The sequence below is a fragment of the Rhizobium sp. 05L429 genome (genome assembly GCF_056397645.1).
On sequence record NZ_JBFTNV010000016.1, the window covers coordinates 57,217 to 148,622 of the forward strand.

Consider the following 91,406-nt stretch of genomic DNA (forward strand, 5'->3'; position numbering starts at 1 on the left):
CCAAGGCGCTTGGCGACGGCGCCGGTCGTTCCCGAACCAAAGAAGGGATCGAGGATGATATCGCCGGGCTTGGAGGAAGCCATGATGACGCGGGCAAGCAGCGCTTCCGGCTTCTGGGTCGGATGGGCCTTCTTGCCATCCTCGCCCTTCAGGCGCTCGTTGCCACTGCAGATCGGGAACAGCCAGTCGGAGCGCATCTGCACGTCGTCATTGGCGGCCTTCATGGCATCGTAGTTGAAGGTGTATCCCTTGGCCTTGGCGTTCGGGCTTGCCCAGATCATCGTCTCATGGGCGTTCTGGAAACGGCGGCCCTTGAAATTCGGCATCGGGTTGGTCTTGCGCCAGACGATGTCGTTCAAGATCCAGAAGTTCAGATCCTGCAGCGTGGCACCGACGCGGAAGATGTTGTGATAGGAGCCGATGACCCAGATCGTGCCCGTCGGCTTCAGCACGCGGCGGCAGGCAAGGAGCCAGGCGCGGGTGAAAGCGTCATAGGCCTCGAAGGAGGCGAACTGGTCCCACTCGTCATCGACGGCGTCGACCAACGACTGGTCCGGCCGGTGCAGCGTGCCGCCGAGCTGGAGATTGTAGGGCGGATCGGCAAAGATGACGTCAACGGACTGGCTCGGAAGAGCCTCAAGGGCTGCAACGCAATCACCCTTGATGATCGTGTCGACCCAAGAGCCCGGCTTGACGGAAGTCTTGAGGTCGGCAAGCGGATAAACAGACGCCATGTAGATACTCACCCATACGCTTTACGCTTAACTGTCCGTTATGGTTACGCAAGTTGGTTACCAAAGCCTGAAGCGGTGGCCGATTTCGGGAAAATATTCCGCTTGGCGTATCAATGAGAGGCGGACGCATGACCGCGCCCACCCCAATTTCACTCCGCCGCATGGGGCATGTGGACCTGCCTGCTATCATCGGGGGCCTCGGCACGCTCGACCATGCCATAGTCCCTGACAACATGGCCGATGCGCAGGCGATAATCGGCGAAAATGCCGCCGCGGCCAGCCTTTTGCGCTGCCCGATGGGCTTCTAGGTTGCGCCACTCGCGCACCGCCTCTTCGTCTCGGAAGAAGGAGAGCGAGAGGATCTTGCCACGCATCGTCAGGCTCTCGAAACGCTCTATGGAAATGAAGCCATCGATCTTTTCAAGCTCGGATCTGAGTTCGCCGGCAAGGTCCAGATATCTGTGGCGCTCACCGACATAGGTGATGACTTCGAAGATGACGGCGATCATGCCAGCACCAGGCTGGCATGCGGGGCCGAGACATTCTTCAGGAAGATGCGGTCCTCTTTCAGAATGAAGCGCTCGCGACGGGCGAATTCGTAGTTCTCCCGGCCGAGCGGATCGGCGGCAAGCCGTGCGCGATAGGCCTCGTAGGCTGCCAGATTTTCAATGTTGTAGACGCCATAGGCGGTCGTCGCCGAACCCTCATGCGGGCCGAAATAGCCGACCAGGTCCGCACCGTTTCGCGGGATCGCCTGGCCCCAATTGCGGGCATATTCGGCAAAGGCGTCTTTTCTGAAGGGATCGATCTCGTAGCGGATGAAGCAGGTGATCATCGGTTTTCTCCTCTCGTGTGAGAGGCGTTTTCGCACATTGCGGTACGGAGATGCTTCGGTTACGATCGAAGTATGAAGGAAGGACCTGACATTGCGCAGATCGGTGCGCTCATCGGTGATCCGGCCCGCGCCAACATGCTGGCGGCCCTGACCGGTGGCCGCGCGCTGACCGCAACAGAGCTTGCGGCCGCCGGCGGCATCACGCTGCAGACGGCAAGCTCACATCTCTCGAAGCTCGAATCCGGCGGTCTGCTTGCCCAGCGCAAGCAGGGACGCCACCGCTATTTCACCCTTGCCGACGAGGCGGTGGCCCGGCTGATCGAAAGCATGATGGGCCTTGCCGCTAGCCGAGGGCATCTGCGCCACCAGCCCGGCCCGAAGGACCCGGCGTTGCGCAAGGCGCGCATCTGCTACGACCACCTCGCCGGCGATTTTGGCGTGCGCATGCTGGACAGCCTGGTTGCGACGGGATCGATCGATGCCATCGGCGACGGGCTCGCAGTGACGGCCAAGGGCGAGAGCGATCTGCAATGTATCGGCATCGATGTCGGCAGCCTCAAATCCTCGCGCCGGCCGCTCTGCCGCTCCTGCCTCGACTGGAGCGAACGCCGCGCCCACCTCGCCGGCAGCCTCGGCAAGGCATTGCTCGCGAATTTCATGGAAAAGGGCTGGGCACGGCGAATGCCGGAAAGCCGGTCGGTGATGTTCTCCACCGAAGGCGAGCGGCAGTTTCTGAAATTGTTTCCGCTGGAAACCTAGCAAGGCGCTACCAGCACATTCCGGAAATGACCATGTGCGACCGTGCTGCAGAGTTCGCTCCATTCGCAATCCTCGCAGGCATTGCGGATGGTATCGGCAGCGAAACCGCGGCGTAGTCTTTTCAGCAGGGCCTTATCGGGAATGAGGCGAGCGCCCTCATCTACCCGCATGCCCAACAGCCTGCCCACAGCTTCGGCGGCAGCTTCGTCCCTGGTCTTCGGACCGGGCAGCAAGCAATGCGCCGAAGCCCCGGACAACAAGGGAGCACAGATATCATCGGGGCCGGAGACGATTTCGATCTCCTCTCCGGCCGAGAGACGCTCTGCGATGCGGCGGTAGTTGGCGGTGAAGGCCGGAGTGTAGCCTTCACCGACAAATGTCAGCATGCAGAGCAGATGATGGGCGCGCAGCCTGACGGTCAATGCAGCTCTGCCCGGCCGCCATAAATGCGGATGCCCTTGAGCACCGCCGCAGCAAGTGCAGACTTCAGCACGCCGCCGAGGATGAAGGGCGCGACGCCGAGCAGCCAGCCTTTTTCGGCACCGATCAGCGAACCGAGATAGAGGCCACCGAGCGCAAGGCAGAAGATGTTTGCGGCAAAGTGGGCGGTGAAGCTTCTGATAATCTTGTCGCCCGTCCAGCCGCGTTCGGCGAGCCAGCCGACCATCAGCGCCATCAGCGGAAAGGCAACGAGATAACCGGCCGTCGGGCCGGCAAAGGGCGCAAGGCCGCCTGAGCCGTTTGCGAGTACCGGTGCGCCAAGCATGGCTTCGCCGAGCCAAGCGAGAACGGTAAGCGTGCCGAGGCGCCAGCCATAGAGCGCGCCGATCATGGTGACGGCGAATGTCTGCATGGTGATCGGCACCGGCACCATCGGCACCGCTATCTGCGAGGCAAGCGCMAACACCAGCGTGCCGGCCAGAACGAAGAGATATTTGACCGCTAGCGACCGTGCGGAGAGGCGCAGCGGATCGAATGCCAGGTGACGGGGCTGGTCAGAGACGGACATGAAATTCTCCTTTTCAAAATTATAGATAATTTTTGATTCTCATCTATTTGATGGCGGAGATTTTTGCGCGACGCAAGAGAGGATGCATGGAATTTKAATGCAATCGGATTATAAGCAACATAAATACACGCCGAAATTCCTGAAAATCAGGACATTTCACGCCTTCTGAAATTATCTATAATTTCTTGAAATTCAGCCGACTATGGCAAAAGCTTCCCGCTCACCGGCCTTTTGGGCGGGCTGCGGAGCACGTCCGATCCACTGCACATGCTTCTGGAGAATGGCAGCGGCCTCCTCCGCCTTGCCCTGGCGAAGTGCCGCAAGAATGGCGCGGTGGTCATGATCGGTGCGTTTTTCCCAGCCCGAACGCCAGGCGGAGAAGAGGAAGCGGGCGCTTGCCGCATGCAGGTCGTCGATCGCGGCGAGCAGGCGCGGCATGGCGCAAGGGGTGAGGATGAGGCGATGGAAGCGGCGGTTCGCCTCTTCCCAGGCATGGACATCGGCGGCGGCATCGCCCTCGCGTGTCGCCTCTTCCGCGGCATCGAGGATGGCGGGCGTCAGATGGCGGACGGCATGCTTCAGGGCGAGCACTTCGAGGGCAGCGCGCATTTCCGCCACTTCGCGTACCTCTGCGAGATCGAAGGAGGCGACGCGCACGCCACGGCGCGGCTCACTGATCGCCAGCCCTTGCGCTTCGAGCCGGCGAAACGCCTCGCGCACCGGCACATGGCTGGTCTCGAATTCCTCGGCAATATGGTCCTGCCGGAGACGGGCGCCGGGCGCGAGTTCACCATGCACGATGCGCTCTGCAAGCACGCGGGCAATACGCGCGGCGATGGTGTCTTCGGGTTCCCTGCTCATTGTCATCAAGTAACGAGCCCTGCAGGGCTTGTCGAGGTGGCACGAAAGCCATTCCCCGCAAAGCTGCCCGCACCGCGCATTCCAGCCATGCCCCGCTACCGGTTGAGCTTTCGGCGGCCATCGTGTAAAGCCGCCTTATCCCCGAATAAGGTATGAGTATATGGACGGCTTCGACCTCATCATCTTCGACTGCGACGGCGTTCTGGTCGATTCCGAAATCATTGCAGCGGATGTTGAATCCAAGCTGCTGACGGAAGCAGGCTATCCGATCAGCGTCGAGGAAATGAACGAGCGCTTTGCAGGTCTCACCTGGCAAGACATCCTCTTCCAGATCGAACGGGAAGCCAGCATTCCGATCTCGGCATCCTTGCTCGACAAGTCGCAAAAGCTTCTGGACATCCGGCTTGAGCAGGAAGTCCAGGCCATTCCCGGCGTCGAATTCGCCGTCAGCCGCTTGTCGATGCAGCGCTGCATCTGCTCGAACTCCTCAAGCCAGCGGCTCGACATGATGCTGGGCAAGGTCGGCCTGAAGAAGCTCTTTGCGCCGAACATCTTCTCCGCCAAGGATCTCGGCCCCGACCGCGCCAAGCCGAAGCCGGATATCTTCCTGCACGGCGCAAGCCAGATGGGCGTTTCGCCTTCCAAGACAGTCGTCGTCGAAGATTCCACCCACGGCGTTCATGCAGCCCGTGCTGCCGGCATGCGGGTCATCGGCTTTACCGGCGGCTCGCACACCTACCCCTCGCATGCCGACAAGCTGACGGATGCGGGCGCAGAGACTGTCATCTCGCGCATGAACGATTTGCCGGGTGTCGTCGCGGCTCTGGCGGAATGGGAAGGCGTGCTTTAAACGCCTGCAGGGCCTGCGGGCGCTATTTTGTTATGCAACTCTAGAGTTCATGTTATGGTCCCGGTGGATTTTCCGATCCACCGGCTCCGAGGCTGATCGACGCTTTCCGCCGGCTCACCAGTTTAGACGGAGGAGGACGTCATGCCCATCATGGGACAAGGCTGGGAATTGTTCATCAACCGGCAGAGCGAGCAAAACCGCCACGGCAGAACCCGCACAATCGGAACTTACCAGATCCACCACAATGGCAATGCCCGCGATGGCCTCTCCGGAACCTCAGTGGAAACGAAGGGACCGGGTGACAACAGAGTGCGGGGCAACGGCAGGCGAATTGAAGCAGGCCGCTATCCGCTTGCGACGCAAGCAGGCTCCCACTACCTCACGATCGGCTACCTCGTTTCAAACGACCCCGATCAAACGCCGAAGCCGGGCCTCGAACTGCTGAATACCGGAAACCGCACGGAAATCCTGGTGCATCCGGGCCATGGATTTCTGGCGAGTGTCGGCTGTATCAACCTGACGGCCCGGCTTGCAAGCGGCAATACCGACATAAATTTCGTCGACAGTCGTGAAAGGGTGATCGACGCGATCAACGACCTCAAGAATTTCCTCGGCAACGACTTCCCGCATTTTAACGGACAGCCGATCGCGAATGCGTGGGTGGTGATCGACGGAGAGCCCTGAGAGCCGTCAGCTGCTCTTCTTCTTCGCGCCCTTGCCGCCATTCTTGGCCGGCTGATTGTCGAAGCCGACGTTGACGCGGACGAGTGCCCCGGAGCCGACCGGCATCTTGACGCCTTCATGACGGAAGATGACCTGCGTGGCAGATGAGCCCGACGGAATCTCGGTCGGGAAATTGATGACTTCCGATGACAGCACGTCCTGACCGTCCAATACCGAGATGCGGATCGGCAGGGTCACCGGACCCGGCGTACCGCCTGGACCGGCGACGAGGCGAAGCTGGGCCACGACGGTCATGGAAAGCGCTGTGTCGTTCAGCGTGCACTGGCGCGTATAATCACCGAAGGAGGCCTGGAAGACCACCTGTTGCGCGTCGCCTGTCTTTGCTCCCTTCGCATAGGTGCGGAAGATCGCATCCTGATCGCGCAGGAAAATCTGTGGGCATGCGCCCTGCACAACGGGTGCGACCGCGCCCTGTGCGGTAACGCCGGTGCCGATCGGAGCCTGGTTCGACGACGGATTGGTCGGGGCTACGGGCATGATCTGGGCATTGCCGTTCGGCTGTAGCGGAGCGGGGCCGCTGCTGGCAGCAGCAGCTTCAGGTTTGCTGTCGCCACCGAGACCAAGCGAATTGCAGCTGGCAAGAGCAGCAAGGAGCGATGCGGAAACGACGAAACGAGAGACCTTGCCGAGCACGATATTCCATCCCTTGCGAACGCTTTTTTCTAGGTTCCTGTAGGTTCTTGCGACTTTTGCGCAAGGCCTTTCATGACAGTTGGCGATGGTCTATATCAGCGGCGCAAAGAAAAATCGATTGGGTAAGCACCGTTTTGATGCACTTTTCGGCGCCGGATGCGGGCAAGTTCAATGAGATACCTGCGATGGTGCCCCGGCGTGCCGGCAGGTTCCAGGTTTTCGGTGAAGGCAGCATCTCGTTTGCGCACCGAATTTCTCCAGCCATAGATCAAGGATGACGAACGTGGACTATATCTCGACCCGCGGCGAGGCCCCTTCCCTCGGCTTTTGCGACGCCCTTTTGGCAGGGCTGGCGCGCGACGGCGGGCTCTACGTTCCCCGCAAATGGCCGAGCTTTTCCAAAAAGGAAATCCGGGCGCTGCGCGGCAAGAGCTATCAGGAGATCGCCTTCACCATCCTATCGCCCTTCACCAATGGCGAAATTCCCGACGAAACCTTCCGGGCGATGATCGACGAGGCCTACGGTACTTTCCGTCATCCGGCGATCGCGCCGCTGGTGCAGACCGGCCCGAACAGTTTCGTCATGGAGCTCTTCCACGGCACGACGCTCGCCTTCAAGGACGTGGCGATGCAGCTTCTCGCCCGCCTGATGGATTATGCGCTGGAGAAGCGCGGCGAGCGGGCGACGATTGTCGGCGCCACCTCGGGCGATACGGGTGGCGCTGCGATCGACGCCTTTGCCGGCCGTGACCGCACCGACATCTTCATCCTCTTCCCCCATGGCAAGGTCTCGCCGGTACAACAGCGGCAGATGACGACGTCGACGGCCGGCAACGTGTACGCGCTCGCCGTCGAAGGCAATTTCGACGATTGCCAGAACCTCGTCAAAGCCATGTTCAACGACGCGGCCTTCCGCGACAAGGTGAAGCTTTCGGGTGTCAACTCGATCAACTGGGCGCGCATCATGGCGCAGATCGTCTATTACTTCACGACGGCGGTGGCACTGGGCGGACCGGACCGGAAGATCTCCTTCACCGTACCGACAGGCAATTTCGGCGACATCTTCGCCGGCTACTGTGCAAAGCGTATGGGGCTGCCGATCGACAAGCTCGTCATTGCCACCAACGAGAACGATATCCTGGCGCGGACGCTGAAGACCGGCCGTTACGACATGAAGGCGGTGAAGGCGACGACCTCTCCATCAATGGATATCCAGATATCCTCCAACTTCGAGCGACTGCTGTTCGAAGCCTATGACCGCGACGCCTCCAAGGTGCGCGCCGCCATGGAAAGCCTCAAGCAATCCAGTGGGTTCGAGATTTCGCCCGAAGCGCTGAAGTTCATCAGGAAGGATTTCCGCGCCGKCCGCGCGAGCGAACGCCAGGTGGCTGAAACGATCCGCAAGACCTATGCGGACACCGGCTATCTGCTCGATCCGCATTCGGCTATCGGCGTCTTCGTGGCCGCCAAGCGGGAAAAGGCTGATACCCCGATGGTGACGCTTGCGACCGCCCACCCGGCGAAATTCCCGGCGGCCGTAAAATCCGCCTCCGGTATTGACCCGGCGCTTCCGACGTGGCTTGCTGATCTGATGCACAGGGAGGAGCGCTTCCAGATCATCGAGCCCGAGCTCAAAGCGGTTGAAACCTTTATCGGCAAGCATGCCCGCAGCTAGATGACGGCAGGCGCAGAAAGATAGCACATGACAGTTGAGTGCACCCGGCTCAAATCCGGGCTGACAGTAGTCACACAGACCATGCCGCACCTTGAAAGCGCTGCGCTCGGAGTCTGGATCAAATCAGGTTCGCGCAACGAGACGGAAGACGAGCACGGAATTGCCCACCTGCTCGAGCACATGGCCTTCAAAGGAACGGGGCGACGTTCCGCCCGTGAGATCGCCGAGGAAATCGAGGATGTCGGCGGCGAAGTGAACGCCGCAACCTCCACCGAGACGACGTCCTATTATGCTCGCGTATTGAAGGACCACGTGCCGCTCGCCGTCGATATCCTTGCGGATATCCTGACGGAATCCGCCTTCGAGGAAGAAGAGCTGGAGCGCGAAAAGCAGGTTATCCTGCAGGAGATCAACGCGGCCAACGACACGCCCGACGACGTCGTCTTCGACCGCTTCTCCGAGGTGGCCTATCGCGGTCAGACCCTCGGCCGGCCGATCCTCGGCACGCCGGAAACCGTCGTTTCCTTCACGCCGCAACAGATCCGCTCTTATCTCGGCCGCAATTACACGACCGACCGGATGTTCGTGGTGGCGGCGGGCGCCGTCCAGCATGACGAATTCGTCCGCATGGTCGAAGACCGCTTCGCCAGTCTGCCGACCCAGCCCAATGCTCCGCCGGTCATGGAGGCTGCACGCTATATCGGCGGCAATGTGCGCGAGCCGCGCGATCTCATGGATGCGCAGATCCTGCTCGGCTTCGAGGGCAAGGCCTACCATGCCCGCGATTTCTATTGCTCGCAGATCCTCGCCAATATCCTTGGCGGCGGCATGTCCTCCCGCCTGTTCCAGGAAGTGCGCGAGTTCCGCGGCCTCTGTTATTCGGTCTATGCCTTCCATTGGGGCTTTTCCGATACCGGCATCTTCGGCATCCATGCCGCGACCGGCGGCGAAAACCTGCCGGAGCTGGTGCCCGTCATCATCGATGAGCTGCACAAGTCGGCCGACAGCATCGACCAGAAGGAAATCGAGCGAGCCCGTGCGCAGATCCGCGCGCAGCTTCTCATGGGCCAGGAAAGTCCTGCGGCGCGGGCCGGCCAGGTCGCCCGGCAGATGATGCTCTACGGCCGTCCGATCTCCAATCCGGAGATGATGGAACGCCTGGAAGGCATCACCATCGAGCGCCTGACCGATCTTGCCGGTCGCCTCTTCTACGATACCGTCCCGACGCTTTCGGCGATCGGCCCGCTTGAGCAGCTTGCCCCGATGGAAGACATCACCGCCTCGCTTTCGGTTCCGGCACCGAAGACGAAGCTCGCAAGCCGCTGACCGCCACATCCGTTGCGCCGGGGGTTATCGATGCCAAAATCGGTTTTTCGGTTCCTTTCGCGACAGCCCGAAGCGGTCGAACTTGAAAACGATAAATATGTCCTGCGCCTGCCGCGCTACCAGGATTTCAATCAGTGGCACCGGCTTCGCGCCGACAGCCGCCGCTTTCTGGAACCCTGGGAGCCGACATGGCGGCGCGACGAGCTGACCGAAGGCTCTTTTCGCGCCCGGGTGATCCGCGGCAAGCAGGAATATGCCTCGGGACAGGCGATCCCGCTCTTCATCTTCCAGAAGAAGGACATGGCGCTCGTCGGCGGCATCACCATCGGCTATATCCGCCGGGGTGCCGCCCAGAGCTGCATGATCGGCTATTGGATGGGCGAGCGTTATGCCGGCCAGGGCCATATGTTCGCCGCACTTCAACTGGTTATTCCCTATATCTTCGCAGGGCTTGAGTTGCACCGTATCGAAGCAGCCTGTATTCCAGAGAATGCACGGAGCATTCGCCTGCTTGAGAAAGCCGGGTTCCAGCGGGAAGGCTACCTGCGCGGATATTTGAAGATCAACGGTCAGTGGCATGATCACGTGATGTTTTCACGTCTGGCCACCGACGCGGATACAGGCAGGAAACCCAACAGCCGATGAACAAAGACCGCATGCTGCCGACGTCACCGTCCGGACGAATGATCGCGGTGATCGCAGCCCTTCTCCTGTCGGTACTCGCCCTTGCGGCGGGAACCGTGCAGGCGGCCGAACCGGTCAAGATTTCCCGCGACGACACTGCGCTGGACCTGACTGCTACCACCGAAATCTACGCCAATCAGGGCGAAGCTTTCCAGGTTTCGACCGCGGCCGGTGCCGATGGCATCCGCCGGCGCATCGAGGTGCGCTCGAGTTCGGAAAACCATCAGGGCGACTGGGCGGTCTTTGCGCTCGCCAACGTCTCGGAAGAGCAGCTTGAGCGCGTCATCGTCGCGCCGCACTTCCGCCTCGTCAATTCCAAGCTGTTCTGGCCCGACCTCGGTTCGCAACGTATCATCGCGATCACGCCGAGCGAAGGTTTCGCGCTCGACCGCCAGCAGAGCGACGAGGCTGACGTCTTCCGTATCACTCTGAACCCAGGCGCCGTCATCACCTTTGTTGCCGAGCTCGCGACGCCCGATCTGCCGCAGATCTATCTGTGGGAGCCGGACGCCTACAAGGATACGATCAACGCCTTCACGCTCTATCGCGGCATCGTTCTCGGCATTGCCGGCCTGCTCGCCGTCTTCCTGACGATCCTCTTCGTCGTCAAGGGTACCTCGATGCTGCCGGCGACCGCGGCTCTCGCATGGGCGGTGCTCGGTTATATCTGTGTCGACTTCGGCTTTCTCGGAAAGCTGATCAGTGTCGCCTCGGCGGATCAACGAATATGGCGCGCCTGTGCGGAGGTGGCGCTCGCCTCCAGTTTCGTGATCTTCCTGTTCACCTATCTCAATCTCAACCGATGGCATGTGCATCTCGGCTATGCGACGCTTGCCTGGGTGCTGGGTCTCGCCCTGCTGTTCGGCGTTGCGATCTATGATCCATCGATTGCAGCCGGCATCGCACGACTCTCCTTCGCGCTGACGGCGGCGACCGGCCTGCTGCTCATCATCTATCTTGGCTTCAACCGCTATGACCGCGCCATCCTGCTCGTGCCGGCTTGGGCGCTGACGCTCGTCTGGCTTTTCGGCGCGTGGCTGACGGTGACCGGTCGGCTCGACAACGACATCATCCAGCCGGCGCTCGGCGGCGGTCTCGTGCTTATCGTGCTCCTGATCGGCTTTACCGTCATGCAGCACGCCTTTGCTGGCGGCGCATTCCAGCAGGGACTGTTCTCCGATCTGGAGCGCCAGTCGCTGGCGCTGACGGGTTCTGGCGACATGGTMTGGGATTGGGACGTGGCGCGCGACCGCGTGGTGACCATTCCCGACGTTTCCGTGAAGCTCGGACTATCGGCGGGCATGATGCATGGGGCGGCGCGGAACTGGCTGCCGCGGCTGCACCCCGATGATCGCGACCGCTTCCGCGCCACACTGGACGTGCTGCTCGAGCATCGACGCGGGCGGCTGAACCACGAGTTCCGCATCCGCGCCGAAGATGGCCATTTCCACTGGCTGTTGATCCGCGCGCGGCCGGTCCTCGGCTCGAATGGCGAGATCATTCGCTGCGTCGGCACGATCGTCGACGTGACCGAGCAGAAGAATTCCGTCGAGCGGCTGCTGCAAGATGCGTTGCACGACAACCTGACGGGCCTGCCGAACCGGCAGGTCTTCCTCGACCGCCTGCAGTCGGTGCTGACATTGGCGCCGGGCGGCGAAACGCTGCGCCCGACCGTCATGGTGATCGACATCGACCGCTACAAGCTGGTCAACGATTCCCTCGGTGTCGCCGCCGGTGACAATATCCTGATCGCACTCACCCGCCGCCTGCGTCGACTGCTGAAACCGCAGGATACGCTGGCACGCCTTTCCGGCGATCAGTTCGGCCTCATTCTCGTTTCCGAGCACGATCCGGCCAAGGTCGCGGATTTCGCCGATGCGATGAGCAAGGCGATCATGGTGCCGATCAACTTCTCCAACCGGGAGATCATCCTGACGGCCTCCATCGGCCTCACCTCCTGGGTGGACCAGCAGGAGAGCGCGTCGGGCTTGCTCAGTGACGCCGAGCTTGCCATGTACCGCGCCAAACGCGCCGGCGGCAACCGCGTGGAGCCGTTCCAGCCGGCCTTCCGCGATTTCGGCACCGACCGCCTGCAGCTCGAATCGGACCTTCGCCGCGCCATCGAGCGCAAGGAGCTTTCGATGGTCTACCAGCCGATCGCACGGCTGGAGGATGTCGAGATCGCCGGCTTCGAGGCGCTGATGCGCTGGGAACATCCCAAGCGCGGCAATATCCCGCCGTCTGAATTCATTCCGATCGCCGAGGCGTCCGACATCATCGGCGCGCTCGGCATCTTCGCGCTGGAACAGGCGACCAACGACCTGATGGCCTGGCAGAACCAGACCGGCGAACTGCCGATCTTCGTCTCTATCAATCTGTCCAGCGTGCAGCTTCTCAACAACGAACTCTACGACGACGTCCGCTCGGTGCTGGCGAAGACCCAATTTGATCCTTCGCAGCTGAAGCTCGAGCTGACGGAATCCATGGTGATGGAGAATCCGGAACAGGCGCGCCTCGTGCTGCAGAAGCTGAAGGAAGCAGGCCTCGGCCTGGCGCTCGACGACTTCGGCACCGGCCATTCCTCTCTCGCCTACCTTACACGCTTCCCCTTCGACACGATCAAGCTCGACAAGGCGCTGGTGCGCGACAACAGCGACAAGAAGGCGACCATCTTGAAATCGGTGATTTCCATGGCGCGCGAGCTGGACATGAAGGTCGTCGCGGAGGGCATCGAGTCCAACGAGGATGCGATCGAACTGGCCAAGATGGGCTGCAGCTACGGTCAGAGCTATCTCTTCGGCCCGCCGATGCCGTCGGAATCGGTGCTGCGGCTCTTGAGGGAACGGTTTCCGTTAACGAAGCGCGCCTGATCCCGAAGCTTGTTTCATCGGTTTTTTCCGGGGGATTGGCACCTCTCCGCTCGATACTGCTTTCCCTGCTTGCGGCGGCCATTGACCATTGGCCGCCGATATGCGCCTCTGCCTTAGCGCAACAAGGAAAATCCGATGCTGAAGCTTCTGCTCGCCCTCTCGATGGGCGCCTTTTGCGTCTCTCCGGTCTACGCCGCCGAAATTCATCCGCCCTCGCTGAGCTGCCTGGCGACAGCGGCGCCGGCGCGCTGTGAAACCCTGAAAAAGAACTTTCAGGCGGCCTATGCCCTGGCTCATAAGGGAGATCATGGCGCGCAGGTMACCGTGGCCTTCTGCCTCTCTACCGGTTGTCGCGGCGCTGTGATCGTCGACAAAGTGGCCGCTTGCAGCTGGCATATCGTCATCGCCAATTCCGGGGCAGCGACAGTGATTGACGGCTCGAATCTCAAGGATACCTGCCGCCCGATGACGGAAGAGCAGAAAAGCACTGCACGCGCCTTGTCCAACGATCTCGTCCGCAAGATCTATAACCGTCAGGTGGTCGCAGCGGACCAGATGTAGGCGGGGTGGCTTTTGCCAGATCCAGCGACTGCGGGCGCGAAATATCGTTGCCCTCGCCGCTTTCGTCGTTATTCTGCCCGCAAACAAAACCGGGAGCTACCCTATGATCCTGCACTGCGTATTCATGCGGCTGAAGAGCGCTTTTACACCGGATGACAAGCAGGCGCTGTTCGAAGCCATCGTGGCGCTGAAGCAGGTGATTCCGGGAATTCTTGACATTAAACACGGGCCGAATGTTTCACCCGAGGGGCTGCATGGCGGTTTCGTCGACGGTTTTGCGGTGACCTTCGAAAGCCCGGAGGCCCGGGATACCTATCTCGTGCATCCAGAGCATGTGGCCGTCGGCGAGCGCATCGTCTMGTCGACGGACGGAGGCCTGGCCGGCCTCCTGGTTTTCGATCTCGTTATCTGACGAAGCAATTCCAGGAAAAGTGTGTAGCGGTTTTTCCGTCCGGAATTGCGTCATTCCCGACGCAGCTCAGCTCGACTTCGCCATGGCGGTGGAGAGCCGGTCGACATTGTAGCGGAACATCTTTTCGTAGGTCGGCGCCGGGCCTTTGGCGTCCGACAGCGATTCGACGTAAAGCTCCCCGCCCGGCTCGGCACCGGTCGCGGTAGCAACCTGCTTGACGAGCCGCGGATCGTTGGAGTTTTCGAAGAAATAGGTCTTCACGTGTTCCTGCTTGATCTGTTCGATCAGCTTGGCAACGTCGGCCGCCGATGCTTCGCTTTCGGTCGACAGGCCGAGGGGTGCCAGGAAGCTGACATTATATTCCCGGCCGAAATAGCCGAAGGCATCGTGGCTGGTCAGCACCTTGCGGCTGTTCTCGGCGATCTTGTCGAACTTGGAATGTGCATAGGCATCCAGTTCGTCGAGCTTCTTCGTGTACTTTTCAGCATTCGCCTTGAAGGCTGCCGCATCGACCGGATCGGCAGCGGAAAGTGCGTTCTCGATATTGGCGACCCAGACCTTCACATTGACAGGGCTGTTCCAGACATGCGGATCGGTGACGGTCTTTCCATCCTCTTCCATCGTGCGGGTGTCAATGCCCTCTGACACCGTGACCGGATTTCCCTTGTAGCCGGAGGCGGTGATCAGGCGGTCCATCCAGCCTTCCAGCCCCTCGCCGCTGACGAAGGTGACTTTAGCGGCATTCAGCGCCTTGGCATCGGCCGGCGACGGCTCGAATTCATGGGGATCGCCGTTCGGTCCGACGAGGCTCGTGACCTTGACGTGATCGCCGCCGACCTGGCGGACGACATCGGCAAGCACGGTGAAGGAGGCAACGACCTTCAGCGTTTCGGCGGAAGCCGGCACGGCCGAAAGCGTCATCAGCATGGGCAAGGMCGCGGAAAGAAGCAGTCTGCGAGATATCATTGGTGTCTCCTGTGATCAGCCCTTCAGATGCGGGCGGGGGAAGAAACGCCGGGCAAGGCCCGACGGCGCGAAGAAGATGGAGAGGACGTAAAGCAGGGCTGCCGTCATGATGATCGTCGGGCCGGAGGCAAGTTCGAGGTGATATGACGCGACGAGGCCGAGGTAGCCGGAGGCTGCGGCACTCACCGTCGCTGTCGTCATCATGGCCGGCAGGCTGCGGGACCAGAGCTGGGCGATCGCCGCCGGCAGCATCATCAGGCCGACGGCCATTAATGTGCCGAGCGCCTGGAAGCTCGCAACAAGGTTTAACACCACCAACAGCAGGAAAAGAAAATGATAGACCGGCCCGCGCCCGCCGACGGCGCGCAGGAAGCCCGGATCGAAGCATTCCGCGACCAGCGGGCGGTAGATGATCGCAAGCGCCAGCAATGTGACCGACGTGATGGCACCAATCTGTGTCAGCGCCGGCGCGTCAATGGCAAGGATCGTGCCGAAAAGCACGTGCAGCAGATCGATGTTCGAACCGCGCAGCGAGACGATAAGGACACCCAGGGCCAGTGACGCCAGATAGAAGCTTGCGAAACTCGCATCCTCCTGCAGCACGGTCATGCGGCTGACGACGCCTGACAGCAGCGCAACCGAGAGACCCGCCACGAGACCACCAATGCCCATTGCGGTCAGCGACAGCGAGCCGGCAACGAGATAGCCGACCGCAGCACCGGGCAGCACGGCATGGCTCATGGCATCTCCCATCAGGCTCATCCGGCGAAGCATCAGGAAAACACCGATGGGGCCGGAACCGAGACCAAGGCACAGGCAAGCGACGAGCGCGCGGCGCATGAAGCCATAGTCGGCGAATGGGGCGAAGAAGATATCGTAAGCCGTCATGCCGCCGGCTCGCAGGCTTCGGCATCCTCGTCCCAGCGTTCGGCCATGGCGCGGGCCTGCAGAAGATTGGCAGAGGACATGACTTCCTGCGTCGGGCCCCAACCGATCAGCCGGCGGGCAAGCAGCAAGGTTTCCGGGAAATGCGCCCTCACCTGCTCCAAATCATGGAGCACGGCGATTACCGTCCGGCCGTCGCCATGCCAGCGGACCACGATGTCGAGCAGGTCCCTTGTCGTGCGGGCGTCGATGGCGGTGAACGGTTCGTCGAGCAGGATGATGCGGGCATCCTGCAGCAGCAGGCGCGCAAAGAGAACGCGCTGGAACTGGCCGGCCGAAAGCGAGCCGATATGACGCTTCCCGAAGCCTTCCAGCCCGACGGTGGTGAGTGCCTCGCGGGCACGTAGCGTGTCCTGCCTTGCAATGCGGCCAAAGGCGCCCGCCGAGCGCCAGGCTCCGAGCGATACGGTATCCAGAACCGAGATCGGGAAACGCCTGTTGATCTCCGCTGCCTGCGGTAGATAGCCGAAATCGCTGCGTTGCAGCCGGTGCTCCACCCGCCCCTCGGCAGGGCGCAGTTCCCCCATGATCGCCTTCAGCAGCGTGGATTTTCCCGCGCCATTCGGTCCGGCGATTGCCGTCAGGCTGCCGGGCACGAACGTGCCGGAGAGATGATGAACGGCGGCATGACGGTCATAGGAGACGGTGAGGTTGTCGAGGCGGATGTCAGGCGCGTTCATGGCAGGAGAACCGCCCAGTGAATGGCGAGCCAAAGCAGGGCGACGACAGCAATCGCGCCGCTTGCACGCAAAAGTGCCGATTGCCCGAGAAGACTGATGGCGAGACGTTCAGGGGCGGACGACATGATCATTCCTTTTATGTAATAACATTACCGTTATGTTATAACAAATATGGCGAGAATGAGGCAAGCGATTCGATCAATGCCGCGGCCTGCGGTCGAGGGACCAGATACCGATCGTTTGACCAAAACAAAAAAGGGCGCCCGAAGGCGCCCCAGCATTCGATCTGCGGAAATGGACCTCAGAGCTGTTCGAGCATTGCGGCCGCGCCGGAAACCGTTGCCTGACCGGGCGTTTCCTCGACGTTGAGCGACTTTACGACGCCATTCTCAACCAGCATGGAATAACGCTTGGAGCGAACGCCGAGGCCGCCGCCGGAAAGATCGGCGTCGAGACCGACTGCCTTGGTGAAACCGGCATCCCAGTCGGCGAGGAAATGGATCTTGCCGAGACCACCCGACGACTGCGCCCAGGCGCCCATCACATGCCAGTCGTTGACAGCAAGGACGGCGATGTCGTCAACGCCCTTGGCGAGGATGGCATCGCGGTTTTCCAGATAGCCCGGCAGGTGGTTCAGCGAACAGGTGGGCGTGAAGGCGCCCGGAACGGCGAAGAGCACGACGCGCTTGCCGGCAAAAAGCTGCTCGGTCGTGGTTTCGACCGGGCCGTCGGTAATCTTTTCCTTGAAGGTGGCGGCAGGGAGCTTGTCGCCGATCGCGATGGTCATGGATTTTCTCCTCGGTTCTGGCTGGTCGCGGCACGGCCGCGGGGGATCGAGAGGGACTATAAGATGCGGTCAATCAAAGGCAAGCGTGCTTTCCATGGCGCGTGCGCCGTCGATGATAAGCACCCGCCATTGCTTGCCGCTGGTGTCATAGTTCTTCGGCAGCTTGCCGATGGCGATGTCGGTGGAATAGGCCTTGCCGCTGCGCGCAACATTCATCTGCTTGGTGAACGCATAACCGCTCGGTCCGGTAACGACGATGTCGGGCGTGCCGCTTCCCGCCTCCGGCAAAGTGATCTTCAGGGAGAGCTGCTTCAGGTCGGGCGACATAATGTGTGCTACGACCTCGAAATCGGCAGACGGCGCTTCGGGAAGGCGGGCAGCGGCGCTCTGAAGGATCATTTCCTCCTGTGGGCGCGACTGGGCGGCAGCACCGAATTTCAATGAAAGCTGCGCCTGGAAAGGAATGCAGATATCCTTGCAGATGCCGATGAAGGCGGTGGCGTCGAGAACGACCAGACCTGCCTTCGAAGCCGTCAGCGACAAAGGCAGGGTCACCGGCGCCTCATAGCCGATATCCTCGGCCTTGCTGCTGGAGATATATTTCGGAGCGGGATAGGAAATGGCGTCAAGAGTGACGCCGCTTTGCGGTGCGATGGTGACCTGCGGCGGGATGCCGTTGTTGCCCGGTTCACGCCAATAGGTGATCCAGCCGGGCTTCGGCTCGATCTGCAGGCCTGCCTTTATATGGCCGTCAGCGTCCGGCGGCAGCGCCACGAGACGCATGCGGCCACCTTCGTTCTCCGCCCAGTCGCTCATTTCCGCATGCGCCTGACGCAACAATGGAAGCACGGACGCCGCCGAAATGACTGCAATCAACAGGGGCCGCGCGAGCAAAGAAATAACTCTCATGGAACAAGGGTTTATCGAAACTTGCCAATAGCCGCCAGAAGTCCTGCCCATTTAAATCTTCATTTTCAGTTGATTGATTTGTGACATTGCCCCATGTTTCTCTTGTCGGAGCCTTTGTGCGGTCTGGCGGCAGGAGGAACCATGTCCCTAGCAACGCTGAAGAACAGACGGGAACGCGGATTTTTCGACKGTCAGTTCCTGATCGCCATGCCCGGCATGGAGGATCGTAACTTCGCGCGCGCAGTGATCTATATCTGCGCCCACTCGGATGCAGGGGCCATGGGCTTCGTCATCAATCGCCCGCAAAGCCTGACCTTCACCGATGTTCTGCTGCATCTCGATATGATCAAGCAGGAAGATTCCATCGTGCTGCCGAAAGATGCGCGTGAGTTTCCGATCCAAACCGGTGGGCCGGTCGAAAGCGGTCGCGGTTTCGTGCTGCATTCCGACGATTATATCAGCGACTCTTCCATCCCCGTTAGTGACGATATCTGCCTGACGGCGACGCTTGATATCGTGCGCGCCATCTCCAAGGGCGGCGGCCCGAAGCGGGCTACCATGCTGCTCGGCTATTCCTCCTGGGGTGCGGGCCAGCTCGAAAACGAGGTGGCCTCCAATGGCTGGCTCAATTGCGCGGCCAATGAGGAGCTGATCTTCGATCGCTGCCTCGATGACAAGTATGAGCGGGCGCTTGCCAGCATGGGCGTGACGCCGGCCATGCTTTCGGCCGAAGCCGGCCACGCCTGACCGCATCATTCCGGAACGAAATTCGGTCACTCGCGTTTTCTGTCGGCAAGCGCGGACACTCCGTCCGTGATCCGAAAGGAGACACACACATGGGTAGCACTGGCGACAAGATTTCCGGCAAGGTCAATGAGATGGCCGGCAAGGCAAAGAAGACTGCCGGCAAGGCCACCGGCGACCGCGAAATGCAGGCTAAGGGCAATGTGCAGGAAGCCAAGGGTAAGGCCCAGGTCGCGAGCGGCAAGGTCAAGGACAAGCTGAAGGGCGCTGTCGACCGGCTGTGACGCCTCGTTTCATCCGCACATGCAATGCCTGTCGCACCCATGTGCGGCGGGCATTTTCCGTCATACCCGCCTGTAGGAGGCTGCCATGAGGTTGTTTGCCTGCGACAATTGCGATCAGGTCATCCATTTCGACAACAGGCAGTGCGTGCGCTGCAACCATCGCCTCGGCTTCTTTGCGGGCGATCTTTCCATGCATGCGCTGGAATCGCGCGACGAGGCGAACTGGCAGCTCGTCTCCGAGCCGAACCGGCTCGTACAGTTCTGCGCCAATGCGGGCCTCGACATCTGCAACTGGCTGGTCGATGACAACAATGATTTCTGCATTGCCTGCCGCCATAACCGGCTGGTGCCGAATACCGACACGCAAGATGGTATCGACCGCTGGCGCCGTATCAGCCTGGCGCAGCGCCACCTGTTCTACTCGCTACTGCGCTGGAACCTGCCGCATCCGGACCGGCAGGACGACCCGCAAGGCGGCCTCGTTTTCGATTTTCTTGAAGACACCGTGCAGAATGACGGCAATGTCGTACCGGCCATGACCGGCCATGAGGACGGGCTGATCGCGATCCGTGCAGCCGAAGCAGACGACGTGACCCGCGAGCTGGCGCGCACGGCAATGGATGAGCCCTATCGCACCCTGCTCGGCCATTTCCGCCATGAGACCGGGCACTTCATCTGGAACAAGCTGGTGCACGACCGCGATGGCTTCGACGAATTCCGCGCCGTCTTCGGCGACGAGCGACGGGACTATGGGACGGCGTTGCAGGACCGCTATGCCAACGGACCCGTTGCCGGCTGGCAGGACAGCTTCATCAGCGCCTACGCCTCCGTCCACCCCTGGGAGGATTTCGCAGAATGCTTCGCACATTACCTGCACATCGTCGATACGCTGGAAACGGCGCGCAGCTTTGGCATCGCGATCGATCCGCGCGGGCATGAAGAGATTGCTGGTGAGGTGGATTTCAATCCCTATCGCGCCCAGAGCGCCGAACAGCTCGTCGGCGCCTGGGTGCCGCTCAGCCTTGCGATCAATGCGATCCAGCGCAGCATGGGGCAGCCGGATTCCTATCCCTTCGTGCTGTCACCGCCTGTCGTGACGAAGCTCGAATATATGCACCGGCTGATACAGAATGCTGCGGCAGACCAGCGGCAGGCGGCCTGATCAGCTTGCCTTCTTGCTCTTCTTGAAGGGCTCCATTCCCTTGCGGGCGAGTTCGTCGGCGCGTTCGTTCTCAGGATGGCCGGCATGGCCCTTGACCCAATGGAGCGTAACCTTATGCCGGTTGCGCGCCTCTTCCAACGCCTGCCAGAGTTCGGCATTCTTCACCGGCTTGTTATCCGATGTCCTCCAGCCGTTCTTCTTCCAGCCGAAAATCCACTTGGAAATTCCGTCCTTTACATAGGCGCTGTCGGTATAGAGATCGATTTCGCAGGGCTCCTTCAGAGCAGTCAGCGCGGAAATAGCGGCCAGGAGTTCCATGCGGTTGTTGGTGGTTTCCGCCTCGCCGCCGCAGAGTTCCTTTTCCACGTCGCCATAGCGCAGGACCGCCCCCCAACCGCCGGGCCCGGGATTGCCGGAGCACGCGCCATCCGTGAAGATATCAATATGCTTCATAGGCTCAGTCCATATTCGGCGGGCGAGGAAATCTGGCGGTGGAAGCGCAGCTTGCGCAGATATTCCAAAGGATCCTTTTTGGTCACCATCGCGCCTTCCGGCGTCATCAGCCAGTCGTAGAGACGGGTGAGGAAGAAGCGTAGCGCCGAGCCGCGGGAAAGCACCGGCAGAGCTTTGATCTCTGCATCGCTCATTGGACGCACGCTCTGGTACCCTTCCAGCATCTGCGTGCCCTTGGTGATGTTGTAGGCGCCGTCCTTTTCGAAGCACCAGGCGTTGAGGCAGATCGAAACGTCATAGGCGAGCAGATCATTGCAGGCGAAGTAGAAATCGATGAGCCCCGAAAGCTCGTCACCCAGGAAGAAGACGTTATCGGGGAAAAGATCGGCGTGGATGACGCCATCAGGCAAATCCTTCGGCCAATAGGCGCGCAGGAAATTGAGATCGCTGCGGATCTCGTTCTGCAGGCCGGGCTCGACCTCGTCGGCGCGGGCCTCGGACTTGTCCCAGAGCGTCTGCCAGCCTTCGAGCGACAAGGCGTTCGGCCGCGTCAGCGAAAAACCTTCGCCGGCGACATGCATTTGCGCCAGCGCCTTGCCGACTTCGCGGCAATGTTTGGCTTCTGGCTTTCTGAGCCACATGCCTTCCAGGAAGGAGATGAGTGCGGCGGGACGGCCCGACAGCGTGCCCAGCAGCGCGCCATCCTTGCGCGGGAGCGGCAGCGGGCAGGACAGGCCGCGGGCGGACAGATGCTGCATCAGGCCGAGAAAGAACGGCAGATCGCCCTTCTCCACCCGTTTCTCGTAAAGCGTCAGGATGAGCGGCGCTTTTGAGGTATGCATCAGAAAGTTGGAATTCTCGACGCCTTCGGCGATGCCCTTGTAGGAGAGCAACGTGCCGGCATCATATTCGGTGAGAAACCATTTCAGATCGTCTTCGGCGATATCGGTATAAACTGCCAAGGTAGATATCTCACTGTAGAACCGGTGTCGTCAGATAGGCAGGACAGAGAGGGGAGATCCCCTCACTTCATTCCCCGTTCACGAATGCCATGTCGGCCGTCGTCAGTTCAAGGCTGCGCAGTTCGCGGTTGACGAGGAAATGCTCGTTTTCCTGCACGGTTTCGGCAAGCTCGACGCGGGCATCGAAGCGGGTGCGGAAGGCCTCGATGATCTCGTTGACGATCACTTCCGGGGCAGAGGCACCGGCAGACAGGCCAAGCGTAGCGATCGGGCCGATCTCATCCCAGTCGAGTTCGGAAGCACGCTGCACGAGGATAGACTTCTTCGCCCCCGCCCTGAGCGCCACTTCGACAAGCCGCTTGGAATTGGACGAATTCGGTGCGCCGACGATGATGAACAGATCGCAGCCGGGGGCTGCTTCCTTGACCACTTCCTGGCGGTTGGTCGTGGCATAGCAGATGGAATCAGCGGCCGGAGCCCGCAGGTTGGGGAAGCGCTCTTCAAGCCGCTTGATGACGCCGGCGGTATCGTCGACCGAAAGCGTCGTCTGCGTGACATAGCCGAGATTATCGGCATCATCAGGCTGATAGGCGTCCGCATCCTCGACAGTTTCGATGAGGGAAACAGTGCCTTCGGGCAGCTGACCCATGGTGCCGATCACTTCGGGATGGCCGGCATGGCCGATCAGGACGACATGGCGGCCGAGGCGGTTGTGGCGCATCGCCTGCTTGTGGACCTTGGAAACCAGCGGACAGGTTGCGTCGAGATAGAAGAGATTGCGGGCATTGGCATMCTCGGGCACGGATTTCGGCACGCCGTGAGCAGAAAAGACGACCGGCTGGGCACGATGTTCCGCCGGGATTTCGTCAAGTTCCTCGACGAAAACGGCGCCCTTGGCCTCCAGACCCTCCACGACATAGCGGTTATGGACGATCTCGTGGCGGACATAAACAGGCGCACCATAGGCCTTCAGAGCCAGCACGACGATCTGGATCGCCCGATCGACGCCGGCGCAGAAGCCGCGCGGACCGCAGAGCCTGATCGTCAAGGGAGGTTTTGCCGCAATGTTCATAACATATCCAGATAAAGCTTCAGGGACCTCTAACCCAATATGGGTCGGAATTGAAGCGATACTATTCCGCTGCACCCTTGCGGGGACGGAACCAGGAGATGGCGACGACACCGACGAGCGCCGCAGCCAGCCCATACCAGGTGAAGGCATATTGCAGATGGTCGTTCGGCAGATCGACCTGCGTGACGCCGCCGATTGGAAAGCCCGCGGGGTTGGGCGTGGAATCGGCATCGACAAAGAAGGGCAGGACRTCAACCTTGTCGAGGTCGACGCTTGACGCCATCACATCGAGATCTTTCCAGTAGAAGATGTTCTTTGCCACATCATTGTCAGGCACCAGCGAAGAGGGCTTGCCGGGGAGTTTTGCGCGCGCGAGGCCGGTCACCGTCTGCTGGTCGGTCAACTGACCCTGCATGCGCATTTCCGGCTCCTTGTTCTCGTAGGGAACGAAGCCTCTGTTGACCAGGATATAGCGCCCGTCCGCAAGCTGCAGCGGCGTATAGATGTAATAGCCTGTCTGACCGCGCCACGTGGCGAAGAAATGGCKCTCCTTGTTGTTGATGTAGCGGCCGGTCGCGGTGACCGTGCGATACTCGATATCGCCACCCTGAGCGGCCATGGTCTCGATATCCGCAAGAGGAACCGGGGCTGCGGCTCGGCGCTCGGCGATATCGGCGAGCAGGCCTTCCTTCCAGTGAAGGCGCTCCACCTGCCAGGTGCCGAGCGAAATCAGGATGGCGAGCGCGATGAGTACGGTTATGCCGGTAAAGACCGGCAGCTTGCGGCGCGGGGCCGGACTTTCGATGTCAGTCACTCAGACGTCCCTCGCGGGCATTGTGGCGATATTGCATGGCGATGAGGATTCCCTTGCACCAGCGCAACGCCAGCAGGGAGAGTATGATTGTGAGCGGGGCAAAGAGCAGAATGTGAACCCAGATCGGGGGTGCATAATTGACCTGCAGCCAGAGCACCGAACCGATAATGATGAAGCCGACAATGAGGATGACGAAGACGGCGGGGCCATCACCCGCATCGGCGAAGGAATAGTCGAGCCCGCAGGCGGCGCAACGCGGCTTGAGCCCCAGCACACCATCGAAAAGCTGGCCGTGGCCGCAGCGGGGGCAGCATCCCTTGATGCCGGTCTTGACCGGGTCGACCGGTGGAAATTGCGCGCTATCTTCACTCATGCCGATCTCCATGCAGGCGGCTTTTCGTCGCCTGCCTTAACTCTCCCATAAAGTATTCGCATCCCGAATGGAAATGCCTGCGCGGTTTCGCCTCAGCGATTCGCGCCAAACAGAAGAAGAAGACTGATGACCAACGATAGCCATGCCGGACAGATCATTATCCTGAACGGTGCGCCGCGAAGCGGTAAATCCAGCATCGCGCGCGCGATCCAGGAGGAATTCGAGGGACCGTGGATCAACTTCGGCGTCGATACATATAATGCCATGACGCCGAAGCGCTACCTGCCCGGTATCGGGCTCAGGCCGGGCGGCGAGCGGCCGGACTTGGAGGAACTGGTGCCGTTCCTCTATGCAGCGCTCTACGAATCGATCGCCATTCACGCCGGATTGGGCCTCAACGTGGTGGCCGATCTCGGCCATCACGACAGCTATTCGCAGCCACTCGGCATTCTCGGCGACTGCGCCCGGCGCCTGGAGGGTTTTCCCGTATTGTTCGTCGGCGTCAGATGCCCGATCGAGACGATCATGCAGCGGCGGGAAATCGCGGAGGAAGGGCGCGAGACGCTCTATCTGCGCGCCACGGGAGAAGTGCCCGTTCCCGAACCGGTACAGCGCTGGCAGGACGAGGTGCATCGCCCCGGCCTTTATGACATGGAGGTCGATACGTCTGTGCTGACGGCGCTCGAATGCGCCGAGGCAATCCGCCACCAGCTGGATCTCGGCATTCCCGAGCCTACAGCCTTCGAGAGGCTGGCCGGCCAACGGTAAGACGAAAGGCGGTATCTAGACAAAGAAAAAGGCGGGGCCAGTGGCGCCCGCCTTTTTAATTTCTATCCGGCCCGTATCAGCCCGCAGCCACTGGAGCGCCCCAGCCGCCCCAGACATAGATGCAGAAGAACAGGAATAGCCAGACSACGTCGACGAAGTGCCAGTACCAGGCAGCCGCCTCGAAGCCGAAGTGCTGTTTTGGCGTAAAGTCGCCGCGCAACGCACGGATGAGGCAGACCAACAGGAAGATGGTGCCCACCAGAACGTGGAAGCCATGGAAGCCAGTGGCCATGAAGAAGGTTGCGCCGTAGATCGAATTGCGGAACTCGAACGGAGCATGTGCATATTCATAGGCCTGGACGCTGGAGAAGAGCACGCCCAGCACAACCGTCAGCGTCAAGCCCTGAATAAGGCCTTTGCGGTCGTTGTGCAGCAGAGCGTGATGAGCCCAGGTCACCGTCGTGCCAGAGAGCAGCAGGATGACGGTGTTGTAGATCGGCAGGTGCCAGGGATCGAGAACCTCGATGCCCTTCGGCGGCCAGACGCCACCGGTATAGGCAAGGCGCGAAGCCTGGATTGCCTCGTGCGGAAAGAGGCTGGCATCGAAATAAGCCCAGAACCAGGCAACGAAGAACATCACTTCCGAAGCGATGAACATGATCATGCCGTAGCGCAGGTGCAGCGACACGACGCGTGTATGGGCGCCCTCGTGTGCTTCCTTCACGGTATCGGACCACCAGCCGTACATGACGTAGAAAACGACAGCCAGCCCGATGAAGAAGACCCACGGATGGGCCCACTCGATACCGAAAACATGCAGCGAGCCGCCGTTCAGGTAGCGCATGTAGCCGACGCCGCCGAAGGCCATCAGGAATGCGCCGAACGAGGCCAATATCGGCCACGGGCTCGGAGCTATGATGTGATAGTCGTGATTCTTCTGATGAGCATCGGCCATGTCAGATCCCCGGTGTCTTCCTTCTCCGCTTCCGGCAACGCCGGAAACACTCCTCAATCAAAGTTTCTTTTCAGTCTGTCCCGTTCCATTCTCATTCGAAGCCACCGGCTTCGGACCCTCTTTGGGATAGAACGTGTATGACAGCGTGACCGTGCGAATGCTTTTCGATTCAGCGGCCTTGGTAATTTCCGGATCGATGTAGAACACGACCGGCATTTCAAGCTTCTCGCCCGGCTTCAGGTCTGTTTCATTAAAGCAGAAACATTGCACCTTGTTGAAATAGGCGCCCGCCTCGCCCGGTGTTACGTTGAAGATCGCCTGGCCGCGCTGAGTTTCGTTGGAACGATTCTCGGCGATGAATTTGACCTGGATGGTTTCGCCGATCTTCGGATTGACCTCGCGCTCGACCGGCTTGAATTCCCACTGCAGGCCGGGAGCGACGTTGGCATCGAAAGTCACGCGCATCGTACGGTCGAGAATGACATTAGAGACCTGATCGACACGCTGCGTTGTGCCGTTGTAACCAGTCACCTGGCAGAAAAGGCGATAGAGCGGCACGGCAGCATAGCTCATAGCGCCCATGCCGACGACGAAGCTCAGGCACATGAAGACGACTGCACCGTTATTGCGCGGCTTCTTCGGTGCGGTGGCGACATCGCTCATCGTATCAGCCTCCATGTCCCAGGAACTTGACGATGGTGATGGCGTAGAAAAGGATCACCAGACCAGCGAGCACGACGCCGAGTGCGATGTTGCGATTGCGACGCGATTTGCGCTGCGCTTCGGTAAGCTTGACCAGTTCCATCAGAACGAGCCTCCTGCATACGAGACGAGCACGGCAACGAGCCGGTCGAGCATCAGCGCCGAGAATACGGCAAAGAGATAGAAGATCGAGAAGCCGAACAGCTTCTTCGCCGGGATCATCTTGAGATCGCCGTCGGGCATACGCCAGACGGCGATGGAACAGTATATGAAGACCGCGCCGAGTGCCGCGGCCACCACGCCATAACCGGCACTGGCAAAGCCGAGGAAGGTCGGCAGCACGGCGCAGATGGCCGTCAGCACAGCATAGGCGACGATCTGGTGCTTGGTGGTGCGCTCACCCGCCACGTTCGGCAGCATCGGCACGCCGACAGCCTCGTAATCCCGCATCTTGAAGAGCGCGAGCGCCCAGAAATGGGCCGGTGTCCACAGGAAGATGATGAGGAAAAGAACCGTGCTTTCGATCGTGACGGAGTTCGTCACGCAGGCCCAGCCGATCATCGGCGGGAAAGCGCCGGCCGCGCCGCCGATAACGATGTTCTGCGGCGTCGAGCGCTTCAGCCACATCGTATAGATGACGACGTAGAAGAAGATGGTGAAGGCGAGGATAAAAGCCGACAGCCAGTTGACCGCAAGACCCAGGATCGTCACCGAGAAGCAGGAGAGGACGAGGCCGAAGGCCAGCGCTTCCTTCGGCATGATGCGGCCAGCCGGGATCGGACGCTTGGCAGTGCGGCTCATGACGGCGTCGATATCGGCGTCATACCACATGTTCAGCGCACCCGATGCGCCTGCGCCGACGGCAATGCAAAGAATGGCGATCACACCAAGAATCGGGTTGATGTGACCCGGTGCCAGCACCAGGCCGGCAAAGGCCGTGAAGACCACGAGCGACATGACCCGCGGTTTCAGAAGCTCGAAATAATCGCGCGCACCAGCTTCCGACAGGCGAAAATCGCCATCGTCCGCAAGAGCCTCGTGATTGTCGAAAACCGTCATCATTCCGTCCTGAATAACTCAATTGCCAGACGCCGCAGAATCTTGCGGCGCCTGGTGGTCCGGCATCTTATTTGATGCGCGGAAGCTGTTCCCACTGGTGGTATGGCGGCGGCGAAGGCAGCTGCCATTCGAGGGTCGTTGCACCCTCACCCCACGGATTGTCACCGGCAACGCGCTTCTTGRCGAAGGCTTCCCACACACCGACGAGGAAGATGATTACGCCCACGAAGGAGATGTAGGAGCCGATCGACGAAACATAATTCCAGCCGGCAAATGCATCCGGGTAGTCGATGTAGCGGCGCGGCATGCCGGCAAGGCCGAGGAAGTGCTGCGGGAAGAACACCAGGTTCACGCCGATGAACATGACCCAGAAGTGCAGCTTGCCGAGGAACTCGTTGTACATGTAGCCGGTCATCTTCGGGAACCAGTAGTACCAGGCAGCGAAGATGGCGAAGACGGCGCCGAGCGACAGAACGTAGTGGAAATGAGCCACGACGTAATAGGTGTCATGCAGCGAGCGGTCGAGGCCGGCGTTTGCGAGCTGGACGCCCGTCACGCCACCGACGGTGAAGAGGAAGATGAAGCCGATCGCCCAGATCATCGGCGTGCGGAAGGTGATCGAGCCACCCCACATCGTTGCGATCCAGGAGAAGATCTTCACACCCGTCGGAACGGCAATGACCATCGTCGCGAAGACGAAGTAGCGCTGTGCGTCAAGCGACAGGCCGACCGTATACATGTGGTGAGCCCAGACGACGAAGCCGACGGCGCCGATGGCGACCATGGCATAGGCCATGCCGAGATAACCGAAGACCGGCTTCTTCGAGAAAGTCGACACGATGTGGCTGACGATGCCGAAGCCCGGCAGGATCAGGATGTAGACTTCCGGATGACCGAAGAACCAGAACAGGTGCTGGTAGAGGATCGGGTCACCGCCGCCTTCCGGGGCGAAGAAGGCCGTGCCGAAGTTACGGTCGGTGAGCAACATGGTGATGGCACCAGCCAGAACCGGCAGCGAGAGCAGCAGCAGGAAGGCGGTGATCAGCACGGCCCAGGCAAAGAGCGGCATCTTGTGCAGCGTCATGCCCGGAGCGCGCATGTTGAGGATCGTGGTGATGAAGTTGATCGCACCGAGGATGGACGAGGCACCGGCAATGTGGAGCGCGAAGATCGCAAGATCGACCGCCGGACCCGGCTGACCGCCGACTGCGAGCGGCGGATACATGGTCCAGCCGCCACCTGCGCCATAAGCACCGGCCGGGCCTTCGACGAACATCGAGATACACAGCAGCAGGAATGCCGGAACGATCAGCCAGAAGGAGATGTTGTTCAGGCGCGGGAAAGCCATATCAGGCGCACCGATCATGATCGGCACCATCCAGTTGGCGAAACCGCCGATCATCGCCGGCATGACCATGAAGAAGATCATGATGAGCGCGTGAGCGGTGGTGAAGACGTTGAACATGTGCTTGGCGCCATCGATGGCGGCATCGCCTTCGAAGCCGTAAACCATGGAAGCCAGACCGTGGAAGATCTGGATGCCCGGCTCCTGCAGTTCCATGCGCATGGCAACGGAGAGAAGGCCGCCGATGATACCGGCGAAGATCGCGAAGATCAGGTAGAGCGTACCGATATCCTTGTGGTTCGTGGAGAAGAACCAGCGGTCGGCAAAGCTCGGCGCATGAGAGTGATCGTGGTGGTCGTCATGCGCATGAGCGTCATGAGCGTGGTGATCATGAGAATGATCGTCGTGAGCGGAAGGTCCAGCCATTGTCCCGATCCCCTATCTTACTTTGCGACGTTTTCAGCGACATCGACGGTCTTTGCAGAACCATCGGCAGCGGCGATCAGTGTCTTGTAGGCGCCGGGCAGATCGCTGGCAGCTGTGGTCAGCCACTGCTTGTACCTGTCTTCGGAGACGACGCGAATGGCGATCGGCATGAACGCGTGATCCTTGCCGCAAAGCTCGGAACACTGGCCGTAGAAGAGACCTTCGCGCTCGGMGCGGAACCAGGTTTCGTTCAGGCGACCCGGAACGGCGTCGATCTTGACGCCGAAGGACGGCATGGCGAAAGCGTGGATGACGTCGGTCGGCGCGGCGGTGACGAGAACACGGACCGTCTTGTTGACCGGCAGCACGAGTTCGTTGTCGACAGCCAGAAGACGCGGATAGACGGCGAGATCGGTTTTGCCTGCAGAGGCGCGATCCGGCTCTTTCAGAAGATAGGAATCGAAGGCAACCGGCGTTTCGCCCGAACCTTCATATTCGTAATTCCACTGCCACTGGGTCGCGGTCGCCTTGATGGTCACATCCGGATTTTCCGGCAGGGTGAGCTGCGCGGTCAGCAGTGTGAAGGAGGGAACGGCGAGGAAGAGAAGCACCAAGACCGGCCCCACGGTCCAGATGACTTCGATCACCGTATTGTGGCTCGTCTTGGAGGGAACCGGGTTTGCCGAAGCACGGAACTTGTAACAGACGACGAGAATAAGAACGAGAACGAACAGCGTGATCGGAACGATGAACCACAGCGTGTATTGTTCGAACCAGCGGATCTCCCGCATGATCGGCGTTGCTGCCGGCTGCAGCGTAGCCTGCCACGGCATCGGCTGATCGGCAAATGTGCCGGAAGCAAAAAGCAGACAGACCAGCGCGGTCAGAGCTGCAAAAGCCTTCTTAATCACCTTGTAATCTCCCTCGAGCGCTGATCTGCATCAAATCGGACACAGAATCCTTGCCATCTTCTGCGCTTCAAACCACAGTTTGGCATCCGCCGCAACAGGCAGAAGCAATTGTCTATGCGGCATTTTTGCTCCAAGAGCGCATCGTCAACCATGGCAAAACATCGCAAGCTTTTCATCAGCATACGAAAAACAGGCTTTGCGGCCAATCCAGCTATTGCACATTCTTTTGGCGAGGTCCTATTTCTGCCGCAGTCCCCCGGTTTTCACGGGGTGGGGCTTTTCATTTTTTGTGGGCAGCTTCAACAATAGCGGCAATGATTCGATATCCAGAGGTTTTCATGGGTTTCCGTTCCCTCGCGCGGTCTTTTGTACTGACCGCAGGCATCGCGACCGCCGCGACGAGCCCCGTCTTTGCGCAGCAGCCGCCGACGCCCGCCCAGTCGCGCCCGACCGCGCCTGCCCCGAAGCCCGCTCCGGCACAGCAGCCCGCGCCGTCTGCGACGCCGAACGTCGAGCAGGTGACGCCCGGCCAGACACAGCCACCGGCTCCCGGCACGGTGAGGTCCAACCATGGCGCGTGGTCCGTCGTCTGCGACAAGCCGGCTGGTGCTTCGACCGAGCAGTGCGCGCTAATGCAGAACGTCATCGCCGAAGACCGGCCGGAAGTCGGCCTGTCCGTCGTCGTCCTGAAGACAGCCGACCGCAAGTCGAAGATCCTGCGCGTGCTGGCACCGCTCGGCGTGCTGCTCCCGAACGGCCTCGGCCTCAATGTCGACGGCAAGGATATCGGCCGCGCCTATTTCGTGCGCTGCTTCGCCGATGGCTGCTATGCCGAAGTCGTTCTCGAGGACGAGCTCCTGAAGACTTTCCGCAGCGGCGCACAGGCAACCTTCATCGTCTTCCAGACGCCGGAAGAAGGCATAGGCATCCCTGTGGACCTTAAAGGCTTTGCGGAAGGCTACGACTCCCTGCCCTGATCCGTCAGGGCTTGCTCGCGTGGTACAACAGACCTACATCGGCTATTGAGCATTCCCGCTCTTCTTGCGGAGCAAAAGACCATGACCACCGATCTGCTGACGCTTTTCGATGCCGATGAAGCGACGATGCGCAAGCATGTCGCCGAGGCGCTTTCCGGCGCCGATGACGGCGAGCTCTTCATCGAGCACGCGCAGGCGGAATCGCTGACCTTCGACAATGGCCGCCTCAAGGGCGGCAGCTTCAACACTGAACAGGGTTTTGGCCTGCGGGCAGTCGCCGGCGAGGCTGTCGGCTACGCCCACGCTGGCGACCTTTCCGTCTCGGCGCTGAAGCGGGCAGCCGACGCGGTCGGCGCCGTTACGCGCGGTTATTCCGGCTCTTACGCGGCAGCACCCCAGCGGACCAACCGCAAGCTCTATACCGACGAGAACCCGATCGGCTCGCCGACCTTCGAAGAGAAGGTAAAGGTTCTGACTGATATCGACGCCTATCTGCGCGGCAAGAATGACAAGGTGCGGCAGGTCACGGCTTCGGTCGCGGCAAGCTGGCAGGTGGTTGATATCCTGCGTGCCGACGGTCATCGCGTGCAGGATATTCGGCCGATGACGCGCATCAACATCTCCGTCATGGTCGGAGAAGGCGACCGGCAGGAAAGCGGCTCCTACGGCCAGGGCGGCCGCATCGGCTTCGGCGATTTCATCGCGACGGGAAGCTGGCAGCAGGGCGCCGACGAGGCGCTGCGCCAGGCGCTCGTCAATCTCGAAGCGATCGAGGCACCAGCGGGTACGATGGATGTCGTGCTCGGCTCCGGCTGGCCGGGCGTCATGCTGCATGAGGCAGTGGGCCACGGCCTCGAGGGTGATTTTAACCGCAAGAAGACTTCGGCTTTTGCTGGTCTGCTGGGTCAGATGGTGGCATCGCCAGGCGTGACGGTTGTCGATGACGGCACGATCGACAGCCGTCGCGGCTCGATCACCATCGACGACGAGGGCACGCCTTCGGCCTATAACGTGCTGATCGACAACGGCAAGCTGGTCGGCTACATGCAGGATCGGCAGAACGCCCGGTTGATGGGCATGGCCCCCACCGGCAACGGTCGCCGCCAGGGCTATTCGCATGTGCCGATGCCGCGCATGACCAATACCTACATGCTCGGCGGCGACAAGACGCCGGAAGAAATCATCGCTTCGGTCAAGAAGGGTGTCTACGCCGTCTCCTTCGGCGGTGGTCAGGTGGACATCACATCAGGCAAATTCGTCTTCGGCTGCACCGAGGCCTATCTCATTGAAAACGGCAGGATCGGCGCACCAATCAAGGGCGCCATGCTGATCGGCAACGGTCCGGATGCAATGAAGCGCGTATCGATGATCGGCAACGACATGAAGCTCGATACCGGTATCGGCAACTGCGGCAAGGGCGGCCAGTGGGTGCCTGTCGGCGTCGGCCAGCCGCATCTGCGTATGGATCAGGTCACCGTCGGCGGCACGCAGGCCTGAGGCGGTGCTGTCATGGTCGAAATCGAAATCAGAACCTTCGCCCGTGACGATGCCGATGGCGTGATCTCGGTCATCCTGCCGATCCAGCGCGAAGAATTCGACATCGACATCACCGCTGACGCGCAGCCGGACCTGCGCGTCATTCCCGACTTTTACCAGTCAGGCAAGGGCCAGTTCTGGGTTGCAGTGAAGGACGGCGACGTCGTCGGCACGGTCGGCCTCAAGGACATAGGCAACAATCAGGCGGCTCTCCGGAAGATGTTCGTTGCCGCCGAGGTGCGGGGCAGCGAGCACGGCGTCGCCGCCCGGCTACTGGAAGCTCTCTTTGCCCATGCGAGCGAAGTTGGCCTGACCGACATCTTCCTCGGCACGACCGACAAATTCCTTGCCGCACACCGGTTTTACGAAAAGAACGGTTTTTCCGAGATCGCCGGCAAAGACCTGCCGCCGGCATTTCCGCTCATGGCGGTGGACAGCAAATTCTACCGGCGCAAGGTCGCCGCCAACTGATAAGCAAACGGATCAGGCCTCCGGCCTGAATTTCCATTTCCGCTCGATTGCCGCAGCGAGGTCGATATCGTGGCGGCGGGCGAAGAGCAGGACATGGCCGAGGATGTCGGCGGTCTCGTCGGCGAGGTCGCGTTCCATCTCCTTGGGCGAGCGCCCCTTGGCACGGCCGCGGCCGGTCAGGCGGTTCCAGGCCTGCGTCAGTTCACCCATCTCCTCCTGCAGTTTCAGCAGAAACCAGTCGGCATCGCGCGCGATGTCGTTAGTGGCGGCGTAGGCGGACGATGATATCTCGAACTGATCGGCAAGGCGCTGCAGCATGACGTTCTCCTTTTGTTTATGAGGAGAGCGCCGATTCCCGCAAATTGTCCAGAGCGTGCAGCTCAGCCCTGGTCCGGCAGGAGCATGCAGTCATAGGAGCGCTTCTTCAGGGCGTCGCAGGCAGACGTGGCGTCTTCCTTGCTCTGGAAGCCGACGAAACGGGCGCGGTAAACCGCATTGGCGCCCTTGCCGACAGCTTCCGTGTAAGGCGAGGCGGAAACGAGCGGCGCACCGGCCTCGGACTTAGCCTGCGCAAGAAGCGCACGGGCAGCATCCGCGCTCGGGGCCGCGGAAATCTGGATCTGCCAGCCACCTGCCTTGCCAGCCGATGCTTTCTGCGCCTTGCCGGCATTCATGATCTCATCCATTGCCGCCGGACGCTCCAGCGGGATCACGCTGTCATCAGCAAAACCAAGCGCCTTCGGCGCGGATGCTGCGTCGGCGACGCGYGGCGCATTCGCCGGCACCGGAACATCGGTGTCGTCAGCGGCCGAGGCTACCTCGACCTGTTCCTTGGCATTCATGCTCGCGACCAGTTTTGCACCGCCGGAAGAGGACGCGCGGCCCATATAACGATCGAAGAGTGCTGCCATCTTGGCGTCGCGGCTGCGGGCCGTGCGGCCGCCGAGCACCACGCCGATCACGCGCCGGTTGCCGTCCTTCACGGCGCTGACGATGTTGAAGCCGGAGGCATTGGTATAGCCGGTCTTGATGCCATCCATTCCCTGGTAGCGGTACATGAGATTGTTGTGGCCGCGGATAGTCTGGCCACGGAAATTGAAGCTCACGATGGAGAAGAGGCGATATTCGCTGGGATAGTTCTTCATCAGTGCCACGGCGAGCATGGACATGTCGCGCGCCGTCGTGATCTGGCGCTTGTCCGGCAGGCCGGATGCATTGACGAAGACCGTGCGGCTCATGCCGAGCTGGCGGGCCTTCTGGGTCATGAGCCTGGCGAAATTGCTTTSCGAACCACCGAGCTTTTCACCGATGGCGGCAGCAGCATCGTTGGCCGATTTGACGATCATGCCATAGACCGCCTCACGCACGGTGATCGTCCCGCCCGGCTTCACGCCGAGCTTCGTCGGCGGACGGGAGGCCGCATATTTCGACATCGTGACCGGCGTGTCCCAGGTGAGCTTGCCGCGATTGAGCGCCTCGAAGGTGAGATAGAGCGTCATCATCTTCGTCAGCGATGCCGGATGGTTCAGCGTGTCGCCATTTTCGGACGCAAGGATCTTGCCGGTGCGGGCATCGAGCACGAGGGAAGCGCTGCCGGCGACTGCCGCAACAGGCGCAGAAAGTGCCAGCGTCGCGGTCAGAATGGCAGCCAAAAGCCTTGTCATGCACTTCCCCTCACTTTATCCGGCGAGTCGCTACAGCCGGATTATGTCCCGTATTGTGACAGATGCCCACAATCTGGCGCGACTTTGAGGCAACGCCCAAGTTTTTTCCAAGCTTTTGTTTCGCTTGGTTAACAGCCGATAAAGAAACCGTTTTCCGGGCAGGATTCAGCAAGGTTTAACGGCGGCATTGATAGCTTGTGTGACACGATTGCAAAGCGGGGTCACGGGAAAAATGAGTCAGTGGAAGCGGCGGCTGAAGCGCATCGCGATCGGCAGCGGGCTGGAAGCGGCCTGGCTGGCGAATGCCGCCGGGCTCATGAAAGAGGCCCGCGGACGCGGCGTCATCTTTACACTTCATCACGTGCGCCCGCATGTCGCCCAGCCGTTCGAGCCGAACCGACACCTTGAAATCACACCGGAATTTCTGGATGCCGCGCTTCGACGGCTGAAGCGGAGCGGCTATCGTTTCGTACCGCTCGAAGCGGTGCCCTCCCTCTTGTCGGACCMGCAGGACGATCGGCTGTTTGCCGCCTTCACGCTGGATGACGGATATCGCAACAATCTCGACCATGCCCTGCCCGTCTTCGAACGGCATCGGGCTCCCTTTACCGTTTTCATAACACAAGGCTTTGCCGAAGGCTCGCACAGCATCTGGTGGGAAACGCTGGCGCTGCTGCTCGGCAGGGAGAACAGCGTCGAATTCAACTTCGGCCGCGGGCGGGAGAGACTGGCGCTCGACACGCCGGTCCGGAAATGGCACGCCTTCGACCGGCTTGCCGAGTTTATCCACAGGCTGGACGAGAGCCGCGCCATCTCAGAGGTGGACGCGCTGGCCCGGCGCCACGGAATTGAGCCGGTCGACATCACGCGGGAACTGGTCATGGGGCCGCAGGAGCTGCGCAAGCTCGCGGCAAGCCCCCTCGCCAGTCTCGGCGCCCATACGATCAGCCATCGGGCGCTGGCCCGCCTGCCGCAGGCGGAAGCGCGGATCGAGATGGAAATCTCGGCCGATTATGTCGAGCGGATCACCGGCATTCGCCCTCGGGCGATCGCCTATCCCTACGGCACGCCGGAGGCTGCGACAGGCCGGGAAGCTGGCGTTGCGGCAAATCTCGGCTTTTCCGTCGCGGTCACAACGCAGCCGGGCTTCCCGGCCGCAAGCAACGCCACCTATATGCCGCGCATTTCGCTCAACGGGTTTTACCATAAGCCACGCTACGTTTCGGCGCTGGCCTCGGGCATTCCCTTGAAACTGCTCGGAAAATAACGCCTCTAGGGATACATCCTCACCTTATCCCAGGCGCCTTCCGGTGCGGGGCGATGAAACTCGATGCGGTCGTGCAGGCGGAATTTCTGGTCTTTCCAGAATTCGATCGAGGTCGGGCGGATCCGGAAGCCGGACCAGTAGGACGGACGCGGGATTTCGCCGATTGCGTAGCGCGCCGTATATTCGGCAACGGCCTTTTCCAGTGCAAAACGGCTTTCGAGCGGGCGCGACTGCTTGGAAGCCCAGGCACCGATGCGGCTGCCACGGGCGCGGGTGGCGAAATAAGCGTCGGCTTCGGTATCGGTGACCAATTCGACGGGGCCGCGAACCCGCACCTGACGGCGCAACGTTTTCCAGTGGAAACACATGGCGGCTTTCCTCTGCCCCAAGATTTCGCGACCTTTCCGGCTCTCGAAATTCGTGTAGAAGACGAATCCGTCGGTGTCGAAACCCTTCAGGAGAACCATGCGGACATTGGGCAGCCCATCTTCATCGACCGTCGCGAGCGCGACAGCATTGTGGTCGTTGACTTCGGAAGCCTCCGCCTCCTTCAGCCATTCCCCAAAGAGCTTGAAGGGCTCTTCACTTTCGGTAAAGTCACCACCTGTTAACCCGTTTGCCGACATATTAATTCAAATCCCGCGATTTATTAAAACTGACCCAGCCTTTGAAGCTGGGGAAGGATACAGGGTGGAAGTCATAGCAAAGACACATCGCCATACAAAGGGTTCGCTGCGCCGCAGCTTCAGACTCTCCATCGTCAGTATCGCGATTCTGTCACTTTCCGGCTGCGTGGCTGGAGGGTTCGATTTCCTGAGTTCGGCAAAGGTCGACCGTTCGGTGGCAACCGGCACGGTGCCGCAGCCCGCTCCCAGCACAGATACGCTTTCAGACGAGATGACGGTGCGCAACGCCGTGACCTCCGCCGATATCCAGAAGCTCGAGGGACAGCCGCTTCCCTGGGCCAATGCCTCGACCGGCAGCGCCGGCATAATCGACACGATCGTCGAGAATAATGACGCCGGCCAAGTCTGCCGCCAGTTCCGCACGACGCGGCACTCCTATGTCGGCATCGCCAAATTCTTTGGCAAGACCTGCCTCGTCGGCGGTGGCAACTGGCAGCTTTTGAGCTTCCAGCCGGAAAGCTGACCCTGTCTGTCCACCTGTTTCGGCACGATGCGCCCCTGACACGCCAGGGTTAATGTGCCGTGCCGATTCGCCTCAATGTTTAGTGAAAGGCTAACCATTCGCGGCAAAACACCCCATATCCAAGTTCGGAAATAAGAAGTGATTAGCAACTCTCCCGCACGATCGGCCGACGAGCGGGCTTTCCTTTCGCAACAGCGAACCGGACGGCGCGTCTGAGTTGATTATTCGGTTTCCGGGAACGGCCACGAGGAACATGCCTCCCGGATTGCGACAGCGGCGGTGCGAACAATGCGTGATCCATACAAGATATTGGGCGTCAAGCGTGACGCGGCGGCGGACGAAATAAAGGCGGCCTGGCGCAACATGGCCAAGGCCGTGCATCCCGATCACAATCAGGGTGACCCGACGGCGACCGCGCGTTTTGCCGAGATCGGCCGCGCCTATGAAACGCTGAAAGATCCGAGGAAGCGCAATCTCTTCGACAATGCCGTGCGCATGGCAGAAGCCAAGAAGCAGGAACAAACGATCATGCAGCAGCGGCACGCGGCCCGTGAGGCCGCCGTCCGCGCAAAGGCTGCACAGGCCAACGCCGAGCGCGTGATGGAAGAGCTTGCGCGCGCCAATGCCAATGCGCAGAAGGCTGCCGCGGCAGCGGGTGTTAAACAGCAGCAGGCCGGCGCAACGGAAGCTGCGGAAGAGGTGGTCGAGCGCATCTTCGGCGCGCAGACAGCCCGCACTACCGGCGCACAGGCCCAATCGCAGGCCCAGCAGGCGCATTCTCAGCAGGCACAGGCCAAGCCGCATGCAGCCGAGGCGGCCAAGGCGCCAGAACAGGAAACCCCGGAATCCGACCCCGCCAGGGCAGAGGACGAGCAGACAGAGGCCTCCGTTGCCGGCGGCGCCAACATGTCGCTGCCACTCAGCCTTTTGACCTCGCTTGTGCGCCGCTTCACCGGCGCCGGCCAGCCGGGTCTTGAGAAAGCGCCAGACGAAGTCGCGACCGCGACCGTGACGATCGAAGACATCATGAAGGGAAGCTGGACGACTGTTTCCCTTCCGGAAGGCCGCGAAGTCGGATTCGCCCTGCCGGCCGGCACGACAGAAGGCCACCAGATCCGGCTCAAGGGCCAGGGTTTCAAGCTGCCGGGCATGCAGCGCGGCGACGCCGTGATCAATATCCATATCGCCGCCGACCCACGCTTCACCGTCGACGGTTTCGACGTGCATGTGGTGCTGCCGTTGAACATCGAGAATGCGGTGCTCGGCACCGAGGCGCGTATCGACGGTCCGCAGGGACCGCTCAATGTGACGGTTCCTGCCTGGTCCGGCTCCGACAAGACGATCCGCATTCCCGACAAGGGCCTGCCCAACGACAGCGGCGGAAAAGGCGATCTCGTCGTGGAATTGCGCATTATGTTGTGGGAAAAACCCGACGACAAGGTCACCGATCTCATGCGGAGCATGCGTGAAGGGCTGTTTTTATGAAATTTCGGTGACAATCGCACCCTTTGTTACGATCCCTAACAGTTGATGATCTTTGCCAAGCTTGAACCGATTAACGGCCTATGCCATAGGCAGGATCATCAGAATTCCTAGGGAAACGAAATATGGCTCAAGCATCCGGCCTCATGGCAGGCAAACGCGGCGTCATCATGGGTGTCGCCAACAATCGTTCGATTGCGTGGGGTATTGCTAAGGCCATTCATGCGCAGGGCGGAGAAGTTGCATTCACCTACCAGGGCGACGCCCTGAAGAAGCGTGTGGAGCCCCTGGCTGCCGAAATCGGCGCTGTCATGGTCGGCCATTGTGACGTGAGCGACGAATCCACGATCGATGCCGTTTTCGAAAATGTCGAGAAGCTGTGGGGCAAGATCGATTTCATCGTGCATGCCATCGGTTTTTCCGACAAGGATGAGCTGACCGGTCGCTACGTCGATACTTCGCCTGACAATTTCACCAAGACCATGCAGATCTCSGTCTAYTCCTTCACCTCGGTCGCTCGCCGCGCCGAGAAGCTGATGACGGAGGGTGGTTCGATGCTCACCCTCACCTATTACGGTGCAGAAAAGGTGATGCCGAACTACAATGTCATGGGTGTCGCCAAGGCGGCGCTTGAAGCCAGCGTTAAGTATCTCGCCGTCGACCTCGGACCGAAGAACATCCGCGTCAACGCCGTTTCGGCTGGCCCGATCAAAACGCTCGCTGCCTCCGGYATCGGCGATTTCCGCTACATCCTSMRSTGGAACGARTACAAYKCGCCGCTGCGYCGYACSGTGACCATCGAGGAAGTGGGCGATGTCGGCCTCTATCTTCTCTCGGACCTGTCGCGTTCGGTGACGGGTGAAGTGMATCATGCCGACAGCGGCTATCATGTCATCGGCATGAAGGCTGTGGACGCGCCTGATATTTCCGTCATCAAGGACTGAGGCGTCCTAGCCCCTAAGTGGAGCCGATCCCCGTGCTTATCTATGTGATCAGACACGGCCAGACCGACTGGAATGCTGAGCGGCGCCTGCAGGGGCAGAAGGATATTCCGATCAACGCGATCGGCCGCGAACAGGCGAAGCAGAACGGGATCGCCCTTGCGGCGATCCTTAAGGGCGAAGATGCGGAGTTCGATTTCGTCGCAAGCCCGCTCGGACGCACGCGCGAGACCATGGAGATCATGCGATCAGCCATGGGGCTCCCGCCCGGGGAATACCGCACCGACGAACGCCTGGTCGAAGTCTCCTTCGGCGACTGGGAAGGCCACACGCTCAAGCAGCTCCGGGCCTCGCAGGCCGAGCGCGTCACAGAACGCAACATCAACAAATGGGATTTCATTCCGCCGGGCGAGGATGCGGAAAGCTACGAGATCATGTCGTGGCGGACCGGCGCATGGCTGAATTCGGTCGATCGGCCAACCGTCTGCGTCACCCACGGCGGCGTCATCAGAAGCCTATTCAAGATGATCTCCAACTTGCCGAAGGACGTCGCCTCCGAGGGMGAAATTCCCCAGGACCGAATTTTGAAGATCGAGACGTCGCAGAGCCTGATCGGCTGGATCTAGTCCAGTCCGGGCTTATTTGACGATATCGAGATCGTTGATGATGCGCTTGCCGTCGACTTCCGTATAGAAGATCACAACCTTGACGCCGGCCTTCAGGCCTTCGAAATCGAACTCTTCGGGCGCCTGATAGGTCTTGCCGTCATCGAGCGTCAGGACAAGATTGGTCGTGTCGACCTTCTTGATCGTCGCCTCGACATCAGCGCTCTCGGCAAAACTGCTCATGGGCGAAAGAAAATTTGCCGTGGCCAGAAGCGTAGCAATAACGAAACGCATGTCGGCAATCCCTTTGAAACGTCGCCGTTGATATCGAGTGGCCACAGATAAACTCCTGAATATGGCGAAAATTGCCCGGAAGAATGGCTTTCGGCGCCCAATTGATGAATAGGATTTTACGGATAATCAAGAGGCCCCGTTCACCGTGCTTTTCTCTCTGTTTACGCGATTTAGCAGCTCTGAATGCGCGCAATCGTAAATTAACCCCCGCACCCTAAAGTCGATGCGAATGTGGGGGTGTGTGATTTGCAATTCCGGCTGAGCAACAGCAACCGGCTGCGGCGTGTTCTCAAGAATACGCGTGTCTCGCTGCTGGTTTCCGCCCTCGTGGCCGTCGTCGTTGTTGCCGTCGGCTTTGCACTCGACAGTGCCAATACTGCCGCCCATCTGCGCGAGCTGCAAATCCATACTGAAAACGAGACGAACCTGATCCGTGCCCGCATGACGGCGCAGATCAACATGGACATCACTGCCGTCCGCGACCTTTCCAACCTGATCTCGCTCAGCACGCAGACGAACGAAGTGGAGATGGAGCGGCAGATCAACTGGCTGCTGATCCAGAACCCGAATTTCATCCATATTGCTGTCGCGCCTGATTTCATCGTCAAGTCGGTCTATCCGGCGCAATCAGGCAAAGACCGAATCGGCAAGGATGTGCGGGACGTGCTGCTGCAGCGCATGTCGATAAGCCGCAATACCGGCGACCAGTCGGCCCGCTTCTATGGTCCTTTCAAGACGACGGATGCAGAAAACGCCTTCGCGATCTTCTTCCCTGTATTCGTCAAGCAGAACGGCCAGCGCCGCATCTGGGGGGCGGTCGAGGTGGTCATCGACCAGGACATGTTCTACGAGACGACGGGCCTGAAGCCCGCACGCAACAGCGAAAACCAGGAGCGCTATCCGCATCTCGACCATCTGTCGATCGCGGTCCGCGACATCGGCATTCCGGACGAAACGGCCGCACCCTTCTTCGGTCCTTCCGATATCTATAAGAAAGATCCGCTCCGCCGAAAAATCAACTTCGCCGGCGGGCGATGGGAACTCGCGGCCGTACCGAACGCCGGCTGGCACGCTGTTCCCGAAAATCAGCCTGAACTGCGATTGATCATCGTCGCGGCAGGCTGCGTGATCATCATCCCGATCTTCTTCGCCACGTTGCTGCTCGGCGAACGCAACCGTAATATCGCGCAGCTTGAGGCCCGCGAGGGCAAACTTCTGGAGCTGTCGCAGCGCCTCAACCTGGCGCTTGAATCCTCCCGGATCGGCATCTGGGAGCTGCAGGAGAGCGCCACCCACCTCACCTGGGATGCACGAGCATCCACCCTTCACGGCCTCAAAGCGATGGAAGGCAGCCGGCCACTGGAAGTGTGGCTTTCGACGATCGCGCCCGAAGACCGGGAAATCGCCGAGGTTCATTTCTTCGGTTGCAGTATCGCCGGGGAAGCCTGCACCGCGCAATACAGGGTGATGCGTGAAGACGGGCGCATTCGCCATCTGCGCTCTGTCGGCGCCTTCTATACGGATGCCGGTGGCGCCGGAAAGACGATCGGCATCGTCTGGGATGTCACGGCCGACGCGGAAGTCACCAACACGCTTCGTCTCGCCAAGGAAACGAGTGAGCTCAAGAATGCCGAGCTGGAACTTGCGCTGGAGGAGCTTTCGAGCCGCGAGGCAGAGCTTTCCGAACTGTCCGGCAAACTCGATCTGGCACTTGATTCCTATCAATKCGGCATTTGGGAAGCGATCCTCGGCAAATGCGGCTCGATCTGGGACGAGCGCATGCACGAGCTTTATGGGCTGAAGCAGAGCAATGCCTTCGTGACCGAAGACGCCTGGCTCTCCTGCATCCATCCCGATGACCGCGGGCTGGCCCTCGAAAGCGCCAGGCATTTCAGGCAGCTCGGAGACACGCATACGCTTGTCTGTCGCGTGCCGGACGAAAATGGCGGCTTTCGCTACGTGCGTTCCGTCGGCAAGGTGCACCGTACGCCGACCGGCGAGATGAAAATTATCGGCATCGCCTTCGATTCGACCGAGGATGCGTTGATGACGCTGCGCCTCAAGGCCGCAAAGGATGAGGCGATTGCCAAGAATATCGAGCTGGAGCTCGCCAAGGACCGGATCGAGCACAACTCCCTGCACGACCCGCTGACCTCGCTTGCCAACCGCCGCAAGCTCGATATCGCACTGGAAAATCTGACGGATGCCGGCCATAGGGAGCGACAGAAATTCGCGATCCTGCATATAGACCTCGACCGTTTCAAGGAAATCAACGACACGTTGGGGCACGCAGCGGGCGATGCCATGCTGGTGCATGCGTCGCGCGTGCTTTCCAGAAACTTGCGCGAGAGCGACGTCGTGGCCCGCATTGGCGGCGACGAGTTCGTCATCCTTTCCTTCGACGTCGGCGACAAGGACATGGCGGAGCTTTCGGGCCGTATCATCGAGGAGATGCGTCAGCCCATCGATTTCCAGGGTTTTTCCTGTCGCTGCGGCGTGTCGATCGGCATCGCACTGGCGAACGGCATCCATATCGATGCCCGCAAGGTACTGATCAATGCAGACATTGCGCTCTACCGGGCCAAGAGCCTCGGCCGCAACCGTTACGAATTCTTCAACCACAATCTGCAGGCCGACATCATCAACAACAAGCGCACGGCCGATGAGATCCTTGCCGGCATCGACAATGGCGAGTTCACGGCCTGGTATCAGCCGCAGTTCTGCGCACGGACGATGAAGCTGACCGGTGTCGAGGCGCTGGTACGCTGGCACCATCCCTCCAAGGGTCTGCTGACACCGGACAAATTCCTGCGCATCGCCGACGAGATCAATGTCGTACAGACGCTCGACCGCATCGTCCTGGAAACTGCACTGCGCGACAAGATGCGCTGGGCGGCACAGGGCGTCTATGTTCCGAAAATCTCGGTCAACGTTTCGGCGCGGCGCCTGCATGATGGCAGCCTTCTGGACTCCCTTGGTGACCTGCAGATCCGCCCCGGCGAAATCTCCTTCGAACTGGTGGAATCCATCTTCCTCGACGAAAGCGAGGACGTGGTCTCGCAGAATCTCGAACAGATCAAGGCGCTCGGCATCGATATCGAGATCGATGATTTCGGCACCGGCCATACCTCGATCGTCTCGCTGCTGAAGCTGAAGCCGAAACGGCTGAAGATCGACCGGCAGCTCGTGCAGCCGATTGTCGCTTCCTCGCAGGAGCGCACGCTCGTCAGTTCCATCATCGAGATCGCCCGCTCGCTTGGCGTCGAGACGGTGGCCGAGGGCGTCGAAACGATGGCGCATGCTGAACTGCTACGCGATCTCGGCTGCGATCTACTGCAGGGTTATGCCTTTGCACGCCCTCTCTCCTTCGACGATTTMGCGATCGAGGCGCGCGGCACGGCCTGGCTTCTGGCATCCTAGCGCTGAAGCCAGCCACATCACCGTTCGCAGAGACCGGAAACACCATTCCCCGATAGCACCATCAGGCGCAAAGAAAGGCTTTTGCCTGGGCGGTTTTTTGGCCTATGAGTGTCGCGCCTTTTTCGAGTAATGGCGCGGCCGGTGACGACCGGTTCCGCGCATCCGGCGGGAACATATGTCGCACAATACATTCGGTCATCTCTTCCGTGTAACCACCTGGGGCGAAAGCCACGGGCCAGCGCTCGGCGCCGTCGTAGACGGCTGCCCTCCGGGGCTGCGCTTCAAACTCGAGGACCTGCAAGTCTGGCTCGACAAGCGCAAGCCCGGCCAGAGCCGCTTCGTGACCCAGCGGCGCGAAGACGACCTGGTGAAGGTTCTCTCCGGCGTGATGATGGACGCCGACGGAGAGACGATGATCACCACCGGCACGCCGATTTCCATGCAAATCGAGAATACCGACCAGCGTTCAAAGGACTATGGCGAGATCGCCCGGCAGTATCGCCCCGGCCATGCCGACTTCAGCTATGACGTGAAATACGGAATCCGCGACTATCGCGGCGGCGGTCGTTCCTCGGCGCGCGAAACCGCTGCCCGCGTTGCAGCCGGCGGCATTGCCCGGCTCGTCGTACCCGGCGTGTCCGTCCGTGGCGCGCTGGTGCAGATCGGCAAGCACAAGATCAACCGCGCCAACTGGGACTGGGATCAGGTCGGGCAGAACCCGTTCTTCTCCCCCGATGCCGAGATCGTACCCGTCTGGGAAGAGTATCTCGACGGCATCCGCAAGGCCGGCTCTTCCATCGGTGCCGTCATCGAAGTGATCGCTGAAGGCGTTCCGGCGGGCCTCGGTGCGCCCATCTATAGCAAGCTCGACCAGGATATCGCTTCGTTGCTGATGTCGATCAACGCTGTCAAGGGCGTGGAGATCGGCAATGGTTTTGCCGCCGCAGAGACGAGCGGCGAAGACAATGCCGACGAGATGCGGATGGGCAATGACGGCACGCCGATCTTCCTGTCCAACAATGCCGGCGGTATTCTCGGCGGCATTTCGACCGGCCAGCCGGTCGTCGCCCGTTTTGCCGTCAAGCCCACCTCCTCCATTCTCACAGAACGGCAGTCGATCGATGCCGACGGCAAGAATGTCGATATTCGCACCAAGGGCCGTCATGACCCCTGCGTCGGCATTCGCGCCGTGCCGATCGGCGAGGCGATGATTGCCTGCGCCATTGCCGACCATTATCTTCGCGACCGCGGCCAGACCGGCCGGCTGAAATAGGAATTGTCCCATGTCTTATGACCAGAAGCGCGTCGTTGACGCTATCCGGGCTTTCGAAGCCGGCGAGATCGTCGTCGTCATGGACGACAATGACCGTGAAAACGAAGGCGACCTGATCGTCGCTGCCGTGCATGCGACGCCCGAAAAGATGGCCTTCATCGTGCGCCACACGTCAGGGATCGTCTGCGCGCCGATGCCGAAAGAGGAAGCCAAGCGGCTGAACCTCAACGCCATGGTGGCGGAAAACGATTCCGCCCATACGACCGCCTTCACGGTTTCTGTCGATTTCAAGCACGGTACGACGACGGGCATCTCCGCCGACGACCGYACGCTGACGGTACGCAACCTTGCGAACCCGAATGTCGGTGCGTCGGATTTCGTCCGTCCCGGCCACATCTTCCCGCTGGTCTCCCGCGAAGGTGGCGTGCTGATGCGCTCCGGCCATACGGAGGCTGCTGTCGATCTCTGCAAGCTTGCCGGGCTGCCGCCAATCGGTGTTATCAGTGAACTCGTCAATGACGACGGCACGGTGACGCGCGGCCCGCAGGTGGTGGATTTCGCCGAACAGCACGGGCTGAAACTCCTCTCGGTCGCCGACCTCATCGCCTATCGCCAGCGCAAGGAAACGCTGATCGAGCTCGGCTCTAGCTTCGATATCGAAACTCCGTTCGGCAAGGCCAAGGCGCACACCTACGCCCTGCCCTGGGACCCGATGCAGCATCTCGCCGTCGTCTTCGGCGACATCCGTGATGGCGTCGATATTCCAGTGCGCCTGCATCCGGAAAACGTCGCGGATGACCTTTTCGGCAAACGCAAGCCGGTCGATTTCTACATGCAGAAGATTGCCGAACAGGGGCGTGGCGTCATCGTCTACCTGCGTGAAGGCTCGGTTGGCGTCGGCCATTACGACAACGGCCGCAAGGCCCGCAGCCAGGGTCGCGAGGCACACGCCGAAGCGCAGACACGCGACAATGAATGGCTGGAAATCGGCCTCGGCGCCCAGATCCTTAAGGATCTCGGTGTCAGCTCGATCACGCTGATGACCAGCCGCGAACGGCACTATGTCGGCCTGGAAGGATTCGGGATCAAGATTTCGAAGACAGAGATCTGCTGATTGCTCCTTCTCCCTAAGGGGAGAAGGAATTATCCCTTCCAGCCGTCCAGATAGACGACTTTTTCCACGCTGGCGAAGCGCGCCAGGCGCTCGAGCTCCGCTTCCAGCTTTTCCAGCCGCCCCGTAGATGCCTTCACGCGTGGTTCCAGCCACAGCCGCTTAACATCCAGCGTGCCCTTCTTCCTGTCGGCCTTCATGTCGATGCGGCCGATAAGCCTGTCGCCTTCCAAAAGCGGGAAAACGTAATAGCCGTATTCCCGCTTCGGCTCGGGCACGAAGATCTCGATGCGATAGAAGAAACCGAACAGGCGTTCGGTCCGGTTCCTGTCCCTGATCATCGGATCAAAGGGGCTGAGCACCCGGATTCGTGCCGGTGCCTCTGGGTAAGTATCTGTTGTATCTATGAAATCGGTGAAAGCCCATGAGGAACGTGGCTTGCCGCCGAGAGCCGGTTCGATCAGCACTTCAATCAATTCGTCTCGGTGTTCGCATACCCAGGCCTTCGCCTCGTCCGGCGAGAGCAGATCCCAGAAGGCGGCGATTTCGCCATGGGTGGCAAAGCCCAGACGAGTGAGCGCGCTGCGGCAGGCCCAGTCGACGAAATCCTCGCGGCTGACCTCAGGCTCGTGGAACTCGGCGGGGATGACGCGCTCGACAAGATCATAGATCTTCTGGAAGTTGGAGCGGCCGGCGATGGCGAATTTGCCGGTACGCCAGAAATATTCGAGCGCCGTCTTGTTCGGGTGCCAGTTCCACCAGCCACCGGAGACGTGACCATCCGCCTTCATGTGGCGCGCCAGGATCGCCCCGTCCTTCACCACCCGCTCATAGGTTTCCTCAAAGGAGGCCTCGAAGCCCTCGCCACGCCATTTGCGCCAGCGTTCGACGATCGCCACTTCTTCGTCGCGAAATTTATGCTTCCAGTATTTGAAGAAGGTGCTCGGCAGGATGGAAGCATCATGCGTCCAGTGCTCGAAGAGCGCGCCTTCCTTCTCCAGGAGCGTGGTTAAATGTTCACGTCGGTATGTCTGATTGCGGGAGAAGAGGATCTGGTGGTGGGCGCGCTCCACCGTCTGGATGCTGTCCACCTGCACGAAGCCGAGATCGTGAATGAGCTCCAGCAGGCCGGCCTTGGTCAGCGCGCGGTTCGGAGGCGCACTCAACCCCTGCTTGGCGAGGAAGATACGGCGGGCATCGGAATTGGACAGCAGATTCGTCATGCAGCGATCATAGCGCGGAAAATCTTCCTAGCTACCCGATACCATATTCGAGCCAACTTGATTTTGATCCTTTATCGCACGGCCGCTGCCTTATAGAAGCAGGAATTCAAACAAGGGGATCATACTTGGATATTCGTTTCGAGAGCGCTGGCGCCAGTTTCGGAGCAAGGGTCGCGGTCGAGCCACTCACACTCTCTCTTACCGAAAACCGGCTGGGCGTCATCGGCCTCAACGGTTCGGGCAAGACGACCTTCGCACGGATGATCAACGGGCTTATGAAACCGACCACTGGCAAGGTCCTGGTCAACGGGCGCGACACACTTCATGAAAAGACGGCGCTTGCCGATGTCGGCTTCATCTTCCAGTCGCCGCAAAACCAGATCATCCTGCCTATCGTCAAGGACGATATTGCCTTCGGACTCAAGGGCCGCGGATTTACGAAAGCGGAGATAGAGAGAAAGGTCGAGCTCGTTCTTGCCCGCTTCAACGCCGAGGAACTGGCCGTTCGCCGTGCTCACGAGCTTTCGGGTGGCGAGTTGCAGCTCGCAGCCCTCTGCTCGGTGCTGGCGACCGGACCCAATATCCTGATCCTCGACGAGCCGACCAATCAGCTCGACCTGCGCAACCGGGCACTCGTGCAGAAGACCATCGACGGGCTGGAAGAGAATGTCCTGGTCATCACCCATGATCTCGAATTGATATCAGGTTTCGAGCGAGTGCTTCTGTTCCACGAAGGCAAATTGGCGGCCGATGCGCCGGCGGCCGATGCGATCGCCCTCTACAGGGAGCTCGCAGCCTGATGCAGTCGCTTTATGTCGAAGGCAACAGTGCCCTGCACCGGCTTTCGCCGCGGGCAAAGATCCTCTCACTCTTCCTGCTTGGCTTTGTGCTCTTCATTGGGGACAATCTTCCGCTGCTTGCCATCGTCACCCTGCTGACCGCACTGATCTATCGCAGCATCGGCCTGGCGCTGAAGGAATCGGTCATCCGGCTGCGGCCGATCTTCCTGACGATTGCGGTCGTGGCGCTCTTTACCCTCATCGTCAATCCCTGGCATGACGCGCTGGCGACACTCTTGAGATTGACGGCGCTGATGCTGTTTGCCGCCGCCGTGACCGCGACAACAACAATCACCCAGTTCATGGATGAGATAACCGCGCTTGCCCGGCCGCTGGAACGAACCGGCTGGGTGAAGGCAGACGATATTGGCCTCGCGGTCGGGCTCGTGCTGCGCTTCGTGCCCGAGATTATCAATCGCTACCACGCGATCAGCGAGGCGCACGCGGCACGCGGACTGAAAGTCCGGCCGACGAMGATCCTGACCCCGCTCATCATTTTGACGCTACGGGATGCGGATAACATTGCAGCGGCGATTGACGCGCGCGGCATTCGGCGGCATGTCAGTTAACGATTTATGAATTGGAGATCACGATGAGCACACGCGACCTCGTTCTTGCCGCTCTTTTTGCCGCTGTTATCGTGGCTCTCGGTCTGCTGCCGCCCATCTATCTCGGCTTCATTCCGGTGCCGATCACCGCGCAATCGCTGGGCGTCATGATGGCAGGCGTCGTGCTTGGCGCAAGACGCGCCACGATTTCCGTGCTGATCGTGCTGCTGCTTGTTGCAATGACACTGCCGGTGCTTTCGGGCGGCCGTGGCGGATATGCCGCCTTCGTGGCTCCGACATCAGGCTTCCTGTTCGGCTGGGTCTTTGCCGCTTTCGTGACGGGCTTCCTCAGCGAGCGTCTGGTTCATGGCAACCAGTCCGGCCTCGTGCAGACGGTCAGCTTCTTCCTCGCCGCCATGATCGGCGGCATCGTCGTGCTCTATGCTTTCGGCATCGCCTATCTGGCTTTTGCTGCCAATATCGGTCTGCAGCAGGCCTTTATCGGCAGCATGGTCTTCATTCCGGGCGACGTCATCAAGGCCTTTGTCGCAGCGCTCGTCGGCCGGGCCGTCATGGTAGGCTATCCGCTGCTGCCGATCCGTATCTAATCGAGAAAACTATAGAGCCAGTCGCGGGTCTCTTCGGGGAGTGCGGCGGGCGAACCATCGTCGCTGGTGCGCGCCTGCCAGATGATCTCTACCTCGGCGACACGCTCGTCCTCAATCTCGAAGGAGATGAGAAAGCCGATGGAACGTACGCCGATCTTGTCGACGCCAGCGATGAAGGTCACCATCTCGTGATAGTGCAGCGGGCGATGAAGGATGCAGGAAACCTTGCTGGCAGTATAGACGGGCTCGTCTTCCACTGTTGGCCTCGACGACCAGAAGCTCGCAAGTACGGATTCGGCATAGGAAATATAGGAGGCCAGAAACATCTGGCCGTTCATGTCCACATCACGAAACGGTACGCGCAATTCCACCATGTCCGGGCGGTTCGTCTTACTCATTTACAGGTCTGCCTTGCAGGTTATCACCATGACCCTAGCATGGGGTCCGTCGAAGTAAACGAAACAATTAAAATAGCGTAAACGGGAGGATGCGAGCGTTAATCGCGACGATGCGGCTTGTTGAAATCGACGCGCAGCGCTCCATCTGCTGTGGATCATGACATTTGCGACCGATAGAGTGCCTGCATGAGCACCCGTCTTTACGAACATCCTGTTTTTCTCGAGCACGTGACGCCGTCAGGCCATCCCGAGCGCTCCGACCGCATCCGCGCGCTCAATGTGGCGCTGGAGCATCCGAATTTCGAACGTCTCGATCGAAAGGAAGCCCCGCAGGCGAATGAAGACGCCGTACTGCTTGCCCATCCGGAGGAGCATCTTATCGCCGTCATGCGGCAGATCCCGGAAGAGGAAGACAAGATCAATCAGCTCGAAGCCGATACCTATGCCAGCCAAAAGAGCCTGCAGGCGGCTCTGACCGGCGTCGGTGGAGCGATGGCTGCCGTCGACGACGTGTTCCGGGGCAAGGCGGACAATGTGTTCGTCGCCGCCCGCCCGCCGGGGCATCATGCCGAAAAGATGACGGCGATGGGCTTTTGCTTCTTCAACAATGCAGCGATCGCCGCCCGCCATGCGCAGAAGGTTCACGGCGCAGAACGCGTCGCCATCGTCGACTGGGACGTCCACCACGGCAACGGCACGCAGGATATCTTCTGGGACGATCCCTCCGTGCTTTTCTGTTCCACCCATCAGATGCCGCTTTATCCCGGGACCGGCGCCAAGGACGAGAATGGCGCGCATGGCACGATCGTCAATGCGCCGCTTTCGCCCAATGTCGGCAGCGACCATTTCCGCGAGGCTTTCAAGTCGCGCGTGCTGCCGGCACTCAACGATTTCAGGCCCGATCTCATCATCATCTCCGCCGGTTTCGATGCGCATCACCGTGATCCGCTGGCGCAGATCAACTTGACGGGTGAGGATTTCGACTGGGCAACGGGCCGGCTTCTGGAGGTTGCCGATCGCAGCGCCAATAACCGGGTCGTCAGCCTGCTGGAAGGCGGCTATGATCTGGAAGGACTCGCCGAGTCGGCGGGTATGCATATCCTCAGAATGATGAAGGGTTGAGAATGACTGACAGCGCCAAGCCGGAGGTTTCCGGTCTTTCCTTCGAAAAGGCGGTTGCCGAACTCGAAAGCATCGTGGCCCGCCTGGAACGCGGCGACGTGGCGCTGGATGAATCCATCGAGATCTACGAGCGCGGCGAAGCGCTGAAGAAGCATTGCGAAACGCTGCTCTCGGCCGCCGAAAACCGCATCGAGAAGATCCGCCTCGACCGCGCCGGCAAGCCGCAGGGCGTGGAGCCGCTCGACGGCGCCTGAGGCACAGCAACCATCTCTTCCAAGGCTCTTGGCTGCAAGCTTCCTGTCGATCTATGATCCCTCGACAACATCAGGGGAACAGAAGAAATGACGGACAGATTGAAGGGCAAGGTCGCCATTGTCTCAGGCGGTGCTACCGGCATGGGCKGCGCGGCATCGAAGCTGTTTGCGGCTGAGGGTGCGCACGTCGCCATCATCGACCGCAATGGCGATGCAGCGGCGGAGACCGTCAACGAGATCCGCGCGGCCGGCGGCGAGGCCGATTGCTGGACGGCTGATGTTTCGGATGAAGTGGCCGTCAATGCTGCCGTGGCAGGCGTCGAGGAACGTTATGGCCCGGTTACGGTGCTCTTCAACCATGCCGGCACGATCGTCATCAAGCCGTTCCTGGAAACCACGCTGCAGGAATGGGACTGGCTGCACGCCGTCAACGTACGCTCCATGTTCCTGATGACGAAGGCGGTGCTGCCCAAGATGATCGAGGCCGGCGGCGGCTCTATCGTCTGCACCTCCTCGATCTCTGCCGTCGCGGCAACGCCGATGGAAGTGCTCTACGATACGACCAAGGGCGCCGTGCATATGTTTGCGCGCGCCATCGCGGTGGAATTCCGCGACCGTAACATCCGCTGCAATGCCGTCTGCCCCGGCTTCATCCGTACGCCGCACGGCCTGCGCGAGGTGAAGGAATTGCAGGCGCATGGCGTGGATGTGTCCGACGCTGCGATTGCCGCGCAGCAGGGCCGGATCGGAGAGCCGGAGGATGTCGCCCGAGCCGCACTCTATCTCGCCAGCGATGAATCGCTCTTCGTCAACGGTGCCCATCTTTTCGTCGATAACGGCTTCACCGCGATCTGAAGGCTTCACGACGATCTCAGAAACTGGCCCTTTCGCCACAGACCGGCAGGCGCTATCTGTGGCTTAAGCCCTTGTGATCGGAGTTCGCCATGTCCTTTTTCCCCGGTAAAGATCCCCTGCCCGGCGACGCCTTCGCCTGTGACGCGATCGAGGACCTGATCATTCCGCGCACCAGCGATATCGGTGGTTTCCAGGTGCGGCGCGCCCTGCCGACGCGCCAGCGCCGGCTTGTCGGGCCGTTCATCTTCTTTGACCGCATGGGGCCGGCGATCCTGAAGCCCGACGAGGCGCTGGATGTGAAGCCGCATCCGCATATCGGGCTTTCGACGGTCACCTATCTCTTCGACGGCGAAATCCGCCATCTCGACAGCCTCGGCACGGAAAAGGTCATCCGCCCCGGTGACATCAACCTGATGACGGCCGGCCGCGGCATCGTGCATTCCGAGCGCACGCCGGACAATCTGCGCGGCCATCCGCTTTCCATGTCCGGCCTCCAGACATGGCTGGCGCTGCCCGACGACAAGGAAGAAATCGATCCCTCCTTTACCCATACCGAAAAAAGCGACATGCCGCTGATCGAGGATGGCGGTGTCACCGGCCGTGTCGTGATCGGCTCCTTCGAAGGCCTGACATCGCCGGTGAAGGCCTTCACCGATACGCTCTATGCCGACATTTCCCTGCAGCCTGGCGCGAAATTTCCTTTCGGTGCGGCGCACGAGGAACGGGCCGTCTACGTGCTTGCGGGCGAGGTCGTCATTGCCGGCGACAGGTTCKCGCCAGACCAGCTTCTCGTGTTCCGGCCGGGCGATGCGATCACGCTGGAAGCAGGCACTCAGGGCTGTCATCTGATGCTGTTCGGGGGTGCAGCGCTGAACTCCAAGCGCTACATATGGTGGAATTTCGTCTCCTCCTCGAAGGAGCGGATCGAGAAGGCCAAGGAGGAATGGCGCACCGGCCGCTTCGACATCGTCCCCGGCGACGAAGAGGAATTCGTGCCTTTGCCGGAGGGCTGAAGTGCTCTAAGGTGAAAAACTTGCGGTTATGCAAATGTAGTTGTTTTGCCGCAATTCAATCGAATAAAGCAAAGCCGATCAGTCAAAGAAGAGCGCCCGCCCGTGACACAATCCCCGAAGACCCCGCTGCTCGATCAGGTCGCCTATCCTGCCGACCTGCGCAAGCTCGAGGATCGCGATCTGCCGCAGCTTGCACGCGAAGTCAGGGACGAAATGATCGATGCCGTCTCCCGCACTGGCGGGCATCTCGGCGCAGGTCTTGGGGTGGTGGAGCTGACGATCGCCATCCACAGCGTCTTCAATACGCCTGACGACCGGCTGATCTTCGACGTCGGCCACCAGTGTTATCCGCACAAGATCCTGACCGGACGCCGAGACCGCATCCGCACGCTACGCCAGGAAAACGGCCTTTCGGGCTTCACCCGCCGGGCAGAGAGCGAATACGATCCCTTTGGTGCTGCGCACTCCTCGACCTCGATTTCGGCCGGTCTCGGCATGGCGGTCGCTGCCGATATCGACAAGACGGACCGCCGCGTCATCGCCGTCATCGGCGACGGAGCGCTGTCGGCCGGCATGGCCTATGAGGCGCTGAACAATGCTGGCGCGCTGGACGCGCGGCTGATCGTCATCCTCAACGACAACGACATGTCGATTGCGCCACCGACGGGCGCGATGAGCGCCTATCTCGCCCGCCTTGCTTCCGGGCGCACCTATATGGGCTTCCGCGACTTCGGCAAGAAACTGACGGCCTATCTCGGCAAGAACATCGACCGCGCCATCACCCGCGCCGTCGAGCATGCCCGCGGCTATGTGACCGGCGGGACGATGTTCGAGGAGATGGGCTTCTACCATATCGGCCCGATCGATGGACATTCCTTCGATCATCTTCTGCCTGTGCTGCGCAACGTGCGCGACAATGCCAATGGCCCGGTGCTGATCCATATCGTCACCCAGAAGGGCAAGGGCTATGCGCCGGCGGAAGCCGCCGCCGACAAATATCACGGCGTCAACAAATTCGATGTCATCACCGGCGCGCAGGCGAAGGTGAAGCCGAATGCGCCGAGCTATACCAATGTATTTGCCGAAACGCTGGTCCAGGAAGCGACACTCGACGACCGCGTCGTCGGTATCACGGCCGCCATGCCGAGCGGCACCGGCCTTGATAAATTCGCCGAGATCTTCCCGTCACGCTATTTCGATGTCGGCATTGCCGAACAGCATGCCGTGACCTTCGCCGCCGGCCTTGCCGCCGAAGGATTCAAGCCGTTTGCGGCGCTCTATTCGACCTTCCTGCAGCGCGCCTATGACCAGGTTGTGCATGATGTGGCAATACAGGGCCTGCCGGTACGCTTCCCGATCGACCGCGCCGGTTTCGTCGGTGCTGATGGACCGACACATGCCGGCTCCTTCGACACCGCCTTCCTGGCCACCCTGCCCGGCTTCGTGGTGATGGCGGCTGCCGACGAGGCCGAACTCAAGCATATGGTGCGCACAGCCGTCGCCTATGATGCCGGCCCTATCTCGTTCCGCTATCCGCGCGGCGAAGGTGTAGGCGTCGACATGCCGGAGCGCGGCCAGATCCTGGAGATCGGCCGCGGGCGCATCGTCAAGGAAGGCACCAAGGTGGCGCTTCTCTCCTTCGGCACGCGGCTTGCCGACTGTCTGCTGGCAGCCGAGGACCTCGATGCCGCAGGCCTCTCGACCACGGTTGCCGATGCGCGCTTCGCAAAGCCGCTCGACCACGCCCTGATCCGTCAGCTTGCACGCCATCACGAAATCCTTATCACCGTGGAAGAAGGTTCCGTCGGCGGCTTCGGAAGTCAGGTCATGCAATTCATGGCGACGGATGGGCTGCTCGACCGCGGGCTGAAGGTTCGCACGCTCGTGATGCCCGATATCTGGATGGAGCAGGCAAAGCCGGAAGCGATGATCGGTCATGCGGGGCTTGATCGCGCCGGCATCGTCTCGACTGTCTTCAACGCACTCGGACGCGGTGTTGCGGTGGGCGTGGCCGGTTAAGGCAGCACACCGACCCGCATCTCTCTATTGTGGCCTCTTGCCGTCGCGGTGGAAGATCATTCCGCCGTGATGCAACGCATCGTTGATGAAATCGCCATTGGCGATAAAGCCTGCCTCTGCCCTTCCCAATTCCGTCGCGACTATGTCCGCGTGCACATTTTTGCTGAATTGCTCCAAGGTCACAAAAAGAAAGGGCGGCAATGAATGCCGCCCTGCCCCATTTGTCATTCGCGAGAGTTGCTCTCAGAATTCGGTCCAGTCTTCCTGGACAACAGCAGCGGCGGCCGTTGCCTGCTTGCCGCCGAAAGCCCTGGTGACTTTGCTGGCGAGTGCGCGGGCGGGAGACGCGACCGGGCGGGATGCCGGGGTCGCGGCAACGGTCCTCTGGACCGGAGCAGCAGCCTGGGTGCCGAGCTTGAACTGGCGTAGCAGGTCGTCGAGGGCGGAGGCTTCTTGGGCAAGCGCGTGGCTGGCGGCCGTCTGTTCTTCAACCATGGCGGCGTTCTGCTGTGTACCCTGGTCCATGTTGTTGACCGCAGTATTGATCTCCTGCAGGCCGATCGACTGTTCGCGGGTGGCCGTGACGATCGCGCCGACGTGGTGGTTGATTTCCTGAACCTCGGCGACGATCGCTTCCAGCGCCTTTCCGGTTTCACCGACGAGGCCGACGCCGGAATTGACCTGTTCGCTGGAGGTGTTGATCAGTGCCTTGATTTCCTTGGCGGCGTTTGCGGACCGCTGAGCGAGTTCACGGACCTCCTGTGCGACGACGGCAAAACCCTTGCCGGCTTCACCGGCACGGGCGGCCTCGACGCYGGCGTTCAGCGCCAGGAGGTTGGTCTGGAAGGCGATGTCGTCGATAACGCCGATGATGTTGGAGATCTCGCCCGAGGACTTTTCGATCTGCTGCATGGCCGAAACCGCCCTGCGGACGACCTCACCGGACTTTTCAGCGCCGAGGCGGGTGCGCTCGACGAGGTTGCCGACATYTTCGGCGCGCTTGGCGGAATCGCGGACCGTGGTCGTGACCTCTTCGAGAGCGGCTGCGGTCTCTTCGACGGCAGCGGCCTGCTGTTCGGTGCGGTGGGCGAGATCGTCGGCGGCAGAGCGGATTTCACCGGCGCCGGCATTGATGGCCGAAGCGTTGCGGCCGACCGACTGCAGGGCGGCCTGCAGCTTCTCGACGGCATTGTTGAAGTCGTTGCGCAGGCTGTCGTATTGCGGGGCGAACGGCGCTTGGATACGGGCTGCGACATCGCCAACGGCAAGGCCTGCAAGGCCGCCGGCCAGAGCTTCGACGGCGAAACGGATCTCGCCTTCTTCGCGGGCCTTCTGCTCGTCGCTCATCTGGCGCTGACGTTCGGCTTCGCCGCGCATGCGATCGGTTTCGCCGGCAAGATGCTGCTTTTCAATGGCGGCTTCCTTGAAGACCAGTACCGACTGAGCCATGCGGCCGACTTCGTCCTGACGGCCGGTTGCCGGAACTTCGACATTGTGGTCGCCGCCGGCGAGGCGGTCCATGGCCGTCGTCATGCCGACGATCGGGCGAACGATGGTGCGCGACAAGGCCCAGGCGAGACCGGCGGCGGCAAGCGCTGCAGCAATGCCACCAGCCACCAGCGTGGTCTTGAGGTCGCTGTTGGCCTCAAGCTGAGCTTCAGCAAGAGACTCGGACTTTTCGCGGGCAAGCGACTTGATCTTGGCGGAAGCGGCGCGGAAGCCGTCGAGCTGGCCCTTGGTGGCGTTGACACCGATCTTGACGACCTCTGCGATCGGCGTTTCGGTTTCCTTGCGGGCCTTGGCCTGCGGCTCGGCGAGCTCATGGAAATAAAGGTCTGCAGCCTTCTGCATGTCGTCGATCATCGAGACGACCTCAGGCTGGGAAGAAGCGGTCTGCTTGGCGGCGGCAATTGCCTTTAGCATCCGCTCGCGGTTGGCGAAGATGTCGCCATAGGTGCTGTCGCTGCGGAAGAGGATGAAACCGCGCAGGTTGACGGCCTGCTCGAGCATGGCCTGCAACGCGTCGTCGATCTGGTTGACCAGACGCTCGGATTTCTCCTGCTCGGCGGAGGCGCTCGCCGAAGTCGTTGCCTTGGAATAGACGAAAGCGGAAACGGATACGAAAATAAGGATGAGTGCTGCGAACGTGGCCGCAAGCTTACCGTTCAAGGATATGTTTCGAGCGAACATCGGTCAATTTCTCCTGGCGACATCAGGCGCGACAAGGGGCAACCGCGCGAGGTGCGCAGCCACAAGACTTCTTGATGAGGAACATGATCGGCGGGGAGGACGCGAGAGCCTTCATGGCACCAAGCGATTCAATTGAACCGCTGCAATCAAAGCGAACCTATGCGGGCAGGATTTAAAATTGTTTAAATTTGTGCATCGCAGCACATATCGGTTTAGTTTATTGCGGTTCCGGCGATATGAGGCTGTACTGGGGTGCCCGCTGTGCCAACAAAATGCTTGCAACCGGCGGCTTTGACGGTCATTCACAGCCGATGTCCGATCATAACAGCCAGCGCCTCGACCAACTCCTCGTCACCCTCGKCCTCTTTGCGAGCCGTTCGCGGGCCCGAGACGCCATTTCACGCGGCACGGTGAAGGTCGCCGGGAAGGTGGTGACGAAGGCTGGTGCCGTCTTCAGCCCGGATGCGGCAATCGAGATCGACGATCCGGCGCAGGATTATGTTTCGCGCGCAGCGTTAAAGCTGGTGGCGGCGCTCGATCACTTCGGGCTCGACCCGGCAGGACGGCACTGTCTCGATGTCGGCGCTTCGACTRGCGGCTTCACGGAAGTGCTGCTGGGGCGGGGGGCCGCGCATGTGACGGCAATCGATGTCGGCCACGGGCAGATGCATCCGAGGATATCAGCCGATCCGCGGGTGACCAATATCGAGGGACTCAATGCCCGCAATCTCACGGCTGAGGATATCGGCCAGCCCGTGGATTTCGTCGTCTCCGACGTCTCCTTCATCTCGCTGAAGCTGGCGCTTGCCCCGGCGCTCGATATTGCCGAGGTCAATGCGCTCGCCGCCATCCTCGTCAAACCGCAATTCGAGGCGGGGCGCGAGGCGATCGGCAAGGGCGGACTGCTCAAGGATCCGGCTTCCGGGCCCGATGTGGCGGCAGAACTCGAACGCTGGTTCACCGAAGACATGGGCTGGAAGAGTTTTGGGCTCATCCCTTCACCCATCTCGGGCGGCGACGGCAATCAGGAATTTCTACTGGCAGGGACAAAAGCGTGAGCACGGAAACAATCACCATCGACAGGCTCGGCGCGCAGGGCGACGGTATTGCCAACGGCAAGGACGGGCCTGTCTATGTGCCCTTCACCCTGCCGGGCGAGACGGTGGCGGTCGCCCGCGTCAAGAGCCAGGGCACGGTCATGTCGATCGCCTCGGCCTCCGCCGACCGACAGGAACCGCCCTGCCGGCATTTCGGGCCAGATGGCGTCAACGGCACCTGCGGTGGCTGCACGCTGCAGCACATGGCGGATGTGCCTTACCGGGCTTTCAAGCGGCAACTCGTCATCGATGCGTTGAAATCGAAGGGATTGACGCCCGAGGTCGGCGAGATCGTCGCCGCGCATCCCGGCGAGCGGCGGCGAGTGGTCTTCGCGGCGCGAAAGACCGAAAAAGACATGCTTGTTGGATTCAACCAGGCCGAAAGTCATCACATCGTCGCCATCGAGGAATGTCCCATCTCGTCGGCGGGGATCATCTCCCGGCTGCCGGCGATCAAGGCTGTCGGGGCGGCAGTCGCGACCAATGCGGATGTCTTCCGCATCGCAGTTCTGGAGACCCTGTCCGGCCTCGATCTCGCGATAGAGGGCGTCAAGAAGCTGTCGGACCAGCAGCGTCGCAAGACGGTCGAGGTCATACTCGGCCTTCGCGGCATCGCCCGCGTTTCGCTCGATGGTGAAATCCTGATCGAGCCTGCCAAGCCGGTTGTCGAGTTCGGCGGTATCAAGGTCTCTCCGCCTGCCGGCGGCTTCACGCAGGCGACGAAGCCTGCTGAAGAGGCGATGGCAGAGCTGGTGCTTGCGCATGTCGGCAAGGCCAAGCGGATCACCGATCTTTTTGCCGGCGCCGGCACTTTTTCGCTGCAGCTTGCCCGCATCGGCCGCGTGCATGCCGTCGAGGGCGATGGCAAGGCGATCGCGGCTCTCGACCATGCGGCGCGCAATACACAGGGCCTGAAGCCCGTGACCGTCGAAAAACGTGATCTCTTCCGCCGCCCGCTGATGACCTCGGAGCTGAAAGTCTATGACGCCGTCGTCTTCGATCCGCCGCGAGCGGGCGCAGAATTCCAGTGTAAGGAACTGGCGCGCTCGATAGTTAAGAAGGTGGTGGCCGTGAGCTGCAACCCGCTGACGCTTGCCCGCGACCTCGCCATCCTCGTCGAGGGCGGCTACCGGATCACCTCGGTCACGCCCGTCGACCAGTTCCTCTGGACCTCGCATGTCGAGGTGGTGGCGACGCTCGAGAAATAGGCCGCCGTCAGGCGACCTTTTCGCCGGCGAGATAGCGGCCGAGCTGGTCCAACTGTCCGGCGATGCCGGCCTGGCGGTATTCCACCTTGTCGCCACCATCAAGGATGGTGATCTGCTCGGTGACGACGACATGCGTGCCTTCGGCGACCGGCGTCAGGCTGATGGTCGTCAGTGACGAGGAGATGCGGCGTTCGTTATGCGACATCGTATAGGCGTAGACGATGCGGCGATCCCTGACGATATCCTCATAGCGGGCGTCGGCGACATATTCGTCGCTCTTGCCAAAGTTGAACCGGCTGATATCGCGGCCGCCGACGCGGAAATCATTCTCCGTATAGGTAGTGCTGAAGTCCTCGCCGATCGCCTCCCACTGCAGGCGCGCCTTCGGATCGGACCAGGCGGCGAAAACGCGTGGAGCCGGCACGTCATAAGTGCGTTCGATGGAGAAGGTGGAATGAAGGGCGCTGTACTCTTCCTGCATGGTCTTACTCCTTTTCGTTCTGCTTCCCAGGTTTTTCCGGCATTTCCGGATTGGCTTCGAGATATACGCCCAGCCTGTCGAGACGATGCTCCCAGAGCGTACGGCGCTCGTTGATCCAGGCCTCGGCAGAGCGCAGCGCCTGTGGTTCGATCCGGCAGGTGCGCACGCGGCCTGTTTTTTCCGAGCGCACAAGGCCACTTGCTTCCAGCATCTGCAGATGCTGGAGGACCGAAGGCAGTGCCATTGAGAGTGGCTCGGCCAGCTCTTTCACGGAAGCAGGCCCTTTGCAGAGCCGGTCCACCATGCTGCGCCGGGCGGGGTCCGCCAGCGCCTGAAACATCAAATCGAGGGCATGCGATTGGTTAGGCATATACCTAACTATAGATGAACCAGGGCGAGAGTCAATAAATAGTTTGGCAAATACCTAACTATCCGAAATCGAGGAAAATACAGTTGATGTGCTTCGAGCTGCGGTCCTTCAAAACGGCTTCGCAGCGCGGGGGTTAAGCGCGCTGCGAACGGGCGATTGCCGTTGAATGGATTCGGACAAGAGGGGTCGTACGAAACACGTCAAACGCCCGGACGGTCGGGGGATCCGTCTTCCATTCAATAGTTAGATTATACTTAAAAAAGGCCTTAAATTCGCACCTGAGAATGCCCACCGATTTTTAGGGTATCAGCGGCGCATGAAAGCCTCGAAGGCCGCGCGCGCTTCAGCAGTTTTCAGGCGGGCGGCGAAATGACGGGCCTCTTCATCGATGCGGGCGATGACCTCTTCCCGCGGGCCGCGAACGAGGTGGCGGGCGATGTTCAACGCTTCCGGTGGTTTGGCGGCAAGCTTTGCGGCTGCGGCTAGCGCCTGCTTTTCAAGCTCTTCCGGGCTCGTCACCTTCCAGATGAGACCGGCTTGCCTCGCATCATCGGCCGTAAAGGCCTCTCCGGCGACGAGCATGGCAAAGGCGCGCTGGTGCCCCATGATACGCGGAGCGATCAGGCTGGAACCCGCCTCAGGCACCAGTGCCAGATCGACGAAGGGTGTGCGGAATTGGCTGCGGTCGGAGGCGATCGTCAGGTCGCAATGCAGGTTGAGCGTCGTGCCGATGCCGATTGCAAGACCGTCGACTCCAGAGACGAGAGGCTTTTCGGCATTGACGAGAGCATAGAGGAAATCGATCAACTCCTCTCCGATGTTGCCGCCCATGGCCGTGGCGAGAAAATCGCCGATGTCGTTGCCGGCCGAAAAGCAGCCTTCCGTGCCGAGGAAGACCGTCACCCTGATCCCGGCATCGCTATTTGCGGCATTCAGGGCATCCGTCATTTTGCKATACATGTCGCGGGTAAAGGCATTCTTCTTTTCCGGCCGATTGAAGCGGATGATCTGGACGGCCGGATGTTCGGCGGATCGCTCGATGATAATGGGATCGCTCATTTTCAGCTCCTCAGACAAGGACGGCGCGGGCCGCAGCAAGGCTCTCGGCGCCATTGACGATGCGATCTTTCAACGCCGCCGTTTCGGACAACAGGTTTTCAGCGGCAAAGCGGCAGAGCACGATGCGGCCCTCGCCTGCTTCATCCGCCGTGCGAGCAAGGCCGCCCTTGGCGAGATAGCAGCCGGTCAGGGCGAGGCCGAAGAGACGCTGATAGGGAGTTGCACCCGACAGGGCCTCGGCCGATTTGCCTTCGGCGAGGCTGGATAGCAGCCAATCTGTCGCCACCTCCAGATCTGCAAGCGCGGATTCCAACCTGTCGGCCGTCGTGCCGAAACCGTCGAGGTTTGAACTGCGGACAGCCTCGGCGATCGCCTTGAGTTCGGCAATGAAATCCTTGACCTGCTCCCCACCCGACAAGGGTAACTTGCGGGTGACGAGATCGATGGCCTGAATGCCGTTCGTGCCTTCATAGATCGGAGCAATGCGGGCATCACGCAGATAGCGAGCGGCACCCGTCTCCTCAATGAAGCCCATGCCGCCATGGACCTGGATGCCGAGGGATGCAACATCGACGCCGGCATCCGTCGCGAAGGACTTGGCGACCGGCGTCAGGAGAGCGGCGCGCTCCTGCCAGTGTCCGCGTCGCCCGGTGGCGCGATGGGCCATGTCGATCGCGTGGGCGCAGGCATAGGCGATGGCGCGCGAGCCTTGCGTCAGTGCCTTCATGGTCAGCAGCATGCGGGCGACATCGGGGTGCTCGATGATCGGGCTCATGCCCGATCCGCTCCAGCCCGGCGCCTTGCCCTGCGTGCGCTCCTTTGCATAGGCAAGAGCCTTCTGCGTCGCTGCCTCGCAGATCGCGACACCCTGCATACCCACGGCGAGGCGGGCATTGTTCATCATCGTGAACATGCAGGCGAGGCCCTTGTTCTCCTCGCCGATCAGCCAGCCGACAGCGCCTTTCTCCTCGCCGAATTTTCCGTCGCCGTAGATCATGGTGCAGGTAGGCGAACCGTGAATGCCGAGCTTATGCTCCAGCGAATGGCAGTAGAGATCGTTGCGAGCACCGAGCGAGCCGTCGTCATGGATCAGGAATTTCGGCACGAGGAAGAGCGAAATGCCGCGCGTGCCATCAGGGGCATCCGGCAGGCGGGCGAGAACGAGATGGATGATGTTGTCGGCCGCGTCGTGCTCACCCCAGGTGATGAATATCTTCTGGCCGAAGATGCGGTAGCTGCCATCGTCGCGGCGTTCGGCCCTAGCCCTCAGCACGCCAAGATCGGAACCGGCATGCGGTTCCGTCAAGTTCATGGTGCCGGTCCATTCGCCTGACACCATCCGCGCCAGGTATTTCTCCTTGAGAGCGGCGCTGCCGTGAACGTTCAGCGCTTCGATGGCCCCCATGGTCAGCGTCGGGCATAGGGCAAAGGCCATGKAGCCGGAATTCCACATTTCCAGCGTTGCGACATTCAGCATATGCGGCAGCGCCTGCCCGCCGAATTCCTCCGGCGCGGTCAGACCGTTCCAGCCGCCGGCAGCCCAGTTGCGGTAGAGATCGCGCCAGCCGTCCGGCGTTTTCACCTCACCATTGGAAAGGCGGGCGCCCTGACGGTCGCCGGTGTCGGCGAGAGGTGCAACTTCCTCCGTGGCAAATCGTCCCGCCTCGGCAAGGATGGCATCGACGAGATCCTCGCCGAGATCGCCCATAAGGCCGCTGTCGATCGCTTCTGCCATGCCGGCGACATGCTTCAGCGTGAATGCGATTTCCTCGACAGGCGCCTTATACATCCTATTTTCCTCCGCATTCAGCCCGCGTGCGGCAAAGCCGGTCCGCAAGCGCCTCCACCCTGAGAGCTAATTGATTTTTACGTAAACGTCAATTTGGTTTCGGTCGATAACCATGATCGAGAGCGCCTTTTCGCTTGTGCACTTGCACAAACAAACGTCATGGAGAATCTCTAAGCGTGTCGCGATCTTTCAGATCCGCTGTCACGCTTTAGGCCTTTGTTTTGACGCGACATGCTTTAGTAGGATTGATCGCTTTCGCGAGAGGATCGGCAGTAATGGATACCTTGCCCGTCAACATACCCGGCCTTGTATGGGCCTATCGTTTCTCGCCGGAAAGCAAAAAGGCCGTGCGGCTGCAAAACAGCGCGACGGCCACGGAGCTGACCGCGGACGACGGTTTCTATTGGCTGCATCTCAACCTCGCCGATGCCCGCGTACCCGCCCTGCTCGACACGCTCGGCGTGATGGATGACGCCAAGTCGGCGCTGACCACGCGCGACACCCACGCGATCCTGACCGTCGATGAACAGATGCTCTACGGCACGCTGGTGGACTGCCAGCGCGAATTCGACCAGGACACGGCCGATCTCGGCTGGCTGCATTTCGCCATCTCCGACCGTTTTATCATCACCACGCGCCTGCAGCCGCTGAGAAGCGTGGAGCGGACACGCGTGATGATCGAGAAGAATGCGGGCAAGTTCACCCGTCCCGTCGACCTCTTCGAGCTGCTTGTGACCGAGTTCCAGCGGACGCTGATTTCCGTCGTCATGGAGCTCACCGAAGAGCTCAACCTGATCGAGGATTTCGTCTACGACAACGCCCCGCGTGACGAACGCCGCAGGCTTGCTCCCGTCCGCCGCACGATCGTGCGTCTGCACCGCCACCTTCGCACGGTCCTCGCGCTGATGCGGCGAGCGGCAGCCTCCGACGAAGACGAAATGCCCTTCGGCTTCGACGATATTGCCGGACGACTGACGAGCCGGCTGGAAACAGTCGACCACGATGTCTATGCGCTGCAGGACCGGGCAAGACTGCTTCACGAAGAAATCGACTCCAAGCTCTCCTCGGAGACGAACCGCCACCTTTACATCCTGTCGATCATGACGGCCTTCCTGTTGCCGCCGACACTGGTGACCGGCTTCTTCGGCATGAACACGGCGAACCTGCCCTTCGCCGTCGGAGACTACGGTACGGAATATGCCGTGGGGCTCATCCTCGCCTCCATCGCTTTGGCGTGGTGGCTCTTGAAGCGGGTGGATATTCTCTGAACGAAAACGCCCGGCTCGAAGGCCGAGCGTTCTGACTCGATCGCTGGTTTCGCCTCAATAGTAGGGCGAATAGCACTGCTGTCGTGGGCCGTTATAGGGTTGGAACGTATTGTCGTAGACCCTGTAGGAACGGTAGCGGTTTTCGCACCAGCCGACATGGCTCGGATTGATGCCCGAGGGAGCCGGTGCGGGCGCGTAGTAGCGCGGCTGAGCGGCGATGGCACCGCCGATGACCGCACCGGCACCGAAGGCTGCCAGCGGATACCAGTAGCCGTTATAGTGGCGATAACCCGGACGATAATAGGAATAGCCGCGATAGCCGCCGTACCAGCCGGAGCGATAGGCTGGACGGTAGCCAGGATAGTAGCCTGGGCGATAACCGGGACGATAACCAGACCGATAACCGGGACGATAGTAACGGCGGTATTGGACGTTTTCGACAGGCGAAGATTTTTCCACCTGCGGGGCGGCGGGCATCTGAATTGCCTGCGACGGCACGAAGCTCGTCACAACGACGGCGGCGGCCATAACCGCAGTCGCAACCTTCTTACTCAGCCCAAACATTCGTATCTCCGATCAAGAGCGAAAAAAGCCTGCTCGATAACGGATAAAATGGGAAACTGTTCCCAAAAGACCCGAAAACGGCATCTACGCTCTATTTTTACCGAAGGCGAAATGAACCGGACATTAACCGGTCATGAACGCTCTCAGGCAACGACCGAGAGCTTTGCCTGATCGCCCTGCAGCCGGTTGACCATGAAGTTCGAATACCATTCGAGGAACTGCATGACGCCGCCTTCGTGGACCGAAGAATAGGGACCGGGCTCGTAGGCCGGCGAGCGGATGCCGAAGGCGTTTTCTTCGACGATGCGGCGGTCCTGATCGTTGGTCTCGGTCCAGACGTGGGTCAATTCCTCAAGGTTATAGTCGACGCCTTCGACCGCATCCTTATGGACAATCCATTTTGTCGTCACCGCCGTCTCGTTGGCGCTGAGCGGCAGCACGCGGAAGGAGATGGCGTGGTCACCAAGCAGATGATTCCAGGTCGTCGGATAGTGGAAGAGCAGCATGGTGCCGATGTGGCCGATCTTCACGTCGTCGGAGAGCGGACGCTTGACGGCGGGTCTGCCGGACATGGTGTAGCTCTCGGCGTCCTCGATCAGCGGCATGCGGGCGGTGCGGAACTGTCCGTCCGGCGAAATCTGGAACTTGCTCGGCAGACCGGCTGCTTCACAGCGCGCCCAATGGCCGGCAATCTCCGGATCGTCGGCACCGCCATCCGTGCCGGTCACGCTCGGCGCTTCCGGATAGGTGCGGCAGAGCTCGGGGTGGTTTGCGGCGCAGTGATAGCACTCGCGGTTATTCTCCCAGACGAGCTTCCAGTTGCCCTTCTCGATGATGGTGCTCTGGAAGGCGATCTTGGCCTCACCGATGTGGTGGGGTGCCATATAGGGCTCGATCTTGTCGCGCACGGCCTGGAAGTCCGGCGCGACATTGGCGAGGCAGATGAAGACGTAACCGGAGACGATTTCGCAATGGACCGGTTTCAGCCCAAAGCCGCTCTTGTCGAAATCATCGCCCATGTGGCGCGCGAAGGCGAGCTTGCCGTCGAGATCGTAGGTCCACTGGTGATAGGGGCAGACAAGACGAACCGAAGAGCCGTGCTCCTTGGTGCAGACGCGCGAGCCGCGATGGCGACAGCTGTTGTGGAAGGCACGAACAATGTTGTCGCGTCCCCGCACGATGACGACAGGATACTCGCCGATCTGGACGGTGAAGTAGGCGCCCGGTTTTGGCAGCTCGCAATCATGGCCAACGAAAAGCCAATCGCGATAGTAGATCATCTCCATATCCAGACGGAAATAATCCTCGTCGGTATAGAAGGGCTGTTCGAGGCTGAAACCCTCGCGGCGGCTCTTGAGCTGGCGCAAAACGTTGCTGCGAATATCCATCTGCCTATCCTCGTGCATGCGGCTGCCACCCTGTTGAAGCACGGCAGCGGAAGCGCGCCGGCTTCCTTCTCCCTCCGGAGAACTGGTCATGGCGTCATTTAATCACCGAGCATGCCAGCCGCTTGGTTGTAAAGCGACATCGGCTTCGAAATTGACGACAGGGAGCCGACGATCCCCGAAATCATTCCATTCCGCCTTGATCATCGTCAATTGCGACATTGCGCGGGGCCTGGCTGCGAGCAAATCCAATGCAGCAGGCTACCCATATCCTATTTGCGACACTCCTTGATGAAGCCTGCCCCGGTTCAGTCGCCACCCACCGATTTTAACAGGGCGTTAAACATGAAATCCTATCCTTGCAGATGACCGACACAGCGGAAGACTGCGAAAGCCATGGCCAAACTCCGATATTTCGACACGCGAGACGAGACCAAGCCCCCCGAGCCGCGGCTTTTCGCCAAACATTCGGAATTCCTGCGCACCGGCCGCATCAGCCGCCGCCGCGAGGATTGGCTGCCGGAAGAGCGTCGTTATCTCACCCATGAGGAGGTCGCTGAAAAGACTGCACGCAAGCTGCAGGTTGCCGGTGAAAAAACCCACCAGAATATCAACGGCTTCCACCGCGCGATCCAGTTTCCGAAGTTGATCTTCCACCGGACGCTGGCCGACAGCCCGCATCTTGGCTACTGCCACGTTACGGCCGCGCGCACCAAATTCGCCCGCTACAACGAAGTGGCCTGGGCCTTCTACATTGCCAATTTCTATTCCGACATCGGCGACAACGACAATTTCTTCGACAATATCGCGGTACAGAATTCCCGCATGTATTTCGCCGTGGCGGTCAAGCCGGGAGAAAGCACGCCGGAGAAGATGGTGGTCGACCGCTCCGTGCGTGGCAACGGCCTGCTCTTCCGCACCAACGATCCGCAGATCGCCATCCGCAACATCCTCCTGCTCGGCGCCCGCAACGAACAGCTTCGCCAGATCATCCGCCAGCTGTAGGTCCACCCGTTCTGGGCGGGATTGATCGCGCCGCAAGGAAGGCCTAATGACTGCCGCAGTAAAACCGGGYAGGACATGGCACGAATAATCGACATCAAGGCAGACAGGCAGGTAGCACTCGAAGCCGGCTGCGCGGCACTTGCCGAAGGTTTTGCGATCGCCGTTCCCACCGAGACCGTCTACGGCCTTGCCGCCGACGCCACCAATCCGGCCGCCATAACCCGCATCTACGAGACCAAGGGCCGACCGCGCTTCAATCCGCTGATCTGCCACATGGCGGATCTTGCTATGGCAGAAGCCTATGCGGAATTCGATCCGATCTCACGCGCGCTCGCAGAAGTCTTCTKGCCTGGCCCGCTGACGCTGGTGCTGCCGTTGAAGACCGGCACCGCGATCCATGCGCTGGCGACCGCAGGCCTCGACAGCGTCGGCATCCGCATACCGAAGGGCTTTACGGGCGAATTGATCGGCGCCTTCGGCCGGCCGCTCGCCGCCCCCAGCGCCAACACGTCCGGCAAGGTGAGCGCCACGAGTRCCGCCCATGTCGAGGCCGATCTTGGAGCGAAGATACCGCTGATCCTTGATGCCGGAGCGAGCGCGGTCGGCGTGGAATCGACGATCGTGAAGGTCGAGAATGGCGAACTGCGGCTGCTCCGGCCGGGCGGTCTGCCAGCCAGGGAGATCGAACGGGTGGCTGGCAAGCGGCTATTGCGTTCGAAAAAGGCGGCCGCCGTGATCGAAGCGCCAGGCATGCTTGCCTCGCACTATGCGCCGGGCGCAGCCGTCCGGCTCGAGGCCACGGCTCTTTACCCCGGCGAAGCGTTGATTGCCTTCGGGCCGAACGAGGTTGCAGGCGCCGAGCATGCGGCGATGGCGCTGAACCTCAGCCCGCACGGCGATCTGGCCGAAGCGGCCGCCAATCTTTTCGACTACATGAAAAAGGCCGATTCCAGCGGTGCGGCCGTGATCGCCTTCTCGCCAATTCCCGACGAAGGGCTTGGAGAAGCAATCAACGACAGACTGCGGCGCGCGGCAGCACCGCGCGAGTGACGAAGAAGGCCAATAACCAAGGACATGGCTCCATGAACAGCACAAATATTTCTCAAGACATAATCGAGCGGTTCACTGCCATCGTCGGCGAGAAATATGCGCTGCGCAGCGAGGCCGATCTGGCACCGCACCTCGTTGAAAACCGCGGCCTCTATCACGGCTCCTCCCCTCTCCTGCTGAAGCCCAGCTCGGTCGAGGAAGTTTCCGCGATCATGAAGCTTGCAACCGAGACCGGCACGGCCATCGTACCGCAGACCGGCAATACCGGCCTCGTTGGCGGGCAGACGCCGCGCGAGGGCAAGGCCGACGTCATCCTCTCGCTCGAACGCATGAACAAGATCCGCGACGTCGATCCGATCGCGAACGTGCTGGTGGCCGATGGCGGCGCGATCCTCGCCGAGGTGCAGAAGGCCGCCGAGGCGCATGGCCGCCTGTTTCCGCTGTCGCTCGGCTCCGAAGGCTCCTGCCGCATCGGCGGCAACCTTTCCACCAATGCCGGCGGCACGGCGGTTCTTGCCTATGGCAACATGCGCCAACTCTGCCTCGGTCTCGAAGTCGTGCTGCCGACGGGCGAGATCTGGGACGGGCTTCGCCGTCTGAAGAAGGACAATACGGGCTATGACCTGCGCGATCTCTTCATCGGCGCGGAAGGCACGCTCGGTATCATCACCGGCGCAGTGCTGAAGCTCTTCCCACAGCCGCTCGGCCATCAGGTTGCCTTTGCCGGGCTTTCTTCAGTGGAGGATGCGCTCGCCTTTTTCAACCTCGCTTCCAGCCTCTGCGGCGCCTCGCTCACCGGCTTCGAGCTGATGCCGCGCTTCGGCGTCGAGATCACCGCGCGCAATATCGACGGCGTACGCGATCCGCTGGAAACGCCGCATGACTGGTACGTCCTGGTCGATATCTCCACCTCCGATTCCGCCGAAACGGCCGAGCGGATGATGAATGCCGTGCTGGAGCAGGGTTTCGAAGCAGGCCTCGTGCAGGATGCGGCGATCGCCTCCTCCGTCGCGCAGCAAAAGGCACTCTGGCACATGCGCGAGAGCATGTCGGAAGCCCAGAAGCCGGAGGGCGGTTCAATCAAGCACGATGTTTCCGTGCCGGTTTCGAAGATCCCGCACTTCATGAACGAGGCCGGCGAGGCGGTGATGGCAGCGATGCCCGGCGCACGCATCTGCGCCTTCGGCCATATGGGCGACGGCAACATCCACTACAATATCTCCCAGCCCGTAGGTGCCGACAAGGATGCCTTCATTGCCCGCTGGCACGAGATGAACCATATCGTCCACGGGCTGGTGCTCGCCCATGGCGGTTCGATCTCCGCCGAGCATGGCATTGGTCAGTTGAAACGGGACGAGCTGGCATCGATCCGGCCGGGAATAGAGATCGAATTGATGCGCCGCATCAAGCGCGCCTTCGATCCGGCAGGCATCATGAACCCGGACAAAGTCGTGAGCCTCGAGGACTGAGGCTCACGCCGTCATCAGAGCAGCTATGCCGCCTGGCCGGTGCCGCCGGTMAGGAGTTGGAGTKCCGGCGACTRCTGTGTGTTGTTCTTGATGTCGTACATGGCCGTGAAGCGCTTGATGAGCTTGTCGACCTTCTTCGGATCCTGCAGATCTTCCAGCTTCACGAAGCGATTTAGCAGATCTACCTGCTTGTCCACGTTCATCGCCGAAATCTGCTGCGGCAGGCTAAAGGTCGTCTGAACGACCTGATAGAGCGCCTTGTCGCCGAGAATCTGGTAGATCGACGTGATGTCACCGGCCTTACGCTTGAAGTAAAGTGCCAGGCGAACGCCATCATTGCTTTCGCCCTGCTGGTTTTCCAAGGTCTGCTGCACATACATCTGCTGCGTATTGGCTTCGGCCTGCTTGTCCTGGATCGTGCCCAACTTGGCGCGGGTCAGATTGCCGTCCTTGTCGAAGTTGAAGGAAGCAACGATCTCCTTGAAGCGCTCGTCGGCCTTGGTGTTGAGATAGCTCTTCTTGTCATCGGGATCGGACGTGAAGATCTTCTTCAGCGTATCCTTGTCGTAGTTCTTCGGATCGAGACCGTTCGCTTTCAGCACGAGATCCGTCAGTCGCTTGTCGGCCAGGAAATCGTCGAGCGACGTTACGGTTGGTATGGTCTTGCCGAAATAATCGACTTCCTTGGTGGCATCCTTGGAAGCGCGGTCCTTTGCGGGACCGTCTTTCATGAGCATGGTCGCATGCGACTTATAATCGGTCGCATATTTCGCCAACGTGGCAGCGGAGAGAGCCGACAGGGGTTCGGCAGCCTTACCGTCAGCACCGAAGTTGAACKCGCGCACCATCTTGGTGATGCGGTCATCCTTGAAGGATGCGACATATCCCTTCGGATCATACGGGTCGCTGGCGAGCAGCTTGCGCATGGTGGAACGCGAGATGTCGTTCGTCGTCAGGCCGTAAGCCTGCAACGCCATCTGATAAAGATCCGGATAGGAGTTGTTGCCGAGAAGCGTATCGGCGGTGGTGTTGGTCTTCATGAAATCATTGATGCTCTTTACGCCATCGGCGTCGTCCATTCGCGATTTGTAGTTCGCGATGATGCGGTCAATGAGATCGTTGCCCTGGTTGTTGACGCGGGAAGTATAGTTGTCCKAGGTATTCGTCGTCTGTTCGCCGGTTTGGGCGGATGTTGAGGTCGGCAGCGATCCATCAGCGCGGAAATTGAAAGCAGCGTTGAGATCGCTCTGGCCCACGGACGCGGCATGGGCCGGATCGGTGAGGATATTCTTCAATTCGGCGTCGGTAGTGTCGTAGCTCAGACCGTAAGCCATCTTTAAATAGTCTGTCAGAGATGAATCGGCGAGCAACTGATCGACGTCGTTGACGTCGCCCATCCGGTCCACAATACTTTCCTCCCTGATGGAAGCGGCCGAATTCACGGAGGCCATCTGCGCAGACGTCTGTGCCGAACCGGCAGCGACGGTGCCATCCGCCTGAAAATTGAACGCCGCCTTCACATTGGCATAGGGTCCGGTGCCGCTCTGATCGGTGAGAACATTGCGCAGATCGGCATCCGAAACGCTCGTCGGAATGGCGAAGGCATAACGAATGTAACTGTTGAGCTTCTGGTCACCCAGCAACTGATCGACGCTGGTGATCGAAAGCATCGCGTTCGCGTAATAGGTGGCGGCGTCGCTCCCCTTCTTGTTCATCGCGGCAACCTGATCGGCATTCTGTGACAGGGTGTTTTGGGCAACCGTGCCGTCCTGATGGAAATTGAACAGTTGATAGACGTCGCTGTAGCCCTGGGCAGCCGCGACCGTTGGATCGGTCAGAATGCCGCGAAGMGTGGTGTCGCTGACGTCGTTGCCAATCTGCATACTGGAGCGCAGGAGGCTCACCGCTCTGTCGTCGGCGAGGAATACATCGACCGCCGCGGTCGCGCCGTTGTTGGAAAGCTCGCTGAGCTTGACCTGATAATACGAAGAGTTGTTAGCGACGAGCTGATTGATGCCCTGAAGCTGGAGAGTATTTTGGGCGCCGACAATGGAACCATTCGGCTGCGTCTGGAAGGTGACCGAACCATCCGCGTTGAAATTGAAGGCGTCATGGATGTTCTTATGGCCTGCGGTATCGGCATAGGCGGAATCCGTCAGGATGTTCTTCAGTTCGGCGTTGCTGAAATCCTGACCGAGGCCGTAAGCATCCTTGATATAGGAGGTCAGCATTTTGTCGGACAGCAGTTCGTCGACATTGTCGATCGGGCTGACACCACCCGGCGGCATCATCATGTTCGAGAAGTAGCTCGAGACGTTCGACGCGGCAGTCACGATGCCCGTCAACTGATCATAGGACTGCGCGCGCTCCGTCGGAGAGACCGTACCGTCGGACTTGAAATTGAAGGCCTTGTAGGCGTTTCCCAGATCGACCGAACGGGCATAGGAAGGATCAGTCAGAACGTTGCGCAGCTGCGTAAAACCCGGATCCATGCCGAATGCGGCGCGAACGTAATCTGCAAGCCGCTTGTCGTTGACCAATTGATCGACATTGGTGATCGTGCCGATCTTGGACAGATAGTAGCTCTTGTTGAGATCTGACATCGCCTGGCTGGTATAGTACACATCACTCGCCGTACCGTCGCGGTCGACAATCTGCGTCGCGGTCTTGATGTTATACTGTTCGATGACGTTGTTCTTCTGTGTCGCGGTCTGGGCGACGCCGCCGACTGCGGGAGCGCGGAACGCGTAGAGCGACGCGACGCTCTGGGTCTGATCGGAATTCTGTGCAGAACCGTTGACCGAGCCATCGGCGTTGAAGCTGAAATAGGAACGCAGTTCCTTGTATTTGTCGCCGACATAGTTGAGCGACGGATCGGGATTGCTGAAGGGCACGTCGCCGCCGAGAGTGGCCGGATCGCTTGTCAGCACCATCTTGATGAAAGCGTCATCGGCCGTTGCCGGATCAATGCCGACCGACTGCAGCGCAACCGTGCGCAGACGGGGATCGGCGAGGAGATCGTCGACCGACTGCACCGAACCGATATTGTCCCGGAAATACTGTGCATCGCCATTATCGGGCTTGAAGCTGAACTGCTGTGCGAGCGCATAGAGCTTGTCGCCTACATATGTCTTGGTCGGATCGACGGGTGGTGCGTCCGGGTTGGTCGGGTCCGGCGCATTGCCGGCAAGCTTGCTGATGTCGGTGGTCAGGACACCAGCAATATAGTCCTTCGACATGTAGGTCGGGTCGATGCCGACGCTCTTGAGTGCGTAATTCAGGAGACGGGGATTGCTGACGAAGTCCTGGACGGTTTTCACGCCGTCCATCTGCTTGCTGTAATATGTCGTCTCAGTGGCGGTCTGCTGTGCCGCGTCGGCAAAGGACTGCTTGTAAAGGCCGATCAAATCGTCTTCCTGCGCGTCCGTCTGAATATCCTTGGGCGGCGCATTGAAATTGAAGGCGGCGGCGAATTGCCTGTAACGCGTATCGGAGAGCTTGTTGGCGAAGCTGTTCGCATCTGTGAGATCGCTCTGCAGGACCTTCTTCATGAAGGCCTTGGCATAGGTCATGTCGTCGAGGCCGTAGGCTTTCATGGCGTAGCTATAGAGCTTGTAGTCGCCAAGGAAGTCGTCGACGTCCTTCACCTTATTGATATTATCGACGTAGTACTGGGCATCTTTCTTGACCTGCGCCTGATTGGCGACGCGGTCCAGACTCTTGGGCATATCGCGAGACAGGATGACATATGCGAGGGATGCCGTGATCATAAGCGCGCCCTTTTCAGCAAAATCTTTAAAGAATGACAGACTACTGGCGGGAGTATTTTGCCATGCAAAGCTTACCTGAGGCTTACCTAAGGCTGTCCCGCTTTGATACGGCCCCACATTCACCTTCCGGAAACCCTGCCATATTCACTTTTGCTAACCATTCCCGGAGGCAGGATTTCCTTAACCGCGATTTTTAAGCTGTACGGAACGGGGGGGCGCCTATTGTCGGCCATAGAGGACGAAAAGTCCCGAGGAGAAGACCGGAAACCGGCTCTCAGGTAAGACAAGGGTAGAAATGAAATGAAGAATACCGTTCTGAAGCCCGTCTGGGCTGGCACGACATTGCGTCTTGATCCGTCTCGCTTTCCGCAGCAGGTAAGCTATGCCATCCACGACCATGCCGGTGACGTCAGCATAACGATAGACGAACGCGGCGCGGTCCTGCGCAAGATTCTCCCCTCCAGCGGCCTTCCGCTCTCCATCGCCTTGCCGCGGCGCGTTTTCAAAGGCGTTGCGGCCCGCGCCATCGACCACGGCAACGGAGACGTCACCGTGACGCTCGAATTGCATCACGAAGATCCGGAACTCTGCATTCCGCTGCTCGTCGCCCATGATCTCGGCGATATCGCCGCCGACTGGCGCAGCTGGTCGGAAGCCTTCGGCATTCCCATGCTGATGGTGGAAGCCGACGGCGTCGCCAGGCCGCTCGAAGAGCATCTCGGCGGCCTGCGCACGAGCGAAATGAAGCCGCGCCGTCGTCATTCCTATTTCGCAAACCGTCGCCCGCGCTTCCTCGTGCGTCGCACGACCGGCAAGCTCGGCGTCATCATGAAGATCGAAGGCAAGGAAATCATTGCCCGCAACTGAGCGCTACGCTCAGAACCTCTCTAAGACCCGGCCTTTGCGCCGGGTTTTTCGTTTGCGCTCAGGGAATGGCGAAAAGCAGCGAGACGAACAGGCCGAGAAAGATGATCAATCCGACGCGGGTGTTCGACTTGAAGAGTGCAAGGCACTGGGCGCCATCGTTGATATCGAGCTTCCTGATCTGCCATGCAAACATCCCGGCGGCGATCAACAGACCGACGAAAGCCAGAAGGCCAACGCCCGCAAGTACGAAGGACAGGAACATCAGCACCAGGGTCAGCCCATAGAGGCCGACAAGCGCCAGACGCGTACGCTCGCCGAACAGGCGCGCGGTGGAGCGAACGCCGATCAGCTCGTCATCCTCCTTGTCCTGATGGGCATAGATCGTGTCGTAGCCGATCGTCCAGACGACCGACGCGAGGTAAAGCAGGAAGGCAGAGAAGGAGAGGCTGCCGAAAATCCCTGCCCAGCCCATGAGCGCGCCCCAGGAAAAGGCAAGGCCGAGGAAGAATTGAGGCCAGTCGGTAAAGCGCTTGGCAAAGGGATAGAGCGCAACGATGCCAAGTGACAACACGCCAAGGAGCACGGCAAACCAGTTGAACTGCAACAGCACGAACAGGCCGACCAGCGCCTGTAGCCCGATGAATATCTTTGCCTGCCGATGCGTCACACGACCCGAGGGCAGCGGACGCGAGCGGGTGCGCGCCACCTGCATGTCGATCTCGTGGTCGACAAGGTCATTATAGGTGCAGCCGGCCCCGCGCATGGCGACAGCTCCGAGGAAATACAGGAGCAGATGGTAGAGCAGCAGGGCGCCGGAGAAGACCCGCGGCTCGATTGCGGCGTTGGCAGCGAGCGTCGCCGACCAGAAGCACGGCCACATGAGGAGCTGCCAGCCGATCGGCCGGTCCCAACGGGCCAGTTGCGCATAAGGCCACAGCCAGGGCGGCAGGATGCGATAAACCCAATTATCCGAGGGCGCATCGGCAACGCGCCCGTTAAGACCGTCAATCTGTTGCATGCGGCCATCTAGCGACGGGCAGCACATATGGTCAAGACTCCATCGCCGGCGAGCTGCGCCATCTGCGGCCCGATCGTATCCGCTTCATGTCGCAAGGCTCCTGCCCTGTGGAACGAAGGAGAGTTCATCGGATCACCGGTCGGCCGGCATATCTATCGCTGACGCGCAGCCAGCGCACGCTTCACGTCGTTTTCGGCTCCATCCAGTAAAGAAACCAGGGCCTTGCTCGCGCCGGCGGAATCGCGATTTGCCATGCTCTCCACGACCTGCTGATGCAGGGGCAGCGAATGACTCTGCCCCTGCGGATTGTCGTCGGAAAGCCGAAAACTGATCACCAGCGCTGTCTCGATCAGCGCCGCCAGCGAACCGATCAATTCATTGCCGGACATGCGCAGGATCGCCTGATGAAACGCGAGGTCCGGCACCGCAAACCGCGCGCCATCATCGCCCGCCCGCTCCATATCGGCGAGCAGACCACGCAAATGCTCGATCTCTGCSGGAGTGGCGCGTTCGGCCGCCAGCGCACCAGCCGTCGGCTCGATCGCACGACGCAACTCGAAAAGCGAGCGGGCGTCTTCGGCTGTGGTTCTTCCGCCGTAGCGCCACAAGAGCACATCCGGATCGAGAAAATTCCAATCCTTGCGTGGACGCACGCGGGTGCCGATCTTCGGGCGCGATTCCACCATGCCCTTGCCTGCCAGGACCTTGATCACTTCACGCAGCACGGTGCGGCTCACTCCATGCGCGGCACTCCAATCATCCGCATTCGGCAACGGATCGCCGGGCAAAAGATCGCCTCGCACGATGCTCTGGCCGATCTCGTTGAGCACCCTCGTGTGAAGGCTGCTGCCGGTCATCCCCTCCATGCGCGATGGCGCCACGAAAGCCGCAGATCGAGCTTTCGCATTCTTCCTATTCTTCATACTATTCATACTATTGTCACATCGCTCCCCTATTACCGCCCTCATAGAACAGTCGCTTCAGTGACGTCAACTCACAATATACAAATAAACCCTAATACTCATGTTTAATTAGAATAAAAAACCAATAAATGGAAGCTTTATTATGGATTTACTGACAATATCTCGAGCCTAGATCTCGACTTTTATTTATTACTTCAGCGTATATATTTTCGAAAATCGAAAATGACGCGATTTATAAATCGAATATCGCAAATGTATAATCGCATTTTCGATAGGTTCGACTGCGCGCGCTGAACCAGCACGCGCCCCATTCTCCATGAAAGCATCGCGACCGACCGGCCCTCGAGGCCCGTCGATCGGATCACTGCGCTTTCATCACGCCGCCTTCACCGCCGCTGCCCGCATCAGGTCGGCGGTCCTTCTCGGCTGCGATCAGGCAGCCTTTGCCCTACGAAAAGGAAACTCGAAATGCCATTTATGACCAGAGGTCCCTCAACCAGGGCGCCCATGGCGCAAGCGGCAAGACCGCTCCTCCTCACCGCCCTCCTCTGTACGACGGCCATGCCCGCTTATGCCGTCGAGCCCTGGATCATGGTCGAGAAGTTTACATTCACCGATGATCCCATCACTTATCGCGGTCAGGGTGTGACGACCGACGGCAAGAACTGGTACTTTTCCGGCACGAACGCGCTGGACAAGGTGGACGGCAACTTCAACACGATAACGCGCGACAACAGTGCGATCGACCCGGCTCTCGCCAACCCGTTTGCCGGTGCGCCCAGAGGCCTCAACCATATCGGCGACATCGATTACGCCGACGGATACCTTTACATCTCGCTGGACACCAGCACCCGCGATCCCGTCACCGGCGAGAAATACAACACGCCGGTCTTTGCGATCTATAACGCGAGCGACATGACCTACACGGGCAAGTATTTCGCCCTGACCCCTCCGCACGGCACGCATGACGTTGCGAGCTGGGTGGCCGTGGATGCCAAGAAGGGCCTCCTCTACGGCATGGCCTATGACAATTCCACGGAGATCGCGGTCTACAATCTCTCCGACGGCTCCTTCAAGCAGTACATCCCCCTTTCGAGGACGATCGACCAGGCACAGGGCGGCAAGATCCTCGACGGCTGGATGTATTTCTCCACCGAAAGCGATACAAAATCGCTCTACCGCGCCAATCTGACGACAGGCGAAGTGGAAGAGATCGGCCAGCTCGACACTCCCGGCGACCAGGAAGTCGAGGGTCTCTCTTTCGGCTGGACCAAGGATGGCTGGTCGCTTTATGTCATCAACCGCGAACAGCCCGATCCGCTGCTCGACGAGTCCATCGGCTTCTATCGTTATCTGCGGCCCTACGGCAATGCGCTCTCCGGCGAGGTGCATTCCAGCGTCAAGGGCGCCTTCATCCAGGACAGCCTCTATCTCGACGATGCGGTCGGCCAGCGCCTCCGCTCAGCGTTCAGCGCAGTGGGCACGCCGACGTCGGAGGTCACCTCTTACGACGAGAACGGTTTGACAGGCGCGATCAGCAACACCGAAGGCCTCGCCATCTGGAGCCAGGCGATCGGCGCCAAGAGCACGACCGAGGGAGCGGGCTACGCCGCCGATTTCGACCACTCGACCGGCGGCATCGTCTTCGGCGCCGACGCGGCGGCCGGGACATGGCGTTTCGGGGCGATGGCCGGCTACAGCAATACCAGTTTCGATGTCGACGCCCGCACGTCATCCGGCTCGAGCGACAACGTCCATCTCGGTGTCTATGGCGGCACGCAATGGGGACCGCTCGGCTTCCGAACGGGCGTCTTCTATACTTCGCATGACATCAGCACCAAGCGCCATGTCGTGTTCCCAGCCTTCAACGAGACCCTGTCGGCCGACTACGACGCCCGCACCACCCAGGCTTTCGCGGAACTGGCCTACCGGATGGATTTTGAAGATACCGCTTTCGAGCCCTTCGCCAACCTCGCTTATGCCCGCCTGAAGAGCGACGCCTTCTCGGAAGAAGGCGGCACGATCGCAGCACTGTCAACCGGATCGTCCACTATGGACACCGCTTTCACCACGTTCGGCATTCGCGCTTCGACCGCTATCGATCTGCAGGATACCAAGGCGACCGTGCGCGGCATGCTCGGCTGGCGGCACGCCTATGGCGATGTCACGCCGAGCTCCAAGCTCGCCTTCAACACCGGCGCAAGCTTCGATTCCGTCGGTGCGCCGATTGCCGAGAATGCGCTGACCATGGAAGCCGGCCTGGACTTCAACCTCGCGAAAAACGCGACGATCGGCGCATCCTATGCCGGTCAGATCGCAGGCGAGACCCAGGATCATGCCTTGAAGGTCAATTTCAACGTGAGCTTCTGAGCCGGACCTGAAGTCCGCCGCAGGTCGCGCTCCGGACACCGTTGAAAAAAGACGCCGCAGCGCCTCCCGGGTGCCTGCGGCGTCTTCCGTTTGATACAGTCGGGCAGCACCTTCGTGCGCGGCCCACCAGCCTTACGACACTTTCCGGAGATCCCCGATGAGCCCAGATGCCAGCAACAACCTTGCGACCTATGCCAGCTATCCGAGCCTCCGAGGCCGAAGCGTGTTTATCACCGGCGGGGCGAGCGGCATCGGCGAAAGCCTCGTACGGCACTTCTGCGCCCAGGGCAGCCGGGTCGCCTTCGTCGACATTGCTGAGGAGAGCGGCCGTGAACTCGTCGGTGCGATAGAGGCTGATGGTCACACCGCACCGCTCTTTCTTGCCTGCGACCTGCGCGATATCGACTCGCTTAAGCGCGCGATCGCAAAAGCCGTCGCGCAGAACGGCCCGCTTCAGGTGCTCTGCAACAATGCCGGCAACGACGACCGACACCAGACAGAGGACGTGACCGTCGCCTATTGGGATGACCGCATGGCGATCAACCTACGCCATCAATTCTTCGCCGCTCAGGCCGCCCGGCCCTTCATGAAGGTGCTCGGCGGCGGCTCGATCATCAATTTCGGCTCGATCACCTGGATGGTGGGCGATCCGGATTGCCCGGCCTATGTGACGGCAAAAGCGGCGATCTGGGGGATGACGCGGGCGCTTGCACGGGAGTTCGGCCCCGAACGCATCCGCGTCAACTGCATGGTGCCCGGCTGGGTCATGACCGAGCGGCAGATGCGCCTGTGGCTGACGGAAGCCGGCGAACGACAGATCGCCGAGCGCCAGTGCCTGCCCGACAGGCTGCAGCCTTCCGACATCGCCCGCATGGCACTGTTTCTCGCCGCTGACGACAGCGCCATGTGCACCAGCCAGCAGTTCATCGTCGATGGCGGTTGGGTATGATCACCCAACCCGCTTAGTTCAGCGTGAAATTGAACTTGTAGCTCGCAGACAAGCCGATCAGGAACTGGTTCTTCGAACCTTTCTCGCGAACAAGGCTGCTATCCGCGGCCGGACCGGCAAGGCGCTTGTATTCCGCGAAGGCGCTCGTCGAGAGATTCTCCGTCGCATTCCAGGTCAGCGCTGTGCCTACGCCATAAGACTGCAGGCCGGCCGAGGGATCGTAGGGCGTCAGACCGCTTGCAGCCGCCTGCTGGTCGTTGACGCCGTAATAGGAGTCGAAATAGCCGCCCGTTGCGAAGGTGGCGCGCGGACCACCGGAAAGCTGCAGGTCGGGTGCGATATCGGTAAAGGCGTCGATCGCAACGTCGGCCACGAGGCCGTCATGGGAGCGGATGCCCTGACGAACTTCGGCGCGGGCGCGCAACCAGTCGGTCGGGTAGACTTCCGCGAAGCCGCCGATTTCGGCGCCCCACTTGACCTTCTTCAGGCCGCGCAGATCCTTGTCGTCGCCTTCGTCACGCTCCGGCACATAGCGGCCGACGATACCGGCGCGGAAGCCGCCATTGTCGACAAGAGCGAAGGAGGGATTGTCGTTGCGCGAGGAAAAGCGCGGGCCGGTGCCCTGCCGGCCGATCGAGATCAGCGGGCTGAACTTGAATTCGTTGCTCGACGCACCCTCGAACTTCGGTGCGGAAAAGCCTGATACGCCGACCTTCAAATACCAGTCGCCGGACCACCAGTGACCGCCTTCCTGGGCGGAGGCAGTGCCGAAAGAGGCAAGGGCAATAACTAAAGAGATCGATACGACTGATCGATTAAACACATCCGCACTCCAGAAAACGCAATACAAGAACGGCCGCGGACGGCGGCGATCGGTACATTTATAGAGAGGGTGTTACCTCATTCTTAACCAAGAGAGCGAGATCGAGGGGATCGGAAATTACTTCTGGTTCCAGCGGCGGATGACCGGTTCCGTCAGATCGTGCTCGTAGCCGAGAACGCTGATGCTCGTCGTATCGAGAATAAAGCGCGAGCCGTCTTCCGGCGGCAGGCCGAGCCAGCGCGCGCCGAGCACGCGCAGGAAATGCGAGCTCGAAAAGATCAGGACCGGCGCATTGAGTTGGCGCAGTTCGGCGATGATGCGATCCGCCCGGGCGCCGATATCCTTTACGGCTTCTCCATCCGGGCAACCATCGCGGAAAAGCTGCCAGCCGGGGCGCTTCGAGAGGATTTCCCTGGTCGTAATGCCCTCATAGGCACCGTAATCCCATTCGGCGAGATCGGGCTTGATGATCGCCCCCTCCCCGAACCCGGAGAGCGTGCAGGTGTTGCGCGCCCGTTGGGAGGGACTGGACCAGACGGCGGAGACGGAAAGACCTGCGAGCCGCGGAGCGAGCGCGCGGGCCGCCGCCTCGCCATTGGCGGTGAGCGGAATATCGCTGCGGCCGGTGTGCTGGCCGGATAGCGACCATGCCGTTTCGCCGTGGCGCACGAGGGTGATTTCTGGAAATGCGCTGCTCATGTCCGTCTCTCCAAAAGAAAAAACGCGGCCGAGCCGCGCTTTTGATGTCAGAAGGTGAACTTCTCCAGGGGTGGCCGCGTCGCCTCGAATTCCTTCAGCTTCGCCTCGTTCTCCGGAATATAGTTCCGGTTATCGGGCGTCGCGAACTGGTTCTTGGTGATCTGGATCTGCTCGATGAAGAGTTCGTCCCAGCGGAAGCCGATCTCGGAACCGGCCAGATAGAACTCCCACATGCGGAAGAAGTTCTCGTCKTAAAGTGCGACGGCTTCCGCCTTGCGGGCCACGAAGCGCTCCCGCCAGTGGCGCAGCGTATAGGCGTAATGCAGCGGCAGCACTTCGACATCGCGGGTCAGCAGTCCAGCCTTTTCGACCGGCACCAGCGTCTCGGCGATCGAGGGAATATAGCCTTGCGGGAAGATGTACTTCTCGATGAAGGCGTTTGTGGCAAAGCTCGGCTTCGGACGCGCGATCGAATGCAGCAGCATGATGCCGTTGTCATCCAGGAGCTCATGCACCTTCTTGAAGAAGCTGCCGTAATTGCCGATGCCGACATGTTCGAACATGCCGACCGAGACAATGCGGTCGAACTTCCTGCCGGTCAGGTAGCGATAGTCCTGCAGCTCGAAGCGGACACGATCGGCAAGGCCGCGTGCCTGCGCCCGTTCACGTGAGATCTTCAGCTGCTCTTCGCTGAGCGTGATGCCGGTGACATCGAGGCCGGGCGTCGATTCCGCCAGATACATCGCCATCCCGCCCCAGCCCGAACCGATCTCCAGCACTCGCTGGTTCGGCTGCGGCATAAGCTTTGCCGCGATATGGCGCTTCTTGGCAACCTGCGCCTCCTCCAGGCTGATATCAGGCGGATCGAAATAGGCGCAGGAATACTGCCAGTCCTCATCAAGGAAGAGCTCGAAGAGCTTTTCGGAGAGGTCGTAATGGTGGGCGACATTACGCTTGTTATGGTTGACCGGCATGCGGCTCTTTAATTGCTGCATGGCGATGCGCCCCATCAGCAGGGCAGCCATCTTGAAATCGAAGATTYCGTTGGTGGTGTTCTGCTTCACCAGAGAGAGAAAGTCGTAAATGTTGCCCTGTTCGAGAATGAACCGGCCTTCCATATACATTTCGCCGAGCTTCAGCGTCGGATCGCGACGGATCGCATCCTCGGCTTCCTGATCGGCAAGACGAACGGCAACCGGATTACCGGTGCCATTGCCAATCGTGTGGGTCTCGCCATTGGCAAGAGTAAGGGCCAAAGAACCCTTTCGGACAATTTTTTGGACAATCGATAAGAATGCCGACGCCATGGACGCCTCGCAAATGTGACAGGATGGTCACATCAACTTAATAGCTCTTCGCTGCCTTACAAGCGCCGGATTTAGCACTCCGCAAATTCAATTGCCAAAGTGTGACATTTTTGCAAACTTGAGGGCTAAGCCCTTATTTTCGCTTCATGGCTTCAGCAAGCGCCGCGCCGAAGGCGCCCTGGCTCTGCGGCTTCGCCGATGCGGGACGGCGGTCCTGCTGCGGAGGCGAGCCTGCATTTCCGCGCGACTCACCACGCGGAGAACCCGTCGGAGCGCCGTCATCCTTGCGCATCGAAAGGCCGATGCGCTTGCGTTTTACATCGACTTCGACGACGCGAACCTTGACCACATCGCCCGCCTTCACGATTTCGTGAGGATCCTTGATGAAGCGGTCGGCAAGCTGCGAAACATGTACCAGGCCATCCTGATGCACGCCGATATCGACGAAGGCGCCGAAGGCCGCGACATTGGTGACGGTGCCTTCCAGCACCATGCCCGGCTTCACGTCGCTGATTTCATCGATGCCTTCCGCGAAGGTCGCAGTCTTGAAGCTCGGGCGCGGGTCGCGGCCCGGCTTRTCCAGCTCGGCAATGATATCCTTGACCGTCGGCAAGCCGAACTTCTCGTCGATAAACTTGCGTGGATCGAGCGCCTTCAGGGCGGCGCTGTCGCCCATCAGCGACCGCAGATCACGGCCGCAAGCGGCGACGATCTTCTTTGCCACGCCATAGGCTTCCGGATGCACGGAAGAGGCATCGAGCGGCTCCTTGCCGTCACGGATGCGCAGGAAGCCCGCCGCCTGCTCGAAGGTGCGCTGGCCGAGGCGGGCGACCTTCAACAGATCCTTGCGGCTTTCGAAAGCGCCGTTCTCGTCGCGATGCAGAACGATCGCATCGGCGATCGAGCGTCCGAGACCGGAAACGCGCGCCAAGAGTGGCGCGGAAGCGGTGTTGAGATCGACGCCAACGGCATTCACGGCATCTTCCACGACTGCATCGAGCGAGCGGGAGAGCTTCGTCTGATCGACATCATGCTGATACTGACCGACGCCGATCGATTTCGGCTCGATCTTGACGAGCTCGGCCAGCGGATCCTGCAGGCGGCGGGCGATGGAGACGGCGCCGCGCAGCGAAACGTCGAGCTGCGGGAATTCTGCAGCAGCGGTTTCCGAGGCTGAATAGACCGAAGCACCGGCTTCCGAAACGATGACCTTGGTGGGCTTCGGCGCCGGAAGTGCCGCCAGCATATCGGCCACCAGCTTTTCCGTCTCGCGGCTGCCGGTGCCGTTGCCAATCGCAATCAGATCGACATTGTGCTTGCGAATGAGGGAGGCAAGCTCGGCCTGCGTGCCACGCACATCATTCTTCGGCGGGAACGGATAGACGGTGGTCGTATCGAGCAGCTTGCCGGTACCGTCGATGATCGCGACCTTGACGCCGGTGCGGATGCCCGGATCGAGGCCCATCGTAGCGCGGGAGCCGGCGGGTGCTGCCAGCAGCAGATCCTTGAGATTGCGGGCAAAAACGTGGATCGCCTCTTCCTCCGCCCTTTCGCGCAGTTCGCGCATCAGGTCGAGCGAAAGAGACATGGAAAGCTTCACGCGCCAAGTCCAGCTTGCGACATCCATCAGCCAGCGATCGCCGGGGCGGCTGGCGCCAATCTCGTAGGCGGCGGCGATCATGCGCTCGACCGGCTTGTTCGGCGAGGCGATCTCGGCATCCGCCTCGATCGTCAGCGTCAGCACCTCCTCGTTCCAACCGCGCAGCATGGCAAGCGCGCGGTGGCCGGGCGCGGTCGCCCAACGTTCGGAATGATCGAAATAGTCGGAGAATTTTTCGCCGGTCGCCTGCTTGCCATCCACGACCCTGGCCTTGAGAAGGGCTGCACCGCGCATATGGGCGCGCAGCTTGCCGAGCAGGTCGGCATTTTCCGCAAAACCTTCCGCAACGATGTCACGCGCGCCTTCGAGTGCCGTCTTCACGTCGGGCACGTCGGCGGTGATGGAAGCTTCGGCCAGTGCTGCCGGCTCCTTGCTGCGGTCAGCGAGGATGGCTTCTGCAAGCGGACCGAGGCCGCGCTCGCGGGCAATCTCGGCGCGGGTGCGGCGCTTCGGCTTGTAGGGAAGATAGAGGTCCTCAAGCTCGGCCTTGGTCGTGGCGGCGGTGAGCTTCCCCATCACCTCCGCGCTCATCTTGTCCTGGCCGGTGATGGATCCGATGATCGCATCGCGGCGGGCTTCGAGCTCACGCAGATAGACGAGACGCTCGGCCAGCGTGCGGAGTTGCGTATCATCCAGCCCGCCCGTCACTTCCTTGCGGTAGCGCGCGATGAACGGCACCGTCGAGCCCTCGTCCAGCAGCTCGATCGCCGCCTTGGCCTGATCGGGCCGGGCGTTGATTTCGGCGGAGATACTTGCTGCGAGCGAACGAAGATCAGCGGCCATGAGATTTCCTGCACTTATTAGGGTTGGCGGACCATAGCGGCGAAAAGCGGCAAGGCAATGCCTGCCGCCGCTTTCCACAGCGCAAGACAGCCCTTGGGCCGATTTAAGCATGACGACTGAGGCACAATTGAGCTTTCTTCTTCCTGTTTTTGCGGTTGTGCAGATGCGGCATTCTTTGGTAGCAGAGGCGACCATTTTGGATCGCCCTGCCCTGCGGGCGCTAGGAAAAGAGTACCATGCCGAACCTGCTTCTCGAACTTCGCTCCGAAGAGATCCCCGCCCGCATGCAGCGCAAGGCCGCCGGCGATCTCAAGAAGCTCTTGACCGATGCACTGGTGGAAGCAGGACTGACCTATGAGGGTGCGCGCGAATACTGGACGCCGCGCCGCCTGACGCTCGACATTCACGGCCTGACGGCACGCTCCGCCGATATCCGCGAAGAGCGCAAGGGACCGCGCACCGACGCCAACGAAAAGGCGATCGAAGGCTTCCTGCGCGGCGCCGGCCTTTCCTCCGTGTCCGAAACACAGGTCGTCAGCGATCCTAAGAAGGGCGATTTCTACGTCGCCGTCATCTCCAAGCCCGGTCGCGGCGCTGAAGATATCATCGCCGACGTGATGCCCGGTATCATCAAGGATTTCCCGTGGCCGAAGTCGATGCGCTGGGGCAAGGCCTCCTCGCAGCCAGGTTCACTGCGCTGGGTTCGCCCGCTGCAGTCGATCGTCTGCACCTTCGGCACCGAACATGAAGAAACGGTCGTCATTCCCTTCGAAATCGACGGCATCGTCGCTTCCAACGTGACCTACGGCCACCGCTTCCATGCGCCCGAAGCCATCACCGTCAAGCGCTTCGACGATTACGTCGCGAGCCTCGAAAAGGCGAAGGTCATCCTCGATGCAGAGCGGCGCAAGGACATCATCCTGCATGACGCCCGCGACATCGCCTTTGCGAGCGGGCTGGAACTGGTCGAGGACGAGGGCCTGCTGGAAGAAGTCTCCGGCCTCGTCGAATGGCCGCAGGTGCTGATGGGCTCCTTCGAGGAGGACTATCTTTCGATCCCGTCGGAGATCATTCGCCTAACCATCAAGACCAACCAGAAGTGCTTCGTCACTCGCAAACAGGGTGAAGAGACGCTTTCGAACAAGTTCATTCTCGTCTCGAATATCCAGGCGACGGATGGCGGCAAGGAAATCGTTCACGGCAACGGCAAGGTCGTGCGCGCGCGCCTGTCGGACGCGCTGCATTTCTGGAAGCGCGACCAGGGCAATCTGCCGGACCTCGAAACGCTGGAAGCTTCCGCCAAGAAATTCGGCCTCGACCTTTCCAAGCCGCTCGACCAGCGCATGGCCAAGCTCGATGCACTAAACGTCACCTTCCATGCCAAGCTCGGTACACAGGGAGATCGCGTCGAACGCATCCGGGCAATGGCCGCCAAGATCGCCATGCCTGTTGGCGCCGACTACAAGGTGGTGGATCGCGCCGCCGTTCTCTGCAAGGCGGACCTGCGCACCGAAGCTGTCGGCGAATTCCCGGAACTGCAAGGCGTGATGGGTCGCAAGTATGCGGCGCTGCAGGGCGAAGACATTTCCGTTTCCACCGCGATCGAAGACCATTACAAGCCGCAGGGTCCGTCCGACCGCGTTCCCGACGACAAGGTGGCGATATCAGTAGCGCTGGCCGACAAGCTCGATACGCTCATCGGTTTCTGGGCAATCGACGAGAAGCCTACCGGCTCGAAGGACCCGTTTGCGCTTCGCCGTGCGGCGCTCGGCATCATCCGCATCCTGCTAGAAAAGCGCGCCCGCGTGACGCTTTTGCCGCGCATCATCTCGCATATGCAGCGTATCGATATGGATATCGGCGCCAATGTTGCCATCGATGACCTGTCGCGGCAGTTCGATCTGCTTTCCTTCTTCCACGACCGCCTGAAGGTCTATCTGCGCGAACAGGGCGCGCGTCACGATCTCATTGATGCGGTGCTGACGCCTGAGGCCGACGACCTCCTGATGGTTGCCCGCCGGGTAGAGGCACTGACGGCCTTCATCACGTCAGAGGACGGCATCAATCTGCTTGCCGGCACCAAGCGCGCCACACAGCTTCTGGCCGCCGAGGAGAAGAAGGGCACCGTGGTTGCCGATGGCGTTTCGAGCGCGCTCTTGAAGCTCGACGCCGAGAAGGAACTGTTCGCCGCCATCACCAAGGCTTCGTCGGAAGCTGCCGGCGCCGTTGCGCATGAAGACTTCCGCTCGGCGATGGAAGCGCTGTCGAAGCTGCGCGCTCCCGTCGACCGCTTCTTCACCGATGTGCTGGTCAATGACGAGGATGCCGCGATCCGCGCCAACCGTCTCGCTCTGCTGCGGATGATCCGTGCGGCGACCGGAACGGTTGCAGACTTTTCGAAGATCGCCGGCTGAGCCAGCCGATAACAAAAATGGGGCCTTCCGGCCCCATTTTGCTTTGCGCTCATCGTTCCTTTCGCATCTTGGCGATGGTCAGGGTTTCGCCGRCTCGGCCATAACCGCCATCGACGACTTCATCGACCAGAACCATTGTGTAGGGGCGAACGCCCTCTCCGAAAAAATCGACGAACATGGCCGTCGTCCTGAGGATGATATCCTCCTTCTGCTCTGCAGTCAGAGTACCCTCGGGAAACTTGTAGTTTGCGAATGGCATGATGAACTCCTGCCTGGTTTGCGTTGCGACCCGGCAAGCCTAACGGCATGAGGAACATGCTTGAAATTGATATCAAGTATATGCATTCATCCATGTCATGGATTTACACGGCATCGATCTCAATCTGCTTGTCGCCTTCGACGCCTTGATGAAGGAGCGCAGCGTAACGAAGGCCGGCATCCGCATCGGCCGGACGCAGCCGGCCATGAGTGCTGCGCTGGCGCGATTGCGCGGTCTTCTGAAAGACGAGCTGCTGGTGCGTGGACCGCAGGGTCTACAGCCGACGCCGCGAGCTCTTGATCTCGCCGAGCCGCTGTCGCGGGCGCTTGCCGAGATCCAGCGCACCCTCGATTTCACCCAGGCATTCGACCCCTCGACCTCATCTGCCGCCTTCACGGTCGGCCTCTCCGATCACCCGACCTTCGCGCTTCTGCCGCAGCTCGTTGCCCGGCTGGCCGAGGCGGCTCCGAGTGCCACGTTGCATGTCAGGAATTTCAGTGCCCGTGATGACGCCATCGATCTGCTGGATGCCGGAGAGGTCGATGTAACGGTCGGCGTGCCCTCGACCAAGACGGGCCGCATTCTGACCCAGTCGCTATTCGAAGAGCGCTTCATCTGCATTGTCAGGAAAGATCATCCGACGGCGAAGAACCCGCTGGATCTCGATGCTTTTCTGGCTCTGCCGCACCTGTTGGTCTCGCCGGAGAACGAGCGCTTCGGCCATGTCGATGCGGCGCTGGCGAAAAAAGGGCTTCAACGGCGGCTCGCGCTGACCCTTCCCAATATGTATGCCGCGCCGCTGCTGATCGCCCGCTCGGATATGATTGCCACCTTGATGGCTGGCGTCGTGGCGGCCTCGGGCCATTTGGACGAACTCGTCTTGCTGGAGCCGCCCCTCTCGCTCGGCAGCATCCCCTTTGTCATGTCATGGCATCGGCGCAACGATACCCATCCAGCGCAGCGCTGGTTCCGGACGTGCATTTCCGATGCGGCGCCGAGCATGGGGCGCTTTCCGAGCATCTTCGCACAAAAGAACACGGCCGCCGGGGAAACCGGCGGCCGCTAATATTTTGGTGATGAAAAGGCCTGATGTCTGCGCGCCGTCTTTAAGCGGCGCGGCGACCCTGATGCATGGCGGGGGCGACACCGGTAGAGCTGATGCGGAAGCCTCTGATAAGGCCGAGCAGTTCGTCGGTGTCGGCAGCCAGCGTTTCGGCCGATGCCGTGGTCTCTTCGGCCATGGCGGCGTTCTGCTGGGTGGCGGCATCGAGCTGGTTCATCGAGGACGAGATCGAGCGCAGCGTCGTATCCTGTTCGGAGGCGCTGTGGGCGATCTTGGCGACGATCTCGTTGGCAGCCTTGATCTGGTCGGAGATGCGCTTCAGCGCTTCGCCTGCCTCGCCGACGAGACGGACACCATGGTCGACYTGGCTGGAAGAACGGGCGATCTGATCCTTGATCTCCTTGGCAGCAGCGGCAGAGCGCTGGGCCAGTTCGCGCACTTCCTGGGCGACGACGGCAAAGCCCTTGCCGCTTTCGCCGGCACGCGCTGCCTCGACACCAGCGTTGAGCGCCAGCAGGTTCGTCTGGAAAGCGATCTCGTCGATGACGCCGATGATCTTGGTGATCTCAGACGAGGACTTTTCGATGCCGCTCATGGCTTCGATGGCCTGGGTGACGATCGCATCGCTGTGGGTGGCTTCGGTCGAGACCGAGTGAACCCGCTTGCTGGCTTCATGGGCACCGTCGGCCGTCTGGCGGACGGCAACGGTCAGCTCATCGAGAGCAGCCGAGGTTTCTTCCAGGCTTGCGGCCTGGCGCTCGGTGCGCTGCGACAGTTCGTTGGAGGCGCGGCGGATTTCTTCCTTGGCCACGCCGATATCACCGCCCTTGGCGCTGACCTGGGCCATGGCGGCCTCCAGATGCGAGAGCGCATCGTTGAAGTTGTCGCGCAGGGCCGCATACTTCTGGCCGATATCGGCGCAGCGCACCGTCAGGTCGCCGCGGGCGATCTGCTCAAGCGCCTGGCCGATGGTGCTGACGACGCGAGCCTGAACGGTCGCCTCGTCCTGCTGATGACGCTGGTTGCTTTCGCGCTCGCTTTCGAGAGCCAGTTGCTGGGCAGCCTCGCGATCGGACATCGCGTGGCGTTCCCGGATCTTTTCCTGCAGCGACTGCGTCGCCTTCGCCATCATGCCGACTTCGTTGTTCATGCCGGTATGCGGGATATCAAGGGAAACATTCTCGTCGGCAACCGCCTGAAGCGCGTTGTGCACGTCCTTCAACGGGTTCGATATGCCGCGGATGACGAGGTAAGCAGCTACAATTGCGAGGAAGAACAAAACGATGCTGCCTGATAGCGCGGACAGAATCTTGTCGTTCACCTGGGCATCGAGATCGTCCATGTAAACGCCGGTGACGACGACGACCTTCCAGGGGTCGAAGGCCAGCGCATAGGCGGTCTTGCGATAATCGCCAACGGGCTGGCCCGGTTTGGCTGTGGAATAATATTCGACGAGACCACCGCCCTGCTGCCCGACCTTGACCAGCTCTTCGCGATAGAGCTTGCCCTTGCTGTCCGGCTGCCCCTTGTTGGTCTGGCCAATTTTCGAGGCGTCATAGTGGAACATCATCTGGATGTCGTAGCTATAGCCGAAGAAATAGCCATCGGGGTCGTATTTCATGGCGTTGAGCGTGGTGTAGGCCTGCTTCTGGGCGTCTTCCAGCTTCATTTCGCCTGAAGTCACCTTCGCCTGATAGAGCTTGAGAACAGAGACCGCGGACTGGACCTCCGAACGCAGCATGTCATAGCGTTCCTTGTAGATCGCATTGACCGAGGAGCGGACCTGGAAGGTGGTTGCAATCGCAAACGCGACCATCAGGCCAATAACCAGCAAGATAAGCTGCTTCGATATTTTCAAATTCTTCATGATACCTCGCAACAGGAATGGGGCTGCATTCCGGTGCGGTTTTATACCGCCTGTGCGAGCGCGCCGGATGAGGGCGACGCATCTACTGCTGCTTAAGAGAACATGCTGCGACCGGTTAGCTACGATTGGCATTCATCCTATAATAAAGCTTTAATTTTATTAGATTTTGGACAAAATTTCCCTATAAATCGGGGGGTGTGCCAAAAGCAAAACCGCCGGATTTTCATCCGGCGGCCGCTAATATTTTGGTGATGAAAAGGCCTGATGTCTGCGCGCCGTCTTTAAGCGGCGCGGCGACCCTGATGCATGGCGGGGGCGACACCGGTAGAGCTGATGCGGAAGCCTCTGATAAGGCCGAGC

90 protein-coding genes (1 of these 90 running past the window's edge) are annotated in these 91,406 nt (G+C 60.5%); 43 read left to right on the forward strand and 47 right to left on the reverse strand.

All coding sequences use genetic code 11. The features are described 5' to 3' along the window. The 3 genes from AC1DNW_RS18135 to AC1DNW_RS18145 form a co-directional block, all read right to left on the reverse strand. Positions 1-734: the 5' portion of a site-specific DNA-methyltransferase gene (locus AC1DNW_RS18135; protein WP_113309889.1), read on the reverse strand. Its footprint begins 397 nt before the window's first position; 734 of the gene's 1,131 nt are visible here — the first part of the coding sequence; its start codon is at positions 732-734; the stop codon falls past the left edge of the window. Positions 735-883: 149 nt separating this feature from the next. Further along, on the reverse strand, positions 884-1,243 hold the full coding sequence (locus AC1DNW_RS18140; RefSeq protein ID WP_113309888.1) for an antibiotic biosynthesis monooxygenase family protein: 360 nt from the start codon (positions 1,241-1,243) through the stop codon (positions 884-886). Next, the gene (locus AC1DNW_RS18145; RefSeq protein WP_113309887.1) at positions 1,240-1,569 is read right to left on the reverse strand and encodes an NIPSNAP family protein; all 330 of its coding nucleotides are present in this window, start codon (positions 1,567-1,569) and stop codon (positions 1,240-1,242) included. The genes AC1DNW_RS18140 and AC1DNW_RS18145 overlap by 4 nt, the downstream gene beginning before the upstream one ends. Before the next feature lie 72 nt (positions 1,570-1,641). Between AC1DNW_RS18145 and AC1DNW_RS18150 the strand changes: the two genes are divergently transcribed. Continuing rightward, entirely contained in the window at positions 1,642-2,328 is a 687-nt protein-coding gene (locus AC1DNW_RS18150) for an ArsR/SmtB family transcription factor (RefSeq protein WP_113297172.1), read from the forward strand. Here the strand turns inward: AC1DNW_RS18150 and AC1DNW_RS18155 are convergent. The 3 genes from AC1DNW_RS18155 to AC1DNW_RS18165 all read right to left on the reverse strand — a co-directional run bounded on the left by AC1DNW_RS18155 (position 2,325) and on the right by AC1DNW_RS18165 (position 4,198). Then, complete coding sequence (locus AC1DNW_RS18155; protein ID WP_113309886.1) at positions 2,325-2,750, reverse strand: DUF1284 domain-containing protein; 426 nt, start codon at positions 2,748-2,750, stop codon at positions 2,325-2,327. The two genes, AC1DNW_RS18150 and AC1DNW_RS18155, sit on opposite strands and share 4 nt — an antisense overlap. Continuing rightward, positions 2,747-3,337, reverse strand: coding sequence for a biotin transporter BioY (locus tag AC1DNW_RS18160; RefSeq protein WP_477853954.1), 591 nt, complete (start codon positions 3,335-3,337; stop codon positions 2,747-2,749). Before AC1DNW_RS18160 ends, AC1DNW_RS18155 begins: the two co-directional genes overlap by 4 nt. Positions 3,338-3,529: 192 nt before the next feature. Further along, the gene (locus tag AC1DNW_RS18165) at positions 3,530-4,198 is read right to left on the reverse strand and encodes a GntR family transcriptional regulator (RefSeq protein WP_113309885.1); all 669 of its coding nucleotides are present in this window, start codon (positions 4,196-4,198) and stop codon (positions 3,530-3,532) included. A gap of 160 nt (positions 4,199-4,358) precedes the next feature. Between AC1DNW_RS18165 and AC1DNW_RS18170 the strand changes: the two genes are divergently transcribed. Together AC1DNW_RS18170 and AC1DNW_RS18175 are read left to right on the forward strand one after the other, a co-directional pair. Then, positions 4,359-5,048 carry an HAD-IA family hydrolase gene (locus tag AC1DNW_RS18170; RefSeq protein WP_113297176.1) on the forward strand — a complete coding sequence of 230 codons (690 nt, stop codon included), beginning with the start codon at positions 4,359-4,361 and terminating at the stop codon, positions 5,046-5,048. A 141-nt stretch (positions 5,049-5,189) separates the two neighbouring features. Continuing rightward, entirely contained in the window at positions 5,190-5,732 is a 543-nt protein-coding gene (locus tag AC1DNW_RS18175) for a hypothetical protein (RefSeq protein ID WP_113309884.1), read from the forward strand. Positions 5,733-5,738: 6 nt separating this feature from the next. Here AC1DNW_RS18175 and AC1DNW_RS18180 read toward each other — a convergent pair whose 3' ends face one another. Beyond that, the gene (locus tag AC1DNW_RS18180; RefSeq protein ID WP_477833601.1) at positions 5,739-6,428 is read right to left on the reverse strand and encodes a hypothetical protein; all 690 of its coding nucleotides are present in this window, start codon (positions 6,426-6,428) and stop codon (positions 5,739-5,741) included. Between the two features lie 271 nt (positions 6,429-6,699). On the opposite strand from AC1DNW_RS18180, the gene thrC reads away from it, so the two are divergent. From thrC to AC1DNW_RS18210, 6 genes are all read left to right on the forward strand, one after another. Then, complete coding sequence (gene thrC / locus AC1DNW_RS18185; RefSeq protein WP_477853957.1) at positions 6,700-8,100, forward strand: threonine synthase; 1,401 nt, start codon at positions 6,700-6,702, stop codon at positions 8,098-8,100. 27 nt (positions 8,101-8,127) lie between these two features. Then, positions 8,128-9,426 (forward strand): M16 family metallopeptidase, encoded by a 1,299-nt coding sequence (locus tag AC1DNW_RS18190; RefSeq protein WP_113297180.1) that lies wholly within the window; start codon positions 8,128-8,130, stop codon positions 9,424-9,426. Positions 9,427-9,456: 30 nt separating this feature from the next. Beyond that, entirely contained in the window at positions 9,457-10,071 is a 615-nt protein-coding gene (locus tag AC1DNW_RS18195; RefSeq protein ID WP_113309882.1) for a GNAT family N-acetyltransferase, read from the forward strand. Further along, positions 10,068-12,980, forward strand: a complete 2,913-nt coding sequence (locus AC1DNW_RS18200) for a sensor domain-containing phosphodiesterase (RefSeq protein ID WP_113309881.1) — start codon at positions 10,068-10,070, stop codon at positions 12,978-12,980. The genes AC1DNW_RS18195 and AC1DNW_RS18200 overlap by 4 nt, the downstream gene beginning before the upstream one ends. A 135-nt stretch (positions 12,981-13,115) precedes the next feature. Further along, entirely contained in the window at positions 13,116-13,541 is a 426-nt protein-coding gene (locus AC1DNW_RS18205) for a hypothetical protein (protein WP_113297183.1), read from the forward strand. Between the two features lie 103 nt (positions 13,542-13,644). Next, entirely contained in the window at positions 13,645-13,953 is a 309-nt protein-coding gene (locus AC1DNW_RS18210) for a Dabb family protein (RefSeq protein WP_477853960.1), read from the forward strand. A gap of 66 nt (positions 13,954-14,019) precedes the next feature. Here AC1DNW_RS18210 and AC1DNW_RS18215 read toward each other — a convergent pair whose 3' ends face one another. The 6 genes from AC1DNW_RS18215 to AC1DNW_RS18240 form a co-directional block, all read right to left on the reverse strand. Beyond that, a complete protein-coding gene (locus AC1DNW_RS18215; RefSeq protein WP_477853962.1) occupies positions 14,020-14,919 on the reverse strand; it encodes a metal ABC transporter substrate-binding protein in 900 nt (299 codons plus the stop codon). A gap of 15 nt (positions 14,920-14,934) precedes the next feature. Next, positions 14,935-15,807: a metal ABC transporter permease gene (locus AC1DNW_RS18220; protein ID WP_113309879.1), complete on the reverse strand. Its 873-nt coding sequence runs from the start codon at positions 15,805-15,807 to the stop codon at positions 14,935-14,937. After that, positions 15,804-16,544, reverse strand: coding sequence for an ABC transporter ATP-binding protein (locus tag AC1DNW_RS18225; RefSeq protein ID WP_113309878.1), 741 nt, complete (start codon positions 16,542-16,544; stop codon positions 15,804-15,806). Before AC1DNW_RS18225 ends, AC1DNW_RS18220 begins: the two co-directional genes overlap by 4 nt. Beyond that, on the reverse strand, positions 16,541-16,669 hold the full coding sequence (locus AC1DNW_RS18230) for a hypothetical protein (protein ID WP_477853965.1): 129 nt from the start codon (positions 16,667-16,669) through the stop codon (positions 16,541-16,543). The genes AC1DNW_RS18225 and AC1DNW_RS18230 overlap by 4 nt, the downstream gene beginning before the upstream one ends. A gap of 176 nt (positions 16,670-16,845) precedes the next feature. Further along, on the reverse strand, positions 16,846-17,331 hold the full coding sequence (locus AC1DNW_RS18235; RefSeq protein ID WP_113309877.1) for a peroxiredoxin: 486 nt from the start codon (positions 17,329-17,331) through the stop codon (positions 16,846-16,848). A 69-nt stretch (positions 17,332-17,400) separates the two neighbouring features. Continuing rightward, positions 17,401-18,240 carry a protein-disulfide reductase DsbD domain-containing protein gene (locus tag AC1DNW_RS18240; protein ID WP_113309876.1) on the reverse strand — a complete coding sequence of 280 codons (840 nt, stop codon included), beginning with the start codon at positions 18,238-18,240 and terminating at the stop codon, positions 17,401-17,403. 141 nt (positions 18,241-18,381) lie between these two features. On the opposite strand from AC1DNW_RS18240, the gene AC1DNW_RS18245 reads away from it, so the two are divergent. From AC1DNW_RS18245 to AC1DNW_RS18255, 3 genes are all read left to right on the forward strand, one after another. Next, positions 18,382-18,987 (forward strand): YqgE/AlgH family protein, encoded by a 606-nt coding sequence (locus tag AC1DNW_RS18245; RefSeq protein ID WP_477853966.1) that lies wholly within the window; start codon positions 18,382-18,384, stop codon positions 18,985-18,987. 89 nt (positions 18,988-19,076) lie between these two features. Next, complete coding sequence (locus tag AC1DNW_RS18250) at positions 19,077-19,268, forward strand: CsbD family protein (RefSeq protein WP_113297191.1); 192 nt, start codon at positions 19,077-19,079, stop codon at positions 19,266-19,268. Positions 19,269-19,353: 85 nt separating this feature from the next. Further along, complete coding sequence (locus tag AC1DNW_RS18255; protein WP_113309874.1) at positions 19,354-20,430, forward strand: putative zinc-binding metallopeptidase; 1,077 nt, start codon at positions 19,354-19,356, stop codon at positions 20,428-20,430. On the opposite strand, the gene rnhA is transcribed toward AC1DNW_RS18255, so the two are convergent. From rnhA to AC1DNW_RS18280, 5 genes are all read right to left on the reverse strand, one after another. Continuing rightward, a complete protein-coding gene (gene rnhA / locus AC1DNW_RS18260; RefSeq protein WP_113297193.1) occupies positions 20,431-20,883 on the reverse strand; it encodes a ribonuclease HI in 453 nt (150 codons plus the stop codon). Continuing rightward, positions 20,880-21,845 carry a homoserine kinase gene (locus AC1DNW_RS18265; RefSeq protein ID WP_113297194.1) on the reverse strand — a complete coding sequence of 322 codons (966 nt, stop codon included), beginning with the start codon at positions 21,843-21,845 and terminating at the stop codon, positions 20,880-20,882. Before AC1DNW_RS18265 ends, rnhA begins: the two co-directional genes overlap by 4 nt. A 67-nt stretch (positions 21,846-21,912) precedes the next feature. Then, positions 21,913-22,917, reverse strand: coding sequence for a 4-hydroxy-3-methylbut-2-enyl diphosphate reductase (ispH, locus tag AC1DNW_RS18270; protein ID WP_477853967.1), 1,005 nt, complete (start codon positions 22,915-22,917; stop codon positions 21,913-21,915). 61 nt (positions 22,918-22,978) lie between these two features. Further along, the gene (locus AC1DNW_RS18275; protein WP_477853968.1) at positions 22,979-23,731 is read right to left on the reverse strand and encodes an SURF1 family protein; all 753 of its coding nucleotides are present in this window, start codon (positions 23,729-23,731) and stop codon (positions 22,979-22,981) included. Next, entirely contained in the window at positions 23,724-24,104 is a 381-nt protein-coding gene (locus tag AC1DNW_RS18280; protein ID WP_113297258.1) for a DUF983 domain-containing protein, read from the reverse strand. The genes AC1DNW_RS18275 and AC1DNW_RS18280 overlap by 8 nt, the downstream gene beginning before the upstream one ends. 126 nt (positions 24,105-24,230) lie before the next feature. Between AC1DNW_RS18280 and AC1DNW_RS18285 the strand changes: the two genes are divergently transcribed. Continuing rightward, positions 24,231-24,872, forward strand: a complete 642-nt coding sequence (locus AC1DNW_RS18285) for a phosphotransferase-like protein (RefSeq protein ID WP_113309871.1) — start codon at positions 24,231-24,233, stop codon at positions 24,870-24,872. Positions 24,873-24,948: 76 nt separating this feature from the next. Here AC1DNW_RS18285 and AC1DNW_RS18290 read toward each other — a convergent pair whose 3' ends face one another. The 6 genes from AC1DNW_RS18290 to coxB all read right to left on the reverse strand — a co-directional run bounded on the left by AC1DNW_RS18290 (position 24,949) and on the right by coxB (position 30,270). After that, positions 24,949-25,827 (reverse strand): cytochrome c oxidase subunit 3, encoded by an 879-nt coding sequence (locus AC1DNW_RS18290; RefSeq protein ID WP_113297198.1) that lies wholly within the window; start codon positions 25,825-25,827, stop codon positions 24,949-24,951. A 57-nt stretch (positions 25,828-25,884) separates the two neighbouring features. After that, positions 25,885-26,490, reverse strand: a complete 606-nt coding sequence (locus tag AC1DNW_RS18295) for a cytochrome c oxidase assembly protein (protein ID WP_113309870.1) — start codon at positions 26,488-26,490, stop codon at positions 25,885-25,887. Between the two features lie 4 nt (positions 26,491-26,494). Next, on the reverse strand, positions 26,495-26,632 hold the full coding sequence (locus tag AC1DNW_RS18300) for a hypothetical protein (RefSeq protein WP_477833527.1): 138 nt from the start codon (positions 26,630-26,632) through the stop codon (positions 26,495-26,497). Further along, on the reverse strand, positions 26,632-27,588 hold the full coding sequence (locus AC1DNW_RS18305) for a heme o synthase (RefSeq protein WP_113297259.1): 957 nt from the start codon (positions 27,586-27,588) through the stop codon (positions 26,632-26,634). Before AC1DNW_RS18305 ends, AC1DNW_RS18300 begins: the two co-directional genes overlap by 1 nt. A 67-nt stretch (positions 27,589-27,655) precedes the next feature. Continuing rightward, positions 27,656-29,359, reverse strand: a complete 1,704-nt coding sequence (gene ctaD, locus AC1DNW_RS18310) for a cytochrome c oxidase subunit I (protein WP_477853969.1) — start codon at positions 29,357-29,359, stop codon at positions 27,656-27,658. A 17-nt stretch (positions 29,360-29,376) separates the two neighbouring features. Further along, a complete protein-coding gene (coxB, locus tag AC1DNW_RS18315; RefSeq protein WP_477853970.1) occupies positions 29,377-30,270 on the reverse strand; it encodes a cytochrome c oxidase subunit II in 894 nt (297 codons plus the stop codon). Between the two features lie 314 nt (positions 30,271-30,584). On the opposite strand from coxB, the gene AC1DNW_RS18320 reads away from it, so the two are divergent. The 3 genes from AC1DNW_RS18320 to AC1DNW_RS18330 all read left to right on the forward strand — a co-directional run bounded on the left by AC1DNW_RS18320 (position 30,585) and on the right by AC1DNW_RS18330 (position 33,254). Continuing rightward, the gene (locus AC1DNW_RS18320; RefSeq protein WP_477833530.1) at positions 30,585-31,247 is read left to right on the forward strand and encodes an invasion associated locus B family protein; all 663 of its coding nucleotides are present in this window, start codon (positions 30,585-30,587) and stop codon (positions 31,245-31,247) included. Between the two features lie 81 nt (positions 31,248-31,328). Next, a complete protein-coding gene (gene tldD, locus AC1DNW_RS18325; RefSeq protein ID WP_113297203.1) occupies positions 31,329-32,744 on the forward strand; it encodes a metalloprotease TldD in 1,416 nt (471 codons plus the stop codon). Between the two features lie 12 nt (positions 32,745-32,756). After that, entirely contained in the window at positions 32,757-33,254 is a 498-nt protein-coding gene (locus AC1DNW_RS18330) for a GNAT family N-acetyltransferase (RefSeq protein WP_113309867.1), read from the forward strand. A 12-nt stretch (positions 33,255-33,266) separates the two neighbouring features. On the opposite strand, the gene AC1DNW_RS18335 is transcribed toward AC1DNW_RS18330, so the two are convergent. After that, positions 33,267-33,572, reverse strand: a complete 306-nt coding sequence (locus AC1DNW_RS18335) for a nucleoside triphosphate pyrophosphohydrolase family protein (RefSeq protein WP_113309866.1) — start codon at positions 33,570-33,572, stop codon at positions 33,267-33,269. A gap of 62 nt (positions 33,573-33,634) precedes the next feature. Beyond that, a complete protein-coding gene (locus AC1DNW_RS18340) occupies positions 33,635-34,918 on the reverse strand; it encodes a serine hydrolase (RefSeq protein ID WP_477853971.1) in 1,284 nt (427 codons plus the stop codon). Positions 34,919-35,150: 232 nt separating this feature from the next. Here AC1DNW_RS18340 and AC1DNW_RS18345 point away from each other — a divergent pair, with 232 nt between their 5' ends. Next, on the forward strand, positions 35,151-36,185 hold the full coding sequence (locus AC1DNW_RS18345) for a polysaccharide deacetylase family protein (protein WP_477853972.1): 1,035 nt from the start codon (positions 35,151-35,153) through the stop codon (positions 36,183-36,185). 5 nt (positions 36,186-36,190) lie between these two features. On the opposite strand, the gene pdxH is transcribed toward AC1DNW_RS18345, so the two are convergent. Next, complete coding sequence (gene pdxH / locus AC1DNW_RS18350) at positions 36,191-36,811, reverse strand: pyridoxamine 5'-phosphate oxidase (protein WP_113309863.1); 621 nt, start codon at positions 36,809-36,811, stop codon at positions 36,191-36,193. A gap of 64 nt (positions 36,812-36,875) precedes the next feature. On the opposite strand from pdxH, the gene AC1DNW_RS18355 reads away from it, so the two are divergent. The 4 genes from AC1DNW_RS18355 to AC1DNW_RS18370 all read left to right on the forward strand — a co-directional run bounded on the left by AC1DNW_RS18355 (position 36,876) and on the right by AC1DNW_RS18370 (position 40,383). Continuing rightward, entirely contained in the window at positions 36,876-37,334 is a 459-nt protein-coding gene (locus AC1DNW_RS18355) for an RT0821/Lpp0805 family surface protein (RefSeq protein WP_113309862.1), read from the forward strand. A 288-nt stretch (positions 37,335-37,622) separates the two neighbouring features. Next, positions 37,623-38,819, forward strand: coding sequence for a DnaJ C-terminal domain-containing protein (locus AC1DNW_RS18360; RefSeq protein ID WP_113309861.1), 1,197 nt, complete (start codon positions 37,623-37,625; stop codon positions 38,817-38,819). A gap of 122 nt (positions 38,820-38,941) precedes the next feature. Beyond that, positions 38,942-39,760 (forward strand): enoyl-ACP reductase FabI, encoded by an 819-nt coding sequence (fabI, locus tag AC1DNW_RS18365; RefSeq protein ID WP_477853973.1) that lies wholly within the window; start codon positions 38,942-38,944, stop codon positions 39,758-39,760. 32 nt (positions 39,761-39,792) lie between these two features. Continuing rightward, positions 39,793-40,383 (forward strand): histidine phosphatase family protein, encoded by a 591-nt coding sequence (locus AC1DNW_RS18370; RefSeq protein ID WP_113297212.1) that lies wholly within the window; start codon positions 39,793-39,795, stop codon positions 40,381-40,383. A 12-nt stretch (positions 40,384-40,395) separates the two neighbouring features. Here AC1DNW_RS18370 and AC1DNW_RS18375 read toward each other — a convergent pair whose 3' ends face one another. Continuing rightward, entirely contained in the window at positions 40,396-40,656 is a 261-nt protein-coding gene (locus tag AC1DNW_RS18375; RefSeq protein WP_113309860.1) for a DUF1344 domain-containing protein, read from the reverse strand. 246 nt (positions 40,657-40,902) lie between these two features. On the opposite strand from AC1DNW_RS18375, the gene AC1DNW_RS18380 reads away from it, so the two are divergent. From AC1DNW_RS18380 to ribB, 3 genes are all read left to right on the forward strand, one after another. Then, complete coding sequence (locus AC1DNW_RS18380; protein WP_477853988.1) at positions 40,903-44,076, forward strand: bifunctional diguanylate cyclase/phosphodiesterase; 3,174 nt, start codon at positions 40,903-40,905, stop codon at positions 44,074-44,076. A 175-nt stretch (positions 44,077-44,251) separates the two neighbouring features. Continuing rightward, positions 44,252-45,349 (forward strand): chorismate synthase, encoded by a 1,098-nt coding sequence (gene aroC, locus AC1DNW_RS18385; protein ID WP_113297214.1) that lies wholly within the window; start codon positions 44,252-44,254, stop codon positions 45,347-45,349. Positions 45,350-45,359: 10 nt separating this feature from the next. Further along, complete coding sequence (ribB, locus tag AC1DNW_RS18390) at positions 45,360-46,463, forward strand: 3,4-dihydroxy-2-butanone-4-phosphate synthase (RefSeq protein ID WP_113309858.1); 1,104 nt, start codon at positions 45,360-45,362, stop codon at positions 46,461-46,463. Between the two features lie 29 nt (positions 46,464-46,492). Here ribB and AC1DNW_RS18395 read toward each other — a convergent pair whose 3' ends face one another. After that, a complete protein-coding gene (locus AC1DNW_RS18395) occupies positions 46,493-47,683 on the reverse strand; it encodes a winged helix-turn-helix domain-containing protein (RefSeq protein WP_477853974.1) in 1,191 nt (396 codons plus the stop codon). Positions 47,684-47,808: 125 nt separating this feature from the next. Here AC1DNW_RS18395 and AC1DNW_RS18400 point away from each other — a divergent pair, with 125 nt between their 5' ends. From AC1DNW_RS18400 to AC1DNW_RS18410, 3 genes are read left to right on the forward strand one after another with little or no spacing between them, the layout of a single operon-like run. Then, positions 47,809-48,483 carry an ABC transporter ATP-binding protein gene (locus AC1DNW_RS18400; protein WP_113309856.1) on the forward strand — a complete coding sequence of 225 codons (675 nt, stop codon included), beginning with the start codon at positions 47,809-47,811 and terminating at the stop codon, positions 48,481-48,483. After that, positions 48,483-49,091, forward strand: a complete 609-nt coding sequence (locus AC1DNW_RS18405; protein WP_477853975.1) for a CbiQ family ECF transporter T component — start codon at positions 48,483-48,485, stop codon at positions 49,089-49,091. Before AC1DNW_RS18400 ends, AC1DNW_RS18405 begins: the two co-directional genes overlap by 1 nt. 23 nt (positions 49,092-49,114) lie before the next feature. Beyond that, positions 49,115-49,678, forward strand: coding sequence for a biotin transporter BioY (locus tag AC1DNW_RS18410; protein ID WP_113297219.1), 564 nt, complete (start codon positions 49,115-49,117; stop codon positions 49,676-49,678). On the opposite strand, the gene AC1DNW_RS18415 is transcribed toward AC1DNW_RS18410, so the two are convergent. Next, entirely contained in the window at positions 49,675-50,076 is a 402-nt protein-coding gene (locus tag AC1DNW_RS18415; RefSeq protein WP_113309854.1) for a hotdog domain-containing protein, read from the reverse strand. The two genes, AC1DNW_RS18410 and AC1DNW_RS18415, sit on opposite strands and share 4 nt — an antisense overlap. A 186-nt stretch (positions 50,077-50,262) precedes the next feature. Between AC1DNW_RS18415 and AC1DNW_RS18420 the strand changes: the two genes are divergently transcribed. The 5 genes from AC1DNW_RS18420 (at position 50,263) to dxs (ending at position 55,339) form a co-directional block, all read left to right on the forward strand. Further along, entirely contained in the window at positions 50,263-51,198 is a 936-nt protein-coding gene (locus AC1DNW_RS18420) for a histone deacetylase family protein (protein WP_113297221.1), read from the forward strand. A gap of 2 nt (positions 51,199-51,200) precedes the next feature. Continuing rightward, entirely contained in the window at positions 51,201-51,452 is a 252-nt protein-coding gene (locus AC1DNW_RS18425; RefSeq protein WP_003545921.1) for an exodeoxyribonuclease VII small subunit, read from the forward strand. 87 nt (positions 51,453-51,539) lie between these two features. Next, the gene (locus AC1DNW_RS18430) at positions 51,540-52,307 is read left to right on the forward strand and encodes an SDR family NAD(P)-dependent oxidoreductase (RefSeq protein WP_477853976.1); all 768 of its coding nucleotides are present in this window, start codon (positions 51,540-51,542) and stop codon (positions 52,305-52,307) included. Positions 52,308-52,396: 89 nt separating this feature from the next. Further along, positions 52,397-53,320: a pirin family protein gene (locus tag AC1DNW_RS18435; RefSeq protein ID WP_477853977.1), complete on the forward strand. Its 924-nt coding sequence runs from the start codon at positions 52,397-52,399 to the stop codon at positions 53,318-53,320. 102 nt (positions 53,321-53,422) lie between these two features. Beyond that, complete coding sequence (dxs, locus tag AC1DNW_RS18440) at positions 53,423-55,339, forward strand: 1-deoxy-D-xylulose-5-phosphate synthase (RefSeq protein WP_113310721.1); 1,917 nt, start codon at positions 53,423-53,425, stop codon at positions 55,337-55,339. Between the two features lie 24 nt (positions 55,340-55,363). On the opposite strand, the gene AC1DNW_RS18445 is transcribed toward dxs, so the two are convergent. Continuing rightward, positions 55,364-55,567, reverse strand: coding sequence for an Atu4866 domain-containing protein (locus AC1DNW_RS18445; RefSeq protein WP_113310720.1), 204 nt, complete (start codon positions 55,565-55,567; stop codon positions 55,364-55,366). A 15-nt stretch (positions 55,568-55,582) separates the two neighbouring features. Continuing rightward, on the reverse strand, positions 55,583-57,529 hold the full coding sequence (locus AC1DNW_RS18450) for a methyl-accepting chemotaxis protein (protein WP_477853978.1): 1,947 nt from the start codon (positions 57,527-57,529) through the stop codon (positions 55,583-55,585). 311 nt (positions 57,530-57,840) lie between these two features. On the opposite strand from AC1DNW_RS18450, the gene AC1DNW_RS18455 reads away from it, so the two are divergent. Both AC1DNW_RS18455 and AC1DNW_RS18460 read left to right on the forward strand, forming a co-directional pair. Beyond that, positions 57,841-58,587, forward strand: coding sequence for a TlyA family RNA methyltransferase (locus tag AC1DNW_RS18455; RefSeq protein WP_477853979.1), 747 nt, complete (start codon positions 57,841-57,843; stop codon positions 58,585-58,587). Further along, complete coding sequence (locus AC1DNW_RS18460) at positions 58,584-59,834, forward strand: class I SAM-dependent RNA methyltransferase (protein WP_113310719.1); 1,251 nt, start codon at positions 58,584-58,586, stop codon at positions 59,832-59,834. Before AC1DNW_RS18455 ends, AC1DNW_RS18460 begins: the two co-directional genes overlap by 4 nt. 7 nt (positions 59,835-59,841) lie before the next feature. Here the strand turns inward: AC1DNW_RS18460 and AC1DNW_RS18465 are convergent, their stop codons facing one another. From AC1DNW_RS18465 to AC1DNW_RS18480, 4 genes are all read right to left on the reverse strand, one after another. Then, entirely contained in the window at positions 59,842-60,315 is a 474-nt protein-coding gene (locus tag AC1DNW_RS18465) for an SRPBCC family protein (protein WP_113310718.1), read from the reverse strand. A 4-nt stretch (positions 60,316-60,319) separates the two neighbouring features. After that, positions 60,320-60,685, reverse strand: coding sequence for a metalloregulator ArsR/SmtB family transcription factor (locus AC1DNW_RS18470; RefSeq protein WP_113310717.1), 366 nt, complete (start codon positions 60,683-60,685; stop codon positions 60,320-60,322). Between the two features lie 306 nt (positions 60,686-60,991). After that, the gene (locus AC1DNW_RS18475) at positions 60,992-61,744 is read right to left on the reverse strand and encodes a crotonase/enoyl-CoA hydratase family protein (protein ID WP_477853980.1); all 753 of its coding nucleotides are present in this window, start codon (positions 61,742-61,744) and stop codon (positions 60,992-60,994) included. 10 nt (positions 61,745-61,754) lie between these two features. Then, positions 61,755-63,533 carry an acyl-CoA dehydrogenase gene (locus AC1DNW_RS18480; protein ID WP_477853981.1) on the reverse strand — a complete coding sequence of 593 codons (1,779 nt, stop codon included), beginning with the start codon at positions 63,531-63,533 and terminating at the stop codon, positions 61,755-61,757. A gap of 275 nt (positions 63,534-63,808) precedes the next feature. Here AC1DNW_RS18480 and AC1DNW_RS18485 point away from each other — a divergent pair, with 275 nt between their 5' ends. Continuing rightward, entirely contained in the window at positions 63,809-64,801 is a 993-nt protein-coding gene (locus tag AC1DNW_RS18485; RefSeq protein WP_113297232.1) for a transporter, read from the forward strand. A gap of 54 nt (positions 64,802-64,855) precedes the next feature. On the opposite strand, the gene AC1DNW_RS18490 is transcribed toward AC1DNW_RS18485, so the two are convergent. Beyond that, positions 64,856-65,365 (reverse strand): BA14K family protein, encoded by a 510-nt coding sequence (locus AC1DNW_RS18490; RefSeq protein WP_113310714.1) that lies wholly within the window; start codon positions 65,363-65,365, stop codon positions 64,856-64,858. A gap of 143 nt (positions 65,366-65,508) precedes the next feature. Then, the gene (locus AC1DNW_RS18495) at positions 65,509-66,753 is read right to left on the reverse strand and encodes an aromatic ring-hydroxylating oxygenase subunit alpha (RefSeq protein WP_113297234.1); all 1,245 of its coding nucleotides are present in this window, start codon (positions 66,751-66,753) and stop codon (positions 65,509-65,511) included. Positions 66,754-67,146: 393 nt separating this feature from the next. Here AC1DNW_RS18495 and AC1DNW_RS18500 point away from each other — a divergent pair, with 393 nt between their 5' ends. The 3 genes from AC1DNW_RS18500 to AC1DNW_RS18510 all read left to right on the forward strand — a co-directional run bounded on the left by AC1DNW_RS18500 (position 67,147) and on the right by AC1DNW_RS18510 (position 70,274). Next, positions 67,147-67,755 carry a DUF6656 family protein gene (locus AC1DNW_RS18500; RefSeq protein ID WP_113297235.1) on the forward strand — a complete coding sequence of 203 codons (609 nt, stop codon included), beginning with the start codon at positions 67,147-67,149 and terminating at the stop codon, positions 67,753-67,755. Positions 67,756-67,830: 75 nt separating this feature from the next. Further along, positions 67,831-68,805 carry an L-threonylcarbamoyladenylate synthase gene (locus tag AC1DNW_RS18505; RefSeq protein ID WP_477853982.1) on the forward strand — a complete coding sequence of 325 codons (975 nt, stop codon included), beginning with the start codon at positions 67,831-67,833 and terminating at the stop codon, positions 68,803-68,805. A gap of 32 nt (positions 68,806-68,837) precedes the next feature. Beyond that, a complete protein-coding gene (locus AC1DNW_RS18510) occupies positions 68,838-70,274 on the forward strand; it encodes an FAD-binding oxidoreductase (RefSeq protein ID WP_115035611.1) in 1,437 nt (478 codons plus the stop codon). 23 nt (positions 70,275-70,297) lie between these two features. On the opposite strand, the gene AC1DNW_RS18515 is transcribed toward AC1DNW_RS18510, so the two are convergent. After that, positions 70,298-74,044, reverse strand: a complete 3,747-nt coding sequence (locus tag AC1DNW_RS18515; RefSeq protein WP_477853983.1) for a DUF1217 domain-containing protein — start codon at positions 74,042-74,044, stop codon at positions 70,298-70,300. Positions 74,045-74,344: 300 nt separating this feature from the next. Here AC1DNW_RS18515 and AC1DNW_RS18520 point away from each other — a divergent pair, with 300 nt between their 5' ends. Further along, positions 74,345-74,911, forward strand: a complete 567-nt coding sequence (locus AC1DNW_RS18520) for a DUF6101 family protein (protein WP_113297239.1) — start codon at positions 74,345-74,347, stop codon at positions 74,909-74,911. Positions 74,912-74,969: 58 nt separating this feature from the next. Here the strand turns inward: AC1DNW_RS18520 and ubiA are convergent, their stop codons facing one another. Both ubiA and AC1DNW_RS18530 read right to left on the reverse strand, forming a co-directional pair. After that, positions 74,970-75,929, reverse strand: a complete 960-nt coding sequence (ubiA, locus tag AC1DNW_RS18525; RefSeq protein ID WP_113310710.1) for a 4-hydroxybenzoate octaprenyltransferase — start codon at positions 75,927-75,929, stop codon at positions 74,970-74,972. Positions 75,930-76,081: 152 nt separating this feature from the next. Then, the gene (locus AC1DNW_RS18530; RefSeq protein WP_477853984.1) at positions 76,082-76,786 is read right to left on the reverse strand and encodes a FadR/GntR family transcriptional regulator; all 705 of its coding nucleotides are present in this window, start codon (positions 76,784-76,786) and stop codon (positions 76,082-76,084) included. A 534-nt stretch (positions 76,787-77,320) separates the two neighbouring features. Here AC1DNW_RS18530 and AC1DNW_RS18535 point away from each other — a divergent pair. Then, a complete protein-coding gene (locus AC1DNW_RS18535; protein WP_113310708.1) occupies positions 77,321-79,222 on the forward strand; it encodes an autotransporter domain-containing protein in 1,902 nt (633 codons plus the stop codon). Positions 79,223-79,379: 157 nt separating this feature from the next. After that, positions 79,380-80,171, forward strand: coding sequence for an SDR family oxidoreductase (locus AC1DNW_RS18540; RefSeq protein WP_113310707.1), 792 nt, complete (start codon positions 79,380-79,382; stop codon positions 80,169-80,171). Positions 80,172-80,184: 13 nt separating this feature from the next. Here AC1DNW_RS18540 and AC1DNW_RS18545 read toward each other — a convergent pair whose 3' ends face one another. The 4 genes from AC1DNW_RS18545 to AC1DNW_RS18560 all read right to left on the reverse strand — a co-directional run bounded on the left by AC1DNW_RS18545 (position 80,185) and on the right by AC1DNW_RS18560 (position 85,443). Beyond that, positions 80,185-80,994 (reverse strand): MipA/OmpV family protein, encoded by an 810-nt coding sequence (locus AC1DNW_RS18545; RefSeq protein WP_113310706.1) that lies wholly within the window; start codon positions 80,992-80,994, stop codon positions 80,185-80,187. A gap of 117 nt (positions 80,995-81,111) precedes the next feature. Beyond that, positions 81,112-81,693, reverse strand: coding sequence for a histidine phosphatase family protein (locus AC1DNW_RS18550; protein ID WP_113310705.1), 582 nt, complete (start codon positions 81,691-81,693; stop codon positions 81,112-81,114). A gap of 47 nt (positions 81,694-81,740) precedes the next feature. Continuing rightward, positions 81,741-83,000, reverse strand: coding sequence for a class I SAM-dependent methyltransferase (locus tag AC1DNW_RS18555; RefSeq protein WP_477853985.1), 1,260 nt, complete (start codon positions 82,998-83,000; stop codon positions 81,741-81,743). A 133-nt stretch (positions 83,001-83,133) separates the two neighbouring features. Beyond that, complete coding sequence (locus AC1DNW_RS18560; protein ID WP_477853986.1) at positions 83,134-85,443, reverse strand: Tex family protein; 2,310 nt, start codon at positions 85,441-85,443, stop codon at positions 83,134-83,136. A gap of 236 nt (positions 85,444-85,679) precedes the next feature. On the opposite strand from AC1DNW_RS18560, the gene glyS reads away from it, so the two are divergent. Continuing rightward, positions 85,680-87,857, forward strand: coding sequence for a glycine--tRNA ligase subunit beta (gene glyS / locus AC1DNW_RS18565; RefSeq protein ID WP_113310703.1), 2,178 nt, complete (start codon positions 85,680-85,682; stop codon positions 87,855-87,857). Between the two features lie 49 nt (positions 87,858-87,906). On the opposite strand, the gene AC1DNW_RS18570 is transcribed toward glyS, so the two are convergent. After that, entirely contained in the window at positions 87,907-88,116 is a 210-nt protein-coding gene (locus AC1DNW_RS18570) for a tautomerase family protein (RefSeq protein ID WP_477853987.1), read from the reverse strand. Between the two features lie 97 nt (positions 88,117-88,213). On the opposite strand from AC1DNW_RS18570, the gene AC1DNW_RS18575 reads away from it, so the two are divergent. Next, a complete protein-coding gene (locus tag AC1DNW_RS18575) occupies positions 88,214-89,182 on the forward strand; it encodes a LysR family transcriptional regulator (RefSeq protein ID WP_113310702.1) in 969 nt (322 codons plus the stop codon). 40 nt (positions 89,183-89,222) lie between these two features. Here the strand turns inward: AC1DNW_RS18575 and AC1DNW_RS18580 are convergent, their stop codons facing one another. Then, entirely contained in the window at positions 89,223-91,046 is a 1,824-nt protein-coding gene (locus tag AC1DNW_RS18580) for a methyl-accepting chemotaxis protein (protein ID WP_115035620.1), read from the reverse strand. Positions 91,047-91,406 lie beyond the last annotated feature (360 nt).

Coding starts and splice junctions, on each gene's coding strand:
- AC1DNW_RS18255 (WP_113309874.1), top strand. CDS start 19,354: ATGAGGTTGTTTGCCTGCGACAATTGCGATCAGGTCATCCATTTCGAC.
- AC1DNW_RS18145 (WP_113309887.1), bottom strand. CDS start 1,569: ATGATCACCTGCTTCATCCGCTACGAGATCGATCCCTTCAGAAAAGAC.
- AC1DNW_RS18330 (WP_113309867.1), top strand. CDS start 32,757: ATGGTCGAAATCGAAATCAGAACCTTCGCCCGTGACGATGCCGATGGC.
- AC1DNW_RS18250 (WP_113297191.1), top strand. CDS start 19,077: ATGGGTAGCACTGGCGACAAGATTTCCGGCAAGGTCAATGAGATGGCC.
- rnhA (WP_113297193.1), bottom strand. CDS start 20,883: ATGAAGCATATTGATATCTTCACGGATGGCGCGTGCTCCGGCAATCCC.
- AC1DNW_RS18230 (WP_477853965.1), bottom strand. CDS start 16,669: ATGTCGTCCGCCCCTGAACGTCTCGCCATCAGTCTTCTCGGGCAATCG.
- AC1DNW_RS18490 (WP_113310714.1), bottom strand. CDS start 65,365: ATGTTTGGGCTGAGTAAGAAGGTTGCGACTGCGGTTATGGCCGCCGCC.
- AC1DNW_RS18240 (WP_113309876.1), bottom strand. CDS start 18,240: ATGAGAGTTATTTCTTTGCTCGCGCGGCCCCTGTTGATTGCAGTCATT.
- AC1DNW_RS18285 (WP_113309871.1), top strand. CDS start 24,231: ATGACCAACGATAGCCATGCCGGACAGATCATTATCCTGAACGGTGCG.
- ubiA (WP_113310710.1), bottom strand. CDS start 75,929: ATGCAACAGATTGACGGTCTTAACGGGCGCGTTGCCGATGCGCCCTCG.
- AC1DNW_RS18520 (WP_113297239.1), top strand. CDS start 74,345: ATGAAGAATACCGTTCTGAAGCCCGTCTGGGCTGGCACGACATTGCGT.
- AC1DNW_RS18280 (WP_113297258.1), bottom strand. CDS start 24,104: ATGAGTGAAGATAGCGCGCAATTTCCACCGGTCGACCCGGTCAAGACC.
- AC1DNW_RS18235 (WP_113309877.1), bottom strand. CDS start 17,331: ATGACCATCGCGATCGGCGACAAGCTCCCTGCCGCCACCTTCAAGGAA.
- AC1DNW_RS18300 (WP_477833527.1), bottom strand. CDS start 26,632: ATGGAACTGGTCAAGCTTACCGAAGCGCAGCGCAAATCGCGTCGCAAT.
- AC1DNW_RS18540 (WP_113310707.1), top strand. CDS start 79,380: ATGAGCCCAGATGCCAGCAACAACCTTGCGACCTATGCCAGCTATCCG.
- AC1DNW_RS18190 (WP_113297180.1), top strand. CDS start 8,128: ATGACAGTTGAGTGCACCCGGCTCAAATCCGGGCTGACAGTAGTCACA.
- AC1DNW_RS18395 (WP_477853974.1), bottom strand. CDS start 47,683: ATGACGAATCTGCTGTCCAATTCCGATGCCCGCCGTATCTTCCTCGCC.
- AC1DNW_RS18470 (WP_113310717.1), bottom strand. CDS start 60,685: ATGCCTAACCAATCGCATGCCCTCGATTTGATGTTTCAGGCGCTGGCG.
- AC1DNW_RS18225 (WP_113309878.1), bottom strand. CDS start 16,544: ATGAACGCGCCTGACATCCGCCTCGACAACCTCACCGTCTCCTATGAC.
- aroC (WP_113297214.1), top strand. CDS start 44,252: ATGTCGCACAATACATTCGGTCATCTCTTCCGTGTAACCACCTGGGGC.
- AC1DNW_RS18415 (WP_113309854.1), bottom strand. CDS start 50,076: ATGAGTAAGACGAACCGCCCGGACATGGTGGAATTGCGCGTACCGTTT.
- AC1DNW_RS18550 (WP_113310705.1), bottom strand. CDS start 81,693: ATGAGCAGCGCATTTCCAGAAATCACCCTCGTGCGCCACGGCGAAACG.
- AC1DNW_RS18220 (WP_113309879.1), bottom strand. CDS start 15,807: ATGACGGCTTACGATATCTTCTTCGCCCCATTCGCCGACTATGGCTTC.
- AC1DNW_RS18485 (WP_113297232.1), top strand. CDS start 63,809: ATGGATACCTTGCCCGTCAACATACCCGGCCTTGTATGGGCCTATCGT.
- AC1DNW_RS18535 (WP_113310708.1), top strand. CDS start 77,321: ATGCCATTTATGACCAGAGGTCCCTCAACCAGGGCGCCCATGGCGCAA.
- AC1DNW_RS18170 (WP_113297176.1), top strand. CDS start 4,359: ATGGACGGCTTCGACCTCATCATCTTCGACTGCGACGGCGTTCTGGTC.
- AC1DNW_RS18295 (WP_113309870.1), bottom strand. CDS start 26,490: ATGAGCGATGTCGCCACCGCACCGAAGAAGCCGCGCAATAACGGTGCA.
- AC1DNW_RS18500 (WP_113297235.1), top strand. CDS start 67,147: ATGGCCAAACTCCGATATTTCGACACGCGAGACGAGACCAAGCCCCCC.
- tldD (WP_113297203.1), top strand. CDS start 31,329: ATGACCACCGATCTGCTGACGCTTTTCGATGCCGATGAAGCGACGATG.
- AC1DNW_RS18140 (WP_113309888.1), bottom strand. CDS start 1,243: ATGATCGCCGTCATCTTCGAAGTCATCACCTATGTCGGTGAGCGCCAC.
- AC1DNW_RS18175 (WP_113309884.1), top strand. CDS start 5,190: ATGCCCATCATGGGACAAGGCTGGGAATTGTTCATCAACCGGCAGAGC.
- AC1DNW_RS18445 (WP_113310720.1), bottom strand. CDS start 55,567: ATGACAAATGGGGCAGGGCGGCATTCATTGCCGCCCTTTCTTTTTGTG.
- AC1DNW_RS18410 (WP_113297219.1), top strand. CDS start 49,115: ATGAGCACACGCGACCTCGTTCTTGCCGCTCTTTTTGCCGCTGTTATC.
- AC1DNW_RS18420 (WP_113297221.1), top strand. CDS start 50,263: ATGAGCACCCGTCTTTACGAACATCCTGTTTTTCTCGAGCACGTGACG.
- AC1DNW_RS18195 (WP_113309882.1), top strand. CDS start 9,457: ATGCCAAAATCGGTTTTTCGGTTCCTTTCGCGACAGCCCGAAGCGGTC.
- pdxH (WP_113309863.1), bottom strand. CDS start 36,811: ATGTCGGCAAACGGGTTAACAGGTGGTGACTTTACCGAAAGTGAAGAG.
- AC1DNW_RS18150 (WP_113297172.1), top strand. CDS start 1,642: ATGAAGGAAGGACCTGACATTGCGCAGATCGGTGCGCTCATCGGTGAT.
- AC1DNW_RS18510 (WP_115035611.1), top strand. CDS start 68,838: ATGAACAGCACAAATATTTCTCAAGACATAATCGAGCGGTTCACTGCC.
- AC1DNW_RS18305 (WP_113297259.1), bottom strand. CDS start 27,588: ATGACGGTTTTCGACAATCACGAGGCTCTTGCGGACGATGGCGATTTT.
- AC1DNW_RS18575 (WP_113310702.1), top strand. CDS start 88,214: ATGGATTTACACGGCATCGATCTCAATCTGCTTGTCGCCTTCGACGCC.
- AC1DNW_RS18375 (WP_113309860.1), bottom strand. CDS start 40,656: ATGCGTTTCGTTATTGCTACGCTTCTGGCCACGGCAAATTTTCTTTCG.
- AC1DNW_RS18165 (WP_113309885.1), bottom strand. CDS start 4,198: ATGAGCAGGGAACCCGAAGACACCATCGCCGCGCGTATTGCCCGCGTG.
- AC1DNW_RS18335 (WP_113309866.1), bottom strand. CDS start 33,572: ATGCTGCAGCGCCTTGCCGATCAGTTCGAGATATCATCGTCCGCCTAC.
- glyS (WP_113310703.1), top strand. CDS start 85,680: ATGCCGAACCTGCTTCTCGAACTTCGCTCCGAAGAGATCCCCGCCCGC.
- AC1DNW_RS18425 (WP_003545921.1), top strand. CDS start 51,201: ATGACTGACAGCGCCAAGCCGGAGGTTTCCGGTCTTTCCTTCGAAAAG.
- AC1DNW_RS18465 (WP_113310718.1), bottom strand. CDS start 60,315: ATGCAGGAAGAGTACAGCGCCCTTCATTCCACCTTCTCCATCGAACGC.
- AC1DNW_RS18495 (WP_113297234.1), bottom strand. CDS start 66,753: ATGGATATTCGCAGCAACGTTTTGCGCCAGCTCAAGAGCCGCCGCGAG.
- AC1DNW_RS18320 (WP_477833530.1), top strand. CDS start 30,585: ATGATTCGATATCCAGAGGTTTTCATGGGTTTCCGTTCCCTCGCGCGG.
- AC1DNW_RS18360 (WP_113309861.1), top strand. CDS start 37,623: ATGCGTGATCCATACAAGATATTGGGCGTCAAGCGTGACGCGGCGGCG.